Source organism: Amycolatopsis kentuckyensis (assembly GCF_041679295.1).
Taxonomy (GTDB): Bacteria; Actinomycetota; Actinomycetes; order Mycobacteriales; family Pseudonocardiaceae; genus Amycolatopsis; species Amycolatopsis kentuckyensis_A.
This window is the reverse complement of sequence record NZ_JBGDMD010000006.1, coordinates 561,323-672,186: the sequence shown is the minus strand read 5'-3', so window position 1 is coordinate 672,186 and position 110,864 is coordinate 561,323. Positions and strand designations below refer to the sequence as shown.

Here is a 110,864-nt window from a genome sequence, read left to right as displayed (position 1 = left end):
AGCATCTTCTGAAGTCAGGTATGCTGGGCTCCTTGGGGGAAGCATGCTTCGACACCGCCGGATCTTCCTGGCCGCGACACTGATCGACGCGCTCGGCAGCGGGCTGTGGGTGCCGTTCGCGCTGCTGTTCCTGGTGCACGGCCAGGGCATGGGCCTGCTCGACGCGGGGACGTCGCTGAGCACCGGCGCGCTGCTCGCGCTCGTCACGGGCCCGGCGACCGGGGCGGCGATGGACCGCTTCGGACCGCGGGCGCTGCTCATCGCGGGCAACCTCGTGCGGGTGGGGGCGTTCTGCGCTTACCCGCTGGTGCACACCAGCTGGCAGGTGATCGCGGTGTCGGTGGTGGCCGGCTTCGGCGACCGGTTGTTCTGGACATGCAACGCGCCGATGGTGGCACGGTTGACGGCGGGGAGCGCGACGGACCGGATGCTGGCGACGCAGACGGTGGGGCGGTTCGCGGGCGCGGGAGTCGGCGCGGCCGCGATGGCGGTGCTGCCGACGATCACGAGCCAGGCGGCGTTCCACGCGCTGGCGTACCTGAACGCGGCGAGCTTCGCGGTGGCGGCGGTGCTGATCGGGCTGCTGCCGCGGGAGGAAGTGGCGGCGGCTCCGGGCGGGCAAGTGCGCACGGCCGCCGAGCAAGCCGATCCGGCCGCCACCGCGGCCCTCCCACCCACCGCGGCGGCGGTGCCGCAGGCGCCGCCGCCGGGGAGCTGGCGGGCCGTCCTCACCAACCGGCCCTTCACCGGCTTCTGCGTCACCCACACGGCTTTCACGCTCGCCAGCGCGAGCAAGTTCGCCGTCCTCCCGATCATCGTGCGGGATCTGCTGCACGGTCCACAGTGGATCGCCGGGACCGCCATCACCCTCGGCACCGTGGTCGTCGTCACCACGCAGCGGCCGATCGTCTCGGTGCTCGCCGGGCGCAGCCGGACCGCCGGGCTCCTCGGCGCCGCCATCCTCTTCGCGGTTTCCTTCGCCCTGCTGATCCCGTTGGAAATCGTCCCCCTGACCGTTGCCGCCGCGTTGATCCTCGTGGCGAGCCTCGGCTTCTCCGTCGCCGAAGCGATGTTCGGCCCCACCGGTACCGCCGCGGCCGCCGTGGCCGCGCCCGCCGGTTCCGAAGGCCGGGCCAGCTCGATCTTCCAGCTCTCCTGGGGCCTGCCCGTCGCGCTCGCGCCCGGGTTGCTGGCCGTCCTGCTCAACGTCAGCAACGCGCTGACCTGGTCCGCGCTGGCCCTGACCTGCACGGCGGCCGTCCCGGCGCTGCTCGTGCTGCGGAAGAAGCTGCCCGAAGCGCTGCGGGAACCGTCACCGGCAGTCGCCGGGTGAACGCAAGGGGTATGTGCCGGACGTTACACCACAATGGACGGATGCAACCGATCAAGTGAACGTGAGAGTTTCTTCGTCATGACCGTCGTGCCTGGTCATCTCCTCCTCGAACAGTTCGCGCCGCGCGAACCGCCACCGGACTCCAGGAGGGGCCATGCAGACCGACGCCGTTCACCAGAGCCAGTTCGTGGTGCTGAACGAAAGCACCACGCCCGTCCTGTCCCGCCTGTCCTACCACGCCGACGAGCCGTTCGCGGTCACCGTGGCGTTCCGGACCGAGCGCGGCCGGTGGATCGAGTGGACCTTCGCGCGTGACCTCCTGGTCGACGGCCTCGACGAGCCGGCCGGCCTCGGCGATGTCCGGATCCGCCCGGACCTGTCCGAAGACGAAGACTTCCTGACCCTGGAAATCGAGTCACCGGACGGCTATGCGTCGTTCGAGCTCGAAGTCGAGGACGTCCGCAGCTTCCTCGACGCCTCCTACGAACTGGTGCCGCTCGGCGAAGAGAGCGCGCACTTCGACGTCGACGGGCTGATCGAGGAGATCAGCAACGTCTGACCCCTGAACCTCCCAATCCCGCGGCGAGGACGAAGGGCGGGTTTCGAGTGCGCTGGAGGCACTCGAAACCCGCCCTTTCGCCTTCTCGAAAAGGGATCAGCTGGTCTTCAGGGTGGTGCCGGTGCCCGACAGCGCGCCGGCGATCGGGTAGAAGTACGTCACGCTGGTGTTGCCGCCGGACAGGATGCCCTGCGCGTAGTTCCCGGCGATGAAGCCGCCGCCGGAGTCACCGGCCGCCGAGCGGACGTTGGTCGCGGTCATGCCGTTGACCGTGCCCTCGGCGTAGCGGACGCTCTGGTTCTTGGCGCCGATGGTGCCGCAGGTCCAGCCGGTGGTCGAGCCGGCCTTGCAGACCGACGAGCCGGTCGCCGCGTTCGACGACCCGCGCACCGCGGTCCCGTTGTTCATCTGCGCGACCGGGGTCCAGCTGCTGTTGGTCCGGACCGCCGCGTAGTCGGCACCCGGGAAGCGGTAGGTGATCCAGCTGCCGAGCGCGGCGCCGTTCGAGCCGGTCAGCGAGCCGCCGCCGGTGAGCGCGCCGCAGTGGCCGGCGGTGACGAAGCCGGTCGTGGTCGCGAAACCGACCGAGCAGCGCGACGAGCCGCCGATGTAGTAGGCGTCCCCACCGCGGATATTGGCGTGCAGCGTGGGCTTCGCGGCCGCGTCGAGGATCGTGACCGACGACTTGTCCACACCGGACCGCGTGAGGAACGCGTCGGCGGCGGCGCGCTGGCCCTGCAGCACGGAGAGCGTGACGCGGTTGGTGACGGAGTCCACGCCCCAGCCGGTGATCGCGTACGGCGCCGAGGCGTCGAGGGCCTTGAACCTGTCCACAGTGGAGTCGAGCTGGCGGGCACTGAACTTCACGACCTCCGCCTCGGCCCCGGACGCCTGGATCTTCGCGACCGACGCGGCGTCCGTCGTCTGGATGTGCGCCTTGCCCGTGGCGGCGTTGTAGGTGGCGCCGCCGAACGCGTCGCCGAGCGTCGCGCTGACGGCCTCGGTGACCTTGGTCGCGACGTCTTCGCTCTTCAGCCGCGTCAGCACCTGGTCGTGGGTCAGGCCGAGGTCGCGCTGCATGGCGGGCACGATGTCCGGGTTCAGCAGGTCCTGGCCCGACGCGGGGACGGCGATCGTGACGAGCGCGCCCGCCGTCATCACCGCGGCGGCAGCGGCACCGAAGAGTCTGGCGATCTTCATGCTTCTCCCTAGGTGGTTACGCGCGGCTCTGCACCGGCCACGCAGTGGTACTCCCCCGGGTGAGGGTCCCCGCAGTGGGCGTTACGGTGCAATCCGGGCGCCCGGCGAATGGGTATACGCATTCACCCCGGACGAATCCCCTGCTCCAAGCGGTCCGGACCGGCGGCTGTCACCCGGTCGGACAGGTCCTTAAGTAGGGTTTCCTTGGACTACTTTGAGTAGTCAACACACCTCCCTGAACGTGTTAAGCAGCGCCGGAACGGGCAAAACGCCGAAGTTTCGTACGCGCGGTGAGCCCAGACCGCCCGATCCCGCGGCAAACCGGTGACAGCGGGTAGGCGGACGTGTGACGGCAGTACTTACCACCTAGTCGGTTAATGGTTTACGGAGCGTCGAGCGCTGCTTAGGCTCCGCGCCACACCCCGGTAGGCGTCGAGGAGGTCGGTTATGTGGCTGACGGCTCCCCGCCCCACCACGGTGAGCGTCCGGTCGGGACCCGCCCGGCTGACCGGCCGCGACTCCGAGCTCGACGCCATCGTCGACGTGCTCAAGCGGCGCCCGGCCGCCGTGCTCATCGAGGGCGAGCCCGGCATGGGCCGCACCCGGCTGCTCGCGGAGATCGGGCGCCGCAAGGAGTTCGACGGCGGCCGCGTCCTCACCGGCGCCTGCCAGCCGCTGCGGGAACCGTTCCCCTACGGACCCGTTCTGGAAGCGCTTCGCGAGGTCGGCGACGCCCCGCTCGGGCCGCTGAGCCCGGTCGCCGGCGTGCTGCGGCCGTTGCTGCCGGAGCTCGCGGAAGCGCTTCCTCCGCGCCCCGATCCCCTGCCCGACCCGGTCGCCGAACGCCACCGCGTCTTCCGCGCGGTGCGGGAGCTCCTGCAGGCCTGCGGCCCCACGCTCGTGCTGATCGACGACCTCCAGTGGGCCGACGAGGACACCCGCGACCTCATGCGGTTCCTCGCCGGCTCGATGCCGCCGGAGCTGGCCGTGGTGGCCACCTACCGGTCGGCGACCGACGTGCGGCCCGGCCCGCTCGGCGCCCCCTTCCGGACCGACCAGGCCGTCCACTCCGCACGGGTCGCGCTCGGCGCGCTCGACGTCGCCGCCGTACGCGCGCTCGCGGTCGAACTCCTCGACCTGCCCCGCGTCACCGACGAGTTCGCTGTGAAGCTGCACGAGTGCACCGCCGGGATCCCGTTCGTGGTCGAAGAAACCCTGCGGGCCCTGCGCGAAGCGGCCGAGCGGCTGCCGGTCGGCGAAGTCCTCTCCGACCGGATGCTGGAGAACCTCGAAGTGCCGGTGCTGCTGCGGGAAGCCGTCACCGAACGGCTGGCCGCGCTCCCCGAGCACGCCGTCCGGCTCGCGGGCGCGGCCGCGGTGCTCGGCGTCGGTGCCGAAGCCGCCGTGCTCGGTGAGCTGGCCGGGCTCTCGGACGACTCCCTCCGCACCGCGCTGCTCGCCGCGTTGTCCGGTGGGGTGCTCGGTGAAGTCGGTGACAGCAAGTACGGCTTCCGGCATCCGTTGGCGCGCAAGGCGGTCTACGACACGGTGAGCGGGCCCGAACGCGCATTGCTGCACGCGCAGGCGATCCGCGTGCTCGCCGCGCAACCGGCACCGCCGTTGACCCTGCTGGCACGGCATTCCCGCGCGGCCGGCCGCGTCGACCAGTGGCGGCACTACGCCGAAGCCGCCGCGGACGAGGCCGTCACCCGCGGCGAGACGTCCCGCGCGATCGACCTCCTCCAGTCGGTGCTCGCCGAGCCCGGCCCGGCGCAGTCGGACATCGGGCGCGTCGCCGGCAAGCTGAGCCAAGTCGCGTTGCGGGGCTTCCGCCCCGACGTGATCGGCACGCTCCAGCGGGTCCTCGAAGAGGTGACGCTGCCGCCGTCGGTCCGCGGCTCGATCCGGCTGAGCCTCGGCATGCTGCAGGTCCGGACCATCGGCGGGCTCGGTCGCGGCCGGCTCGAGGTCGAGCGCGCGGTCGGCGAGCTGACCGACCGGCCCGACCTCGCCGCGCGCGGGATCACGCTGCTCGCCCAGCCGATCGACGGCCTGACGCCGTTGTCGTGGCACGAATCCTGGCGCGCCCGCGCGGGTGAGGTGTACGAGCGGCTCGACGACCCCGAGCTGCGGCTCGCGCTGACCGCAGACCGCATCGCGGCGGCGTCGCACGTCGGGGACGGCTCGGCGTGGGCGGAGTTCGAGGCGCTCCCGGACACCGTCGGCACGGTCGCCGAGCGCGTCCAGCTGGCCCGGCTGTGGTGCAACCTCGCCGACGGCCAGTCGTGGGCGGGTCACCTCGACCGTGCGGAGCGGCTGGTGACCGAAGGCGTCCGGCGCGCGACGGACGCGGGCGCGTTGTACGCGATCGGCCTGATCCAGGGCACCCGCGTCCGGCTGGACTGGGTGCGCGGGCGCTGGTCCGGGCTCGCCGAAGCCGCCGAGCAGCTGCGCGACAGCTATCCGGAGCTGGGCCCGATCGTCATGGAGTCATCGCTGGTGCTCGGCGGGCTCGCGGCCGTGCGCGGGGAGTTCGCCGCCGCGCAACGGCACCTGACCGCGGCGAGCGTGCACGCGCCGGACCGCGGGCCGATCCCGGTCGTGCTGTCGGCCGCCGGGGTGCTGATCTCGGTGCTGCTGGCGACCGACGACGTCGACGGCGCGTGCGCGGTGGCCGACACGGCGGTGGCCGCGGCCGGGCGCAAGGGCGTCTGGATCTGGGCGGCGGCGCTGGTTCCGGCGGCGGCGCAGGCGTACGCGCGGGCCGGGCGCTGGCCCGAGGCGGACAGCGTGGTCGAGGCGTTCGCCCGCGGGATCGACGGCCGGGACGCGCCGGTCGCCGCGGCCGCGTTGGTGGCCGGCCGAGCCGTGTTGCTGGAAGCGCGGGGCAAGCACCTGGCCGCGGCGACGCTGTTCGACGAAGCCGCGTCCGGATACGCGGCCCTGCCGATGCCCTACCCGGCGACCGCCATGCGCGAGCGGGCGGCGATGTGCCGCCTCGCCGCCGGCAACCGGGACGCCGTCGAGGAGCTGACCGCGGCGGCCGAGGCGTACGAGCAGCTCGGAGCCACCCGCGATGCCGGACGCTGCCGTCACCAGCTGCGTGAGCACGGCGCATGGGCGCCTTCGCAACGCGGCCGACGCGGGTACGGGAGCGAGTTGTCGCCGCGGGAACGCGAAGTCGCGCGGATGCTCGCGGAGGGACGGACCAACCGGGAGATCGCGGACGGGCTGTTCCTCTCGCCGCGCACGGTCGAACAGCACGTCGCGAAGGTGCTGCGAAAACTCGGGGCCCGCTCCCGGACGGACGTGGCGAGGAAGCTGCCCGGCGAGGTGACGACGGCACCGGCTGGCTAGCCGGGCCGGGTCGTCCTACTTTGAGCGCGTGACAGAAGAGGCACTTCCCGCCTGGCGCCGGCGGACCTCCGGGGAGACGCGCTGGCCCGCGATGGGCGTCGTCGTCGCCACCCTCGTGCTGCAGGTCGTCCTGCCCGACGACATGGCGCTGCAGCCGTGGTGGCTGCTGCCCGCCGTCTCGGGCCTGCTCGTCGTCGCGCTGCTGCTGGCCAACCCGGGCCGGATGTCGCAGTTCAGCGCCGTCGAGCGGGTCATCTCGCTGCTGCTCGTCGCCGCCGTGACCGCGGTGAACGCCGGTTCCGCCGTCACGCTCGTCTACCGCATCGCGGCCGGCACGATCGGCGACCACGCCGGCGCCGTGCTGGTCACCGGCGGGATCGTCTACTGGACGAACATCGTCGCCTTCTCGCTGTGGTACTGGGAGTTCGACCGCGGGGGTCCCGGCCGGCGGGCCGCAGGCCGGGCGGAGTTCCCCGACCTGCAGTTCCCGCAGATGGCCGACCCGGACCTGGCGCACCAGGACTGGGAACCGTCCTACCTGGACTACCTCTACTTCTCGTTCACCAACGCGGCCGCCTTCAGCCCCACCGACGTCATGCCGCTGCGGATCTGGGCGAAGATGACGATGATGCTGCAGGCCGTCATCTCGCTCATCCTCGCGGTGATGGTGGTCGCCTGGGCGATCAACAACCTCAAATGATTCAGTGCCGCGAGATCGTGAAGCTCTGGCCGTCCGAGCCGATCGCGCCCGGGATCCACGTGTTCGTGCCGCGGTCGTCGGCGTTCAGCGCGGACGGGCTGGTCGAGGCCAGGTTCGTCCCGTTGAACTTGACTCCGGTGAACGTGATCCCGCCCGAAATGGTCGGGTAGGAGTCCGTCGGCGACTCGATGATCGCCTCCGCCGACGCGTGCTTCGACGTCAGAGACTTCGTGGTCGTCTTGGTCCAGCCCTTGGTCGTGTCGGACAGGTCCAGCCGGTAGGTGTTCGTGGCCGTGCGCGTCACCGTCGCGGTGATGTGGTCGCCCGCGCTGACCGACACGTTGTAGTACACCGGCGCGGCCGGGTACATCTCGTACCAGGCGGAGTAGACCGGACGTCCGCTCGAGCAGTCCGTCTCGACGCCGGTCTGTTCCACTGTGGACGATCCGTCGCCGTCGATGCCGACCCACGGCGCGAACAGGTCGTTGGTCGACCGGCAGCTCACCGACGGTTCGGTCCAGCTCGCCGTCGCCGTCGTGAAGCTGCCGAAGCTGACGTAACCGCCCCAGTTGCCGCCGGAGAACTGGTGGCCGTGACGGTGTTCATCAAAAGAGTGAGAGCCGTACTCGACCGCGGCGTGCGCGGTACCGGAGACGGCGAGGCCGGCGGCGGCCGCGGCGACGGCCGTGAGGACGCGGGCAGCACGCGACGAAAGGATTCTGGACATGCGGGGACTCCGTTCACCGATGGGGACCGGGAAAACCGTGTCTCCAAGTGTTGGATCCGCACCGAAAAGAAGGTAGCTACTTTCGAATGGTCTTCCCATTGTCCGAAAAGACCCGTAAAGGCCTCCGCGGGGGAAAGAGGCCTTTACGGGTCCATTTCGCTCACCAACCGCCCGGTCAGGTGAGCGGGGCTTGCTAGCCCTGCTTCGCGGCCGCGTCGACGAACTCGGTCGTGTACGTCTTCGAGAGGTCGATCGAATCCTTCTTCGGCTGCACGTTCTTCGAGAAGCTGGAAAGCACCTCGAGCACGTTCTTCGCGCCGTCGGCGTCCATCTTTCCGTCGCCGTTGAACATCCCGATGCTGTCCTTTACGGACTTGACGTACAGCGCCTTGTCGCCACCGCTGTAGGACGGCGGCATCTTCGCCGCGATCTCCTCCGGGCTGTGCTGGTCGATCCACTTCAGCGTGGCCACGAAGGCGTTGGCCAGCTTCTGCACGGCGTCCTTGTTCCGGTCCACGAAGTCGCAGCTCATGTACAGCGACGACGCCGGGTACAGCCCGCCCAGCGCGGCCTTCGTGCCCTCGGGCGTCCGCAGGTCGTAGAGCACCTTCGCCTTGCCCGTGTTGGTCAGCTGCGCGATCGTCGGGTCGGTCGTCATGCCGCCGTCGATGCCGCCGTTGTCCAGGCTGGCGATGAACGTCTGCCCGGCGCCGACCTTCACCGGCGTGTACTGGTCTGCCCCGACGCCCGCCTTGGCCGCCAGCGCCTTCGTGAGGAAGTCGGTGGACGACCCGAGCGAGGTCACGCCCAGCTTCTTGCCCTTGAAGTCGGCTGAGCTCTTGATCGCGTCGGCGTGCGCGGTGCCGACGACCTCGGCCTCACCCGGGATGTTGGCCAGCTGGACCACGCTCTTGATGCACTGGTCCTTGGCCTGCAGGTCGATCGTGTGGTCGTAGAACCCGACCACGCCCTGCACCTGCCCGGCGACGAGCGCGGTCTCGGCGTTGGCACCCGACTGCTCGCTCTGCAGCTCGACGTCGATGCCCTGCGCGGCGAAGTTGCCGAGCTGCTGGGTGAGCATGGCGGGCAGGTAGATGACCTTCTCCAGGCCACCGACCATGATCGTGACCTTCGGCTTGCCCCCTTCGCCCGTGGCGGCGACGCGGGAGTCCTGGCACGCGGTGGTCAGCCCGGCCACCGCGGTCAGCGCGGTGACCGCGACGGCGATCCGGCGAATCCTCATCGATTCGGTCCTTTCAGATGACGGTCTGGCTGGAGGTGGACATCGAGGGCCGCCACCGCAGCAGCCGGTTCTCGAGGTTTCCGATGCCCCACTCGGCGACCAGTGCGACGACGGTGATGATGATCATGGCGGCGTAGATGCCTGCCGAGTCGAACGTGCCCTGCGCGTTCGAGATGAGGAAGCCGATGCCCGCCTTGGACCCGGCGTACTCGCCGACGACCGCGCCGATCAGCGCGAAGCCGAACGCCGTGTGCAGCGACGAGAGGATCCACGACGTCGCGCTCGGCAGCACGATCGCCTTGATCACCTGCATCCGGCCCGCACCGAGGATGCGCGCGTTGTCGATCAGGTTGCGGTCCACCTCGCGGGCGCCGGTGAAGGCGTTGAAGAACACCACGAAGAACACGAGCACGACGACGGTGGCGACCTTCGACGCCAGCCCGAGGCCGAACCAGATCACGAACAGCGAGGCGAGCACGATGCGCGGGACCGCGTTGGCGGCCTTGATGAACGGCGCGAGCACGTCGGCCAGGTACTGGCTGCGGCCCAGGATCACGCCGAAGATCACGCCGGCGACCGCACCAATCGCGAAGCCGACCAGCGCCTCTTCGACGGTGACCCACAGCTGGTACCAGAGCGAGCCGAAGTCGGTGCCGCTGGTGACCCACTCGACCAGCCGCTGCCAGATGCGGGACGGCTTCGAGTAGAAGAACGGGTCGATCCAGTAGGTCGCGGTCACCTCCCAGCTGCCGAGCCAGACGACCACCAGGGCCAGCCGCAGCAGCCAGGTGTTGCGCCGCCGCCGGGACGTGGCCCGCCTGGCCTTCGTCAGGATGTCCTGCTCGGTTTCCAGCACCGGCAAGGAAGTGGCCGGCGCCGCGGGGGTCTCAAGCGACATTGGTCGCTCCCTTCTCGCGGGCCTTGTCGACCTCGCTGCGCAGTGATTCCCAGATGTCCGCGTAGAGCTTTCGGAACTCCTCGGTGAGCCGGAGGTCCTCGACCTTCCGCGGCCGCTCCAGGGGAATCTCGAAGACGTCCTTGACGGTGGCCGGCGACGTCGTCAGCACGACGACCTTGTCCGCCAGGGCGATCGCCTCGTCGAGGTCGTGCGTCACGAAGATGACCGCCGCGCCCGAACCGGACCACAGCCGCAGCAGCTCGTCCTGCATCAGCGCCCGCGTCTGGACGTCGAGCGCGGAGAACGGCTCGTCCATCAGCATGATCTTCGGCTTGGTGACCAGGGTCTGGGCCAGCGCGACGCGCTTGCGCATGCCGCCGGAGAGCTGGTGCGGGTAGTACTTCTCGAACCCGGCGAGCCCGACGCGGGCGATCCAGTCGACGGCCTGCTCGCGGGCCTCGGCCTTCGGCACCCCGCGGAAGCGCGGGCCGGACGCCACGTTGTCGAGCACCGACCGCCACGGCATCACCGCGTCGGTCTGGAACATGTAGCCGACCCCGTCCGGAATGGACTTCACCTCCTCGCCGTTCACCCGCACCCTGCCGGCGGACGGCGGCTGCAGCCCGGAGACCAGCGAGAGCGTCGTCGACTTGCCGCACCCCGTGGGGCCGACGACGGCGACGAACTCGCCGGGCTGCACGGTCATGGTCAGATCGCGGACGGCCGTGTGCACGGAACCGGACCCGCTCGGGAACCGTTTGGTGGCTCCGGTGAGTTCGATCAGTGGGGGAACCATGGGGAAGTGACTCCTTCGTCACGTGGTGGGGGTCACGCGTTGGGAGAGGACGTTAAGTACGTGTGGCGCGGACGTGAAGCTTGTCGACGTTCTCCGCGCGAGCTGTGCGTTCTGAATGTTTTGCTCATTTAGCGCACGGCGCTGACCAGGGGGTATGGTTCCGAGCCATGCCAAAGTGGGCGCTCTTCCCGCGGATGCGGTTCAGCAGGCAGGTGCTGCTGCTGCAGATCGGCGTGGTCCTCCTCGTCGTCGGGATCGGCGTCGCGCTGGTCAGCGTGCTGCTGAGCCACACGCTCACCGACCAGTACGGCCGCCGGGCGCTGGCCATCGCGAAGTCCGTCGCCGCGGACCCGGTCGTCGTCGCGAACGCGGCCGCGAAGCTCCCCGGCGGTGCCCTGGAGGAGCGCGTCCTCGCCGTCACGAAGGCCAACGAGGCTTTGTTCGTCGTGATCACCGACGACGAGGGCATCCGGCTCGCGCACCCGACGGAAAGCCTCATCGGGCAGCGGGTCAGCACCCCACCGGACGTCGCCCTCGCCGGCGGCGACGAAGTCAGCGCGGTGCAGAGCGGCACGCTCGGCCTTTCGGTGCGCAGCAAGACGCCGATCTGGCAGGGGCAGCGGGTGGTCGGCGAGGTCAGCGTCGGCTTCGAGGTCGGCGACCCGACCGGCGACTTCAACCGCCTGCTGGTGATCACGCTGCTGTTCGCCGGTGGCGCGCTGCTGCTCGGCGCGGGCGCGTCGGCGCTGCTGAACCGGCGGCTGCGGCGCGTCACGCACGGCCTCGAACCGCACGAACTGACCGAGCTGCTCTACGAACGCGAAGCCGTGCTGCACGGGATCGGCGAGGGTGTGCTCGCCGTCGACGAGGCGAACCGCGTTTCGGTGCGCAACGACGAGGCCGAACGCCTGCTCGGCACCGAACTCCCGCTCGGCGCGGGTCTTTCCGAACTGGAGCTCTCGCCGCGGCTGCACAAGGCCGTCGCCGAGGGACGCCCGGTCGACAACCTCCTTGCCGTGGCCGGAAACCGGGTGCTGGTGATCAACTCGCGCACGGTCCGGCTGGACGACCGGGACATCGGCACGGTGCTGACCTTCCGCGACCGCACCGACCTCGACACGCTCACCCGCGAGCTCGACGGCATCCGCGCCCTCTCCGACGGCCTGCGCGCCCAGCGGCACGAGTTCGCCAACCGGCTCCACACGCTCTACGGGCTGCTCCAGCTCGGCCACCACACCGAGGCCGTCGAGTACCTGCAGACGCTGACGGACTCGCCGTCGGCGCGGCCGAGCGAGCTGGGCGACGCCGTCGCCGACCCGTACCTCCAGGCGCTGCTCGTCGCGAAAACCGAGCAGGCGCAGGAAAAGGGGCTCACGCTCAAGCTCGCCGACGACACCTGGGTGCCCACGACCGTGACCGATCCGATCGCCGCGAACACCGTGATCGGCAACCTCGTCGACAACGCGCTGCACGCCGCCCGGATGGGCCCGCGGCGGCCGGCGACCGTCGAAATCAGCCTGCTGGCCGAGGGCGACACCCTGCACCTGTCCGTTGTGGACAGTGGGCCCGGCGTGCCGGAAGACCTGCGGAGGACGTTGTTCGACGAAGGTGTCTCGACGAAGATCGCGCCCGGCCACGGGCTCGGGCTGGCGCTGGCCCGCCAGGCCGCGCGCGCCCACGGTGGCGACGTCTGGCTGGCCGCTCCCGGCGACGGCGAGACGGGTGCCCTGTTCGTCGCGAAACTGCCCGGAATGCTGACGGAGGACGGATGATCCGCACGCTCATCGTCGACGACGACTTCCGGGTCGCCGGGGTGCACGCCGGGTTCGTCGAAGAGGTCGAGGGGTTCGCGGTGGTCGGCACCGCGCACACCGCGGCCGAGGCCCGCGCCCGCGTCCGCGAGCTCGCGCCCGACCTGATCCTGCTCGACGTCTACCTGCCCGACGAGTCCGGCCTCGCGGTGCTCCCGGAGCTGCAGACCGACACGATCGTGCTGTCCGCGGCGACCGACAGCGCGTCGGTGGCCGCGGCGATCCGGGCCGGCGCGCTGAACTACCTGATCAAGCCGTTCACCACGCGCCAGCTCGCGGAACGGCTGACGTCGTACGCCCGTTTCCGCGGCCTGCTCGCCGAAGACCGCGCGTTCGCCCAGGACGACGTCGACCGCGCGTACCGGGTGCTGCACGACCAGGACCGCACGTCGGCCCCGAAGGGCCAGTCGACGGCGACGTCCCGGCTGGTCTCGGAGCAGCTGCGGCGCGCCGGGCGGCCGCTGTCGGCCGCGGAGGTCGCGGGCGAGCTGGGCATGGCGCGGGCGACGGCGCAGCGGTACCTGACGGCGCTCGCCGAGTCGGGGACGGTCCAGATGCGCCTGCGCTACGGCGCCACCGGGCGCCCGGAGCACGAATACCGCTGGAGCGACGCCTGACGTCAGCGGCGCGTGGTCGTCGTGTCCGCGCGGTACTGGTACTGCTGCATCATGCTTTCGGCCACGCCGACCCAGGACTGGACGAGGTTGGCCGACGTCGGCGCCGGTGAAGGCAGGTCGACGCGGGCTTCGTCGGTTTCCGCCGGCTTCTTCTTCGGCTGCGGTTTCGCCTGCGCCTGGACGTTCTTCGGCGCCGGCTTCGCGGGCACCGGGACGAACACGGTCGTCGGGGGCGGCGTCGCCACCGGCGCCTGCGGGGCTTGCGGCTGAGGCGCCGGTGCTTCCGCGACGGCCGGGCGCGGGTCCAGCTGGGCGACGTCGGCCGGGGCCGAGCCGAACAGGCTGCCGGTGGCCAGGCCGCCGGCGAGCCAGCCGGCCGCGACGAGCAGCACCGCCGCGCCGCTGCCCAGCCACGTGCGGGCGCGGCGCCGGATCACCACCGACTTCGGCCGCAGGTCCTGGTCGCACACCGGCGGCCGGGTGAAGATCGGCTCGGCGGCCACGACGTCGTCGTCGGTGCGGCGGCGCCGGGGCAGGCTCGCGGCGACGATGCCGGTGCGGTCCAGCAGTTCCACCGCGGTGCGGTCGCTGGACGAACGGGTCGCACTGCGCGGTGCGGTGCGAAGCATCGGGGACCTCCGGTACGGGCGACGCGCGGACCCCACGCATTCTGGACCATTTCGGACGACGCTGTCCGAAAGGCAACCTGAATGAGTGAAAGTCAGCTCCCCATTTGCTTGAGTCCCATGCGCGCGAGGATCGCCAACGGCCGCTGGTACGCCGAGCCGAGCACGCGCGGGATCGCGTCGATGACGTAGGCGTCCGGTCCGATGAGGATCCGCGCGGACTTCCGTTCGATGCCGCGCAGGATCGTCTGCGCCGCCTTCTCCGGCGTCGTCCGCGCGATGCGTTCGAAGCCCTCGGCCGCCTGCTCCTGGTCGTCGGCGATGCTGCGCGCGTTGCGCACGATGTTCGTCTTGATCCCACCGGGGTGCACGCAGCTGACCGCGACCGGATGGCGCGCGATCAGCATTTCTTCGCGCAGCGCTTCGGTGAATCCGCGGACGGCGAACTTCGCCGCGTTGTACGCGCTCTGCGTCGGGACGCCGACGAAGCCGAAGACGCTGGAAATGTTCACGACGTGCCCGTCGCCGGACGCGATCAGGTGCGGGAGGAACGCCTTCGTGCCGTTCACGACGCCGCCGAGGTTGATGCCCAGCAGCCAGTCGAAGTCCTCGAAAGTCATCTCCTCGACGGTCGCGCCCAGGGCGACACCCGCGTTGTTCACGACGACGTTGACGCGGCCGAACTCCTCGGCGACCTCGTCGGCGTGGCTGAGCACGGCGGCGCGGTCGGCGACGTCCAAGGTGTACGCGCGGGCGTTGTCGCCGGCCAGCTTCGCGGTCTCCTCCGCGTTCGCGGAGTTGACGTCCGAGAGGGCGACCCGTGCCCCGCGGCGCGCGAACTCGAGCGAGAGCGCCCGCCCGATCCCCGAGCCCGCTCCGGTGACCACCACGACCTTGCCCGCGAACTGCTTCATCGGCCCTCCCTGGGGTGTTACTCCGGAGTTACGGATACTAGCGGCTGTGAGCTTGCTGTGGGTGCGCCGAAAGTGTCGGTGCGGCACCTTAAGGTGATCGGGACGGAAGACGACGAGGAGGCGATGCGCGTGCGGCGGCCCGCCGTCCTGCTCACCCTCGCCGCGGTCCTGCTGCTCGGCGCGGCCTTCGTCGTCTTCGCGACGCGGCCGGCGCGGACGGCGGGCGCGACCCCGCCGGACACCGGGGTCGTCGAAGCGGCGCCGGTTTCGACGCCCGACCTGCCCGCGGTGTCCAGCCCGGCGGTCGGCGCCCTGTTCCTCGACGGCGCCCACTACTGCACCGCCAGCGTCGTCCACAGCGACCAGGGCGACGTGCTGCTGACCGCGGCCCACTGCATCCACGACGGCGAGGGCGGCGACTACCTCACCGGCGTCACCTTCGCGCCCGGCTACCACGACGGCGTCGCGCCGTTCGGCTACTGGACGGTGGCCGACGAGCTCGTCGCGCCCGGCTGGAGCGCGTCGTCGGACCCGGACCTCGACGTCGGGTTCGCGACCGCGCACCAGGCCGGGGCCACGAAGACCCTGGAAAGCCTGGTCGGCGCGAACACCCTGGCCACCGGCACGGCGTTCGAGCAGGACATCACGCTCACCGGCTACCCGGACGACTCCGAGGTGCCGGCGGTCTGCCAGAACACCACGAGCCGGCAGGACACCTACCAGCTGAAGGTCGACTGCGCGGGCTTCCCGACCGGCACCAGCGGCGGACCGTGGGTCACCGGGCAGGACCCGAAGACCCGCCTCGGCACGGTCGTCGGCGTCATCGGCGGCTTCGAGTACGGCGGCGACGACCCGGACACGTCGTATTCGAGCTACTTCGACACGGACGTCCAGGCCCTCTACCGGCAGACGACCGCCCGGGCATGATGCGCGTATGAACGATCCCGTCGACGTACCCATCACCGGCGAGCCCATCCGGCTCGGCCAGTTCCTCAAGCTGGCCGGTCTCGCCGAAGACGGCTCCCACGCGAAGGACCTGATCGACGCCGAAGAGGTCACGGTCAACGGCGAGGTGGAGACCCGCCGCGGCCGCCAGCTGACCGACGGCGACGTCGTGGCGGTGGGCGCGGACCGCGGCAAGGTCGTCCTGGTCTCCTAGCCGACGCTGGTCAGCGGCGGCAGGCCGATCGACGCGGCCAGCGCATCCAGCTCGCGGCGCACCGGGCCGGGCAGCGGCACCCCCAGCGCCCGGCACTGCTCCAGGTGCTGGGCCTCGCGCCAGCCGGGGTAGCGGATCGGCGCGCCGCCCTCCCAGCCGAGCATGCTGCCGAAGAGGGCGCTGGCCGCGCGGTAGAAGCCGTCGGCGCTGCGCAGCGTCGTCGGCGCGATCGCCAGCACCAGCAGGCCGGTGTCGTGCTCGTGGTCGGCGACGCCGGAGAGCACGCCGGCGAGGACCTCGACCAGCAGCGTCAGCCCGGCGGCTTCCGCGCCCGGCTTGTCCATGTCGAAGACGAACTCGGGGTACGCGCCCCCGGGCGCGGCCATGCCCAGCGGGTTCACCGGCTGGCCCGGTTCCCCGCCCGCGGCGAGCACCAGGCCGATCATGGCGTGCGGCAGCGCGCGGGCGGCGTGGTGCCCGGCCCGGCCGAACGGCCCGACCCCGCGCAGCGAAATCAGCCCGACGCCGAACCGGCCGGCGCGCGTCACCGCCCGGTCCATCGCGTCGCCGACGGCCCAGAGCCCGGGCGCGCGGCGGTAGTCGATCAGCGCGGCGGCCCCGCGGTCGGCGATCATCAGCGGCTGGGCGTGCGGCACGACCAGCCCGGATTCCAGCAGGGGCAGGTGGACGCGGGTCAGGTCGGCGACGCCGGTGTCGGGCGAGCCGGTCAGGTCGCCGTGGCAGAGCGCTTCCGCGGCGATGCGGGCGCGCGCTTCGGGGAAGCCGTGCGCGGCGAAGACGTGTGCCACGAGGGTGACCAGCTCATCGGCCCGCACCCTCGGCCAAGCCTGTTCGGGGATCGGGGTTTCCGGCGCCTCTTCTTCGAGGATGCGGGGTTCGGGGCGGGCGGAGCGGAAGGGACGCGGTCTGAGGGGCACTTCCCCGACATTGCCCAAGCGCGGGTTCGGGCGTCAACGAGGTTCGCCCGGCCCTACCCGACCGTGTGATCGGGACCTCCGAAGCGACGTACCCTGGGCGGCATGTGCCGAAACATCACCACCCTCCGGGGGCTCCAGCCGGCCGCGACGGGCGAGGAGATCGAGGCCGCGGCCCGTCAGTACGTCCGCAAGGTGACCGGCGTGCAGTCGCTGTCGGACGCCACGCGCGAGCCGTTCGAGGCGGCGGTCGCCGAGATCACGCGGATCACCGCGGAACTGCTGGAGCAGCTGCCCGAACGCCGTCAGCCGCCGGCGACCGTGCCGCCGCTGCGCCGTCCCGAGGTCCGGGCGCGGATCGCGGCCCAGGCGCTCAAGCGGCCGTAGATTGTCGGACCCCGTCGCTAGGCTGGACGCATGGGCGGACAGGGTTTGGTGCTGGGCGGCGGCGGAGTCGCCGGCGTCGCGTGGATGACGGGGTTGCTGACCGGGCTGGCCGAGCACGGCCAGGACCTGACGGGCGCGGACCTGCTGGTCGGGACGTCGGCGGGCTCGGTGGTCGCGGCGCAGGTGACGAGCGGGGTGGCGCTGGCGGAGCTGTACGCGCGCCAAGCGGACCCGGCGCGGCAGACCCGGGAGATCCCGGTGGAGGTCGACTTCGAAAAGTTCGCGGCGGAGTTCGGCGGCGCGGTCACCGGCGCGGCGACCCCGGCCGAGGTCCGGCGCGCGGTGAGCCGGCTCGCGCTGACGGCGGAGACGGTGCCCGAAGCCGACCGCCGGGCGGTGGTCGCGGAACGGCTGCCGGTGCACGAATGGCCGGAGCAGCGAGTGGTGATCGTGGCGGTGGACGCCTCGACCGGTGAGCCCCACCGGTTCGACCGCGCGTCGGGGGTACCGCTGGTCGACGCGGTGGCGGCGAGCTGCGCGGTCCCGGGCATCTGGCCGGCGGTGACGATCGAGGGCAAGCGGTACGTGGACGGCGGCGTCCGCTCGGCCGACAACGCCGACTACGCGACGGGCTGCACCCGCGTCACGGTGGTGTCCCCGCTGGGAGCGGCGGATTCGCCGTTTCCGATGGAGAAGCCGTTGCCGGAGGTGCTGGAGGATCTGCGCGCGGCGGGCGCGGAGGTGGCGCTGGTCGTCCCGGACGAAGCCTCGGTGGCAGCGATCGGCGCGAACCCCCTCGACCCGGCGACCCGGACCCCGGCGGCGGAAGCGGGGAGGGCGCAAGGGGCGGCGTTGAGGCTCAGCTGGAGTTAGGCCTGCGGGGCTGGGGTTTGCGGCGTGCCCGCGGTGCGCGCTGGGCCGGCGGTCCGCGGTAAGCCAGCGGTCCGCGGTGGGCCGCTCCGGCCGGTCGGCTCCGAGCCGGGCGGCCACCGGAAGTCCCCACCGGAACCCGTGCCCGGGCAACCACATCCACGCTCGGCAAGCCCGTCGCGTCCCGCGTCGGGAGGCCGCCCGGGCAGCTCGGCGAACTTCGTCGGCTACCCTCGTGGGGCGAGGTAGCGTGTCCGAGCGGCCGAAGGAACATGTCTTGAAAACATGCGAGGGGGCAACCTCTCCGTGGGTTCGAATCCCACCGCTACCGCTCCGGACCCCGGGCGCGGAGTAGCCGCGCCCGGGTTCAGCCGTCCACGTCGGACAAGTGGCCCAGCACCCGGTCGAACGCCGCGGCGATCGTCGCCTGCTCCTCGGGGCTCAGCAGGTCGATCAGGTGCTCGCGCACCCCTTCCACGTGCGTTGGCGCCGCCTTCTCCAGCAGGGCCTTGCCGTCTTCCGTCAGTTCCGTGATGACGCCGCGCTTGTCCTCGGGGTCACGCACGCGCCGGACCACGCCCGCGTCCTCGAGGCGGCCGACCTGGTGGGACAGCCGGCTCTTCGTCGACCCCATCAGCACCGCCAGTTCCGACATCCGCATCCGGTGGCGGTCCTGCATCTCCAGGCAGACGAGCACCTCGTAGTCGGTCAGCGACACGTCGTGCCGTTCGGCCAGTTCGCGGTGCAGCCGCTGCCGCAACCGCAGCGTCGCCACGATGTAGGAGCGCCACGCCGCCATCTCGGCTTCGTTCAACCAACGCACAGGCCGCTCCTCGCTCATAAGGCAGCCTAGAACGCTGATCAAGGGACCGCGCGGTCCGAGTCCGAACTGCGCGCGGCTGAAAACGCGGCCGCAACATCGCCCGAAGGTGGGGTTACGAAAAGGTTGAGACTCGGCCGGAAAAGGCGCATTCTGCTTGTCGGCGGATGGTCGGCCAGGGTAGGGCGCGGCGACGGTGACGTGCCGGCCCGGCTCCCCGCCGGGAGAGGTCAGGTGGTTGCGTGGCGGGTGATCCTCGCGGTTGACCGCCGGCTGCGCCCCGCGACCGGAACGGCTCAAGAACGGGCCGGGCGCGATTGAGGACAGCCACACACGCGCGGGCTTCCATGCGTTCACGCATACGGCGTCGATCTGGCCTGTATCGGGTCACGACCTCGGCAGTCGTGACGACAGCGCCTGAACGCCGGCCCGGTCGCGGCCAACCGCTCGACCAAAGACAAACCTCGGTACAAGAGCCTGGGTCCGGCCGCCAGCGCGACGGCCAGGCCCAGGCTCGTTAATATCTGCGGGTGAGATTCGACGACGACGCCGGCCTGGACGCCTCCGAAGTCCAGGACCTGCGCGGAAGCGGTGGAGGCGGCGGCGGGATCGGCGGCCGCGTTGCGCTCGGCGGCGGTGGGTTGGGTGTCGTCGGGGTGATCATCTACTTCGTGCTCTCCCAGCTCGGCGGGGTGAGCACCGGCGGCAGCGGCCTGAGCGGCGGGCTCGGCGGCGTCGGCGCCGGCCAGCAGGTCGACAACTCGAAGCTCTCCAGCGAGTGCCGGACCGGCGCGGACGCCAACAAGAACCACGACTGCGCGATCGTCGCGATCGTCAACTCCGTCCAGGACTACTGGACGCAGCAGTTCTCCCGCTCCGGCTCGACCTACCGGAAGGCGCCGACGAACTTCTTCAACGGCGGCGTGCGCACCGGCTGCGGCAGCGCGACTTCCGACACCGGCCCGTTCTACTGCCCGGCCGACTCCGAGGTCTACATCGACCTCTCCTTCTTCGACGAGCTGAAGACCCGCTTCGGCGCGCAAGGCGGCCTCTTCACCGAGGCGTACGTCCTCGCCCACGAGTACGGCCACCACGTGCAGAACCTGCTCGGCACCTCGAAGAAGGGCACCGGCACCGGCCCGACGTCCGGTTCGGTGCGCCTCGAACTGCAGGCCGACTGCTACGCCGGCGTCTGGGCCAACCACGCCTCGACGACGCCGACCGAGAGCGGCAAGCCGCTGATCACCGACGTCACGCAGGACGACATCAACTCCGCGCTGGACACCGCGTCCCGGATCGGCGACGACTACATCCAGCAGAACCTCGGCGGCGGCCAGGTCGACCGCTCGAAGTTCACCCACGGTACGTCCGCGCAGCGCAAGAAGTGGTTCACCACCGGCTTCCAGACCGGTGACCCGGCCCGCTGCGACACCTTCGGCACGAACAACCTGGGCTAAGACACGACGAAGGGGCCGTCCCGAACCCGGGCCGGCCCCTTCGGTCTGTCCTCAGGAAGCGAGCGCGTGCGGGTCACCCGCGGCGTGCGCCGTGAGGGACCGCTGGGTCGACCGCTTCTGCGCCGTCAGCGACTTCGACTTGGCCTTGCCGGGCTGGACGCCGTTGATGCTCTCGGTGCTCGTCGCGTAGACGCCGAGGGCCCAGGCGACGCCGTCCGCGTTGCGGTCCAGCGCGACCCGGTCGATGTTGCCCAGGTTGTCGCAGGCCTGGTGGTAGCACGGGTCGAACGCGATGCCGGCCGTGCCGCCCCACTTCGCCGCCTGCGCCGGGGTCTTCAGCACCTCGGCGCCGGTGTCCAGGCCGCCGGCCGGGATGCCGACGGCGATGAACTCGCCGTAGTCCGAGCGGCCGGTGAAGTCGGTGCCCTCGACGGACACGCCCCGCGCGGCCTGCATGAAGTCGACGAAGGTCTTCTCGATCTGCGCCGAGCCGTACGGGCCGGCGCCCGCGCCGACGCCGTCGGAGTTGTCGCCGTCGTAGGCGAAGTAGCCGGCGTTCGGCGAGCCGATCATGTCGAAGTTCAGGTACAGCGCGATGTCGAGCTGCTGCTCGAAGGTCAGCTGGTCGACGTAGTAGGTCGAGCCGATCAGGCCGAACTCCTCCGCGCTCCAGAAGCCGAAGCGGACGCCGTTGTTGACCTTCGGGCTGCTCCCCAGCTGCAGCGCGGTCTCGAGCAGGGCCGCCGAGCCGCTGCCGTTGTCGTTGATGCCCGGGCCGGCCGGGACGCTGTCGAGGTGCGACCCCAGCATCACGACGTTGTCCTTGCGGCCGGTCTTGGTCTCGGCGATGACGTTGTAGCTGGTCCGCGCCTCCTGGAAGGCGCGCAGCTCCAGGGTCACGTTCTGCCCGCCGAGCGTGGCCAGCTGCGCCCCCGCGGCCGCCGTCACGCCGCCGGTCGGGATCTTCGCGTTCTCCGGGCCGCCGAGCGTCCCGTTCAGCGCGCCGTCGGTGTTGTTGTAGACGATGGCGCCGATCGCGCCCGCCGCCGCGGCGGTCTGCTGCTTCTGCGCGAACGAGCAGCCACCGCGCTTGATCAGCGCGATCTTGCCCGCGACGTCCGCGGTGTAGTCGGTGGCCTCGCAGCCGCTGGTGTCGTCCACGGCGACCACGGCGAGCGGCGCGGTGATGCCGCCGACGGGCGTCGAGACGGTGTACTCCATCGCGATGACCGGGACGTTCTGGCCGCCCGCGGTCAGCTTCTCGGCCAGGGTTTCCGAGTAGGTGAACGGGAACTCCTGGCGGGTCACCTGGAAGCCGGCCGCCTCGAGCTTGGTGGCGATGTACTCGGCGGACTTCTTGTGGCCTTCGGTGCTCGCCGCCCGGGTGCCGCCGTTGGTGTCGGCGATCCGCTGGAGGGCGATCAGGTGCCGGTTGACGCCGTTGACGTCGACCTTCTTGACGAGCTGCTTCGCCAGGGCGGGACCTTCGGGGACCGTCGTCGCGGCGGCGGCCGGGGTCAGGCCGAGCACCAGCGTCGCACCGGCGGCGATGGCCACCGGAGGGAGGAATCTCTTTCGGAAGAGTGACATGGTTGCTCACCTTTGTTCCGAATGAGAAGTACGTCAATGCGTCATTCGGCGGGAACTTCGACCCCCGGGATACAGTCGACACATGTACGCGATCACCATCCGTGAACCAGGTGACCCGGAAGTTCTCGAGTGGGCGGAGGTCGCGGATCCGCGTCCCGGCCCCGGCGAAGTGCTGGTCGACGTCGCGGCGAGCGCGGTGAACCGGGCGGACCTGCTGCAGCGCCAAGGCCACTACCCGCCGCCGCCGGGCGCGAGCGAAACCCTGGGCCTCGAATGCTCCGGGACGATCGCGGAACTCGGCGAAGGTGTCGAGGGCTGGAACGTCGGCGACGAGGTCTGCGCGCTGCTCGCGGGCGGCGGCTACGCGGAGAAGGCCGTCATCCCGGCCGGGCAGCTGCTGCCGGTGCCGGGCGAGGTCGACCTGATCGCCGCGGCCGGGCTGCCCGAGGTGGCGTGCACGGTGTGGGCGAACGTCGTGATGCACGCCAAGCTCGCCGAGGGCGAGGTGCTGCTGGTCCACGGCGGCGCCGGCGGGATCGGCACGCACGCCATCCAGGTCGGCAAGGCGCTGGGCGCGACCGTCGCGGTCACCGCGGGTTCGGCCGACCGCCTCGAGAGCTGCCGCCAGCTCGGCGCCGACATCACGATCAATTACAAGGAGCAGGACTTCGTCGAGGTCCTCAAGCAGGAGACGGGTGGCGCGAACGTCATCCTCGACAACATGGGCGCGTCCTACCTCGGCCGCAACGTCGACGCGCTGCAGCAGGACGGCCGCCTGGTGATCATCGGCATGCAGGGCGGGGTGAAGGGCGAGCTGAACGTCGGCGCGCTGCTCGGCAAGCGGGCGTCGGTGTTCGCGGCGGGCCTGCGCTTCCGGCCGCTGGACCAGAAGGCGGCGATCGTCGCCGACGTCCGGGAACGCCTGTGGCCGCTGGTGTCCGACGGTCTGGTGAAGCCGATCGTCGGCCAGGTCGTGCCGATGGCCGAAGCCGCGACCGCGCACCGGATCCTGGAAGAGGGCTCGGTGTTCGGGAAGGTCCTGCTGGCGGCGAAGTCTTAGCGGAGTTCTTCGAGCACGCGCACGAGCTGGTTGATCTCGAAGACGTTGGAGTAGTGGGCGAGCCCGATCCGCACGGCGCCGCCCACTTCTCCGACGCCGAGTGACGCGAAGACACCTGCCGTGCCGTCATCGGCGAAGGCGCACAACCCTTGCGAAGCCAGATATTCGGCGACTTCGGGCGCCTTCTTCCCGGCGACGGCGAAGGCGAGCGCGGGGATGCGGCGCATGGCGTTGCCGATGACCATGATGTGCCGCAGCGACAGCAGTTCCGTCGACAGCTGCGCGAGCAGGCCGGCGTGGTACGACTTCGCCGAGCCGAGCGAGGTGACCAGCCGCTCGCGGCGCGACCCGCTGGCGGCGTCGTCGAGCCCGGCGAGGTAGTCGATCGACGCGATCAGGCCGGCCAGCAGCGGGTAGGCGTGCGGGCCGAGTTCGAGCCGGGCGGCGCCGCGCGCCATCGGGTCGAGCGAGACCGACGGGATCCGCTCGATCAGCTCGGGGTCGCGGAAGACGAGCGCGCCCACCGACGGGCCGCCCCACGCCTGCGCGGAGACGACCATGACGTCCGCGCCGAGCGCGTTGATGTCCAGCGGCAGGAAGGGCGCGGCGTAGGTGGCGTCGACGACGACCAGCGCGCCGACGCGCTTGGCGAACTCGATGATGGTCGGCACGTCCGGCCGGGTGCCGACGGACCCGGACGCCAGCGTGACCGCGACGGCCTTGGTGCGCGCCGACACGAGCTGCTCGTACTGCCACGCGGGGAGTTCGCACGTTTCAATGTCGATCTCGCCCCAGCGCACGACGGCGCCGACGCGCTTCGCGGCCCGCTGCCACGGCGCGAGGTTCGCCTGTTCGTCGAGCCTCGACACGACGACTTCGTCGCCGATGGTCCAGCGCTCGGCGAGCGCGTCGCAGAGCCGGCGCAGCATCACCGGCGCGCTGGGCCCGAGCACGACGGCGGCCGGGTCGGCCCCGACCAGGTCGGCCACGGCCCGGCGGGCCGCGGTCACGATGCTTTCCGCGCGTTGTGAGGCCGGAAACGCTCCGCCCGGCCCGGACACCGGGGCGCGCATCGCCGTGGAAACGGCCGAAGCGACCTGTTCCGGGACCAGCATTCCGGCGGCGCCGTCGAAGTGAATCCAGCCGTCACCCAGCGCGGGAAAGAGCCCACGGATACGAGCGACGTCGAACGCCATGGGGACACCGTACGGACGTGCGGTTTCGCCGCGCGCCCGGGGTTGGGTGGAGAGCCACCGGGAACCCGTTCAGCCGCTACGCTCGGAGACGGACACCCCTTGGGTGTCGCGGAGCGTGGTGGACGCAAGCCAGGATGGAGCACATGACCGAGCCGAACTTCACAGCCGGTGACGCTGGCCAGGAATCTTCACCCCACGTGGTGGTCGTGGGCCCGGACGGCACCCCGGTGGGCGCGACCTCCCCGGACGGCGAGCACCCCGAGTCGGTCGGCGACCTCGTCGAAGAACCGGCGAAGGTGATGCGCATCGGCACGATGATCAAGCAGCTGCTGGAGGAGGTCCGCGCGGCCCCGCTGGACGACGCGTCCCGCACCCGGGTGCGCGAGATCCACCAGACGTCGGTGAAGGAGCTGGCGGCATCGTTGGCGCCGGAGCTCCAGGACGAGCTGGAGCGCCTGGTCCGCCCGTTCACGGACGACTCGACCCCCTCGGACGCGGAGCTGCGCATCGCCCAGGCGCAGCTGGTGGGGTGGCTGGAGGGGTTGTTCAGCGGAATCCAGACGGCACTGTTCGCCCAGCAGATGGCGGCCCGGGTCCAGCTGGAGCAGATGCGCCGGGGGTTGCCGGCGGGTCCTTCCGCGGCAGGGCATGGACACGATGGGCACGGGCCGGGGATTTCGGGGACGGGCCAGTACCTCTGATTTCTTGTGAAGGCCTCCTTGCCGGCTTTGGTTCGGCAAGGAGACCTTCACGACTTTGGGCTTGGTCTGCCTTGGCGAGCCGGGTGGCCGGAGTCGGTTGGGCCCAGGCTCGTGGCCGGCCAGCCCCTTGCTCAGCGGCGCATACGGGTGATTTCTGGACGGCGGCGGACGAGGTTGTCCACAAACCAGAGGGGATGTGGACAACCTCTGTGGATAACTCGCTTCGCGGCGGTTTTGTCCCCGAGCGTCGATAGACTGGACAAGGGCACGCCCCCCTGGGAGCGGCGGGGCTCCGGCAAAGTCGGGTGGGGCGATGCTCCGCCCGGCACCACCGCCCGCGGAACGCAGGGCCGAAGAGGCGCTTCGGCGGGATGCCGAGCTTCGGCGGTCATCAACGACTCGTTCATCGCATCCGGCGAGGTGAACGACTCATTCATGCCATCCGCCGACGGCCGCCTGAACGACTGCCCACCGCCTCGCCTCGCCACGAAGGCCGACGCCAAAGGCGAGAGGCCCCCGAGAACGGGCACCGACGAGAACCCAGACTCCCCCGCACCCCGATCCGAAGCCAGAACACGGCCGGCAGCGCCGGGTCAAGGCATCTTTCCCGCCTTGACGCGGTGTTGCCGACCGTAGTCACCATGACAGCTTCGGGGTGCCGGAAGGGCTTTGCCAGGACAGCTGGCCCCCGCCCCACCTCACGCGACCCGAATGCACGTCCCCAAGCCCCGCCCCACACGCCATGACCCATTCCAGTCACCTGACACCAGGGCTCCAGCAAAGTCGGCCGGGGCGATGCTCCGCCCAGCACCACCGCCCGCGGAACGCTGGGCTTCGGCGGTCATCAACAACTCGTTCATCGCATCCGCCGAGGTAAACGACCCGTTCAAGACGTCGCCGACCGCCGCACCGGCCACACCGATCCGACTTTGCCGGGCCCCCAGGGAAGGGCGGGGGCCGCCTTCCCGGCTGATGGCCCTCAGCTCAGCGAGCTGAAGAACTCCCGGATGTCGCCGATCAAGGCGTCCGGCTCCTCCAACGCCGCAAAGTGGCCACCCCTCGGGAACTCCGTCCAGCGCACGATCTTGTCCGTCCGCTCCGCCAACGTCCGGATCGGCAAACCGATGTCGTCCGGGAAAACCGCCACTCCCGTCGGGACCGTGTTCGACGCGGGCGGCGCTCCCCAGCCGCCCGTCAGCGCCGCGTATAGGCGGGCCGATGAGTTCGCCGTCTCCGTGAACCAGTAGATCGACACGTCCGCCAGCAGGTCGTCGCGGTCGATCAGGTCCACCGACGTGTTCGAGAACGAGCGGAACTTCTCCGCGATCCACGCCAGCTGGCCCGCCGGCGAATCGTGCAACCCGTACGCAAGCGTTTGCGGCTTGGTCGCCTGGATCATCGCGTAGCCCGTGCCCGACGCCGAGAACGCCTGCCCCTTCTCCAGCGACCGGCGGCCGGCGGCCAGTTCGGCGCCTGTCAAACCTTCCAAATCCGCCGACGAACGCGCCACCGCCGACGCCAGCATCGTCACGTGGATCCCCAGCAGCCGCGAGGGGAACTGGATCGCCAGCTCGCGCGAGATGATCGCGCCCCAGTCGCCGCCGTGGGCGCCGAAACGCTCGTAGCCCAGCAGCGTCATCAAACTGGCGAAGGCCCGCGCGATCCGGTCCGGGCCCCAGTCCGGGGTCGGGGTCGGGCCCGAGAAGCCGTAGCCCGGGATGGACGGCACGACCACCGTCAACGCGGAAGACGGGTCGCCGCCGTACGCGCGCGGGTCCGTCAGGGGCCCGATCACGTCCAGGAACTCGACGATCGAGCCCGGCCAGCCGTGGGTCAAGAGCACCGGCGTCGCGTCCGGCTCCGGCGAGACCACGTGCAGGAAGTGCACGGTCGTCCCGTCGATCGACGTCGTGAACTGCGGGAAGCCGTTGATCCGCTCCTCCTGCGCCCGCCAGTCGAAGCCCGTGCGCCAGTACTCGGCCAGCTCACGCACGTAGTCGACCGGCGCCCCGAGCCGCCAGCCGGCGTCCGCGGGCTGGTCGGGCCAGCGCGTCTTCGCCAGCCGCGCGCGGAGGTCGTCGAGGTCGGCCTGGGGAACATCGATGCGGAACGGCTTGATCGTCATACTCCGAGAGTAGGAGCTATCGCGGACAGATCCGGTCCTCGATGCGATCCAATACCCGGTCGACACCGCGACCATCCACTGTGGACGACGCCGTCGCCGACAGCCGCTCCCGGAGCGCCGCGTCGGACAACAGCGAACGCAGCACTTCCGTCACCGCGGGCAGCCGCTCCGCCAAGGACTCCACGGGGCCGAGTCCCGCCGCCAGGCCCAGCTCCAACGCCGCCCGGTAGCCCGGCTCCTGGTTGGCCACCAGCAGCACCGCGGCCGTCGGGACGCCGAGGCAGCACAGCTCCACGAACGTCACCCCGGCCGCGCTCACCGCGACGTCCGTCGTCGCGAACAGCTGCAGCAGCGCGGGGCTCGGCGCCGCGACCCGGACCGACTGGCCCGGCCGCAAAACGGGCAGCGCGGGTTCGCCGCGCACCAGCACGTCCGCCGTGAAGGACAGCTCCGTGTCGCGAAGCGCGTGAAGCAGCAACCCGACCGTCGGTGCCCACTGGTCGCCGCCGCCGAGGGCCACCGTGACGTGCGGCGGCGGGCCGGAAGGCGCCCGGCGCGTAGACCGCACGACGTCCCGAAGCGGCGCGTACGCAATCCCCCGCAGCAAGACGTCCGAGCCGTCGTCCGGCCGGGGCGAAGGCGCGAAACCCGAGTCCACCACGATGTCCGCGGGCCGCCGCCCGAACACGTCGTCCTCGATCGACACGAGCAGCGCGCCGAAAGCGTTGACCTCGGCGCGCAGGTCACCGAGGCCGTAGTGGTCGACGACCACCACGTCGAACCCGGAAGCGTCGAAAGCCGCGCGCGTGACGCCCAGTTCGTCGAAGCGCGAAGCGAGCCACCCGACGCCGTCGACGCTGCCCGAGAACGCGACGAACCAGCCCCGCGCCACCGCCCGCTCGGCGTAGGCCACCATCCGCGCGACGTGCCCCGCGCCGATCGACGCCGAAGCGTCCGCGCGCAGCAGCAACCTCACGAACCGACCTTCTTCTGCTCGACGTGCGCGTTCAGCGCCACCAGGTCCGGCCGCGACCGCAGCAGCCCGACGACCGCACGCCAATCGCCGACGCCGTCGCCCAGCTCAGCCACGAGAGCGGACAACAGCTCCCAGTCCTCCGCGGTGTCCAGCGTCACGCGCAGGTCATCGGCGGCCGGGCTCACCACGACGCCGCTGCACGAGTAGCGCGAAGGCTGCGAGTAGATCCCCGAAGTCACGTGCTCGCGATCCGCCCCCGTTGCCGAAGCAACCTGCTCAAGGAGCACCGCCGCCCGCACCAGCTCGGCGTCGAACCCGCGCGGCAGCGTCCGGACGAGCGTCGTGCTCACGTAGTCCAGCGACGGCTCGGCCCGCCACAGCGTCGCGAGCCGGCCGATCAGCGAAGGGTCCAGCAGCGGGCAGTCTGCGGTGAGCCTGATCACGGCGTCGGCGGGGTGCTCGCGCACCGCGACCGCGAACCGCTCGAGGACGTCGTCCAAAGGCCCCCGGACCACCGCAGCGCCGCAGCGGGCGGCTTCGGCAGCGACGTCGTCGTCCGAAGCGTCCGAAGAGGTCGCGACCACCACCTGGTCGACGCCGGGCGCGGCCGCCGCGGCCCGGACCACCCAGCCCAGCACGCTGCGGCCGCCGAGCGGGCGCAGCACCTTGCCGGGCAGCCGGGTCGACGACGACCTAGCTTGGATGACGGCGTTGACCACGGGCGCTCCACGCATGGGTGACATGATGGCCGACGGCCACAGTCACCGAAACGCGGAGGTCAACGATGTCCGAGCTGGATGGCTCCAGCATCCTGCTCACCGGCGGGACCGGTTCCTTCGGCAAGGCGTTCATCGCGCACGCGCTCGCCGAGCTGAACCCGAGCCGGCTGGTCGTGCTCTCCCGCGACGAGCTGAAGCAGTACGAAGCCCGGCAGCTGTTCAACGACGACCCGCGCCTGCGCTGGTTCATCGGCGACATCCGCGACCGGCGCCGGCTCGAGCGCGCCATGCACGGCGTCGACTACGTCGTGCACGCCGCCGCGCTCAAGCAGGTCGACACCGGCGAGTACAACCCGTTCGAATTCGTCCAGACCAACGTCGTGGGCTCGCAGAACGTGATCGAGGCCGCGATCGACACCGGCGTCAAGAAGGTCGTCGCGCTGTCGACGGACAAGGCGTCCAGCCCGATCAACCTCTACGGCGCCACCAAGCTGTGCGCCGACCGGATGTTCATCAGCGGCAACCACTACGCGGCCGCGCACGTGACGCGCTTCTCCGTGGTCCGCTACGGCAACGTGATGGGCTCGCGCGGCAGCGTCATCCCGTTCTTCCGCAAGCTGGCCGAGCAGGGCGAGTCGCTGCCGATCACGCACAAGGACATGACCCGGTTCTGGATCACGCTCCCCCAGGCCGTGCGGTTCGTCGTCGACTCGTTCGACCAGATGCACGGCGGCGAGCTGTACGTGCCGCGGATCCCGAGCATGCGGCTGGTCGACCTGGCCCAGGCGATCGCGCCGGGCAGCGATATGCACGAGGTCGGCATCCGCCCGGGCGAGAAGCTGCACGAGGAGATGATCGCCCCGGACGACGCGCGCCGGACGGTCCAGCTCAAGGACCGCTACGTCGTCCAGCCGCACCTCGCGGGCTGGGGCTTCCAGCCGCCGGCGGACGGCACGCCGATGCCGGAGGGCTTCGCGTACCGCTCGGACACCAACGACCTCTGGCTGAACGGCGAGGAGCTGCGCGAACTGGTCGAGCAGCATGCCTGACTTCCTCCCCTACGGCCGCCAGTCGATCAGCGAAGAGGACATCCAGGCCGTCGTCGACGTCCTGCGCGGTGACTGGCTGACCACCGGTCCCGCGGTCCAGCAGTTCGAGAACGACCTCGCGGCGCACACCGGCGGGACACCGGCCGTCGCCGTCACCTCGGGCACCGCGGCGCTGCACGTCGCCTACGCGGCGGCTGGCATCAAGGCCGGTGACGAGGTCGTCGCGTCGCCGATGACGTTCGTCGCGACCGCCGCGACCGCCGCTCTGCACGGCGCCAAGGTGGTCTTCGCGGACGTAGAACCCGACACCGGCAACCTGGACGTCGAGGCAGCGAAAGCGGCGATCACCGAGCGCACGAAGGTCGTCGCCGCCGTCGACTACGCCGGCCACCCGGCCGAGCTGGACGCCCTCGGCGAAGTCGCCCACAAAGCGGGAGCGCTGCTCCTGGAGGACGCCGCGCACTCCGTCGGGGGCTCCTGGCAGGGCCGCCCGGTGGGCTCGATCGCCGACCTGACGACGTTCTCGTTCTTCCCGACGAAGAACCTCACGACGGCCGAAGGCGGCGCCGTCGTCACGCTGGACGAGAACCTCCTGGACCGGGCCCGGAAGTTCCGCAACCACGGCCTGGTCCGCGACCGCGCCGAGCAGCGCTACCCGGACGAAGGCGGCTGGCACCAGGAAGTGCACGAGTTCGGCCTGAACTACCGCCTGCCGGACGTCCTCTGCGCACTCGGCAGCAGCCAGCTCACCCGGCTCGCCGAGTTCAAGAAGCGCCGCGCCGAGATCCACGCCCGCTACAACGCGGCGCTGGCCGACGTCGACGGCGTGGCGACGCCGCCGAGCCGCCCGGGCGCCGATCCCGTGTGGCACCTCTACCCGCTGCGGGTCCTCGAAGGCCGCCGCAAGGCGCTGTTCGAGCACCTGCGCGGCGCCGGCATCGGCGTCCAGGTCAACTACATCCCGGCCTACTGGCACCCGGTGTTCGAGGACCTCGGCTACCGGCGCGGCCTCTGCCCGAACGCCGAGGCGTACTACGAGCAGGAGCTGTCGCTGCCGCTGTTCCCCTCGCTGACGGACGCCGACGTCGACCGCGTCGTCGACGCCGTGCGTGCGTTCTTCTAGATCAGGTCCCAGGTCAGGGGCGTGCCCTTCGCGGCGTCGACGCGGAAGGTGCGCCCCACGACCTTGGTGATGTCGGCCGGGGCGAGCCCGCCGGCGGGCCGGATCGACCGGACGTTGGCGGCGGTGACCTCGTCACCGGCGCGGACGTCCTCGACGACGTAGAGGGACCGGCGCAGCCGGAGGCCCTCCTTCTCGCTCTCGCGCGGGCCCAGCACGGGCTGCCCGAGGGCCTCCCACGCCCGGTGCGTCTCGGTGACCAGGGCGGCCAGCTCGGCCGGCTCCAGCGAGAACTCCGAGTCGACGCCGCCATCAGCGCGAGCGAGCGTGACGTGCTTCTCGATCGCCACCGCGCCCAGCGCGACGGCCGCGACCGGCGCCCCGATGCCCGGCGTGTGGTCGGACAGGCCCACCAGCGTCTGCGTCAGACCCGCGAGCAGCGGCAGTCCCCGCAGATTGCTCTCCGACGGCGACGCCGGGTAGCTCGCGGTGCAGCCGAGCACGATCAGCTGCTCGTTGCCCGCTTCCCGGGCGGTGCGGACCGCGGCGTCGATTTCGGCGACGTTCGCCATGCCGGTGGAGATGACCAGCGGCTTCCCGGTGCGCGCACACAGCTCGACCAGCGGCAGGTCGACGATCTCCGACGACGCGATCTTGTAGGCCGGCGCGTCGAGGGACTCCAGCAGCTCGACCGCCGTCGGGTCGAAGGGGCTGGAGAAGATCTCCAGACCCCGAGCGCGAGCGCGTTCGAAGAGCGGCGCGTGCCACTCCCAAGGCGTGTGGGCCTTTTCGTACAGTTTGTACAGGTTTTCACCGCCCCACAGCTCGTGCGAAGCGCCGATCCGGAACGCCGGGGTGTCCACGTCGATGGTGATCGTGTCGGGGCGGTAGGTCTGCAGCTTGACCGCCTGAGCGCCGGTCTCCGCGATGGCGTCGATGATCGACCGCGCGCGGTCGAGGTCGCCGTTGTGGTTGCCGGACATCTCGGCGATGACGAACGGCGGGTGGCCCGGACCGATCTGGTGCGCGCCGAACCGGATGTCGTGCATGGTGCCTCCCCGGGGTGGACTGCGGGTCAGCTCAGAGTCTTGCGCAGCTGCCGGAAGCCGCTCACGGCAGGCGCGGCTTCGACGTACCCGGCGCGCTCGAAGAGCTTCGCCGAAGCGGTGTTGTCCAGGTGCACGGCGGCCAGCACGACCCGGACGCCGAGGCGCTCCCGGGCCGTACGCTCACCCTCGGCGAGCACCGCGCCGGACAAGCCACGGCCGCGGCACTCCGGGGCGAGGGTGATGCTGACCTCCCAGCCGTCGCCGTCGCGGCGGTCGAACCGGACCGTGCCGGCCGGCTCGTCCTCGTGTTCGACGACGAGCAGCAGCCGGTCCGGGTCCGCGAGCACCCCGCGCAGCCACGCGAGGTGCTCGGCCAGGGCGACCACCGCCGTCGACCGCGACGACTGCCGGGTCCGCGGGTCGTTGCGCCAGCCCAGCAGCAGCTCGGCGTCCGCTTCGGTGGCTTCCCGGGCGCGCAAGGCTACTGGCTGACGGGCTCTTCGACCCGGTCCTCGAGGCGGCGCAGCCGGTCCTCGTAGCGGGAGATGCCCGCCAGCCGGACGCGGATCTGCGCGTGCTGGCGCTGGATCTCCTCGATCAGCGTGCGGGCCTCGGCGATCTCCGCCGAATCGGCCTTCGGCACCAGCGACATCGACTCGCGCAGCGTCTCCAGCCGGCCTTCCTGGGCCGCCACGTGCGGGATCAGGCGGTCGAGCTCGGCCCGCGTCCAGCGCAGGTCGCCGCGGGCCTGCTCGAGGCTGTGCTCGGCGTTGTCCAGCCGGCGCCGGTGGTCGGCGGTGGCGTGCTCGAGGTTGTTGACGCGCTCGGCCAGGCCGCGCGTGCGGTCGTCGACCCGGAAGTCGATGAGCCGGGCGATCCGGTCGACGAGGCCTCTGCCGAGTTTCTGCACTGCCATGGGGGGTCCTTACGTGGGTGGGGACGCGCGTCTTAGCGCAGGAGGGTGGTGTCGCCGGTCTTGGTCCAGGAGTCCAGCAACCGCCCCTCGGCGGCGATCTGGTGCTCCGGCCCGACGATGCAGGAGTCGCCGGCGGCGTGCTCCCACGAGGTCTGGTCCGGGTTGTCGATGAACGAGAACCCGGTGAGCACGAGCTGCGCCGTCGGGAACGACGTGCGCGCGATCCAGGCGGCCAGCGTGCCGGTGGTCGACCACGTCGGCTCGTCGCGGGTCGGCAGGCCCAGCGCGTCCGACAGCGGCAGCACGACCTCGCGGTTCGACACCGGGACCGCGCCGAGGTCGGCGGGCCACCAGCCGGGCACGTCCTCCGGTTCCCAGTGCATCCGGCCGGGCTCGACCAGCAGGTAGAGGCGCTTGCGGTAGTCCTGGAACACGTACGGGGTCGCCCGGATCGCCCGGTTGAACACCACGACGTGCGTCCGCGAGCCGACGATCTCCTCGCCCGGTTTGTCCACGACGAAGCCGTTGACCCGGATCACCAGGTCGCACGCGTCGATCGCCTTCGCCCGCTGGGGGTCGGGCGGGAGCGGCTGGTTTCCGACGACGGCGACCGAACGGGGGTCGGGCCGGTCGGCGTACGCCGCGAGCAGGTTGACCATCAAGCTCGCCGCGCCGAGAGCAGCAGTCATAAGCCGAGAAAGTACCAGCACGCAGGACACACCCCGCCGCGTAGCGGTGCCTGACGTCTACCACACGGGCGGGGTGGCCCGGACGCCGCTCGTCCCATCGGTACCCTCGTCCACGTGCATGCCACCAGCACGGTTCAGGCCGCGAACTCCCCCGTTGCCGCGTCGGCGCCGCCGACGTCGGACAGCAAGACGTTCGCGCGCGCCTTCGCCGACATCAAGGCCGGTTTCTCCGCCCGCGAGCTGTGGGGTCACCTCGGCTGGCAGGACATCAAGCAGCGCTACCGCCGCTCGGTGATCGGGCCCTTCTGGATCACGATCAGCCAGGCCGTCATCGCGCTCGGGCTCGGGCTGCTGTACTCGCAGCTGTTCAACTCCCCGATCCAGGTGTTCCTGCCCTACCTGTCCACGGGCTTCATCCTGTGGGGCTTCATCAGCGGGTGCCTCGCCGAGGGCATGGAGACGTTCATCTCCAACGAGGGGCTGATCAAGCAGCTCCCGGCGCCGCTGAGCGTGTACATGCTGCGCACGGTGTGGCGGCAGTCGCTGCTGCTGGCGCACAACATGATCGTCTACGTGGCGATCCTGGCGATCTTCTTCACCGCGCTGGACAACCCGTACTCGCTGGGCGACCCGCACGGCATCTGCGCGAAGGACCTGTTCTGCCACCCCGGCCTCAGCTGGAACATCCTGCTGGCCATCCCCGGCTTCTTCCTGCTGGCGCTCAACGCCGGCTGGGTGACGCTGCTGCTGGGCATCATCTCGACCCGCTTCCGCGACATCCCGCAGGTCATCAACTCGCTGATCCAGCTGCTGTTCTACGGCACGCCGATCGTCTGGCCGGTCGACCAGCTGCTGTCCGGCGGGACCCGCGCGGGTATCTCGTGGGTGCTCCCGATCATCCAGCTGAACCCGCTCTACCACTTCATGCAGGTGGTCCGCGCACCGCTGATCGGGCAGTCGTTCACGCCCGGCAACTGGATCGTGGTCGGCTCCATCACCATCGTCGGCTGGGCGCTCGCGCTCGTCGCGATGCGCAACTACCGTGCCCGCGTCTCCTACTGGGTGTGACACAACATGGTCAGCATTGACGTCCAGAACGCCTTCGTCGACTTCCCGATCTTCGACGCGAAGACCCGGTCGATGAAGAAGCGGGTCCTCGGCAAGGTCGGCGGCAAGATCGGCACCGACACCAAGGTGCCGATCATCGAAGCCCTGCACGACGTGACCCTCAACCTCCGCGAAGGCGACCGGGTCGGGCTCGTCGGGCACAACGGCGCCGGCAAGTCCACGCTGCTGCGGCTGCTCGCCGGCATCTACGAGCCCACCCGCGGATCCGCGCGGATCCAGGGCAAGATCGCGCCGGTCTTCGACCTCGGCATCGGCATGGACCCGGAGATCTCCGGCGAGGAGAACATCATCATCCGCGGCCTCTTCCTCGGCATGACCGCCAAGGAGATGGAGAAGCGGGTCGACGACATCGCGGAGTTCACCGAGCTCGGCGACTACCTGCAGATGCCGCTGCGCACGTACTCGACGGGTATGCGCGTGCGGCTCGCGCTGGGGGTCGTCACCTCGATCGACCCGGAGATCCTGATCCTCGACGAGGGCATCGGCGCGGTCGACGCGGCGTTCCTCAACAAGGCGCGCGACCGACTCAAGGACCTGGTCAAGCGCTCGGGCATCCTGGTGTTCGCCAGCCACGCCGACGAGTTCCTGTTCGAGCTCTGCGACTCGGCGCTGTGGATGGACGAAGGCCACATCAAGCAGCAGGGCTCGCTGCGGGACGTCCTCACCGGCTACAAGGGCCGCGACCCGTTCCAGGACATGAGCAAGGAAACGCTGCAGCGCCTGGGCATCGAACCGGTGGCGACGACGAACGGCGGCGAATGATGGTCAGCGAGACCCGGCAGCTGCCCGACGGCGCGGTCGTCGGCGTGGTCGTCACGCGGCACCGGCGCGAGCTGCTCGCGGACTCGCTGAAGATCATCGCGGCCCAGACCCGGCCGGTCGACCACCTGGTGGTGGTCGACAACGGGCCTGACGACTCCGCCCGCGAAGTCGTCGAGAACTACCCGCTGCCGCACACGTACCTGCCGTCGCACCGCAACCTCGGCGGGGCGGGCGGGTTCGCGCTGGGCATGCTGCACGCGCTGTCGTTGGGCGCGGACTGGATCTGGCTGGCCGACGACGACGGCCGCCCGGCCGACGAGAACGTGCTGGCGATCCTGCTGGAAGAGGCGGAGAAGCGGGACCTGGCGGAGATTTCGCCGGTGGTGTCCAACATCGACGCCCCGGAGAAGCTGGCGTTCCCGCTGCGCCGCGGCCTGACGTGGAAGCGGTCGCAGTCCGAGCTGGGTGTGGACTTCCTGCCCGGCATCGCGTCCCTGATGAACGGCGCGCTCTTCCGCGCGTCCACTTTGGACGTCGTGGGCGTGCCGGACCTGCGCCTGTTCTTCCGCGGCGACGAGGTCGAGCTGCACCGCCGGCTCGTGCGCTCGGGACTGCCGTTCGGCACGTCGCTGAAGACGAAGTACCTGCACCCGGACGGCTCGGACGAGTTCAAGCCCATGCTGGGCGGCAAGTTCCACGCGCAGGACCCGGAGAACGAGGTCAAGCGGTACTACACCTACCGCAACCGCGGGTACCTGTTGTCGCAGCCCGGGATGCGCAAGATCGGCGCGCTGGAGATCGTCCGGTTCGGGCTGTACTTCGTGGGCGTGAAGCGCGACCCGAAGGCGTTCCTGCAGTGGCTGAAGCTGGTGCGCCAGGGCCGCGCGGAGAAGTTCTACCGCTACTGAAACTGCCCTTCGAGCGGCACCGGCACGGACTCCGTCCGGACGTCGGTGAGCTCGTTGGCGGGCACGGTCTTCCGCCAGACGCGGTAGTCCACTTCGGACAGTCCGAGGTCGCGCGCGATGAGGTAGTCCTCGTCGACGAGGAGCAGGTCGGCGGTGTCGCGCGTCCGGCCGAGGAGCTCGAAGGTGCCGCCGCGCCACCGGCACAGCGTCCGCACGAAGGTGAGCTCGTCGAGCTCGACCTGGTCGACGGCCTTCATCCGGAACCCGTAGGTCTCCCCGAAGTCCGTGGGCGCGGCGGCGCCGGGCAGCGGGTGCAGGACGACCCGCGCGGGCCCGGCGAACTCGGCGTCGAAGTCACCACCGCGGTACCGCGCGGTGTAGCCGCGCCGCACGAGCGGCGGCAGCGGCACGGGCGGCGGGAAGAAGGTGGCCTCGCCGAAAGCGTCCTTCTGGTCGGGGATCCAGCCGACCTTCCGGCTGTGGTACTGGCCGAGCCGCTCTTCGGAGTTGTCCGCGCGGCGCACGAGGAGTTCGGCGCCGGCGGGGATTTCGGTGAGCAGGAGCACGTATTCGGGCAGCGGGTGGTCGACACCGGGGAAGTACCCGGTCCCGAGGTACGGCGGCGGGTAGACGCGAGCTGTTCCCAGCTCCTGTGCGATTTCCCGGTCGGTCGAGCCGTAGGAGGTGCGGAAGGGGAACGTGTGGCCGGCGGTGAAGCGGAGCAGGTAGAGCTCGTCGAGCGGGCCCCAGCCGGGGATCTTGCCGAGGCCGTAGTTCCGGACCATGGCGGCGGTGTCGATTTCGGCGACGTCCTCGGCGCGGCCGGCGAACCCCTGGATCCGGTGGGGTTCGAAGCGGCCGGGGACGATGATGTTGCCCAGGTAGAGGCCGACCAGGCCGGGTTTGACCGGGAGCTGGACGACCGTGTTGCCGAGGAGACCGGCGGGAGCGTCAGGACTCACGGGTTTCACGCTCTTCCTGCTCTTTCCGCCACGGCCCGAGGTTGTCGGTGCGGACCTCGTGGATGTTGCTGACCATGTGCTTGGGCACCGTGGCCTCGTAGGTGAACCGGTCCATCTGCTGGAAGCTCACCTCGGGGTGCTCCTCCGGCTTGGCCCAGGTATCGGCGAGCCAGTACCCGTCGCCCTGGCCGACCACTCCGATGAAGTACGTGCCGTCTTCTTCGTGGTAGATCTCGAATTCGTGCGCGAGGAAAGTGCCGTAGGTGCGTACGGTGTACCACTCGTCGAGCTCCGCGATCGGCACCAGCCGCCAGGGCGTTCCGTCCCGGTAGAGCTGCACGTTGGCCGGCACCCGCCCGGCGGCGGAGTAGACCTCGCCCTCGAACACCGCGTAGTCGGCGGGGGAAATCCTACGGTGTTGCGGCACTGGAGCCTCCTCGGCCACGTACGTCGAACCAACCCCGGTCCGGGAGGAACACCCCGGCCAAGGATTCCGTCCCGTCCGCGTGGACGAGGTACATCTCGGCCCGGCCACGGTAGTCGGCTCGCGTCTGGATCCACTCCGGCACCCCACCGCCGGTGTACCCCGTGCCGAGGAACGGCGGGTCCCACGGACGCGGCGCCGACTGCCCGGACAGCACTTGCATCTCGTGCGCGGTCTTGGCGTCCGTGCCGCCGAAGCTGGTCTCCATCGAGCTCGTGTCGCCGGGGTACCTGAGCTGATAGGCGTGCGGCGCACCGTCTTCGATCGGTGTCCAGCCGGCGCCCTTGTCGTCCAGCGCCAGCCTGTCGCGGAACTCGCCAGGGGTTCCGTACTGGGCGGTGTCGCTCCCGCGCGCGACGGACCCGCCGACCTGCCCCGGATCGAAGTTCTTCGTGTCGCCGCTGCTCAGCTCCACGTAGCTGGTCCTGTTCTGCAGCGTCGCTTCGCCCATCTCGGGCTTGACCACCTTCGTCATGATCTCGCCCGGGTTGGCCTTCAGCTCGTTCCGAACCGCGACGATCTCCGCGCGTTGGGCCGGAGTCAGGTCGGCTGTCGGCTGGAGGGTCATCGCCAGGTGCTGGTCCGGGTCGTAGCCCAGCCTGCTCGCCGCGTCGCGGATCTGGTTGTCCGTCGATGTCGGGCGCGTTTGCATCGACTCGCGCGTGTACTGGCCTCGCAGCTCGTCGTCGCTCGCGTGGTGGCCCTGGTTGTTGTGCATTCCGCCGCCGCCGTCCGGCGGATGCGTTGGTGGCGGGTTCGAGCCAGGTGGCGGCGGGTTGCCGCCGCCGCCCGCTGTCTTCGTCGGGGGTGCGTCGACCGGTTTGCCCGCCGCCGCGATCGTGGCCGCGTTGTTCGCTTCCGTTGTCTGGTAGTGCTCGCGGACCGCCTTCGTGCGCGCTCCCGCGTCCTCGACCGCCTTGCCCGCCCGGGCGACGTGCTCCTTGGCCGCGCTCACCGTTCCGTTGAGCGTGCCCGTCATGCCCGCGCCGACCACGCCCATCGACTTCGCGCCGAAGTTCGCCCCTGCCACCGTCTGGCTGACCGCGTGGACCTTGTCCTTCGTGCGGCCGAGGTGGCCCTCCATCGTGCCCAGCGAGTCCGTGTGGACCCCGTACCCGCCGCCGTGACCGCTCGCCGGGGCGTGGGACTCGTGTGCCGGGCGCGGCTCGGTCGGGTGCGGGTTCGGCGTCTCGTGGTGCGTCGGCGACGTGTCCGTGTGGTGGGGCGTGCTCGTGTGGTGCGGCGTACTCGTGTGGTGAGTCGCCATGTCACGCCTCCGTCTCGTACGGCTTCGCGGCCTGGTACGCGCCCATCGTCAGGCCGCCGACCGTGGAGAACCGGTCCAGTCCCTTGGTCAGCTTCTCCATCGCCTCCATCAGCTTGGCCAGCCGGCCGCCCTGGCGCGCGAAGCCCTCCAGGAGCTTGCTGATCTTGCCGGCGATCTTCGACGCGGTCGCCGCGGCGCGGGCCGACGCGACCCCGCAGAACGCCGCGATCGAGCCGCCGAACGTCACCACCGCCGAGGCCGCCGCGATCAGCGCGTCGCGGATCAGCTCGGCGATCACCGACGAAATGAGCCCGAAGACGATGCCGCGCAACGTGCAGACGAGCATGCCGGAGATGCCCGCGACCGCGGCGGTCCCGTCGAGCGTCTTGCCGAGCGACTCCAGCTCCTCGGCCATCTTCGTGAGGCTGTCGCGGTAGGCGTCGGCGGCCTGGCCGGTCCACTCGGCGACGCTGCGGAGGTCGTCGCGGTGCTCCTGGGCGAGGGTGTGCATCTCGGCCGCGGCGGACTTGAGCTGGTCGACGTTCGCGTTGATCTCGTCGGGGTTGCCGAGCAGCGCGTCGAGCGGTTCGCGCAGGAAGCTGACGTGCTCGAGCAGCCAGCCGACGCCGGCGTTGAGGATGGCGCCGAGCGGGTCGATCGCGGCGCCGACGGTGTCGACGACCGCACCGGCCGCGCTGACGGCGACCCCGAGGACGTGTTCGCCTTCGGACTCGGAGTCCGACTTGATCGAGTCGACGAGCCCGGCGTAGGTGTCGAAAATGCCCGCACCCGAAGTCGCGGTGGTCATGGTCCCCCTCAGTCCCGGCGCATGAACGTGTTGTCCCCGAAGTCGTCATCGTCGTCACGCGGCGGCCGCGACGGGCGGCGGACCGGCGGTGGCGGCGGCGGTGCCGGGGTTTCCGGCTCGTCGTGCTGCCAGAGCCGGCGTTCCCGGACCGGCTCGGCCGCGGGCGGCTCTTCGGGCTCCTCCGGCGGCACGTAGCCGGTGACCATGTGCATCGCCTCGGAGTCGCCGCCCAGCGGCGCGAACGCGGCCGCGACGTTGACGGCGGCGCCGCGCTGGGCCTTGCGCGCGAGCTTGAGGATCTCTTCTGCGAGCTTGGCACCGGACTTCCCGGCGAGCGCGGCGTCGGTGAGCTGCAGGTCGGTGAGCGAGCCGTTCGGGGCGACGCCGACGCGGATGGTCCCGTCAGGCGAGGCGACGGTCGTCCCGGCGGCCTCCAGCCCGACGCGGAACTCCTCGGCCTTCGCCTGGACGTCCGCGATCTTCGCTTCGAAGCCCGCCAGCCATTCCTCAGGTGTCATCGCTCGCCCTCCGCGGTGTCCGACGCGAGGCGAAGGCTACTGGTTCCACGACCAGCGCAAACAAGAAACGGCCCCGGTTCCCCGGGGCCGTTCCGTTATGTCCGTTATTCGCCGATGACGGGCGGTGCGGTGCGCATGTCCGTCCCGAAGACCTCGTCGGGATCGCCCTCGACGAGGTAGGTCGGACGCGAGTGCTCCGTGTCCTCGTCGCCCTCGCCCTTCTGGCCGCGGCCCAGGCCGCCCCCGCCCATGCCACCGCGCCCGGCGGCGCTGCCCGAGCCGAGACCGCCCATGCCCCGCCCGGCGGCGGCTTCGGCGGCCCCGATGCCACCCGGCCGGGCCGCCCCCGACGCGGCACCCGCGCCGGTCGCGTTGCCCGCACCCGAGCCACCGGGCCCGAAGCCCCCGCCACGGCCGGCACCCCCGCCGACCTTGGAGTTGTAGGCCTCGTCGCCGCCGAAGTTCATCCCGCCCATCGGCATCGGGCTCATCGGCGGCATGCCCCCGAGCGACTGGTTCGGGTTCGACGTCGACCCACCGGGAATCGCCCCCGGCGTGAAGCTGGACGGCGTGGTCGTGCCGGCCGGCAGCAGCCCCGCACCGGTCGTCGAGCCGGGGCCGGAGAACTGCGGCGTCCCGGTGGTGCCGGGGATGTTGCCGGTGGTGAAGTTGCTGCCGGTGCTGCTCGGCGTGTTCACGGAGTTGGAGCCGGGCATGTCGACGCGGCCGGGGTTGTCGATGCCGTTCTTGTCCCCGGTGCCGTTGGGGTCACCCGAGCCGCCCCCGGTGCTGAAGCTGGGCGGCGGCGCGAAGGCCGGCTGCTTCGACGCGGCCTCGTAGAGGTTCTTGTCGTAGGTCGCCATGACGCCGGCGGCCTGGTCGTGCGCGGCCTGGCTGTCCTTCTGCTTCTGCAGGGACTTGTCGACGTTGTCGGGCAGGCTGAACGGGTTCGACGTCGCCCAGGACTTGAACTCGTCGCCCCAGCTGAACGGGATCGGGGCGGGCATGGAGTTCTTGGCCGTCGAGGCGGCTTGGCCCTGGTCGTAGATGGTCTCCGAAGCGAGCTTCGCGTTTTGGGAGTTCGCGTCGGACCACTTGCCGAGGCTGGTGAAGTACTGCTGGGCGTTGGTCGCCGCGCTGCCTTCCCAGGTGCCCTTCGAGGCGTTGACCGCGGTGTTCATCGAGGTGGCGAACTTGTCGAAGACCTGGTGGACCTTGTGGTAGGCCGTCGAGACCTCGGACACCTGCTCGACATCGAGGTTGCTCTCGAGGAACGCCTGGAGCTGTGTGTGGTCGGTGCCCTTGTAGTCCGCGTTCGGCGCGTTCAGGCCCTGGACGTACTCGACGTCGCGGCCCTTGGTGGCGTCCGCGACGTTCTTGTCGCCCATCTCCTGGGACTGGTTCTTCGCCTTGGCTTGGGCGATCCACTGCTGCACCGGCCCGAAGAGCCAGCTGCCGGGGTCGACGCCCTCTTCGGCCTTCTGCTGCAGGTAGGCGTCCCGCTCGGCGGGCGCCATGTCCTGAACTTCCTGGGGCGTCTTGTCCGCGGTCTTCGGCGGCGGTCCCTGTCGCGTCGTCATCTCTGGGTTCCCCTATCCCTTCGGCAACCGCGGTTCGACAGCGGCCTTCGCGACCGCTTCGGCGATCTGGCAAGCCTCGTCCGCGGAGCCGACGCCGATCACCGCTACGTCGACCCGTGACGAATCGCCCACCGGGAGGGCGAGCGTGCACCCGTCGACCGAGCCGCCGCCGGGCGCCTCCTTCGCCTGCCGCCCGTTGATGTCCTTGTCGACGAGTCCGCCGCCGGTGTCGTTCACCTGCGCGACCGACGCGGTGTCGCGGATGTTGGCGCCGATCACCATGGACTTGTCGCTCGCCGAGGCGATCTTCTTCTGGTACTTGCAGCTGCGCGCGCCACTGATCGTCTGGCTCTGCGGCGGGTTGAACTCGCCGTAGCTGCTGAGGTCGCTCGGCTGGATGAGCGAGCAGGCATCGGTGATCGACTCCGTTCCGCCGCCGGCCGGCGACGACGACGAGGTCTCCGGCGCGCCGGATTCGCTGGCCGAGGGTGTCTGCGCCGGTGACGCCGTGCCGCCCTGGGTACTGGTGCACCCGGCCAGCAGGGCCCCGCCGGCGACGAGCGGAAGGACGACTCGGAGGAGAAGTTTGGTCATTACCTCAGGCCTGCTTGGTCTGGAGCGCGGCAAAAGCGTCGTTCTCGGTTCCCTTGTACAAGCCCGCGGCCCTGGCAAGGGCCTCATCGGCCTGCTGGGCGACCTGCCTGAGCTTGGCCAGGACCTCGGTAGCCGAGCCTTCGGCCTGCGAGGCGCTCTTCTGGTCGTGCGACGCGATCGTGTGCCCGTACGGGTGGTTGCCGAGCTTCGGGGCCTGGTCCAGCGCCATCGTGTCGAAGCTCAGGTTCGCGAGGTCGTTGACCAGCTCGGTCAGCGCGTCCCGGATCGGCTTCACGCCCTCCGGGGTGATCTTGAAGCCGCCACCCTTGGCCGCGTCGACCAGCTTCTGGGTTTCCGCCGTGACGCCCTGGATGGCGCCGAGGTTCATGACGTCCGCGAACGAGCCGCCGCCCCCGCCGTCAGCTATCAGCATCGCTGTCCACCCCGTATCGCTTCGCCCGTGCGTGTGCACCCGGAAGTCTACTAGCCGGGCACTCCACGCAACGGCTGTTCACCGATCTTCACTTTTGGACGTCGGAAGCCCACCACTGGTTCCCGATCGTCAGAACTGGCCCTCGAGCTGGGCGTACAGCTGCTGGGCCAGCCGCGCGTTGTCGGCTGGGGCGTACGTGATCCAGCGCTGGCCGTCCGCGGCCGCTCGGGAGGACATCAGCCAGCGGCCCGACTCCGTGTCGAACCAGGCCAGCGGGGGGAACGTCCCGCCGCGGGTCTGGGCCGTGAACTGGCCCACGCGCTTCTTCGGCTCCTGGAACACCCGCTCGATCATGCGGAGCTGGGGGCCGCCGCTGCCGCCGCCCGACGAGCGGAGGCCGCTGACGCCGGCGAACGGGTCGTACGCGTCGTCGCGGCGCTGGTGGCGGGGCTGCTGCGCCGGGCGGGAGATCGTGACCGACTGGCCGGGGGCCGCCGGGGTCAGGGGCAGCAGGTCGACGATCGCCGGGACGATGCCCGTCGGGCGGACCTCCTCGAAGACGATCAGGTTCTCGTCCTGCTTGGCGAGCACCGCGAACTGGCCGTCGGACGCGACGCGGGCGAACAGGTGGCGGTCACCCAGCTCGGCGGCCGCGTTGATCGCCACGCTGCCGCGGACGAACGTCGCCAGCGCCAGCTCCGCGTCGGCGTCGAGGCGGCCGCGGCTCCACAGCCCGCGGCCGTTCAGGTCGCGGACGACGGCGTCGCGGATCATCGCGCGCTGCTCGACGGTCGTGCCGACGTGCGGGACCTCGAACGGCGTCGGCGCGCGGCCGAACCCGAGCTGCTCCAGCAGGATGTCCACCGCTGCCAGTGACAGCGAGAACGAGTGCGGCATCGCTTCCATCCCCCCGCGGGTTCATCCGGACTTGCCGAAACGGTAGTCCATCCGCTCTCGGCGAACCCGCTTGCCCGGGTGAGATCGCCGCTGGTCCGATGGACGCATGGCCGACCCGAAACCCGCACTCGTGCTGCACCTCGCCACCGGCGGGGAGCCGCTGCTGTTCGCACTCACGACCGAAGAATCCGGCAAGCTGGCGGGGAAACTCGCCCAGCTCGTGCAGGCCGGCGCCGTCGAAACGGTGACCACCAAGGACCACTCGGCGGTCGCGATCAACTTCGCCCACGTGGCCGCCGCGTACGTCGACGACCTCACCCGCAAGAGCACCGTGTTCGGCATGCACGGCTGAGAACGGCGAAGGCCGCCTCACCGCAGTGAGACGGCCTTCGCGAAGAAACCTCAGAGCTTGTACAGGCGCTTCCAGTTCTCGCGCGAGGTCAGCTCCGGCATGGCGCGCTTGTACTGCTCCTGCACCGCCGCGCCTTCCTTGCGCAGCCGCTGGACCACCTTCGCGCCACGCTTGGCCAGGTCGAACATCTTGACCTTGTCGTACGAGCGGACGCGGACGCCTTCCTGGTTCGCGTCCGTCACGACCGCCGTGTCGAACAGCGCGATGTGCCACCAGTTCGCCTCGTCGATCGGCACCGCGCCGAGGCCGAAGCGGCTGCGGCCGAGGACCCGGTCGAGCACGCGCTTGATCAGCACCAGGCGCTGCATGCTGGGCCGCGGCGCGCTGTTGATGATGCCGATGTCGTTGGACGCGATGCCCGGGACGTCGGTCGCCTTGTGGCGCTTGGTCTCCGGGTACTGGTCGCGGATGCGGCGGATCTCCTGCATCGCCTCGACCCCACCGTCCCGCAGGATCTCCGGGCCCTCCAGGAAGTCCTCCACGGCCTTGATCAGCGTCGCCGACAGCCCGTACTGCATGCCCAGCAGGTACCGCACCAGCTGCGCGAGCAGCACCCGCGAGAGCAGGTTGAGGTTGAACGGCGAGTGCAACGCCGCGGTGATGATCGAGTTGCGCAGGTTGAAGTACCGGTGCCACTCGTCCCAGTCCTTCATGTGGAAGTCCGCGTGCCACACCCCCGCCCCCGGCAGGGTGACGGTCGGGAAGCCGTGCGCGCGGGCGCGGTAGGAGTACTCCGCGTCGTCCCACTGGAAGAAGAACGGCATCGGATACCCGGTGGCTTGCACGACCTCGTACGGGATCAGGCACGACCACCAGCCGTTGTACCCGGCGTCCAGGCGGCGTTCCTGGCGGTTGGGTTTGAGGGTCTCCTCGTCGACGCCGAGCAGGTCGGCCGTCGACAGCGAGTGCTCGACCGGCTGACCCGGTTCGAGGGTGTTCAAGCGGGCGTATTCGGCGCCGACGTGCAGCTGGTTGGGGTGGAACAGGTTCAGCATCTGCCCGCCGACGATGATCGGGTTGGCGGCGCGGTTGGAGAACGCCGTCATCCGGATCACCAGGTCCGGCTCGAGCAGCACGTCGTCGTCCATGAACAGCACGTTGGCGTGTTCGGTGGCGGTGTGCCCGGCGACCTCGTAGAGGCCGCGAGTGAAGCCGCCGGCGCCGCCGAGGTTGGGTTGCTTGATGTAGTGCAGCTTGTCGGCGAGGTCCTTGGCGACCTGCTCGAACCCGTCGCGGGACTCGACGAGGTCGGTGCCCTGGTCGGCGACGTAGATCGCGTCCAGGGTCTCCAGCGAGGACACGTCCGCGGCGAGGGCTTGGAGGTTTTTGAGGCAGTCGTCGGCGCGGTTCATCGTGCAGATGGTCACCGCGGTCGGGCGGATCTTCTCCGGCGCCTCGACGGTCCAGCGGACCTGCTCGACGCGCAGGTTCTGGCCGCCTTCGGTCTCCAGGTCCAGCCAGAGCGCGCCGCCGTCGTAGAACTTGTCCAGCTTCGAGGTGAGCGTGACCTTGGTCTGCTTGGCGTCGGCGACCTGCTCGGCGGCCACGACGCGGGGTTCGCCTTCGACGTCGGAGGCGCCCATGGACAGCAGGCCGGTGCCGGTGACGACGGCCTCGACCGAGACCTCGGTCACCGTGGTCCAGCGCTGCCAGTAGCTGGCCGGGAACCGCCCGAAGTACGTGTTGCCCGACACCTTGGACGCCGGCTCGAGGCTGATGACCGCACGCTCGCGCACGGCCGAACCCCACTCGAGCTCGGCGTAGAGGTCCTTGCTGACGATCGGCGCCGGACCGGCGTAGAGACCGCGCTGCGCCGTCAGGCGACCCTGCGGAGTGTGCTCGGTGAACCGCGTCTCGGCGGCCGCGCCGGCTTCGGTGGTCGGCGCCGGGGTGGCTGTTTTACCGGGCATTGAGTTCCTCAGTTCTCCTCGGTCGACGGCTCGCGGAACACGACCCACTTGAGCATCACGAAGTTGATCACCGTGGCGGTGGCCTGCGACACGGCCCAGCACAGTGTGTGCTGCCAGGCGGACTCCGGCAGCACGTGCAGCATCAGCTGGTTCACCCCGACCGCGACGAAGAACGTCACGGTGTAGAGGAGGACGAACGAACCGATCTGCGCCTTGCCGTCCTTGCGCCCGCCCGCGAACGTGAACTTCCGGTTCAGGAAGAACGCCGTGGTCGTGCCCACGATGAAACTGATAGCGCGAGCGACGTCGACCCACGGTGAAGTCGCCATGCCGGCCACCTGCGTCAGCAGGGTGTACGTGCCCAGGTCGACCAGGGCGCAGAAGCCCCCGATCAGGGCGAAGCGGATGAGCTGGCCCAGCAGTCCCGGAGAGGACTGAGCAGCCGCTACGTCGGCTTGCGGATCGGTCGCCACCACTGCATTACCTCGTTGCCTGAGTCATGGTCACCCGCGCGGGCGCTTGTGCCTTGATGCGCAAAGTGTAGAAGCGGGCACTTCAGGGTCACGTTCCGGGCGTCGTTCGGCGTGGCTACCCTGGTCGGGTGACCCAATCCCCCGAGACACAGCGTCGCACGCTTTCCGGCTGGGGACGCACCGCGCCGACCGTCGCCGACGTCCTGACCACGCCGGACGTCGAGACCATCGCCCGGGCCGTGCGCCAGGCCGGCGAGCGCGGCGTCATCGCGCGTGGCCTCGGCCGGTCCTACGGCGACCCGGCGCAGAACGCGGGCGGCCTCGTCATCGACATGACCGCGCTCGACCGGATCCACTCGATCGACCCGGACTCGGGTCTCGTGGACCTCGACGCCGGCGTCAGCCTCGACAAGCTGATGCGCGAGGCGCTGCCGTACGGCCTGTGGGTCCCGGTGCTGCCGGGCACCCGCCAGGTGACGATCGGCGGCGCGATCGCCAACGACATCCACGGCAAGAACCACCACAGCGCGGGCAGCTTCGGCAACCACGTCGTGTCGATGGACCTGCTGACCGCGGACGGCCAGGTGCGCACGCTCACGCCGGAGGGCTCCGAGTCGGAGCTGTTCTGGGCGACCGTCGCGGGCATCGGGCTGACCGGGATCATCGTCCGGGCCACCGTCCGGATGAAGAAGACCGAGACCGCGTACTTCATCGTCGACGCCGACCGCACGGCGAGCCTGGACGAGACGCTCGGCCTGTTCACCGACGGCTCCGACCTGACCTACGACTACTCGATGTCGGTGCCGGACCTGATCTCGTCGGACCACCGCCTCGGCCGGGCGACGTTCTCGCGCGGCTCGCTCGCGAAGCTGGACGAGCTGCCGCCGAAGCTGCGGTCCGAGCCGCTGAAGTTCGACGCGCCGCAGCTGGCGACCCTGCCGGACGTCTTCCCGAACGGCCTGGGCAACAAGCTCACCTTCGGGCTGATCAACGAGCTGTGGCAGAAGACCGTGCCCAAGAAGGGCGCGCGCGGCAAGATCCAGAACCTGACGCAGTTCTACCACCCGCTGGACATGCTGAGCGAGTGGAACCGCGCCTACGGCTCCAAGGGCTTCCTGCAGTACCAGTTCTCGGTGCCGTTCGGCGCGGAGGACCAGCTCAAGGCCATCTGCCGGCGGATCGCGACCTCGGGCCACTACTCGTTCCTCAACGTGTTCAAGCGCATGGGCGACGCCAACCCGGCGCCCATGTCGTGGCCGTCGCCGGGCTGGATGCTCAGCGTCGACTTCCCGATCAAGAACGGCTTGAGCCGGTTCTGCCTGGAGCTGGACGACGCCGTGCTCGAAGCGGGTGGCCGGCTGTACACGGCGAAGGACTCCCGGACCTCCGCGGAGACGTTCGCGAAGATGTACCCGCGGCTCGAAGAGTGGCGCAAGATCCGCGCTTCCGTTGACCCCGAAGGCGTTTTCGCCTCTGACATGAGCCGGAGGCTCGAACTGTGATCGACGCGGTGGGCAACCCCCAGTCCCTGCTCCTGCTCGGCGGCACGTCCGACATCGCGCTGGCGATCGCCGAGAAGTACCTGGCCGAGAAGCCGCTGCGGGTCGTGCTCGCGGCCCGGCCGTCGCCCCGGCTCGACGCGGCCGCCCAGCGCCTGAAGGACCGCGGCGCCGAAGTGTCCACTGTGGACTTCGATGCCAAGGACACGGCGTCGCACCCGGCGGTGCTGGCCAAGGCGTTCGAGGGCGGCGACATCGACGTGGCGGTCGTCGCGTTCGGCCTGCTCGGCGACCCCGAAGAGGTCTGGCAGGACCACGCGAAGGCCGTCGAGCTCGCCACGGTGAACTACACCGCCGCGGTGTCGGTCGGCGTCGCGCTGTCGGAGAAGCTCAAGGCCCAGGGCCACGGCACGGTGATCGCGCTGTCGTCGGTGGCCGGCGAGCGCGTCCGCCGGTCGAACTTCGTCTACGGCTCGACGAAGGCCGGTTTCGACGGCTTCTACCTGGGCCTCGGCGAGGCGCTCGCCCCGCACGGCGTGCAGGTGACGGTCGTCCGCCCGGGCCACGTCAAGACGAAGATGACCGAGGGCCTGAAGGACGCTCCCCTGGCGCAGACGGCCGAGCAGGTCGCCGAGACCGCCGTGACGGCCGCGCGCGCGGGCAAGGACCTGGTGTGGGCGCCGGCGCAGTTCCGGCTGGTGATGTCGGCGCTGCGGCACATCCCGCGGCCGATCTTCCGCAAGCTCCCCATCTGAGGCATCCACCCGCGGGTTGACCCGGAGATCCATCCGGGCCAGGCCCGTACGCCGATGTGCGCACCAGCCGGTCGAAACAGGCTGTCACCATGGTGAACACGACGAGCGACCGCGGTGGGCTGACGTTGCTGCTCCGCGACGTCGCCCTCCCGATGGCCCTGTACTACGTCCTGCGCTCCTTCGAGGTCGCCCCGCTGTGGGCGCTGCTGATCAGTGCCGTCCCGCCGGTGCTGCGGACCGGGTACGTCCTGGCGCGGCACCGGCGGATCGACCCGATCAGCGCGTTCGTGCTGGCCGTGCTACTGGTCAACGCCACGGTGGCGGTGTTCTCCGGCGACGCCCGGCTGCTGCTCGTCCGCAGCGCCTGGCTCACGCTGCCGCTCGGCGCGGTCATGCTGGCCAGCCTGGTCGCCGGGCGGCGGCCCCTGCTGTTCCGGGCGGCGTGCACCCTCCAGCCCGCCCGCGCCGAGCACCTCGACCGGCTGTGGGGCCTGTCCCGGCCGTTCCGCGAGCGCTGGCGCGCGGCCACACTCTGGTGGGGCGTCGGCTGCCTCTTCCTGGGCTGCGCCGTCGTCGTGCTGGCGTTCACGCTGCCGGTGGACGTCGTGCCGGTCCTCGACACCGTGCTGACCGTGGGCTGCGTGCTCCTCGGCGTGAAGCTGACGCGTCAGCGGCTGGGCATCAACCGGACGGTGGATGCGTGACGAGCCGGCTCGACGATGCCGCCCGCCGCCTCCGTCCCCGATGCTCGGGGACATGCTCGGCACGCTGCTCTGCGACCTCGCCGCCCCGGTCGGCGGCTACTACCTGCTGCGCGCGTTCGACGTCGCACCCGTCTGGGCGCTGACGCTCAGCGGCCTCCCGCCGGCGCTGCGGGTGCTCTACCTGGCGGTGCGGCACCGCCGGGTCGACGGCATGGGCGTGTTCGTGCTGCTGATCGTCGCGGTGGGCCTGGCGACGACGCTGCTGACCGGGGACGCGCGGCTGCAGCTGGTCCGCAGCGCGTGGTTCAGCGTGCTGATCGGCGTCTGGATGCTGGCGAGCCTCCGGATCGGCCGCCGTCCCACGACGTACCAGGCGACGCTGGCCCTGCTGCCCGGGCGGGCGCCGACGCTGGAGGCGCGCTGGGCGGACACGCCGTCGTTCCGGCGGGTCTGGCGGGTGCTGGCGGTGGTGTGGGGCGTCGGCGGGCTGCTGCACAGCGCGGGCAGCATCGTCATGGCGTACACGCTGCCGGTGGACGTCGTGCCGGGCCTCGACTCGGCACTGTCGATCGGCAGCTTCGTCGTGCTCCAGGTGATCACGCAGGTGCTGCTGGCCCGGGAGGGCACGCTGAACCGCGTGGTCCGCGGACGGGATCAGCTGCCCGCGGCGTGAGCCGGCACCAGGTACAGGTTCTGCGTGCCCATCCACGGGGAGTCGATCCGCCAGGTCGCCAGCGCCGTCGGCGGCGGGGTGCGCCGGGTCGTCGCCAGGACCAGGTCCGGGCTGATCGGGGCGACGCTGTGGTCGAAGTTGTGGAAGTTGGCCTCCAGCAGCGCGCGGCCGAGGTCGCCGCTGCGGCGCTTCGTCTCGTTGATCGCCGGGTCGACCGCGCCGCGGTCGGAGAACTCGTCCACCAGCTCGCAGTCGCACGCGTACGCCAGCGCGCCGACCTCGCCCGCCGTCTCCACCTTGCGGCCGTGGGCGATCGCGGCCAGCTGCTGCCCGATCTCGCGGTACTCCGTCGTCGACGCGTGGTTGCTCGTGATCGGCGCGAACTGGCGGGGCAGGCCCGGCAGCGCGTACGCCGCGACACTCGCCACGAGGACCACGCCCGCCGCCGTCCACGTTCCGCGCCGGACGCGCTCGGGGACCGCGCTCGCGCAGGCGACCAGGAAGATCGTCGCGCCGATGATGCTCGGCGCGTAGTACCAGTGGTACGGCGGGACGCCGAGGCGGCTGTAGGCCAGGTAGTGCAGGGCGCCCGCGACGGCCAGCGCCGCGAACGGCGTCAGGCGGCGGGCCGCTTCGGAGCCGCGGCGGTACTGGACGATCCAGACCAGGCCGACCAGGCCCGCGAGCGGCAGCGGCAGAAACGACAGCGCCGCCTCGGCCGGGAAGTTGCGCCAGTACAGGAGCGGGCCGTTGGTGAAGCTGAACGGGCCCCACGACTGCTGGCTGATCTTGATGACCAGCGTGTCCGGCACGGCCGAGCCGAGCACGACCCAGCTGAACGCGAACCACGGCAGCGTCACGGCGAGCGTGGCGAACACCGTCCGCCAGATGCCCGTCCAGAACTCGCGGCGGGCCGCGAACAGCACCGCCGCGATCAGCAGCAGGTCGATCCGGACGAGCGCGAGCAGCCCGATCACGACGCCGAGGCGGCCCGCCTTGCGCTCGCCCGCGTAGACCAGCGTCCAGACGACGCCGGTGGCGCCGAGCGCGACCTCCAGGCCGACCGACGACAGCAGCAGCGGGTTGAGCAGCAGCACCGCGAACGTCACGGGCGCGAAGGCCGCGGGCAGCCCGGTGCGCTCGCCGAGCCGGCGCAGGCCGAGGACGAGCAGCACCTGGGCGGCGACGAACACGATCCCGGCGGCCAGCACGGCGTCGCGGACGACGAACGTGACCGCGGCCAGCGCCAGGACGTTCAGCGGGGACGTCGCGGTGTTCGCCGTCCCCTGCTCGATCAGGCCCCAGTGGGCGTGGAAGGCGAGGTTCTTCGCGTAGGACAGCGTGATGTAGGTGTCATCGATGAGATGACTGCTGACCAGGGCGAACATCAGCGCGGAGGCCGCGGCGGCGCCGGCGGGGAGGGCCCACGCGCGGGGCAGGGGGACGGCCGCCGACAGCGCGGTGGCGACCTTGGGGAGTTCTGCGGAGGCGCTTCGCATCCGGAACACCGTACCTCGCCCGTGATGCTTCTGTGATCTGAGCGGGGTACGGGTGGCTCAGCCCACAGGGGTCAGATGCCGTTGCCGTCGCCGGAATTGCCCGAGTTGCCGGAGTTGCCGCCGCCGCGGCCGGGGAAGCCCCGGCCGTCGGGGCCCTGGTTGGGGCCGTCGTACTGCCGGTGGATCCCGGGGCGGCCGTCGCGGGGGCCACCGCCGTGGTGGGTGGCGGCGGCGATCCCGCCGACGATGCCCCCGCCGATCAGCAGGCCAAGGACACCCACGCCGACGAGCTGGGTGGCGCGGTGCCCGACGAACCGCCGGAAGCCCCCGGGTTGCCGCGGCGCGGCTTGCGGTGGGCCCCAGGCGCCGTAGGCCTGGCCGGGGCCGGGTTGGGACAGCTGAGGAGTGGGCGGCGGCTGCTGGCCGTGGGCGGCAGTCTGGTCGCCTTGCGCGGCGTTCGGCAGCGCGGTGGTCTCGCCCTGCGCCGCGTTCGGCGGGGCGGTGGTGCCGGCCGGAGTCGCGGCCTCCTGCCCCTGCGCGGCGTTCGGCAGCGCGGTGGTCTCACCCTGCGCGGCGGGTGTCGCCGGCTGCTGGGTCGTCGGCTGGTCGGCCGCGGACTTCGCCGTTGGCTGCTCGACGGTCGGGTCTTCGGTCCCCTCCGGGACTTCGCGCGGCTGGTCGTTCATCGTCGCTCCTGTGGTCACGGGGACGGGCGCAGTGCCCGCCCCCACCACCTCAGGGTGCGCCGGTCAGCTGTGCGTCACCTGAAACGAACCTGTCGATCCGCCATGAGAAGTCACAGGTAGAACGACAGGAACAGCGTGACCACCCAGGTCGCGCCCAGCACCTGCAGGATGCGGTCCTTGAGCGCGATCTCCTCGGGCTCGCCCGCGATGCCGCCGTCGACGTCGACCGCGTACCGCAGCACCGCCACCACGAACGGGACCATCGAGATGAGCGCCCACACCGAGTTGTGCTCGGTCTGGCGGATCTCGAACGCCCACAGGCAGTACGACATGATCAGGATGGCCGCTGACGTCGCCCAGACGAACCGCAGGTAGCTGGCCGAGTACTTCTTCAGCGACGAGCGGATCTTCGCGCCGGTGCGCTCGAAGAGCATGATCTCCGCGTAGCGCTTGCCGGCGACCATGAACAGCGAACCGAACGCCGTGACCAGCAGGAACCACTGCGAAAGCGCGATCCCGCCCGCGACACCGCCGGCGATCGAGCGCATCAGGAAGCCGGAGCCGACGATGGCCAGGTCGACCACCGGCTGGTGCTTCAGGCCGAAGCAGTAGCCGAGCTGGACGGCCTCGTACACCGCCAGCACGATCGCGAGCTGCCAGCTCGCGAAGAACGACACGCCGAGGCCGGCCAGGAAGAACACGACCGCGGCCCCGTACGCGACGGGCACCGGCACGATGCCGGCCGCGATCGGCCGGTTGCGCTTGGTCGGGTGGGCCCGGTCGGCCTCGACGTCGATGGCGTCGTTGATGAGGTAGACCGAGCTCGCCACCAGCGAAAAGGCCACGAAGGCGACGATCGCGTCGAGCAGCAGGCCCGTGCGGTCGGTCGACTTCGAGAACGCGAAGAACGGGGCCGCGAAGACCAGGACGTTCTTCACCCACTGCCGGGGCCGCGCCGTCTTGATGACGCCGCCGACCAGGCCGAAGGGGCCGGATGAAACCGTCTCCGAAGACGCCTCGGTCACCGGTGTCTCCGGTGCCTCAGGAGTCACGGCCGCTTCGTCGCTGTTGCGCTGCTCGGTCGTTTCGCTCATGGGTTCTTCTTCAGCTTCCGTCGTATCAGACCACCGACGAGCCCCCCGAGAGCTGCACCGGCCAGAACGTCTGTCGGATAGTGAACGCCGAGCACGAGCCTCGAGGCCAGCATCGGCGGTACCAGGGCGGGCACCAGGTTACGCCCGGTCAATCCGGAGTAGAGCACCGCCGCCGCCGTCGTGGACGTCGCGTGCGACGACGGGAAGCTCAGCTTGCTCGGCGTGCCGACCAAGACCTCCACGCTGGGGTGGTCCGGTCGGGGCCGCCTGACCACGCGTTTCACCGCGATCGACGCGGCGTGCGCGCCGACCACGCCGGCCGACGCGACCAGCCAGTCCTTGCGCCGCTTCTTGTCGACCACCGCGCCGAGAAGGCCCAGGCCGAACCAGCCGAGCGCGTGCTCGCCGAAGTGCGACATGCCGCGCGCGGCCTTCACCGAAGCTTCACTCTTCAGAAAGCCCTGCGCCTTCGCCAGGACTGCCACCTCTCCGGTGGGCTGCCCCTTCTCAAGCATCGAGGGACCCGTCGAGCGGCGCGCCGTCGGTCAGGTGCGGGGCGATCTTGTTGTCGAACGCCGACAGCGCCGAGCCGATGGCCATGTGCATGTCGAGGTACTTGTACGTGCCCAGCCGGCCGCCGAACAGCACGTTCTTCTCGCGCGCCTCGGTCTTGGCCAGCTCCCGGTAGGCCTCGAGCTTCTCGCGGTTGTCCGGGGTGTTGATCGGGTAGTACGGCTCGTCGTCCTCGCCCGCGAAGCGCGAGTACTCGCGGAAGATGACCGTCTTGTCCTTGGGGTAGTCCCGCTCCGGGTGGAAGTGCCGGAACTCGATGATCCGGGTGTAGGGGACTTCCTGGTCGTTGTAGTTGACGACCGAGGTGCCCTGGAAGTCACCGGTCTCGGCGACCTCGGACTCGAAGTCGACGGTGCGCCAGGTGAACTTGCCCGCCGAGTAGCCGAAATAGCGGTCCAGCGGCCCGGTGTAGACGGTCGGGGTGCCCGCCGGGATGTGCTCACGCACGTCGAAGTAGTCGACGTTCAGCCGGATCTCGATGTTCTCGTGCTCGGCCATCTTCTCGAGCCACGCGGTGTACCCGTTGACGGGCAGGCCCTCGTAGGTGTCGTTGAAGTACCGGTTGTCGAAGTTGTAGCGGACCGGCAGGCGCGTGATGATGTTCTCGCCCAGGTTCTTGGGGTCGTTCTCCCACTGCTTCGCGGTGTAACCGCGGATGAACGCCTCGTACAGGGGACGGCCGACCAGCGAGATCGCCTTCTCCTCGAGGTTCTGCGCGGCGGACGTCTCGAACTCCGACGCCTGCTTCGCGATCAGCTCGCGGGCCTCGTCCGGGGTGTGCGACTTGCCGAAGAACTGGTTGATCAGGCCCAGGTTCATCGGGAACGAGTAGACCTGGTCCTTCACCCGCGCGAAGACGCGGTGCTGGTAGTTCGTGAACTCGGTGAACCGGTTCACGTACTCCCAGACGCGCTTGTTCGAGGTGTGGAACAGGTGCGCGCCGTACTTGTGCACCTCGATCCCGGTCTCCGGGTCCGGCTCCGAGTACGCGTTGCCGCCGAGGTGGCTGCGCCGCTCGAGGACGAGGACCTTCTTGCCCAGCTCGGCCGCGGCCCGTTCGGCGACGGTCAGACCGAAGAAACCGGACCCGACGACGACGAGGTCGTAACCTGCGAAATCGTCTTCAGTAATCTGTGCGGGGTTCGTGTGCGCGCTCACGGGCGTCGAGGGTACGGGGGTCGCTGACCCGGCTCGCACCCGACTATCACATTTCGGCCTACGACACACCTGGAAAGCAGTGCCTGCACCCGAGGACTTCTGGAGCTACTTCACCGCCGTGGCCACCTATCTGGCCGTGCTGGCGGTGCCCGGCGGCGTCGTCGGATGGGCCGCCGGGGTCCGCGGCTGGGCGCTGGCCGGGCTCGCGCCGCTGCTCAGCTACGCCATCACCGGCTTGGCCGGCCCGTGGCTGGCGATCGCGCACGTGCCGTACGGCCCGCTGAGCGTCGCCGCGTGCACCCTGCTGCTCGCCGGCGTCCTCCACGGCCTGCGCCGGCCGGCGATCGCCCGCGGCTGGATGACGCCGGGCGCCGAGGAGCCGCCGACGCCGTGGACGCGTCGCGCGCACCTGGCCGTGGGTGCCTGCGTGGCGGTCGCCACGGCCGTGTCGATCGCCGTCGTGATCACCGGCCGCGGCGGGACGACCGCGGTGTTCCAGCGCTGGGACACCGTCTTCCACGCGAACGGCATCCGCTACATCGCCGAGACCGGCGACGGCTCGCTGACCGGCATGGGCACCATCAACTGGTACCCGGACGGCTCCTTCTACCCGAACGCCTACCACCTGGTCGGCGCGCTGGTCTACCAGCTGTCGGGCACGTCGGTCCCGGTCACGCTCAACGCTGTCACGATGCCGATCGCCGGGCTGTTCGCGGTGGCCATGGTCGCGCTGGTGCGCCAGCTCGGCGGCCGCGCGGTGTTCGCCGGCAGCGCGGCGCTGGTCGCGGGCGGCGCGACGACCGGGGCGTACGAGTCGGTGTCGAGCGGGCTGCTGCCCTTCGCGCTCGGGATCGTGCTGACGCCGCTGGCGGTCGTCGCCCTGCAGCGGTTCGTCGTGCGGCCGGGTGTCGACACCGGCGCGGTGCTGGCGCTGAGCGCGACCGGCCTGCTCGCCGCGCACTCGAGCGCGCTGTTCGGGGCGCTGCTGTTCGCGTTCCCGCTGGTCGTGCAGCGCTGGTACCGGGCGCTGCGAGGCAAGCGCCTCGATGGCGTGGCGCCAGAGAAGGCCGCCTGGCGGGTCGTCGGCGGCGACGTCCTGCGGATGCTGCCGGTGATGGTGGCGGCCGGCGTGCTGGCCGCGCCGATGATCCTCGGCGCGATCACCTTCACGTCCGGGTCGTACCCGTACCACGCCTGGGGCTCGCACATGCCGGTGTGGAAGGCCCTCGCCATGCTGGCGACGTTCAAGCAGGTGCTGCCGGTCCCGCAGATCTGGCTGACGGTGTTCCTCGCGATCGGCGTGCTGACGCTGCTGGCGCTGCGGCGGATGCGCTGGGTGGTGCTCTCGGCGCTCGGGCTGTCCGCGCTGTTCGTGGTCGTCGCGTGCTTCGGCGGCGAAGACTGGGTGATCACGCTGTCGCGGCCCTGGTGGAACGACCGGTTCCGGCTGATGGCGCTGGCCGCGATCCCGATGTGCCTGCTCGCCGCGCACGGCATGAGCGAGGCCCAGCGCTGGGTGGCGAAGCTGGCGAGCGGACGCGCCTGGGTGCGCGCGCGGCCGTGGCTGACCGGCCGGGTCGGGCTGGCGACCGCGGTGCTGCTGGTCGTCGCGATGGGGGTGCTGACCGGCGGGTTCTACCGCGCGGCCAACGCCAAGACGGTGTCGCTGCTGTACTACAACGGCCTGCCCGGCGAGACCGTCCCGCCGGTCAGCCAGGACGAGATCGACGCGATGGAGCACCTCGGCACGCTGGGCATCCCGGCCGAGGAGAAGGTGCTCAACGACCGCATGGACGGCACGGCCTGGATGTACGCGCTCACCGGCGTGCACCCGGTGGCCGGCCACTACGACGCGGGCGTCGCTCCTCCGGACGCGCTCTACCTGGCGATGCACTTCGGCGACTACGACAGCGACCCGGAGGTCCGCGCGGCCACGCGGCGGCTGAACATCCACTACGTGCTGGTCGGCAGCGGCACGATCCGCCGGGACACCCCGATCGCGCCCGGCCTGCGGCACCTCGACGGGCACGACTTCGTCAAGGAGATCTACCGGAACCCCGGCGCGGTGATCTACCAGATCGTGAAATAGACAGAGCGTGAAATAGCGAAGCCCTCGTGGCCGCGGCGCCCCGTGCCGCGGCCACGAGGGCCCTCCGTCCCCCAACCACCCCCGGGGTGATCTCTGACGTCTGAAGTGATGGACGCCTGGGGGACGGCAATCGGTTTCCCGGCTAGCTGAATGTCACCCGTTCGGACCAGCGTGCAGTTCCGGCAGGACGTCGCTCGCCACCTGCTCCAGCACCGCTTCGCGGCCTTCGTACGGCGACGAAGACCGCGGCCAGTGCGCGATGACGTCGGTGAAGCCCAGTTCGCCCGCGCGGCCTGCCGCGTCGCGGAACGCCTCCACGCTGCTCAGCGAGAACACCGGGGACGCGTCCAGGCTCAGGTGCCGCTGGATGCTCGCCCGCTCGCGACCGGCCGCGTCGAGGCGCTCGTCGAAGACGTCCGTGAGCTGCTTGATGCCGGCCCACCACTCGTCCTCGGTCTGGCCGCCCCGGCCGGTGGTGACCCAGCCCGCGCCGAAGCGCGCGGCCAGCGTCATCGTGCGGGGGCCGTTCGCCGCGACCACGAACGGCAGCCGCGGACGCTGGACCGTGCCCGGCAGGTTGCGGGCCTCGCGGGCGCGGTAGTACTCGCCGTCGAAGTCGAACTTGTCGGTCATCAGCAGGCCGTCGAGCGCCTCGACGAACTCGGTGAACCGGTCCGCGCGCTGCTTGGCCGTCAGCTCGGGGGCGCCGAGCACCGCGCCGTCGTAGTGCTGGTGGTCGACGCCCGCGCCGACGCCCAGGACGAACCGGCCGTCGGAGATGTCGTCCAGGGTGGTCAGCTCGCGCATGAACGGCACCGGGTGCCGCGCGACCGGGGACGCCACGAACGTGCCCAGCCGGATCCGGGACGTCACCATCGCCGCGGCGGTCAGGGTCGGGACGGCGGAGAACCACGGGCCGTCGACCAGGTTGCGCCAGCCCAGATGGTCGTACGTCCACGCGTGGTCGAAGCCGTATTCCTCGGCGGCCCGCCACTTCGGCTCGGCGGCCCACCAACGATCTTCAGGGAGAATGACGATGCCTACTCGCACAATGACGGACGGTATCGGCAACCACCGACAGTCGCACGGATGGGCAAGCCCTCCCCCGAACGTGTCAGGGACAATGGCGGGGTGGAGAGACCCCAGTTGATCGCGTCCGACGTCGACGGCACCCTGCTCGGCCCCTCCGAATCGCTCAGCGCCCGCACCATCGCGACCGTCCGCCGGGCGATCGAGGCGGGCGTCCCGTTCGTGCTGGCCAGCGGCCGCCCGCCGCGGTGGATCGCGCCGGTGGCCAAGCCCCTCGAGCTGACCGGGTACGCGGTTTGCGCGAACGGCGCCGTCCTGTACGACTGCGGCCGCGAGGAGGTCGTGGCGGTGCACGGCCTGCTCCAGCCCGAGCTCCTCCACGACATCGGGCACGCGCTCGACAAGGCCGTCCCCGGCTGCCGGCTGGCCGCCGAGCGCGTCAGCACCGACGCCGACCACGAGATGCGCAGCTTCGTGATCGAGCCGAAGTACCACAACCCGTGGGGCGACGGCGAAGGCCGCACCGCGCCGCGCGCCGAGGTGCTCGGGCACCCAGCGATCAAGCTGCTGGTCAGCCACGTCGGGATGTCGTCGGAGGAGATGGCGGACGCCGTCAACGCGCTGTTCGACCGCGAGGTCGACGTCACCTACTCGTCGTCGGGCGGGCTGGTGGAGCTGTCCGCGCACGGCATCACGAAGGCGACCGGCCTGGCCGACGTCGCCGAGCGGCTGGGCGTCGAGCAGGAGCGGGTGATCGCCTTCGGCGACATGCCCAACGACGTCGAGATGCTCCGCTGGGCCGGCCACGGCGTCGCGATGGAGAACGGGCACCCGAAGGTCCAGGACGTGGCCGACGAGATCACCGGCCCGGCCGGCGAAGACGGCGTCTCGCAGGTACTGGAGCGCTGGTTCTAGCGGCGGTCGAGCTCGGCCGCCTCGGCCGGGGTCGGTGCGGTGCCGCCCAGGTGGGCGGGCAGCCACCAGCGTTCCTCGGCGGAGGCGGGCTGGTCCGGGTACTGGGCCTGGGCCCGGTCGAGCAGCGCGCTCATCCGGGTGCGCAGCTCCTTCGTGACGACATCCCAGTCGTCCCCCTTGGCCGGGTGCATCGGCTCGCCGATGAGGATCGAGACCGGCACGTGCCGGCGGGTCAGGTCCTTCGGCCGGCCCTTGGTCCAGAGCCGCTGGGTGCCCCACAGGGCCATCGGCACGACCGGGACATTCGCCGCCGCGGCCATCCGGACCGCGCCCGACTTGATCTCCTTGACGGTGAACGACCGGCTGATCGTCGCCTCCGGGAAGACGCCGACGACCTCGCCGGCCTGCAGCTTCCCGAGCGCCTCGCGGTAGGAAGCGAGCCCGGCGGACCGGTCGACGGAGATGTGGTGCATCCCGCGCATCAGCGGCCCGGCGATCTTGTTGTCGAAGATCTCCTTCTTCGCCATGAACCGCGTCAGCCGCTTGGCCGGGCGCGCGCCGAGGCCGCAGAAGATGAAGTCCAGGTAGCTCACGTGGTTGCACGCGATGACCGCGCCGCCGGAGCGCGGGATGTGCTCCGCGCCGTCGATCGTGATGCGGTTGTCGAGCACGCGGAACATCGTCCGGGCCGCGGCGATCACGGGCGGGTACACGAAGTCGGCCATCGCGCCAGGTTACGGGACCGTAGGTTCTTGGCGGCCGTTCAAGCGGTGAAGGCCACAAACCGGGCGAAGCTCACGCCGAACGAACGACCACTAGGCTTTTCGCGTGGGGACAGTGACTGAATCGCGCGTCAGACGAGCCGGCCACCGAGTCGCGGTGTACCTGGGTCTGGCCACGGTCACACTGCTCAACCTCATCTCCTACGCCCCCGTGCAACCGAACGCGCACGAGAAGGCGTGGGGCGACGCCGCCGAGTACTACGCGATGTCGGTGCAGACCGGCGCCCAGGTCGACAACCCGTTCGCGCTGCGGATGCTCAGCCCATGGCTCGTCCACACCGTCAACCGGTTCACCGGTGTCTCGCTCGACTCGGTGTGGCTGGCGTTCACGTTCGCGCTGGTCCTGGCCGCGGCGATCGTCTTCTTCGAGTTCCTCTGGGTCCGCCTGGACCTGCGGCTCTACACCTCGGCGCTCGCCGCGGTCGCGCTGGCCTGCACATTCTGGTACGCGCCGTACGCGTTCAGCAACCCGTACCTGGTCGACCCGCTGAACAACCTGCTCTACCTGCTCGCGCTGTGGCTGCTGTTCGACCGGCGGCTGATCTGGTTCGCCCTGGTGATCGTGATCGGCGCGATCAACAAGGAGACGACGCTGCTGCTCGCGCCGCTCTACCCGCTGGTGGCGTGGACGCGGTCGCGGTCGCTGCGCGACAAGCAGGTCATCGGCGGCCTAATCGCCGTGGTCGTCGCGGGCGGGCTGTACTTCGCGTTCCGGCTGTGGGCGCAGGCGCTCATCGGCGGCGACTACGGGTTCGGCGCCGGCCAGGCCAACAGCGGCCTGCTGGGCAACATCCGGTTCGCCCTGTCGTCGAACAAGGGCGTGGACCAGGCCGCGCTGTACAGCACGTTCAGCTTCTTCTGGCTGATCTTCGCCTACGGCCTCTACCGCGAGTTCCGGCGCGAGCGAACCCGGAGCCTGCTGCTGGTGTCCAGCGTCTGGCTCGGGCTGTGCTGCCTCGCCGGGCGGCTGGTCGCCACGGACACCCAGCGCGTCTTCGTGATGATGGCGCCACTGGTCATCGGGCTGGTCGCGGTCGTGCTCGACGAGCACCGCGGCGAAGCCCGGCGCATCTGGGTCGGCGTGGTGTTCTTCCTGTACCTCGCGGTGAACTACAAGCTGGCGTCGTCGTCGACGATCTTCCTGGTCGGCTTGGCCGGGCTGCTCGTGTTCGTGCTGCTCGAGGTGCCGCCGTTCTGGCCGAAGCCGTCTGTGGGACGCGTTCCGCCGGTCGACGACGGCCCGCCGACCGAGGAGTTCCTCCCCCACCGCGGTTCGCTCGACCGCGACTGAGGCAGCGCCGCCAGGACGAGCGCGAGCAGGATCGTGAACAGCGCGACGGACTGGTGCTTGACGCCCTCGATGCCGTCGCCGAGGGCCGCGGTGCCGAACTGCGTCAGCGAGACGGCGAGCAGGAACGCCAGCACGACACCCAGCGGCTCGCGCCGCTGCAGCCACGCTCTGACCAGCACGAACAGCCAGATCGGCGCCAGCGCGAGCAGGCCGAGCGGGCTGATCAGGCGGGTCAGCCACGACACGACCGGCACCCGGTACTCCTGCGCGTGCGGCGCGAAGCCGGCCTCCTGGTCGAAGCTGCCGAGGTAGTCCGGGCGGGCGGTCAGCTGGTCGGTCGCGGCCTTGTCCAGCACTTCGAGCGTCCGGCCGGGGTGGCTCGCGAAGTAGCCCAGGACGTTCTCGCGGGTCATCTTGTCGCGGTAGCTCGCATAGAGCGGGTCCATCGTCGCCGGGTGCGGGTGCCACCAGCCGTTGCCCGCGTACTGGGCGAACGACGGCGGCAGGCCGAGTGCGGCGAGATCGGCCTGGGTGTCGTGCCGGCCGTCGACGATGTTCAGGAAGATCGAGTTGAACATGTTGATCTCGCGCGAGTCGTCGCCCGGGAACGCGGTGTACGTGCCGTCGGGCGCGCGGGCGGGTTCGACGCTCTGCTGCGCGAACAGCGTCACGGCGCCGAGGGCCCCGATGACCAGCGTCGCGGCCGCCCACCGCTTCGCCCCGCGCAGCGCGCCCGGCCGGACCAGGAGCACCGCGAGCGCGAGGATCGGCAGGATGATCAGCGTCTGGACCTTGGCGTTGACCGCCAGGACGCCGCCGGCGAACGTCACCGCCAGGCCCGCGTAGCACCACCGGCCCTCGCGTGCGGTCAGCAGCAGGCCACCGGCGATCAGCAGCAGGCCGAGGAAGGCCGCGCCTTCGCCGAGGATCGCCGCGAAGTAGCCGAAGAACGCCGAGTCCGCAACGACCAGCAGGAGCCCCGCCGCCACGGCCAGCCGGACGCGGAGCGGGTACGGCAGGCCGAGCACGATCACCGCGATCGCCGCCGCGGCGATGATGCTGCTCAGCAGGCCGAGCACGACCAGGCTCAGCGTCGCCGGGAAGCCGGCCAGCCGGGCGAGCCCGACGGACGCCTCCGCCAGCCAGCTCTGCGTCAGCAGGTAGGTCGGCCGGCACGGCGGCGCGCCCGGCGCGACGGTGTAGGCGAGGTGGACGAACGGCTCGGGCAGGCCCTTCCAGGTGATCCCGGCGCCGCAGAGCACGCGGCCGCCGTCGCCGTTGTTCGACATCGCGATCGGCCGCGGGACCAGGAACCGCACGACGAAGAGCAGGAACGACGCCCCGAAGACCCCGATCCCGAGCCGGGCTTCGGCACCCAGGCGCGCTTTCGGGACGTCCAGTTTCACGAAGGACAGGGTACGTAGCGGAAGTCCGGGCCCCGGTCGAGGTCCGTGACCACGGCCTTGGCCTCCTCCGCGCGCGGGTAGACGGACACCCAGTAGGGCGTGCCGACGCGGCGGAAGGTGGCGACCTGGTACTTGCCCGCGTAGACCGGGTCGATCGCGCAGTGCTGGCGGTCGGCGAAGCCGCTGTCGGAGGGCACCGCGACGGTCGGGCGGCGGGCGTTGACGACGTAGTCGTAGTCGGTGGCGACGCCGCCGTCGTGCCGGCCGTCGCGGGCGATGTGGTCGTCGGTGCGGCCGAGGACGTCGATGATGAGCAGCTGGCCGCTGCGGGCGGCGAGCGCGCCGGGCGCCGCGGCGCTGACGACCGACCCGGGCGGCAGGTAGTCGCCGAGCCAGCCCCCGATCTCGGTGAGCTCGTCGCCGTGCGCGTGCCAGTCGCGGACGCGGTCGAGCATCTCCGGGCTGAACACCGAGACGAGCACGGCGATGCCGGCGAGCCCGCAGGCGGTCACCGGCACCAGCCGGGTCGCGGCGGGCCAGCTCCTCGGCCGCGGCGACGGCTTGGCCTCGACGTCCGCGGTCAGCACGCCGTAGGTGGCGACGCTCGCGACGGCGATCAGCGGCGGCACGGGGGCCAGCAGCCGCCACGACGGGCCGGGGTCGCCGCCGATCAGCACCGCGGCGGCCGCGAGCCCCAGCGCCGTCGCGAACAGCAGCCAGATCAGGGTGCGCGCCTCGGCGGGTTGGGTGCGGCGCAGCAACAGCGCGACCGCGGCGACCAGCCCGAGCAGCAGGAAACCCTGGTGCGCCAAGGCGAAGCCGGACAGATACGGCCAGCCGGCGTCGACCTGCGAACCGAACGAACCGCCGAGCTTCGCGGCCAGCGGCGCGGGCAGGAAGTGCTCGTAGAACGTCGCCCGCCAGGCCAGCCGCGGGATCAGGAACACGAGCGCGCCGAGCAGGTACCCGACCGGCGCCCACCAGCTGTGCCTCTTCTTCAGCGCGGCCCCGACCAGCCAGAGGCCACCGAGCACGCCGGCCACCAGGCCCTCCGGGCTGGTCATCACGGCGAACGCGACGAGCACGCCGGCGACCACCGGCCGGCGCGCGACGAGCGAGTAGCAGACGGCGAGCAGCAGCAGGACGAACAGCGGGACCTCGGAGCCGGACGGCCCGTAGACGGCGAGGCCGCCGGCGCTCGCGGTGAGCACCGCGGCGGCGACGCCGATCGCCGGCCGCGGCTCGGCACCGGCCGGGGCGGCCGCCGCGACGATCCGGTTGGCCAGGAAGCAGGAAAGGAGGACCGCGCCGAGCGCGGCGACGACCCCGAAGACGACGGCGGTCGTCCGGACGTCGGCGCCGAACGCGGCCCGCGGCAGGGCGATCAGGACCAGCCAGAGGAAGTTCGTGTAGCCCTCGACGCGTTCGCCGGGGTTGAACACCGGGCCGTTCCCGTCGGCGATGTTCTGGGCGTAGCGGAACGACACGAGCGCGTCTTCGGTGACGGTCGCGAACAGCAGCTGGTGCAGCAGCGAAAGACCGAGCGTGAGAGCGAGGACGAAGCCGCGCCAGCCGCGGTCGGTGTCGAGGCGGCCCCAGGTCAGCACCACGATCGCGGCGAGGACCAGCCACGCCACCACGACCGCGTAGACCACCCGGCCCCCTCGTGAAGATCGCTCCGCCCGGCGTCAGTCAAGCAGGGAAACGCACTGGTCAATATAACCCGTTCGGGTATCGCGACGGAGTGTCCCGATCGGACTCCAACCCCGCGACGGCTCGCTGATCGTTGTCGGCTTAGTCTCCACCGTGCTCTCCGTCTGCGTTGCCGTTGCCGTCATCGCCGTCCCGGGCCTCCTGACCGGACTCGCCGCGGGCGTGCGCGGCTGGGCGCTCGCCGGCCTGGCCCCGTTGCTGAGCTACGCGATCGGCGGCCTGACCGGGCCGTGGACGGCGGCCATCGGGTGGTCGTTCACCCCGTTGACGTACGCGGTTTCGACGGTCGTGTTCGCCGCGATCGCTTACGGTGTCCGGAAACTGACGGTCCGCCGCTGGTCGCCCGACCCGGAACCCGGGCTGTGGGACCGGCGCGGGCACCTCGCGGTGGGCGCGTGCCTGCTGTTCGGGGCGGCGGTCGGTTTCTACGCAACCCTGCGCGGCTTGGGCCACATCGGCGCGCTGCCCCAGGGTTTCGACGCCGTGTACCACGGCAACGCCGTCCGCTACATCGCCGACACCGGCGACGGCAGCCTGTTCGGCACGGGGAGCGTGAACTGGTACGGCGACGCGCTGCCGGTGTTCTACCCCAACGCCTACCACCTGCTGGCGTCGGTGACCTACCACCTGAGCGGGGCGTCGATCCCGGCGACGCTGGACGCGAACACGCTGCTGCTGCCCGGTTTGCTGGCGTTGTCGTTGGTGACGCTGGCCCGCGAGTTCCGCGGGCGGGCGGTGCTGGCGGGTGCCGTGGCGCTGACGGCGGTGGCGCCGGTGATGGGCGTCTACGAGTCGATGGACCGCGGGCCGCTGCTGCCGTTCGCGCTCGGCGTGACGCTGACGCCGTTGGCGGCGGTGGCGTTGCGGCGCTACTTGGACCGCGTCGCGCCGGACACGGGGTTCGTGCTGCTGCTCGCGGCAGTGGGCCTGCTGTGCGTCCATTCCTCGACGTTGTTCGGCGGGATCCTGTTCGCGGGCCCGATGCTGGTGCAGCGCTGGCTGTCGTCGTGGCGGCGGATCGGCCGGGACCTGCTGGCGCTGCTGCCGATCGCCGTGGTGGCGTTGCTGGTGGCGTGGCTGCAGTTGTTCGGGGCGCTGGGCCTGGCGACGGGCGACGTCCCGTACTACGGCTGGCCGAGCGAGTGGCGCGCGTCGGCGGCCTTGGGCGCGTTGCTGAGTTTCCAGCACTTCGAGGCGCACCCGCAGATCTGGTTGTCGGTCGCGCTGTTCCTGGGGATCGTGTTCTTCGCGCGGGCGGGGGCGTTGCGCTGGATCGGCCTGACGGCGGCGGTGACGGGCCTGGCGTACATCGCGGTGGCGTCGTCGAACGCGCCGTTGGTGATGACGCTGTCCCGGCCGTGGTGGGACGACCCGTACCGGTTCTTCGCGATGGCGGCGATCCCGCTGTGCGTGCTGACGGCGCACGGCTTGGCGTCGACGCAGGAGTGGCTGCGCGACCACCTCCCGCCGCGCGTGCCGGCGGTGGCGGTCGCGGTGGTGGTGCTGCTCGGTTTCGTGGTGCTGACGAACGGCTTGTACTTCCGCTCCAACGGCGCCCGCGTGTACACGGGCTACCAGGCCGCGGACCTGTCGAAACTGCACGTGACGCCCGGCGAAGAAGCGGCGATGGTGGAGCTGGGCAAGCTGGCGGCCCCGGGCGAATGGGCGATGAACGACCGCTTCGACGGGACGGCGTGGACGTACGCGCTGGCGGGGGTCCGGACCGTCGCGGCGCACTACGACCAGACGTTGCCGCCTTCGGACGCTCGGTTGCTGGCCGAGCGGTTCAAGGACTACGAGACGGACCCGGCCGTGCGGGCGGCGGTTCAGCGGCTGAACGTGCGGTGGGTGATCCTCGGGACGCCGTTGCCGCCTCCGGCGGAGCCGTACCAGCCCGGATTGGTGGGGCTGGCCGGGAAGCCGTTCTTGAAGGAAGCCTGGCGCAATGCGGACGCGGTGATCTACCGGCTCGTGCCCTGAGTTGTCCACATGTGCGCAACACCTGTGGACAACCGGTGGACAACTCCTCAGGCGGACGCGACCGCCGGGCGGGTCGAGCGGGCCGCGACCGCGGCCATGCCCGCCGTCAGCAGGTCCGCCACCGTGAACATCACCCGGGACGCGACCGCGAACGCCGTGGCCTGACCGACCGTCAGCCCGCTCGCCGTCAGGACCGCGACCTGGGCCACCTCGCGGACGCCCACGCCGCTGGGGAGGATGAACGCGAACGTGCCCACCGTCATCGCCACGGCCATCGCGCCGACGCACAGCACGAAGCCGCTGAAGCCCGGCGTGCCCACCGAGTTCGCCAGCAGCCACAGGTGGATGCCCTGGAGGCACCACGCCACCGTCGAGGCGCCGAAGACCTTGCCCACGACCTTCCAGCCCAGCGGGTGGGCCAGCGGGGGACGCCGGAGGATCCGCAGGACCAGGGACGTTCCCCAGGTCAGGATCTTCGGGTGCAGCATCGCCAGGCCGACCGGGATCAGCACGAACAGCCACAGCGCGCGGGGGCTGTTGCTGAACACCGCGGGCGCCGCCAACAGCGACACCACCAGGGCCGACACCACACCCACGCCGAGCTGGATCAGGGAGCCCGTGAAGATCCGCGCCCGGGCCAGGCCCGCCTTGCGGCCCAGCTCCATCTGCAGCAGGTACGCCCAGACCGAGCCCGGCACGTACTTGCCGAGCGAGCCGACCAGGCAGATCTGCGCGCCCCGGGCGTAGCCGATCGGCTTGCCCAGGTCGTCGACCATCACCTGCCAGCCCCAGGTCGACACCATGATCGCCGCGACCAGAGCGAGCAGGCTCAGCAGGGACGACTCCCACGCCACGTCGCGCAGCGTGTGCCAGAACTCGCCCCAGTTCGAGGCCAGCTGCTTCGCCGCGAAGCCGATGACCAGCAGGATCGCGACCCAGCGGACGACGTCGAGGATCTTCCCCTTGGTGGACTTCGGCTGCTTACCGGCAGCCGGCAAGTCCTCAACTGTCGTCATCGACGGTCTCCTCAGGCCTGCACTGTGACCAGGCGGCTGAACTCGTGGAGCAGATCGTAACCGTCCCAGACCGCGGAGAACGTCAGGGCGCTGCCGAACGGCACGATCCGGTCGACGCCGCGGCCCGCCAGCTCGTGCGCGAACGCCGTCAGCTCCTCCGCCGAGAAGCCGAACTGGCTGACCGTCTGGTCCTTGCGCAGGACGATCGGCACCAGATCGGACAAAGAGGACACTCGGGCGTTCGCGAACGTGCCCGCGCCGAGCCATTCGCGCGGCAGGATCGCCGGGTCGGTCAGCTCCAACGTGGCCAGTCCGTTGCCGTCGAACGCGATGTCCTTGACCAGCCCGTCGACCGCCGCGCCGTACGCCGAGACGCGCTTCTGGACGGCCATCGCCGGCTCCGTGACGTGCTGCTTCGTCTCCAGCACCGCCGCCAGCAGCGTCCGGAACTCCTGGCCGGCCTCGCGCGCCCCGGACTCGTCGCCGACCCAGAACACCGCGCGCGGCGACGAGCAGGCGGCCTGGTCGAACCAGTACGAGTCGTTGTAGAAGCCCTCGGCGGCCGCGCGGCGCTCCGCTTCGGACGCCCGCTGCCAGCCGGCGACCGACGCGACGGCGAACGACGAGCGGTCCGGGAACGTCAGGTCACGCGCGTGCGGCGCGAGGGGGTACTTCCGCAGCGCCGCGACCGAGCCGTCGCCGCCCCAGATGACGCGCAGGTCTGCGGCCAGCGACAGGGCGCCGCTCACCTCGTCGCTGCGGTCGTAGGTCACCATGCGCTGGGTGGCCGTGATCGCTTCCGCGACCGAAGCGTCCACTTCGGACAGTGCCGCGTTCAGCGCTTCCAGCACCGCCTCCGCGGCCCCGGCCGAGCGCGACGACACCCGCACGACGTTGTGGTTGCCCGCCAGCGCGGACAACGCCCACGAGTAGACGAAGATCGTGTCGACGTTCGCCGGCGGCACGTGGAACACCAGCCCGCGCGGGAACCGCAGCGTGTTGCCCGTGGTGTCCAACGTGGACAAGGCCTTGGCGATCTCGCCCTTGCGCAGGAAGAAGCCGAGCGACGCCAGCTCCGGGTACCGGCGCGCGGTGGCCGGCGCCAGCAGCTTGCGGGCGAACTTCGTGATGAACTCGACGACCCGCGGGTCGCCCACGCGCAGCCGGCCGCCCGGCGGTGCGGCGCGCAGCTCGTCGACCAGGTCGCTCACGGAAACCGCATCCGACAAGGGAAAACGCTGAGTCAGAGAAGTCACGCCGCCGCTCCCGAGAACGTGTCCGAGCACCCGCGGGCCTCGGCCTTCGGCAGCCGGCCGAGCACGGAGAAGTGCTTGCCCGGCCAGTCGCCGTCGTCGATGCCGTTGTAGACGCCCAGGTCTTCGGTGAGCAGCACGTGCCCCGGGTACGACGTCGGCAGCGTCGAGACGACCTCGATCACGCCCGGCTCCCCGACCGGCTGCTCTTCCCACGTCTCCGGGTTGCGGATCACGACGTCGGCGAAGTCCGGGCAGTACAGCGAGTTCCCGGACGGGCCTTCGAGGAACACGGTGCCGATCTGCTCGATCATCCCGTAGTAGTTGTGGATCCGGGTGAGCCCGGTGTCCTCTTTGAACCGCCGCCGGAACTCGGTGTTGTCGACCGCGCGGTCGATCAGCTTCTTCCAGCCACCGCTGTGGATCAGGATCCCGTTCGACAGGTCGAGGTCGTGGTCCCGCGCGACCTCGTAGAGGTACAGCCAGACCATGAACGTGAAGCCGAAGATCAGGAACGGCTTGTCGCCGTACTCGGCCAGGAACTTCCTGACGGCCTCGACGTCCGGCTTGTCGTTCTCGTCGAGCACGTACGTGTGCTTGCGGCCGAAGTTCGCCATGCCCAGCACACCGGCGCCCCGCGCGGAGAACGACCGGCGGTTCTTGATGATGCCGATCGTGTCGACCATCAGCATCGGCAGCCGCTCGCCGCCGAGGACCTCCTGCAGCGTCGCGCCCAGCTGCTTGGTCTGCGCGCCCGCCGACTCCTTGTCGAGGTAGATCCGCGAAGCGCCGGCGCCGGTGGTGCCCGACGACGTCAGCGTCTTGAAGACCTCGCTGTCCGGCACGGACTTCAGGTCGTGGGTCTTGAACATCCGCACCGGCAGCCACGGCAGGTCCGCGATCGTGGCGAAGGACGCGGAAGGCGCGATTCCCAGCGACGACAGGATGCGCTCGTAGCCCTCGGAGTTCGCCCGGTGGTGGGCCGTCAGCGAGGCGAGTTCGGGCAGCAGCAAAGCTTCCCGGTCAGCCTGCGACCGAGTGAACACGCTCATACCCTCGCCTCCAATGACCGGTAGTCGATCTTGCCGCTGGCCAGCAGCGGCACGGTGTCGATCGGGCGGACGTCGAACCCGCTGGCGTGCAGGTGCAGCCGCTCGGACAGCGCCCGCGACGCGTCCTTGCAGATGTCCTTGTCGACGCCCTCGGCGAACAGCACCACCTTGTCGCCGGCGGGCACCGCCGCCACCACGTCGATCCCGACCGCCGCCGTGCGCGCGGCGTGCTCGAGGTCGTCGAGGCTGACGCGGTTGCCGAACACCTTGCCGATGCGCTTGAGCCGCCCGGTGATGAACAGGTACCCCTCTTCGTCGAGGTACCCGAGGTCACCGGTGGCGAGCACGCCGCCGCATTCGTCGCCCTTGGCCAGGCCGGACTCGTCGTCCGCGTAACCCAGCATCACATTGGGCCCACGGTAGACGACCTCACCGACAATTTTCGGGTGCGTGGTCTCCGAGCCGTCGTCGCGGCGGACCGTGAACTTGCCGCCCGGCAGCGCCGGCCCGGCGGAACCGAGCTTTTCGGCCAACTTTTCGGCGGGCACCGTCGTCATCCGCGGCGCCGCCTCGGTCTGGCCGTACATGACGTACATCCGGCCGCCGACCGCGAGCATCTTCTCGTTGAACTCGGCGACCAGCTCGTCGCGCAGCTTCCCGCCGGCCTGCGTCAGCGTGCGCAGCGTCGGGTACTTCGCGGGGTCGAACTTGAGCCGCCGCAGCATTTCGTAGTGGTACGGAACACCCGAAAGCGACGTGACGCCGTAGGTGTTCACCGCGTCCCAGAAGCCGCGGCCGAGTACACCGGACGCTTCGATCACGACGGTCGCGTCCCGCACCAGGTGCGAGTTCAGCACCGACAGGCCGTAGCTGTAGTGCAGCGGCAGGCAGGTGGGCGCGACCTCGTCGGCGTCGATGTGCAGCACCTGCGCGATGGCGTCGGCGTTGGCCAGGACCGCCTGGCGCGAGAGCCGCACGAGCTTCGGGTTGCCGGTGGACCCGCTGGTCGGCAGCAGGACGGCCAGGTCGGGGTGCGGCTCCACGCCCTCGGCCGAGTCGCGGACCCAGTCGGCGCCGCGCACGGTGTAGCCGGCAGGCGCGTCGCCGGACGCGGCCAGCACCGCCGCCGGGCGGAACCGCGCGACCAGCCCGGCCAGCACGTCCGCGTCCAGCGCGGGGTCGATCAGCGCGATCGCCCGGCCGGATTCGAACGCGCCCAGGTAGGTCAGCACGCTCGGCAGGTCGACCGACATCCGCGCGAAGACGACCCCGACGGGCAGCGCCGCCAGCGCCTCCATCGAGCGGCCGACCTCGGCCGACAGTTCCGCGCCCGCCAGCGTGCGGCCCCCGGCCACATCGACCAGCCGGGCTCCCGCACCCAACAGCGTCACAGCACCAAGCCTCCGTCGACGCCCAGCACCTGCCCGGTGATGAAGGACGCCTCATCACTCACCAGGAACCGGATTGCGTTCGCCACGTCTTCCGCCCGGCCCAGGCGTCCGAGCGGCGTCTTGCCGGTGTTCTCCGCCTTCGCGTCCTCGCTCAGGCCGGCGGTCAGGTCGGTCTCGATCACGCCGGGCGCGACCGCGTTGACGCGGATGCCGGACCGGCCGAGCTCCTTCGCCGCCGAACGCGCGATGTTCGCCACCGCCGCCTTCGAGGCCGCGTACACCGTCTGGCCGGCGCTCCCGTACTCGCCGACGATCGACGCGAGCACGACGATCGAGCCGGTCTTCTTGCGCATCATCGCCCGGGCCGCGGCCTGGACGGTGTGCAGCGTGCCGGCGACGTTCGTGCTCAGCGTCGTGTCGACGAGCTCTTCCTTGATCATGCCGAGGAGCGCGTCCTCCATGATCCCGGCGTTCGCGACGACGACGTCGAGCCTGCCGTGCTCCTTCGCGACCCCCCTGACCAGCGACGACACCGCTTTGGCGTCGGTGACGTCGAGGGCGAGCCCGGCCGCGGCACCCGCCGCCGAAGCAGCTTCCTTGGCGCGAGCTTCGTCACGTCCGGTCAGCACCACCGTCGCGCCGGCCTCGACCAAAGCGCGGACGGTGGCCAGGCCGATCCCCCGCGTCCCGCCGGTGACGAGCGCGACGCGGCCCGACAAATCAGTCATTCTTCGCCTGCAGCTCGGTCACCATGTCCACGGCGACCTTGAAGCTCGACATGTCGATCACCTGGTCGGTGTCGAACTCGACGTCGAACTCGTCCTCGATGGCCGCGACCAGCGCCATGTGGCCGACGGAGTCCCACGCCTCGATGTCGCGGTACTTCAGGTTGTCGACGTCCACATCACCGTCGAGGTCCAGTGCCTCGACGAAGACCTCGCGCAACTTGGGGGCGACTTCAGACATCTGCATAGCTCCTAGTGCTCGTCGCGCGGGCGAGCGTCCCACGCCTTTACCAAGGTAGAGAGGTCGCCGGGCAGCGTGACGTCCGGGAGACCTTCCTTGCCCTTCAGCCACGGCCCGAGGGCTTCGATCGTCTCCTCGTCGACGCCGCGGCGGGACAGGCCCACGACGTTGACGCCGGTGACGCGGGCCGGGTTGCCGACGGCGATGGTGAACGCGCCGATCTCGCGCCGCACCGCCGAGCCCATCCCGATCATCGCGCCGGGGCCGATCACGACCTTCTGGTGCAGGATCGCGCCCATGCCGAGGTTCGCGCCGTCCCAGATGTGGCAGTGGCCGCCGGTCACGGCGTTGGAGGCGATCGTCACGCCGTCGCCGACCAGGCAGTCGTGCGCGACGTGGGAGTTGCGCAGGAAGTAGCCGTCGCTGCCGATCGTCGTCGTCCGCCAGGTCCCTTGGTGGACACTCACGTACTCGCGGATGCGGTTGCGGCTGCCGATGACGACGCCGTGGCCGTCGTGATCGGGGTCACCCACCGGCGCCTCGGTCCAAGCGTCCGGGTGCGGGCGGCCGCGGTCCTCGCCGGGCGTGCCGATCGTCACGTGCGGACCGATCCAGTTGCCGTCGCCGATCCGGGCCGGCCCGACGATCACCGCGTACGGCCCGATCACGTTGTCGTCCCCGAGTTCGACGCCTTCGCCGAGGACGGCGGTCGGGTGGATGCGGTTGGCCACGGGCGGGTATCCGTTCGTCGGCGGCTGGGTACTGGGCGTGCTACCGCGCCCGGTAACGTGTGGCCCGCGTTCATGCAGGGCGGCCGGGCGCAGAACCGGCGGCTCACTGTACCGGACGCGCCGAAATCGCCTGCCGAGAGAGACTGCCCATGATCCCCATCACCGTGGTCGACGTCCGCGACGCGGAGGACCTCGTCGTCGAGGTCCTGCGTTCCGGCGCCATCGCACAGGGACCGATGGTCAAGCGCTTCGAAGACGCCTTCGCGGCGGTCTCCGGGACGAAGCACGCGATCGCGGTCAACAACGGGACGACCGCGCTGGTCGCCGCCCTCCAGGTCCTCGACCTGAAGCCGGGTGACGAGGTCATCACCTCGCCGTTCACGTTCGTCGCGACGCTCAACGCGATCCTCGAGGCCGGCGCGACCGTCCGGTTCGCCGACATCCGGCGCGACGACTTCGCGATCGACCCCGACGCCGTAGCCGCCGCCGTGACGGACCGCACGAAGGTTCTCATGCCGGTGCACCTCTACGGCCAGACGGCGGACATGGGCAAGCTCGCCCCGCTCGCCGCCGAGCACGGCCTCCAGGTGATCGAGGACTCGGCGCAGGCCGTCGGCGCGTCGTTCGAGGGCAAGCAGGCCGGGTCGTTCGGCATCGGCTGCTTCTCGCTGTACGCGACGAAGAACATCACCACCGCCGAGGGCGGCGTCATCACGACGGACGACGACGCGCTGGCCGACAAGCTGCGCGTGCTGCGCAACCAGGGCATGCGCGCCCGCTACCAGTACGAGGTCGCCGGGCACAACTACCGGATGACCGACCTGCACGCCGCCGTCGGCATCCCGCAGCTGGCCAAGCTCGACCAGCTGACCGCCGCCCGCCAGGCGAACGCGAAGCGGCTCTCGGAGGGTCTCGCGGGCACGCCGGGCCTCGAGGTCCCGAAGGTGCTGCCGGGCCGCGAGCACGTGTGGCACCAGTACACCGTGCTGGTCGGGCCGCACGCGTTCCTCTCGCGCGACGAGCTGGCCGCGGCGCTCACCGAGCGCGGCATCGGCAACGGCATCTACTACCCCAAGATCGTCTTCGACTACGAGTGCTACGCGGGTCACGACCTGATCCCGGGCGCGCGCGTCGAGGACTTCCCGGTGGCTCGCGCCGTCTCGGAGCAGGCGCTTTCGCTGCCGGTGCACCCGCACCTGACCGAGTCCGACCTGGACACCATCATCGAGACAGTTCGCGAGGTACTGGGCGCATGACGCATCGGATCGCTCTTGTCGGCACCGGGAACATGGGGTCGCTGCACGCTCGCGTGCTCGCCCAGAACGAGCGCGTCGACCTGGTGCGGGTGATCGATCCGCGCGAGGAAGCGGGCAAGGCCGTCGCCGAGCGGTACGAAACGCAGTGGACGCCGGAGATCGGCGAACTGTCCGATGTGGACGCCGTCGTGCTCGCGTCGGCCACCGAGGTGCACTACGACCTGGCGCAGGAGATCCTCGGCCAGGGCAAGCCGATGCTGGTCGAGAAGCCGGTCTGCAACAGCTTCGAGAAGTCGCAGGAAATCGTTTCGCTGGCGGCGAAGAACGACATCCCGCTGATGTGCGGCCTGCTGGAGCGCTACAACCCGGCGGTCATGACCGCGCGGGCGCTGGTGCAGGAGCCGGTGCACCTGATGGCCCGCCGCCACGGCCCGTACGCGCCGCGCATCAAGACGGGCGTCGCGTGGGACCTGCTGGTGCACGACGTCGACCTGGCGATCCAGTTCTTCGGCGGCGCAACGCCTTCACGTGTGACGTCCGGCGCGGGGTACTTCCACCCGTCGTCGGTCGAGGGCGCCGAGGACACCATCGAGACGGTGCTGTCGTTCCCGACCGGCTTGGCCACGGTGTCGGCTTCGCGGCTGGGCCAGAAGAAGGTCCGTTCGCTGGTGGTTTCGGAGCTGGACCGGCTGATCGAGATCGACCTGCTCCGCCGTGACGTCACGATCTACCGGCACGTCTCGCACGACTCCGTCACCCCGGACGGCCTCGGCTACCGGCAGCAGACGGTGATCGAGATCCCCGAGCTGATCACGGCCCGCGAGCCGCTGGCCTCCCAGCTGGACCGCTTCTGCGACCTGCTGGAGGGCAAGGTCGACGCGGACGCCGAGCGTGACCTGATCCTGCCGTCGCACCACGTCGTCGAGCAGGTCCTGACCCAGGCCGCGGCCTAGCTGACCGGTACCGGGAAGGCCGCCGGGCTCCGGCGGCCGCCCGGGCCCACCGCGCGGACGGCGAAGAAGACGTTGTCCTTCGACAGGTCGATCTTCGCCGTCAGCGCCGGGCCGACGTCCAGCGCGTGCGTCCAGTCCGGGGCCGTCGTTTCGCGCCAGAGGACTTCGTAACCCACCGCGCCCGGCGTCGCGTCCCACAACAGTTCCGAGTCGTTCGTCAGCGCCGCCGTGCGGATCTTCACGCCCTTCGGCGTTCCCGGCGCCGTCGCCAGCGACCACAGGGCGGCACCGTTCACCCGCGCCACCCGCGCGATGAACGGGAAGTCGCAGAACTCCGGCAGGTCGCCGTACTGGACGCCGTTCTCGACGCGGACGTCCTGGTGCTGGTGCGCGAAGTCCTCGGCGGGCTCGGTGAACCGCGCCGCCGGGTAGCCCTGCTCCAGGAACCCGATGTGGTCGCCACCGCGCAGGTAGCGGTCGCGGCGGTGGATGATCCGGACGGTCATGCCGGTGGCGTCGTTCTCCGCCACCGACTTCACGAACCGGGCCAGCTGCCGCGGCGGGGAGTCGTTCTCGCCGCCGATGCTGCGGCGCAGGTTCGCTTCGGCCGGCGTCTCCGCGGTCGGGACGCCTTCGGCGAACAGGCGGATCGTGACCGGGTCGCGCGTGCCGTCGTCGGCGCGGCTGGAGCCGACGATGTCGTCGGTGAACATCGCCTGGACGTCGGTGCCGGCGGCCTTGAACTGCTGCGCCATGTGCCGTGCGCCGTAGAGGCCCTGCTCCTCGCCCGCGACGGCGGCGAAGACGATCGTCGCGGCCGGCTGCCGCGTCGAGAGGACCCGCGCCAGCTCCAGCGCGACCGCAACGCCCGAAGCGTCGTCGTCGGCGCCCGGCGCGTCGCCGGTGAAGTCCATGACGTCGCTGCGGCGCGAGTCGTAGTGCCCCGAAACGACGTACACGCGGCCGGGATCGGTGGCGCCGTGCAGCGTCGCGACGACGTTGGTGATCGTGGTGGGCACCGGGATCCGGTCGGCCGGCGGCTGGACGTACGACTGCAGCTCGACGGTCAACCGGCCCTCGGACCCGGCCGCGATCTGCTGGTACTGCGCGAAGAGCCAGTCACGCGCGGCGCCGATGCCGCGCGCGGGGTCGTCCTGCGCCGACAGTGTGTGCCGCGTGCCGAAGGCGGCCAGCCGGCGCACGGTCGCCTCGATCCGCCGTTCGTCGACCTGCCGGAGCAGCGCGCGCAGGTCCGCGCCCGGACGCTGCGGACGTACGGGGACACCGGGGCCGCGGTCGCCGAGTTCGGCGGCACCCGCCGGGACGCCGATCGCCGACGCCGCCACTGCCGCGGCCGAACCGGTGAGGAACGCTCGTCGTGAGGTCACGGTTGGGTTCTTACGCCCGCGCGGTGCCGGCGGGTACCGCCTACTTGGTGAGCCGCTTGCCGTCCGCGTCGTAGGCGATCAGCGGGGTCAGGGAGGCGGAGTCGGGCACGGAGTCGGGGTGGAACCAGAAGACGACGACGGTGGGGTCCGCGGTCCACTTGGCCAGGTGCGCTTCGACGGTCCGGCCGTGCACCGTGGTCGTGATCCTCGCCGCCGGGCCGGCGAAGTAGCCGAAGACCGGGATGACCTGGTTGCCGATCACCTCACCGCCGTCGGTGGCGTGGAAGCCGAACGACCGGTCGGAGCCGCGGAACTCGTTCGTCGCCAGCGCGGCCCGCAGTGACGTGCCCGAGCGGAAGCCGGCCACCACGCCGAAGTGGATGTCCGGCCGCTCCGGCAGGTCGACAGCGCGGGCGAAGAAGACGATCTCGCCGGCCGCCGTCTGGATCCCGGTGCCGATGACGTCGCCGATCGGCTGCTCCGCGGGTGGCGTGCCGGCCGTCGAGGTGGCCGGCACCGGCGCCGGTGGCTGCGCGACCGGCGCGGGCGCGGGCTGCCGCAGCTGGACGGCGAAGACGAAGACGAGCACGACGACGGCCGCGGCGGCGAGCCCGGCCGTGGTGGTCAGCACCCGGCGACGGCGTCGGAGGCGCGTGCCGCCGGCCATGATGGCAGCGAGGTCCGGCTCGGCGAAGGGCTCGTCGAGCGGCTGCCGGAGGGCGGCGCGGAAGTCGTCGAGATCGTTCATCGCCCGCTCCCCCCGATCAGCGTGTCCTCGCCGGCCTCGACCCGCAGCTTGGCCAGCGCCCGCGAGTTGGTGCTCTTCACGGTACCGAGCGAAACGCCGAGCTCACGGGCCACGTCGGCCTCGGGCAGGTCGAAGAAGTGCCGCAGCACGACGACGGCGCGTTCGCGGTCGGTCAGCGTCCGCAGGACGGCGGTGAGCCACGCGCGCTGGGTGACGGCCTTGTCGACGTCGAGCCGGTCCGGCCGCTCGGGCATGGCCTCGGTGGCGTACTCGCGGATCGGCCGCCGCCAGCCGTCGATGACGTGGTTCACCAGGACGGTCCGGGCGTAGCCGTAGGCGTCCTTGTGGCGGACCCGCGCCCAGGCGGCGTAGGTGCGGGTGAAAGCAGTCTGGGCGGCGTCTTCGGCCTGGTGGCGGTCACCGGTGAGCAGGTAGGCGGCGTGGGTGAGCCGCGCTGATGAGGCGCGCACGAAGTCCGCGAACTCGTCGTCGCCGCGCGCCATGGATCACCTCGTTCCGTCCTAGTTCAGCGACGGCCGGGCCCCGGAAAGGTTGCCTCTCGATCTTGCGAACGTTGTGTAATCGATATCTTGCGCTGGGTCACTAGCGACTAGATTGTGCAGCGTGCGCCTCCGTGCGCGAGGACTTCGCCGCCGATGGTCGGGCGGTCCCCCGACGGCGGCGCCGGCGACGACGCCGGCGCTGCCGTCATCCACTCACTCCGAGAAGTCTCCGGAGGGCGCGCCCCAGCCGGTGGCGTCGCCGCCGCGTTCCTCCGCGATCTCGCGGCGACGCGCGTTCTCCGCACGGACCCGGTCCACTTCGGACTGGATGTACTCCTCGTCGTACCGCTGGAACACCCGCGCCGGGTTGCCCGCCACCAACGTCCGCGGCGGGACGTCCTTGGCCACCACCGAATTCGGCTGCACCGTCGCGAAGTCGCCGATCGTCACGCCGGCCATGATCACCACCAGGCCGCCGATGAAGCAGCCCTTGCCGATCTTCACCGGCTTGCGCTCGATCAGGTCGCTGCCCGAATGGTTCTGCAGCGTCATGTTCGCGAGCCAGCTCGAGTGCGTGAAGATCAGCGTGTTCAGGCCGATGCTCGTGTGCTCGCCGATCTCGAGGCCGCCGCTCGCGTCGAGCGCCGCTCCTTCACCCACCCAGCAGTGGTCGCCCATCTTCAGGTTCTCGGGGCTGATGATCTTCACGCGCTCGCGCACGCGGCACGTTGACGGCAGCCCGTAGAACTGCGCCCGCTCGGCGTCGTTCATGTACTGCGAAACGAGCTCGGTCAGGATCTGCGGGCGCAGCCGGTGGCTGCGCTCGTCATCGAAGAACATCGGCTTCCGACACCAGCTTTTCGAACGTGCGAAGGTGTTCTTCCGCGACGACGTCGAGGCCGAAGTTCGACCGCACCATCTCGCTCTCGCGCTGCGCGATCACGGCCCGGCGCTCCGGGTCGTCGAGCAGTTCGATCACCGTGCGCGCCACGGCTTCGGCGTCGTCGGGACGCACCAGCAGCACGTTCTCGCCGTTGCGCAGCTCGATGCCCGGGTAGTTGTCCTCGGTCACCGACGCGATCGTCGCCGTCCCGGACAGCATCGCCTCCAGGGACGCCGTGCCGCAGCCGCCGTTGAGGTCGTGCGTGACGATGTCCGCCGCCGCGAAGTACGCCGGGACGTCCGCCTTCGGCACCGCGCCCGTCACCACCAGCGCGTCCGAGACGCCCAGTTCGGCCGCCCGCTTGAGGAACGCGTCGTGGTACACGCGGCCGACGACGACCACCCGGACCCCGGGGTGCTTGTCCAAAATGGACGGCAGCGCCTCGATCAGCGGCAGCCGGTTGCGCAGCGGGATGACGTGCCCGAGCGAGACGATCAGCGGCGCGTCGCCGATTTCGTGCTCCGCGCGGACGTCCTTCGTCACCGGCTTCGCGAAGTGGCCCGTGTCGACGGCGATCGGGAAGTACTCCGAGTTCGCGTCGCTGGTGCCGTAGCGCTCGACGCAGTAGTCGACGCCCAGCTTGTCCAAGATCACATAGCGAGGCCGGAGGTACTTCAGGATCGGCTTCACGAGCACCGCGTCGAGCAGCCGGAACACGCCGCCGTACAGCTTGTTGTCGCTGATCAGCAGCGTGTGGATGGTCAGCAGCGTCGGCACGCCGTGGCGGCGCGCCCAGATCCCGGCCAGCCACGACAGGTCGAAGAACTGGCCGTGCAGGTGGATCGCGTCCGGCTTGAACTCGTCCAGCAGCTTCCACAGCCGCCGCCAGTTGCCCGGCCGCAGCGACGCGAAGCTCATGTCGAAGTCGATCGACAGCCCGACCTGCGGCATCTTCACGGCGGGGAGGCGCACGACGCGGTAGCCGTCGCGCTCCTCCTCGGCCGGGGCGTCGGCGTAGGCCGCCGTGACGGCCAGGACTTCGTGTCCGGCCGCCACGAACTGCGCCGCCAGCGACGCCGCCATGTGCGCGCTCCCGCCCACGCGGGGCGGGAAGAAGTTGTTCACCACCGCGATGCGCATCGCACGTCCTCGGGCCGGCCCCGCGGTGGCACTCACTCGGATTCCTTGACCAGTTCCCGCATGCCGTCCTCGACGGTGATCCGCGGCTCCCAGCCCAGCACCTCACGGGCGCGGCTGATGTCGGCGGCGCGCCGGGAGACCAGCACGTCACGCTCGTTGAACAGCGGCTCGACGTCGACGCCGACGGCCTCGATCAGGATCTTCGCGAGCGCCGCGATCGACGTGTCGATGCCGGTGCCGATGTTGATGGGCAGGTTCGACCGCTCCGACTCCAGCGCCGCGACGACGGCCCGCGCGAGGTCGGTGACGTGCACGAAGTCCATCGACTGGTCGCCGCGGCCGTCGATGATCGGCGGCTGGCCGGCGCGCAGGCGCTGGATGAAGTGGTTGATGACCGACGTGTAGTACGCCTCGATCTTCTGGCCGGGGCCGTACACGTTGAAGAACCGCAACGCGTTCCAGGACAGGCCCTTCTGGCGCTCGTAGAAGCCCAGCAGGTCCTCGCCGGCGCGCTTCGAGATGCAGTACGGCGTGAGCGGGCGCAGCTCGTCGTCCTCGTGCATCGGCAGCCGCTTCGGCTCGCCGTAGACCGACGCGGTCGACGCGAACACCAGGCGCTCGACACCCTCGTCCGCGGCCGCGGCGAAGACGTTGTGGTTGCCGATCATGTTGATGTCGATCGACTCGTGCGGGTCGGCGATCGACTTGTTGATCGACACCGTCGCGAAGTGGATGACGTGCGTGCAGCCGCGCATGGCCTCGCGGACCGCGCCGCCGTAGCGGACGTCCTTTTCGACCAGTTCGACCTGGCCGGTGGCGACGAACTCGTTGACGCGGGCGCGGTCGCCGCGGGTCATGTTGTCGAAGATCCGGACCGTGTAGCCACCCTCGATCAGCAGCGGGATGACGTGCGCGGCGATGAACCCACCGCCCCCGGTGAAGAGCACCTTCTTGTCGGACACCAATTTCTCCTCGGTAGGGGCTTCAGGACAGGGACTGCACGGCTTGGCGCACGACCTCGCCGACGCGGGTGACTTCGGCGTCGGTGAGGTTGGCGTGCATCGGGATCGCGAGCTGACGCGCGAACGCGTCCGCCGAGACGGGCAGCGGCGCCTGGGGACCGTAGATCGGCTGCAGGTGCGAGGCGTAGGTGCCGAAGTTGCACTGGACGCCCTGTTCGCGGATACGCAGGGCGAGCGTGTCGCGGCTGACCTCCGGCGCGACCGTGAGCAGGTAGGCCTGCCACGGGTGTTCCCGATCGGACAGTTCCACCGGGACGGTCAGCGCGTCGACGTCGTCGAACGCTTCGTGGTAGCGCTTCGCGACCGACCGGCGGGCGGCGAGGAGGTCCGGCAGCCGGTCGAGCTGGACGTTCATGATCGCGGCCTGCACGTCCGACATGCGGAAGTTGTAGCCGAGCTCGTGGAACTCCGGGATGGGCAGCGTGTTCGAGCCTTCGCGGCTGATCGCCGGCTCGATGCCGTACGTGTGCAGCTTGCGGGCGTGCGCGATGAGGTCTTCGCGGTCGGAGACCAGCGCGCCGCCTTCACCCGCGGTGATGCCCTTGCGGCCGTGGAAGGAGAACGCGGCGAGGTCGGCGAGGCTGCCGGCCGGGCGCGTCTTGTACGTCGCCCCGGCGGCGCAGGCGGCGTCCTCGAAGAGCCAGAGGCCGTGCTTGTCGGCGATCGCGCGGTACTCGTCGAAGTCTCCGGGCTGGCCGGCGACGTCGACCGCGAGGATGCCCACCGTCTTCGGCGTGATCAGCGCTTCGACGTGCGCCGGGTCGGCGCTGAAGACGTCCGGGCGGATGTCCGCGAACACCGGGGTCGCGCCGGCCTGCACGACGGCGTGGCCGGTGGCCGGGAACGTGTAGTCGCCGACGATGACCTCGTCACCGGGCTGCACGCCGAGGACCTTGAGGCCGAGAAAGAGCGCGGAGCCGCAGTTCGCGGTCGTCAACGCGTGCGCGGTCCCGGTGACCTGCGCGAACCGCTCTTCGAAGCGGCGGCACGCCGGGCCGGCACCGGCCAGCCAGCCGGATTTGAAGACCTCGGCGACGGCGGCGAGCTCTTCTTCGCCCACGGTCGGCTGACCTAGGGCAATGCTGTCGGTCGACATACCTCTCCCATTGCGTGGGGACCCGGCGAAGTGTATATACGCGCACTCAGGTGATTCACAGGCCCACGCCGAAGACCACTTTCGAGTGACAACTTCCGCAGGTCGGCGGACGTCTTAGGCTGGGCGCATGCGATTCGGGGTCTTGGGGGCCGTCGCCGCGTGGGGTGAAGACGGCACGCAGGTGGCGGTGGGCGGCCCGCGGTCGCGGACGCTGCTGGCGCTGCTCGCCCTCGACGCCGGGCGGTTCGTCCCGGCCGAGCGGCTGATCGACGGCATGTACGGCGAATACCCACCGGACGGCGCGGCGAACGCCCTCCAGTCGCAGGTCTCCCGGCTGCGGACGGCGTTGAAGGACCTGGCTCCGGTCGAATTCACCGCGGCGGGCTACCGGCTGGCCGTCGAACCGGACGAAGTGGACGCAGCTGCCTTCGAACGCCTTGCGCGCGAAGGCCGTCTGCTGCTGAAGAACGGCGAGCACGCGCGGGCGGCCACTGTCCTCAGTGAAGCGATGGCCTTGTGGCGCGGGCCGGCGTTCACCGACGTGGCCGGCGCGCCGTTCGCCGCGGCCCAGGCCGCCCGGCTCGACGAGCTGCGGGCCGACGCCGCGGACGACCACGTCGAGGCCCGGCTGGCGTTGGGACGAGCCGAGGACGTCCTCGCCGAACTGCGCGAGACCGTCGCCGCGCAGCCGCTGCGCGAACGCCCGCGTGCGCAGCTGGTCCGCGCGCTGACCGCCGTCGGCCGGCCGGCCGACGCGCTGGCCGCGTTCGAAGACGCCCGCCGCACGCTGGCCGACGAGCTGGGCGCCGACCCTGGTCCAGACCTCGCCGAAGCCCACCTCGCCGTGCTGCGCGGCGAGACCGAGAAGCCGGCGATCCCGGCGTTGCCCGCGCAGCTGACCAGCTTCGTCGGCCGGGACGGCGAGCTGCGGCAGGTGGCGGACCTGCTGGGGCGCAGCAGGCTGGTGACGCTGACCGGGCCGGGGGGCACCGGCAAGACGCGGCTGGCCATCGAGGTCGCGGCAGCTGAGACCGGGCCGGTCGCCTTCGTCGAACTCGCCCCGCACAGCGGTGCCGCCGTCGCCGGCGCGGTGCTGGCCGCGCTCGGCCTGCGCGAAGGCTCGCGCGGTGGCCCGCAGGACCCGGCCGAACGGCTGATCTCGGCGCTGCGCGACCGTTCGGCACTGCTGGTGCTCGACAACTGCGAGCACGTCGTCGACGTCGCGGCCCGGCTGGCCGCGCGGCTGCTCGCCGCGTGCCCTGGCCTGCGGGTGCTGGCCACCAGCCGCGAGCCGCTCGGCATCACCGGCGAGCAGCTGACGCCGGTGCCGCGCCTGGCCGTCCCGCCGCCGGGCACGCCCGCCGCGGAGGCCTTGGCGTACCCGTCCGTCCGGCTGTTCGCCGACCGCGCGGCGGCGAGCGACCCCGCGTTCGTCCTCGACGACGACACCGTCGGCGACGTCCAGCACCTCTGCGCGGCCCTCGACGGCCTGCCGCTCGCGCTGGAGCTGGCCGCGGCCCGCGTCCGGAGCCTGGCCCTCGGCGAGATCGCGGCCCGGCTCGACGACCGGTTCCGGCTGCTCGGCCGCGGCAGCCGGACGGCCGAGGCGCGCCACCGCTCGCTGCGCGGCGTCGTCGAGTGGAGCTGGGACCTCCTCGGCGAGGAGGAACGCGAACTGGCGCGGCGCCTGGCGGTCTTCCCCGGTGGCGCGACGCTGGCCGCGGCGGCCGAAGTCTGCGGCGCGGACGACGGCTTGGTGCTCGAACTGGCCGACAAGTCGCTGGTCGAAGCCGTCGGCGGCCGGTTCCGGATGCTGGAGACGATCCGCGCGTTCGGCGCCGAGAAACTCGCCGAAGCGGGCGAAACCGAGGCGGTCCACCGCGCGCACGCCGAGTACTTCCTGCGGTTCGCCGAAGAAGCCGACCCGATGCTGCGGACCGCGGCCCAGCTGGAATGGCTCGACCGGATCGACGCCGAGTACGACAACCTCCTGGCCGCCCTGCGCTGGGCGACCGAGCACGACGTCGTGCTCGCCCTGCGGCTGGTGCCGCACCTGGCGATGTACTGGTGGATGCGCGGCCGGCGGTTCGAGGGCGCCGGGCTGTCGCTGGCGGTCGTCTCGCGGACGCCGCCGGAGCTGCGCGAGGAGTACGTCGAGGAGTTCCTGGTGTGCGTGCTCGGCGCGTTGTCCGGGCACGCGGACGAGTCGCTGGAGCAGTACCTGCCGCTGGTCCGGCGGTACGCGGCGGACGGCGGCTGGTCGCCCCGGAACCCGATGCTGGTGATGCTGATGGGCGTCGTCGTGGGCCCGCCCGGCGACGACGACGAGCTGCTCGGCCGCGGCGAAGGCCTGCTGGCGGCCGGCGACGCCTGGGCGTGGGCGCTGCTGCCGACGGGCATGGGTCTGCGCTCGATGATGACCGGCGACCTGACCGGCGCCGAGGAAGGCCTGCGCGAGGGCGCGGCGCAGTTTCGCGCGCTGGGTGAGCGGTGGGGCCTGTCGATGGCCCTCGATCACCTGTCCCAGCTGCTGACGTGGCGCGGCGAGCACGACGCGGCGGTCCCGCTGATGGACGAGGCACTCGCGCTGATGCACGAGATCGGCGCGACGGACGACGCGGCGGACCTGATCTGCCGCCGGGCGTGGACGCGCTTGCTGGCGGGCGACCCCGCGGGCGCGCGCACGGACTACGAGCTGGCGGCGGCGACGGCCCGCCGGTCAGGCATGCCCGAGACCCGCGCGGCGGCGTACGTCGGCTTGGCGAACCTGGCCCGGCTGGCGGGTGAGCTGGACACCGCTCGTTCGTGGTGCGACCGAGCGCTGGCGGAATGCCGGGGCGGCTCGTTCGCGGCGGAGACGGTGCGCGCGATGGCGATGATCTCGCTCGGCTGGCTGGCCGTGGCGGAAGGACGTCCCGCGGAAGCGGCGCAGCTGCACCGCTCGGCGTTGCTGACCGGCCGGCAGTGGAACGCGGGCGACGTGGTGGCGTTCGCGTTGGAGGGCCTGGCCGGAGTGGTACCACCGGACCAGGCGGCCACGCTCCTGGGCGCGGCGGCGGGCGTGCGCGGGACGTCGATCGCGGGCGACCCGGACGTGTCCTCGGTGCGGGCGCGAGTGGTCGATTCGCTGGGCGCGGCCGGTTTCGAGCGCGCCTACGCGACGGGGCTGGCGATGAACACCCAGAAGGCCCTCAGCACGGCCGGACTGACCGGCTCACCAGGCCCTTCCCCGCTCGCGTAGCCTGGTCGACCGTGCGCAACGTCGTAGTCGTCGGGGGCGGGATCGTCGGTCTGGCCGTGGCCTGGGAGCTGACCAGGCGCGGGCTGGACGTCACCGTGCTGGAGAAGGAATCCCGCTGGGCGGCCCACCAGACCGGGCACAACTCGAACGTCGTGCACGCCGGGCTCTACTACAAGCCCGGGTCCTTCAAGGCGCGGATGTCCGTCGCCGGGAACCGGTCCATCGTGGACTTCGCGCGGCAGTACGGCGTGCCCGTCGAGGTCTGCGGGAAGCTCGTCGTCGCGACCGGCGAAAAAGAGATCCCCGCGCTGAACACGCTCGCCGAGCGGGCCGAAGCCAACGGCGTCCCCGCGAAGAAGATCTCCCCCGCCGAAGCGCGCGAGTACGAGCCCGAGGTGGCCTGCGTCGCCGCGCTGCGGGTCGAGTCCACCGGGATCATCGACTTCCCCGGTGTCTGCGCCGCGCTCGTGCGGCTGCTCGACGAAGCCGGCGTCGACCTGCGGCTGAACAGTCCCGTGCTGGCCATCCGCGCCGGGGCGAACGGCGGGGTCGAGGTCGCGACCGGCGAAGACGTCGTCCAGGCCGACGCGCTCGTGAACTGCGCCGGGCTGCACTCCGACCGCGTCGCGCGGCTGGCCGGGCTGACGCCGTCGGCGAAGATCGTGCCGTTCCGCGGCGAGTACTACGAGCTCAAGCCCGAACGCCGTGGCCTGGTCAAGGGCCTGATCTACCCGGTGCCGGACCCGACGCTGCCGTTCCTCGGCGTGCACCTCACGCGGATGCTCGACGGCAGCGTCCATGCCGGCCCGAACGCCGTGCTCGCGCTGCGCCGCGAGGGCTACCGCTGGCGAGACTTCTCCGCGAAGGACGTCGCCGAGGTCGCGGCCTTCCCCGGCGTCTGGCGGCTGGCGAAGAAGTACGCGTTCCCGACCGGCCTCGACGAGGTGCGGCGCTCGTTCTCGAAGAAGCGGTTCGCCGCGAGCCTCGCCCGGCTCGTCCCGGCCGTCACCGAGGACGACATCGTCCGCCACGGCTCCGGCGTGCGCGCGCAGGCGATGCGCCGTGACGGCTCGCTCGTCGACGACTTCCTCATCGAGACCGCGCGCGACCAGGTGCACGTCCTGAACGCGCCGTCGCCGGCCGCGACGAGCGCGCTCGAGATCGCGCGCCACATCGCCGACCAGGTGTCGAAGGACTAACCCGGCAGGTTGGGCGTCACCAGCGGCAGGGCCTGCTTCACGATGTCGCAGGTCTTGGTGTCGTCCCCGATGAACCCGCTGACCACCTGCACCGACGACGTTTCGGTGATCGGCAGCGTGGCGCCGCAGGTCGCCCGCAGGCCGCCCATGTTCGGGAAGACGCCCCACTTCTTGCCGCCGACGTCGACGGTCTCGATCGGGTTGACGCCCTTCGTACCTGGCCACTCCGCCACCGGCGTGCTCGGGCCGAACCAGACCTCGAACGCCTTCTGGCCCCCGTCGCCGTCGGTGTCGTCCCACAGGCAGTACGTCGCGTTCGGCGTCGCGGACGAGTTGTCCTTCTCACCGGTGGGCGAGATGTTCTTCAGCTGCGCCGCCTGGTCCGGCTTCAGCGTCGCGCACGGGTCGGCCGACAGCAGCGGCCCGCCCGGCTCCGCCTTCTTCGGCCCGACCGGGGTGATCGGCGGCGCGGCCTGGCCGCCGGGCAGGTGGGCCGCGACCTGCGGGACCACGGTCTTCGCCAGCTCGCACGACTTGGCCAGCTCCGGGCCCGAGACGCTGACGAACGCGAAGGACTGGTCACCGAGTAGGGCGTAGAACACGCAGTCGTCGGCGAGGATCGACGGGTACTGCGTCCAGGTGAAGCCGCCGAGCTTCTGCGGCTCGGACTTCGGGACGGCGCCGGCGATGTACTCGTTGAAGTCCAGGTCCGTCGTGTAGCCGACGTTGAGCGTGGCCGACGGCTCGATGTCGTCCTTGCTGCTCCACAGGCACATCGGCGCCTGCAGCCGCTCCTTGTTCTCCGGCACGGACCGGCCGGGGGACTCGTAGCCGAGCGCGTCGACCTGCTCCTGGTCGAGCAGCGTGCAGGCGTCGACGGCCGTGACGATCGGGCCCTGACCCGGTACCGGCGACGCCGTCCCGTTGACGGCCACCGAGCAGCCGGAGACCACGGTCAGGGCCGCCACCGTCGCCGCGACCTGCCACTTCATGCGCATGAATCCTCCCGTTCGGCCCGGACCTTACTGGGACGAACGGAGCAGCACCGGGGATCCACCCAAATCAGCGGGGCGTGAGGACTTCCTTGCCGCCGACGAACGGGCGCAGCGCCTCCGGCACGCGGACGGAGCCGTCCTCCTGCTGGTGGTTCTCGACGATCGCGACGATCCAGCGGGTGGTGGCCAGCGTGCCGTTGAGCGTCGCGGCGATCTGCGGCTTGCCGTTCTCGTCGCGGTAGCGGACCGAGAGGCGGCGGGCCTGGAACGTCGTGCAGTTCGACGTCGAGGTCAGCTCGCGGTAGGTGTCCTGCGTCGGGATCCACGCCTCGCAGTCGAACTTGCGGTGCGCGGACGTGCCGAGGTCGCCGGTCGCGGTGTCGATCACCCGGTAGGGCACCTCGATCTTCGCGAGCATCTGCTCTTCCCAGCCCAGCAGCCGCTCGTGCTCCGCCTCGGCGTCGGCCGGCTTGGCGTAGACGAACATCTCCACCTTGTCGAACTGGTGGACGCGGATGATGCCGCGGGTGTCCTTGCCGTACGAGCCGGCCTCGCGCCGGTAGCAGGACGACCAGCCCGCGTACCGGTTCGGGCCGTCGTTCAGGTCGAGGATCTCGTCGGCGTGGAAGCCGGCGAGCGGCACCTCCGACGTCCCGACGAGGTACAGGTCGTCGTCCTCGAGGTGGTAGATCTCGCTCGAGTGCTGGCCGAGGAAGCCGGTGCCGGCCATGATCTCCGGGCGCACCAGCGACGGCGTGATCATCGGCGTGAAGCCGTTTTCGAGCGCCTGCGCGATGGCCATGTTGAGCAGGCCGAGCTGCAGCTGCGCGCCGACGCCGGTGAGGAAGTAGAACCGCGAGCCCGACACCTTGGCGCCGCGTTCCATGTCGACGCCGCCGAGCGCTTCGAGCAGCTCGAGGTGGTCCTTCGGGGTGAAGTCGAACTTCGTCGGCTCGCCGACGTGCTTGACGACGGCGAAGTCGTCTTCGCCGCCGACGGGGGCGTCCGGGTGCACGAGGTTCGGCACGGTCCGGAACAGCTGGTCGAACTCCTCCGACGCGGTGTTCTGCTCCGCCTCGGCCGCCTTGACCTGCGCGGCGAGCTCCTTGGCCGTGGCCAGCAGCTGCTGCTTCTCCTCCGGCGGCGCCTTCGGGATCTGCTTGCCCAGGAGCTTCTGCTCGTTGCGCAGCTTGTCGGCGGCCGCGATCGAAGACCGGCGGCGGGAGTCGAGGGAGAGCAGCTTGTCGACCACTCCCTCGTCTTCGCCACGGGCGCGCTGCGACGCGCGCACGGCTTCCGGGTCATCGCGCAGAGTCCTGGGGTCAATCACGGGTCAGAGGGTAGTCCGTACAGACTGTGCGTCCCTACTGGGTTATCCCGACAGTCTGATCGTTGAAGCGCTGTTCACGGCCTCCTCATACTCGCTTGAGACCCCGAGGAGGCGTTCGATGACCGATGAGCTGCTCGCCCGGCACCGCGCAGTCATGCCGTCCTGGATGTCACTGCTCTACGAAGAGCCGATCGAGATCGTGCACGCCCACGACCGGCGGATGACGGACTCGCAGGGCCGCACCTACCTCGACTTCTTCGCCGGTGTGCTGACCAACTCGATGGGCTACGACGTCGCGGAGATCGGCGACGCAGTCCGAAAGCAGCTCGACACGGGCATCCTCCACACCTCGACGCTGTACCTGATCCGCTCGCAGGTCGAGCTGGCCGAGCGGATCGCTGCGCTGTCCGGCATCCCGGACGCGAAGGTGTTCTTCACGAACTCGGGCAGCGAGGCCAACGACACGGCGCTGATGCTGGCGACGCAGTTCCGGCGCAGCAACCAGGTCCTGGCGATGCGCAACTCCTACCACGGCCGGTCCTTCGGAACGGTCGCGATCACCGGCAACCGCGGCTGGTCGGCGTCGGCGCTGAGCCCGGTGAAGGTCAACTACGTCCACGGCGGTTACCGCTATCGCAGCCCGTTCCGCTCGCTTTCCGACGCTTCGTACATCGACGCGTGCGTCGCGGACCTGGTGGACGTGCTCGATACGGCGACCGCGGGCGACGTCGCCTGCCTGATCGCCGAGCCGATCCAGGGCGTGGGCGGGTTCAGCCTCCCGCCGGACGGGCTGTTCCGGGCGATGAAGGAGGTCCTTGATTCCTACGGGGTGCTGTTCATCTCGGACGAGGTCCAGACCGGCTGGGGCCGCACGGGCGAGCACTTCTGGGGCATCGAGGCCCACGGCGTGACGCCGGACATGATGACGTTCGCGAAGGGCCTCGGCAACGGGCTCGCGGTCGGTGGCGTCGTGGCTCGCGGCGACGTCTTGGACTGCTTCCAGGCCCAGTCGTTCTCGACGTTCGGCGGCAACCCGGTGTCGATGGCCGGCGCGACGGCGGTGCTGGACTACATCAAGGACCACGACCTGCAGGCCAACTGCGCCGCTCGCGGCGCGCAGCTGCTGTCGGGGTTGCGGGCGTGCGACTCGCCGATCGTGGCGGAGGTCCGGGGCAAGGGGCTGATGATCGGCGTCGAGCTGATCGAGCCGGGCACGACTTCGCCGAACGTGGCCGCGGCGGCGAGGATGCTGGAGGAGACGAAGAAGCGCGGGCTGCTGATCGGCAAGGGCGGCCTGCACGGCAACGTCCTGCGGCTGGGACCGCCGATGACGTTGACCGCCGAGGAAGCCCAGGAGGGGCTGGACATCCTGGTCGACTCACTGGCGGCCACCCACGCGGCGCTCGCCCAGTAGCTCGGCGGTCGCCTCCCACAGCCGTCGCTCACGACCACGGTCGTGGGCGACCGGCTGGACCTCCGTGAGCTTGTCCTTCACCACGAACGCGCCGTCGCACAGGTGCGCCCACTTCTCGTCGACGGCCAACGCGGCCAGCAGCGGCCCCGAGCGCCGTGGCGTCGAAACGCCGGGGATCCGGGCCAACGCGCGGCTCATCGCCTGGAACGCCGCTGGGGCGCCGCGGCCCAGCGCGGTGCCGGGCATCCAGCCCGGTTCGAACACGGACACGTGGACGTCCGTGTGCCGCTGCAGCTCGTGGGCGTAGTAGAGGATCGCCAGCTTGGCGTTGGAGTAGGCGACGCCGGAGGCTTCCATGCTCGGCTCGCCGGTGCCCGGGCGGGCCAGCTCGACGGGGTCCGCCCAGTCCGCCTCGGCGACGTGGAGCAGCTTGCGCCAGAAGTTGGCGTGGTAGGTGTTCGAGCCGATCAGCACGACCCGCGCCGGCGCGGTGAACGAGCCGAGCAGGTCGCCGATCAGCTGGGCGTGCGCGAGGTAGTTGACGGCGAAGGTCAGCTCGTAGCCGTCGGCCGACGCCTGCCGGGTGTCGGCCGACATGACCCCGGCGTTGGCGATCAGCGCGCGCAGCGGACGCATGGTCGTGAGCAGCTCGCGCGCGGTGGCCGCGGCTTTTCGGACGTCTTCCAGGCTCGCCAGGTCGCAGCCGATCTCGCGGACGCGCGCACCGAGCGCACGGGCTTCGTCGGCGACCGCCGTCAGGTCGTGGCCGGCGCGGCCGACGAGCAGCAGATCAGGCTTTTCGGGCCGGCCGGCGAGGGCCAGCACGGTGTGGCGGCCCAGGTTGCGGGTCGGGCCGGTGATGAGGACGGTGCCGGGTTCGGTCATGCCCCCAGCCTGCGAGGACGGCCGGGCGGCAACCAGTCGTCCGGTTTTCGTAGGACTGCCAGGGCCAGGACAACGGACGCCAGCTCGTCCAGAATGGACGGTGTGGAGGCGTGGGAGTTCGGCCGGACGGTCCGCCGCTGGCGCGATCGCGTGGCACCCGAGGCCGTCGGCGTCCCGGCTGGCCGGCGGCGCCGCGCGAGTGGGTTGCGTCGCGAGGAGCTGGCCGCGCTCGCGGGCATCTCGGCCGACTACCTGACCCGCCTCGAACAAGGCCGCGCGACGGCGCCTTCGGCACAGGTGGTGGAGTCGCTGGCCCGCGCGCTGCGCGTGTCCGACGTCGAACGCGACCTGCTGTTCCGGCTGGCCGGGCACGCCGCGCCGGGTCCGGACGTCGTCCCGTCGCGGATCGCCCCGAGCGTCCAGCGGCTGCTCGACCGGCTGTCGCACACGCCGGTGGTCGTCTACGACGCGAGCTGGACGCTGGTGCTGGGCAACGCGCCGTACAACGCGCTGATGGGCGACACGACCGCGTGGCGCGGCCTGGAGCGCAACGCCGTGTGGCGCAACGTCACGCACCTGCCGTCACGGGTCGTCCACAGTCCGAAGGAGCAGGCCGAGCACGAGGCCCGGTTGGTGGCCGACCTGCGCTTGACGGCATCGCGCTACCCCGCCGACCACGCGTTGCGGCGCTTGATCGCCGACCTGACCGCGGGCAGCCCGCGTTTCGCCGAGCTGTGGGACGCCGAGGCCCCACCACCGCTGCCGGACCCGTCCCGCCGCAAGACGATCGACCACCCGGCGGTCGGCCCGCTGACCCTCGACTGCGACACGCTGGTCGTCGCCCAGGACGACCTGCGCATCAGCGTCTACACCGCCGAGCCGGGGACCGAGGACGCCGACCGCTTGGAGCTGGCCACCGTCCTCGGCACCCAGTCGCTGGACGTCTAGCCCCGCACGAAGCGCACCACGTGCTGGGCCAGTTCCTCGCCCTTGTCCTCCTGCAGGAAGTGCCCCGCGTCCGCGATCACCGGGTGGTTCAGACCGGACGCCCCGCGCATCGAGCGCTTCAGGATCGGGCCCATTCCGCCCGTGATCGGGTCGCCGTCGGAAAACGCCACCAGGAACGGGATTTCCAGCTCCGTCAACGTCTTCCACGCCGCGCGGTTCGCTTCCGATGCCGGGTCGTCCGGCCGGTAGGGCACCAGCCCGGGCATCGCCCGCGGAGCCGCCTTGTACATCTCGTTCGGGAACGGCGCGTCGTAAGCCGCGCGCACCTCTTCCGGCAAGGTGGACCGGCAGCCCGACTGGACGAACCGGGCGACGTCCAGCACCGGGGCCTTCTGGACGGCCTCGCGGAACGCATGCCACTGCGGCGGCATGTCGACGTCGCCCGTGGGCAGGCCCGTGTTGGCCGCGACCACCCGCGCGAACCGCGAGGGGTTCTCCGCGACCAGCCGCAGCCCGATCAGGCCGCCCCAGTCCTGGCCGACGAGCGTCACGTCGTGCAGGTCCAGCGCGTCGAAGGCGAACCCGCGCATCCACTCCACGTGGCGCGCGTACGTGTGGTCGGTCAGGTCGCCCGGCTTGTCGGACCGGCCGAAGCCGACCAGGTCCGGCGCGATCGCGCGCAGGCCCGCCGACGCCAGGACCGGCAGCATCTTCCGGTACAGGTACGACCAGCTCGGTTCGCCGTGCAGCAGGAGGACGACCGGGCCGTCGGCCGGGCCCGCCTCCACGTAACCGACTCTGATCACGCCGCCGTGGGGGTCGTCGAGCTCGACGTACTCGGGCTCGAAGGGGAAGTCGGGCAGGTCCGTGAACCGGTCGTCCGGTGTCCTCAGCAGGCGCACGAACCCCACGCTAGTGCGAACGGGCGAACGCGGCCACGATCACGCCCGATCGGCCCACGACGTCAGGAGATGCCGACCGCCACCACGAGGCCCAGCCCGATGTGCGCCGCCGCGACGACGATGCTCACCGGGGCGAAGTGCTCGCTCTCGATGGTCGACGCCACGTCGATGCGGGTCGCCCACTCCAGCAGCCGGACCGCGATCACCTGGACGATGATCCCGAGCAGGCCGTAGACCAGCGAGGTGATCAGGCCCTCGGTGAGGTCGCTCGCCGAGTTGAAGATCGCCACGACGACGATGAACGCCATCGAGAGCATCCCGGACGCGGTCACGATCACCGCGTTCGGCAGGCCCTGCGTCACGAGCTTCGACAGCTTGCCCGGCGTGGTCCAGTCGATCGCGTAGAAGCCGGCGAACATCAGCAGCAGGCCGATGACGCCGTACAGCAGGATCGCGCCGATCCCCCGCACGAGGTCGGAGCCGAACGTGTCGGACAGCGCAAGGGTCGTGTTCACGAATTGTCTCCCAGGAGAAAGGGCTGATCAGCGACGGTGTTGTATCACGCTTCGGGGATGCGATGTGGGACAAATGCGGCACCGTCGTCGGTGACGAGCCCGCCGGTCTCCCGGATGCCCAGGCCGGCGGAGCTGTCGCCGACGATCCACGCGCCCAGCGCCGGCCGGTAGCCGTCGAACTCGGGCAGCGGGTCGAACGCCTGGTAGACGAAGCCTTCGGCGCCGTAGACGCCGTCGGTCTGGGTCTCGTAGCCGGTCGCGACGATCTGGACGTTCGCGCCTTCGCGGCCCAGCTTCGGCTTGCGGACGTACTCCGTCAGCAGCCCCGGGTCGTCGGCGAACGCCGGCAGCAGGTTCGGGTGGCCCGGGTAGTTCTCCCACAGGATCGCCAGCAGCGTCTTGTTGGAGAGGATCATCTTCCAGAGCGGCTCGATCCACAGCGTCCGCGGCAGCGACTCGACGGCGTGGCGGCCGAACTCCTCGTCGACCACCCACTCCCACGGGTACAGCTTCAGCACGGTCGCCATCTGCGACTCTTCGAGGTCGACGAACCGCTTGAGCACCGGGTCCCAGCCGATCTCCTCGATCGCCAGGCCCACCGTGTCCAGGCCGGCCTCCGCCGCGGTCTCCTGCAGGTACGCCGTGGTGACGTTGTCCTCGCCGCTCGGATCCGCGGCCGACCACGTGAAGTGCAGCTCGTTCGACGGCAGCTTGTCCTGCAGGAACGCCCAGCGCTCGACGAGCTTCTCGTGGATCGAGTTCCACTGATCGTCGTCCGGGAAGACGTCGGTCTTCCAGTGCCACTGCAGCAGCGACGCCTCGAGCAGCGTGGTCGGCGTGTCCGCGTTGTACTCCAGCAGCTTCGCCGGCGACTTGCCGTCGTAGCGCAGGTCGAACCGGCCGTAGACGTGCGGGTCCTGCCGCTTCCACGACTCGGCGATGTGCGGCCAGACCCACTCGGGGATGCCGAACCGCTGGTAGCCCTCGGTCGTCACGACGTTGTCGACGGCCTCCAGGCACATCGAGTGCAGCAGTTCGACGTCCGCCTCGAGCGAGAGGACCTCGTCCATGTCGAAGACGTAGTGCACCGACTCGTCCCAGTACGGCCGCACCCGGCCACTGGCGTCGCGGGCCGGCGTGCCGTAGACGAGCCCCTGCTCTTCGACGATCCGCTGCCAGTCGCGCCGCGGCTCACGCCGGTCCCGGTACACCTACGATCCCCCGCTCTTGCCGCTGCCGCCGGTGCTCCCGGTGCTGCCGCTCTTGCCGCTGATGCCGAAGCCGCCGCGCTGGACGGATTTGCCGGACTTCGTGTTGACGCTGGTCCGCGACGACGGCGGGTCGTAGGACCCCCCGGTGACGGGCTGGCCGATCGTGCCGGTACCGCCGTAGTTGTACCGGTAGCTCTGGTAACCGCCGCCACCGATCGGGATGAACCAGAAGCCGCCGCTGGAGTAGCCGTGGTGGCTGGTGACGTAGTTCTCGTCGCAGTTGTCGTCGTTCTGGACGATGCCGTTCGAGTCGGTGCAGACGGCGGTGACCTCGCCCTGCGGCTTGGCGACCGTGTAGAACGTCGCGACCAGGCCGACGAGCCCGACCGTGACGCCGCTGCCGATGAGGATCTTGCGCCGGGTCGCCGCCTTCGCGTCGGCCTGGCGGGCGAGTTCCTCGTCCCGCTCCTCCTGGACCAAGGCCTGCTGACGCGCGCGCTGCTCGGCGAGCGAGGGCTCCTTGGGACGGGTGTTCGAGTCCTGGAATCTCATCGAACCGCGCTTCGGCGGCTCGGGGGGCGGCTGGTCCCCAGTGTTGTTGTCCTGCGTCATGTGCGCTCCGTAATCCCCGGCCTCACGAAACCGTGACCCACCCTAACCACCCGGATCGCGCACGTCTCGCGCGGCGCGGGCATCATGGACTGCGATGTCTCCCAGCGCCGATCGGTTCCCTGCCGCCACGCAGACGCTGCGCACCCGCGTCGTGATGGGCGGGATCTTCGCGGGCGCGCTCATCGCGCTCGCCCTCAGCGTCCTGTTCAGCGGCAGCGGCGGCTTCGCCGGTGGCGCCGGCGGCGGGACGGGCAGGCTCTCGGCGGCGGCCGAGGAAGCCTTCCATTCGCCGCCGGGCAGCTGCTTGACCTGGGACAACCCGGACGCGAGCGACGCTCGCAAGGTCGTCTGCACCCAGCCGCACCTGTTCGAGGTGACCGCGCTCGTCGACATCGGCGCGCAGTACCCGGAGGGCGCGCCGGTGCCGTCGCTGGACCAGTGGCAGCAGATCGCGCAGCAGAAGTGCTCCTCGGACGTGAAGCCCTACCTCGGCCACAACCTCGATCCGTACGGGAAGCTGACGACGAACCTGCTGCGCCCGACGCCGTCGCAGTGGGACGACGGCGACCGCCAGCTGCGGTGCGGCCTGCAGTGGGCGGGCCCGGCCGGCAAGCTGCTGCCGACCACCGGGCCGGCGAAGGAGCAGGACCAGTCGCTCGTGTTCGAGCCGGGCACCTGCCTCGCGCTGCAGGGCAAGGGCGTCGGCGACCCGATCGACTGCGCGAAGCCGCACTCCTACGAGATCATCGCGACCCTCGACCTCAAGTCGAAGTTCAAGGACGCCTACCCGAAGCAGGACGACCAGAAGGCGTGGCTCGACACCGAGTGCACCAAGCAGGCGGCGACGTACACCGACGGTGCCGACCTCGACGCGAAGAAGCTGATCCTGACCTGGGACCTGCGGGAACAGGAGAGCTGGGACGCCGGTTCGACGAAGGTCAACTGCAAGGTCGCGGCGCTCCTGCCCGACAAGAGCGGCCTGCAGGCGGTGACCGGCAGCGTCAAGGCCGCCCCGGCGGGCCCGGACGGCGGCCAGCCCCAGGACGGCGGCCCGCCGTCGGACGGGGGCGGCGGACCGGCGACGTCGAGCTCCGCCCCGCCGTCGACGAAGACGAACGGCTGATGCCCGTCGAGATGAGCCGGGAGCGGTTCGAGGAACTGGTCTCGGAAGCCCTGGACGAGGTGCCGCCCGAGTTCGCGCGGGCGATGGACAACGTCGTCGTGCTCGTCGAGGAGTTCAACGACGAGGCGCCGGACATCCTCGGGCTCTACCACGGGATCGCGCTGACCGAGCGGACGTCCTCGTACGGCGGGGTGCTGCCCGACCGGATCTCGATCTACCGGCAGCCGATCCTGTCGATGTGCGAGGACGAGGACGAGGTCGTCGAAGAGGTCCTGATCACCGTCGTGCACGAGCTGGGACACCACTTCGGCATCGACGACGCCCGGCTGCACGAGCTCGGCTGGGGCTGAAGCCACAACGTGACCACCGGCGGCTGACCGCGCGCTTATCCTGTTACCCGAAGTCATTGGGCGACTGCGATGAGTGCTGGGGGATCCGGTGCACCCTGCTCGAAGACTCACGTGGCTGCTGACGTCGAGCGCCGCCTCCCACCTGGGCGACGGCATCGGCAAGGTGGCCCTGCCCCTGCTGGCCACGACCCTGACCCACGACCCCGTGCTCATCGCCGGGCTCTCCGCGACGCAGTTCCTGCCGTGGCTGCTCTTCGCCGCCGTCGCCGGCGCGCTGGTCGACCGGATCGACCGGCGGCGCGCGATGATCGTCGCCAACACGGCCCGCGCGGTCGCGGTCGGCACCCTCGCCGTGCTCGTCGCCGCCGGCGGGATGACGATCTGGCTGGTCTACCTGACCGCCCTGGTCATCGGCACCGCCGAAACGATCGCGGACAGCGCGGCCAACGCCCTGGTCCCGGCCGTCGTCGGCGACGGCTCGCTCGACAGCGCGAACAGCAAGCTCCAGGCGTGCGAGATCGTCGGCCAGACGTTCCTCGGCGGCCCGATCGGCAGCATGACCTTCGCGCTCTTCGCCGCCTTCCCGTTCTTCCTCAACTCCGTGGGCTTCGCGCTCGCGGCCGCGGTCCTGCTCGGGCTGGCCGGTACCTACCGCGGCCGCGGCGAGGCGCAGCCGGCGCGGTTGCGCACCGAGCTGGCCGACGGCCTGCGCTGGCTCCGCGGCAACGCGCTGCTGCTGCGGCTGGTCGTCATCGCCGGGCTGCTCAGCCTGGTCAGCGAGCTCGCGCAGGCGCAGCTGGTGCTCTACGCGCTCGACGACCTCCACCTGTCCGACGCGACCTTCGGGTTCTTCGCGTTCGTCGGCGGCATCGGCGGGCTGCTCGGCGCGGGCGTCGCCCCGCGGCTGGTGCGCGCGGCCGGGCGGCGCGCGGTCGTGGCCGGCGGGATCGTCTGCTGCGGCGCCGGGTTCGGCGGGATGGGCCTGGTGCGCTCGCCGGTCGCGGGCGCCGCGCTGTTCGGGCTGTTCGCGGCCGCCGTCGTCGCGGTGAACGTCGTGCTCGCGACCGCCCGGCACACGCTCGTGCCCGGCGAGCTGCTCGGCCGGGTGCTCGGGGTGTGGCGCACGGTCGTCTGGGGCGCGATCCCGCTCGGCGCGCTGCTCGGCGGGGTGCTGACCACCGCGCTCGGCACGGCGGCGCGGACGTTCGCCGTCTCGGGGCTGGCGATGCTGGTGATCGCCGCGTTCGCGGCCGTCGCGCTGCGGCGCTTCCCGCTGGATGACAAATCGGACTCAGCCGCGCCGCTACAGCACCAGGAACCGGGTTTGTGAGCTGAAATGTCTCAGCACCCAGGTGGTGGGAGGCGGCTATGCGCACCGTGGACCCCGGAACCGGCACCGACGCCGGCCCCGACTTCGACGAGCCTCCGGGCGAGTCCGAGGAGGTCAAAGCGGCGCCACCGCAGTCACGGCGGCTGCTCGTGCTGTGCGCGGTGGCCGGGTTCGTGCTCGGCGGCGGCGTGCTCGGGCTGCTGTGGGGCCTGTCCGGCGTGCACGCGGGCGCGCTCGACGACGCGCTGGCCGCGTGCCAGGCCCTCGACCGCGTCGGCGAGCTGCCGGACACGAGCCGGGACACGCAGCCGTCGCTGACGCCCGGCCTCACCCCCGAACGGCTGCACCGGATGACCGCGGCACGCGAGCTCTCCGCGGCCGCGGCCCAGGTCAACGCCACCTACCAGCCGCTGGCCGACCACATCGACGGCGTCGCCAGGATGGTGCTCAGCCTGCACTTCAACGACATCTCCGGCCAGCGGCACCTCGTGCAGGCGCAGGAGATCTGCGGCCGCATTTAGGTCAGGCCGGGTGGACCGTCTTCACCGACAGCTGGTTACCCGGGATCTTCGTGCTCGCGCAGGCCGTGCCGTCGCTCGGCACGAACTTCGACGCGGTCTCCTGCGGCAGGTAGATCCGCAGGCCCTTCACCGGCGTCGGCTGGCAGGTGCCCGGGTCGAAGTTCTGCACGTTGACGAACTGGATGTCGGCGGCCGCCGTCTGGCCCGGGTCCAGCTTGACCGCGTTGCCCTTGGTGCCTTCGCGGAACGCGTCCTTGCCGACCTGGTGTCCGTCGGTGCCGGCCACGTAGGAGACCCCGGGGAAGCCCTGGATCTCGCACGGCTTCGCGCTGGTGTTCTTGATCAGCAGCGGCCGGTAGACCGAACCGGCGCCGGCGTCGCCCTGGCCGAGCGACAGCGTGACGTCGCCGGCCTTGCAGAGGCCGTTGTCGGCCGGCTGCGCGACCGGCGGCGCGGCGGCCGTCGAGCTGCTCGCGCTGGGCGCGGTCGAGGTGACGGTGGTGGAGGTGGGCGATGCCGTCGTCGACGGCGTCGAGCTGCTCGCCGCGTTCGTGGTCCCGCCGCTCCCGCAGGCGGAAAGCGCGAGGACGCCCGCCGAAGCCGCGACCACCGGCAGCAACCGAGAAAGCTTCGTCCGAACCATGTCAATCGCCTCCCTGGTGTGGTGCTACTGGGTAGACGTACGGATCTCCGGCAGGTTGGTTCGCCTCGTTAATTCCCCACCAAACGTGTCTTAAACGTGACGGGATCACACTTTCGTGACGATCAGAGCGGCGTGTCAACCCAAGTGAGGCAGTGCCACTGACCGTCCGGCCGCGCTTCCAGCTCGACCAGGCCGGTGTTCGGGATGAGGGCCGCGTTGGCGACGTCGGCGTGGACGTTCGCCGCCAGCCACTCGGCCGAGAGCCGGATCGCGCCACCGTGGCTGACCAGGGCGATGACGCTGTCCGGATCGGCCTGCTCGTGCTTGGCGCGCAGGGTGCCGACCGCGTCGAGCATGCGGGTGCGCACGTCGGTGCCGCTCTCGCCGCCGGGCAGCGCCGCCGCCAGCTCGCCGAGCGTCCACCGCCGCACGGTCTCCATGTACGTCCGGATCGACTCGTGGTCGGTCGCGCCCTCCAGGTCGCCGGCGGTCACCTCGTGGACGCCGTCGACGACCTGGACGTCCAGGTCGAACTGCGCGGCCAGCGGCGCGGCCGTCTGCTGCGCGCGGGTCGCCTGCGACGCGTAGACCGCGGCGATCGGCTCCCCCGACAACCGGAACGCGAGGTCTTCGGCCTGCGTGCGGCCCAGTTCGGTCAGCGGCGGGCCGGGCAGGGCGGTGTCGAGCGCGCCGCGGACGTTCCCTTCGGTCTGCCCGTGGCGGATGAGCAGCAACCTCACGCCAGGTCCCCCTTGCGGACCGCGTCGGCCCACACGGCGGCTTCGACGAAGTCGTCGTTGCCGAAGCCGGGCTCGATCGTGGTGCGCGTCCCGTCGGCACGCGGGTGCGAGCCGAGGAACCGCAGGTTGCGGCAGTGCCGGCGCAACGCCGTCAGCGCGTCGAGGATCCGCGGCTCGGCGAGGTGGCCCTCGAAGTCGATGAAGAAGCGGTACTCGCCGAAGTTGTTGCGCGTCGGCCGCGCGTCGAGCCGGGTCAGGTTGATCCCGCGGTCGGCCAGCGCGGTGAGCAGCTCGGCCAGGGTGCCGGTGCGGTTCACGGCCGCGGCGACGACGGACGTCCGGTCGGCGCCCGTCGGCTCCGGCAGCTCGCCAGGCGGGCGGACCAGCAGGAACCGCGTGGCCGCGTCGCTGACGTCGGCGACCTCAGTGGCCAGCACGTCGAGGTCGTAGTGCTCGACGGCGACCGGCGCGCACACCGCCGCGTCGAACTGGCCCTCCAGCACGCCGACCGCGGCTGCCGAGGTCGACGACGACGCCACCGGGGTCGCGTCCGGCAGGTTCGTCTCCAGCCACTCGCGGACCTGCGCGAGCGCGTGCGGGTGGCTGGCGACGGTCTTGATGTCGCCGCCGCCGCGCCGGGTCAGCACGCTGAAGTGGATCGGCAGGATCGCCTCGGCGACGGCGACCAGCGGGGTCGACTCGCTGAGCGCGTCGAGGGTGGCGGGCACCACGCCCTCGACCGAGTTTTCGATGGGGACGCACGCGGCGTCCGCCTCGCCCTTGCGGACGGCCGTCATCGCCAGCCGGACGGTCTCGACCGGAATCAGTTCGCCGCCGCCGGCGAGGACCCGCGCGGCCTGTTCGGTGAAGGTCCCCTGGGGGCCGAAGTATGCGATGCGTGACACATCCCCAGGCTACGGGGGTGGCGACTTTCACTCGGACAGCCGGTACGCCAACTGGTTACGCCCGGTGGCATTTTTTGCGATGCTAAGGGCGTGACCGCCGACTCGGGCACGCACACCGGCCGTGAGGGCACGCACCCGCCGGTCTCCCCTCGCACACCGGAGCTGGTGCTGTGCGCCGTCGATGAACCACTCGCCACCGCGTGGGCCGCCGCTGCGAAGAAGCTGACGGGCCGGGTCCGGGTGCACCGCGGGTCGGTCCTCGACGTCGTCGCCCAGGCCGTGGTCAGCCCGGCCAACTCCTACGGCTGGATGCGCGGCGGTATCGACGCCGTCTACGCGCGGGCGTTCCCCGGGGTCGAGCAGAGCGTCCGCAGTGCCGTTTTGGCTTTTCACGGCGGTGAGGTGCCGATCGGCGAGGCCGTCGTCGTGCCGACCGGCGAGGCCGAGCCGGCGTGGCTGATCAGCGCGCCGACCATGCGCGAGCCCGGCGAGCGGCTGCCCGCCGACACCGTGCACCCCTACCTCGCGGCGCGCGCGGTGTTCCTGCAGTGGCGCGACGGGCAGCTCGACGACGGGCCGGTCCGGGAGATCGTCGACACGATCGCGATGCCGGGCCTGGGCACGGGCGTCGGCGGCGTCGACCCGGCCACGTGCGCGCGCCAGGTCGCGGCGGCGTGGGAAGAGGTCTTCCGTCACACGCGGTGATCACCCGAAACCCGGGGTGGACTACATCACAGCGCGTTCACCGGCCGTAAGCCCTACCGTTAATCACGCAGGTGAACGTCCGCCAGTGCAGGCGACGGCCGAGGAGTGTGCGATGACCCGGGTCCGCGAACTCAGCCCCTATGTCGAGCTGCACCGCGAACAGTGGAAAGAACTGCGAAGTTCGACGCCGTTGCCGTTGACCGCCGCCGAACTGCTGCGGCTGCGCGGCCTGGGCGAGCAGGTCGACCTGGCCGAGGTCGCCGACGTCTACCTCCCGCTGTCCCGTCTGATCAACCTGCAGGTCGCCGCGCGCCAGCGGCTCTACGAAGCGACCACGACGTTCCTCGGTGACGACTCCCGCGGCACGAAGGTCCCGTTCGTCATCGGCATCGCCGGGAGCGTCGCGGTCGGCAAGTCGACCACCGCCCGCATCCTGCGCACTCTGCTCGCCCGCTGGCCGGACCACCCCCGCGTCGACCTGGTCACCACCGACGGGTTCCTGTACCCGCGCGCCGAGCTGATGCGGCGCGGGATCATGCACCGCAAGGGCTTCCCCGAGAGCTACGACCGCCGCGCGCTGCTGCGGTTCGTCACCGAGGTGAAGTCGGGCGCCGAGCGCGTGGCCGCGCCGGTGTACTCGCACCTGGCCTACGACATCCTGCCCGGCCAGGAGCAGGTCGTGCAGCAGCCGGACATCCTCATCGTCGAAGGCCTCAACGTGCTGCAGCCGGGCCCGCGGCTGATGGTGTCCGACCTCTTCGACTTCTCGATCTACGTCGACGCGCACACCGACGACATCCAGCGCTGGTACATCGAGCGCTTCCTCGAGCTGCGGCACACGGCGTTCGCCGACCCGGCGTCGCACTTCCACCACTTCGCCGGCCTGCCCGACGACGAGGCCCGCGCCGAAGCGCGGCACCTGTGGCGGTCGATCAACGAGCCGAACCTGATGGAGAACATCAAGCCGACGCGCCCGCGGGCGACGCTCGTGCTGCGCAAGGACTGCGACCACGCCATCAACCGTGTCCGCCTGCGCAAGCTCTGATCCGTCACCCACACGCGCACCATCCGCACGCTGCGCCCCCGAACACCGGCCGATCGGCCGAGGGGAGGCAGCGAGGCCTAACCGGTTGGCCGATACCGGACGCCCGTTCGGAAAGCGACCCTGAAGGAGTCAGGAAAACGGCTCTGAGCTGGGGAGGAGGCCCACGATGTTCGCGATGATCCTCACGTGGGTCGGTGCGGTGCTGGGTCTGGCCTTGCTGATCGCGATGGCCGCCGGAACCTTCGTCGTCGACTTCGACGACCGGATCCAGGAGCGGCGCCGGGCGAAGGCCACCGAACCGGCCGGCCCCCGCCCGTAGCGCGTCAAAGTTCGGTCAGCGCCTCCACGTAGGCGTCGGCGTCGTATTCGAGCGATTCCTCGGACTCCAGCAAGCTGCCCTCCAGAGCGTCGATCAGCTGCTCGAAGATCTCGTCGCGGTCGAGCTCGCCCTCCTGCAGGCGCTGCACGGCCTGCCAGGCTTCGGCCGGCTCGTCGTCCCACAGCTGGTCGACGATCGTCGCGCGCAGCACCAGCCGCTGCTCTTCCTCGTCCTCGTCGGCCTCGGCGATGACCAGCGCCCGGCGCTGCTCGGGGTCGGTGGGGTCGAGGTCGACCTCTTCGTCCTCGATCTCCGTGGTCAGCGACGGCACGGCGAACATCCGGCGTTCCAGCGCGTCCGCCAGCTCGGTCGGTGACAGCTCGCCGACGTCGCCGAAGTAGCGCTCGAGCGGCGAGTCGTCCTCGTCGGAGTACTCGCTGAGGTAGTCGGCGACGGCCTCGTCGAGCGCGGCGACCGCGGTCTCGGTCAGCCCGGCGCGGTCCGCCGTCCACTGCACCCAGGCCAGCACGACCGGCTCGACGGCGTCCTCGTGTTCGGCGTCGAGCTCGAACTCCTCGCCCAGCAGCCCTTCGAGGAACCGCGCGATCTTCTCCGGCCCGACGCGCAGCGGGTTCGCGGGGTCGGTGGCCAGGCCGTGCTCCAGCAGCAGGCGCCCGATCGCGCGGGCGGCGCCGGCGTCCTCGCCGCTCGCCGCGACGAACTGCTCGACGACGGCAGCGCGTTCGGTGTCGGACCACTCGGCGACCTCGGGGACGAGCGCGGGCTCCGGCAGCGCGCGCGACCACGTCAGCGCGACCGCGTGGAAGCGCGCGTAGTCCTCGCTGACGTCGGCGTCGTCGAGGTGGTCGGTCGCGGCGAGGCCGTCCGACAGCAGGCGGTGCGCTTCGGCGGGGTCGACCGCTTCGAAGGCGACCAGCTCCGGGTCGGCGTCGGCCTGCGCCCGCATCTCGGCGAGCACCTCCTCGGGCTGCTCGATCACGACGAGGTCCCGCACCCGGCCGCCCTCGGTGAAGTCGAGCAGCGCGAGCAGGCCGTGCGCCTGGTCGGCGTGGGTGAAGACGCAGAGCAGCGACGACTCGTCGCCGTAGACGTCCCCGGTCCGCCAGCACTCGCCGGCGGTGACCTGGCCCAGCGCCCCGGCCCAGCTCGGCGCGGGGATGCCGCGGCCGAGGACGACCTGCAAGCCGTCTTCGGCGGCCTTGCGCTCGACGTCGGTCTCCGCGACGACCTTCAGGGCGGCCAGCAGCGCGGCGGCGCCCGGCGTGATCTTGCGCTGCGCGAAGGCGATCAGCTCGAGGCCCAGCGGCTCGTCGCCCTCCTCGAGGGGCACCTCGCGGAACTGGCCGAGGACCTCGGAGGCGAGCAGCTCGACGTCCACCGGCGCGGGGTCGGCGCCCAGCGCGGAAAAGTCGTTCAGGACGTCCTTGAACAGGCCGGTCACGCTGTGGGTGACGGGCTGCGGTGCCTTCTTGCGGGCGCGACTCACCGGGCTCATGCGGTCATCGTTTCAGAGCTGGTCGCGGTGGCCCTGGCGCGGGTCCCGCCGGGTGCTCGACGGGGAGGCGCCGAGCCGGACGGCGGGACAGGGCCACCGCGACATCGCTGGCCAGAGGCGTCACCGCCCGTGGCGGGCCTTCGATGTCCCGGTGCACGTGAATCACCGGTTCACCTCGGTCAACGAGGGGTGCGCGAGGGGGTTACGGCTTTCGGCAAAGCAATGCGCGCGGTCCGGATTTCCGTGATCAGGCGGGTTTTCCGGCGGTGGGTTTCCACCAGCGCCGCCAGGTAAGCGGTGAATTCGTCCGGCGTCCCGGCGCGCTTGTGCAAGGTGCGCAACAGCTTCAGCCGGCGCGCGGCTTCCTGGTAGGCCTGCGGGTCCTTGCGCTCGATGAGCTCGTCGACGTGCTCGCGGAAGACCGGGATCGTCTCGGCCGGGTGCTCCGCGGCGCGCTGCTCGGCGAGTTCGAGCTTCAGCTCCGGCGACGCCCCGAACCGCACGCACGCGCGCCAGGCTTCGTCGGGACGGCCGTCGTCGAGCAGGACGCGGACCAGCTCGTCGGCCCCGCCCTCCGCGGCGCGTTCGCGCAGGCACGCCAGCGCGGCCCGGCGCTGCGCGGGCCACTTCCCGCCGGCCGTCGCGGCTTCGCGCAACGCGGCGTACGTCTCGCGGCCCGGCTCGGCGTCGAACTCCTGGCGACGGCGGGACGTTTCGTCGTCGGGTGCGGGTTCGGGCTCGGGCGGCTTCTTGTCCTGGGTGAGCGCGCGGGCGGCGTGCGCGATGGCCTCGCTGTGCCGCCCGGCGGCCCGCAGCACCCGGACGATCTTGAGGCTGACGTCGCGCCGCGGCGGCTTGGCCGAGAGGATCGCGACCAGCTCGTCGACGTCACCGAGCACCTCGGCCAGCTGTTCGCGCAGCCCTTCGGCGACGTCCCGGCGGTGGCCGGGCCCGCTCGCCGCGAGCACGTCGTCCACAGTGGACTTGATCCGGCGCAGGCCGGGTTCGCCCAGCGCCGCCGCGAAGTCGGCGAGGTCGATCGCCGGGCGGCCGGGGCCGTCGAACTCGACCTCGAGGATCCAGTCGGCCAGCTTCTCCGGGTCGGGCGGCCGGGCGGCGCACGCCCGGGCGTACAGCTCGACGGCGCGGTCCAGCCGGTCGCCGAGGTCGCCCGCGTGGTCGCCGGACTGCTCCAGCACCTCGCTGATGTCGTCGACCGTGCGACGGGCGAGCGGAGCCAGGTCGGCCCGGCTGCCGGCGTCGAGCATCCGCTGCAGCGTGTCGAGGACGGCGCCGACCTTCGCGGTGTACTCGCCGTTCCCGCCGGGCACCGCGGTGTCGAGCAGGCGGTGCGCTTCGCTGACGTCACCGGATTGGGTGGCGGCGCGCAGTTCGAGCGAATGCCGCAACTCAGGGTCACGCTCGGCCTGGACGTGCAGGAGGTCCGCCAGCGTCTCCGCGTCCAAAGTGCGCAGGTAGGGGCGAAGATCCGAGTGGGGACTCACGCGGACCAGTCTGCCCGACCGCGCCAGTCCGGCGTGTGGTCCAACCGCGTGCTCTTTTCGGCGTAGTGCGTGACTGGTTGTGACGTCCTCATCGGCGGCGCAAGTCGTCGAGCACGGCTTTCATCGGCCACGGCTCGGGCACGCGCGGCCGTCGTGACCGAGCGTGGCGGGGGCGCGGGATCGCCGCCTGGATCGTCGGGACCATGATCGGCACGACCGGCACGGGCACCCGCGCGACGAGCCGGCGGACGACGACGAGCAGGAGCCCGGCACACAGGAGCAGGGCCGCGCTCGCGGCGATCGCGCCGGCGAGCGTGCGACGGCCGTCGTCGAGGGTGAGCTGCACGGCGTACTGGCTCTGCTGGGAGTACAAGTTGCCCAGCTGCTGGGACACGCGGTAGGCGGCGCTGCGCCACGTGGACTCGGGGACGGGCAACGGTTCGGCGGCGGCGAGCGCGTCCTCGACGGCCGCGAGCCTGCTCCAATCGGCGCTGCGGGTGAGCGACTCGTACGCGGTACGGCCACTTTCGGTGAGCTGCGGCGCGATCCGCTCCAGTTCGGCCCGGTAGGCGGCGACGGCTTCGGTGAACGGCCGCCGCGTCACGGCGTCGATCCCCGCCAGGGCGAGGGAATCGGAGCGGTCCATGCCTTCGGCGACGGAAAGCAGCTCGACGGCGGTGGTCTGCTGGTACGCGGATTCCGCGTCGGGCGCGTGCCGGGCGTATTCGCGCAGGCCGGCGATGGCGGTGTCGATCCGCTGGGTGAAATTCGCGTACGCGGCGGTCCGTTGGTCGGGCACGGACATCGCGGCGCTGCGCTGACCCTGCAGCGACCCGACGGCGCTCGCGGTCCGCTCGGCGGCCTCGGCCGTCCGCACGGCGCCGTCCTGCGTCCGGTTCGCTTGGTGGACCAGGAAGAACGCGATCACGAGCGCCACGACGACGAACGCGCCGCCGGGCACGAACGCGATGCAGAGCATGCGGCCGCGGACGGATCGCAGGTACTTCAAGACGTTCCTTTCCCTGCCTCAAGCCCCGCAAGCATCCCGACGGAGTTCAACCTATTGAGTGAGAGATTCACCGGTCAACGCCGGTCCGCCATACGGCCGTTAGCGCACCGTGACGGCTGAGGACAATCGGCCGCGTGACCTTCGACGAAGTGACCCAGCGCCTCCGCGACTTCGCGGCGGCCCGAGCCTGGGAGCCGTACCACACCCCGAAGAACCTCGTGATGGCGTTGTCCGGCGAAGTCGGCGAGCTGACGTCACTGTTCCAGTGGCTGACCCCGGAGGAGTCCGACGCGTGGCGCGACGACCCGGAGCTGGCGGCGAACGTCCTGGACGAGATCGCGGACGTCACGCTGTACCTGCTGCAGCTGGCGGACCGCCTGGGCGTGGACCTGCCGGCCGCGGCGCACGCGAAGATCGACCGCAACGAGAAGCGGTTCCCGGTTTAGATTTCGCTCAGCAGCGGCGGCGGGGTACTGGCGACGGGCGCGTCCGGATCAGCCAGCCACCCGCCGTCGCCGTCGGACCGCAGCATCGACCAGATCCCGAACTCGTCGAACCGCAGCTGCGCGATGCCGGTTTCGGAGCCGTCCGCGTGGCGTTCGACGATGGTGACCACGCCACCCAGCACCCGGCACTCGACGCGGCGCTGAGCGCACCAGCGTTCGATCTGCCGCATCGCGAGCTCGGGTATCGCCATGCCTTCAGTGAACCGCACCGCTGTCAGCGGGCTTCGCCGAGGACCGCGACGACGTCGGCGTAGGTCTCGACGGCCGTGCGCCCGTCGGTGGCCACGACCCGGCAGCCCGGCCGCTGCGGGAGGTAGGCGCCGAGCTGGTCGTGGATCCGTTCGACCACGGCGACCCCGCCGATCCGGTTGATGACGGCGTCGACGCCCTCGGCACCGCCCGTGGCGGCCCGCCGGGCGAACCGCGCCCCGGCGACTGGTTTGCCGGCGGTGAGCAGGATTTCCCGGTACTCGGCACCACAGCGTTCGGCGGCGTCCTCGAAGGGCCGGATGTCGGCGACGCGGGTGGCGAGCTGCGGCATGACGACGTCGTGCCCGGTCCGCAGGTGGGTCTCGGCCATGGCGAGGGTGAGCAGCTGCGCGGCCTTGAAGGTCTCGAAGAAGGTGTCCCGCCAGCCCCCGATGAGGCAGACGACCCGGTCGGTGTCCAGGTTCAGCACCCCGGGCCGCCGCTCGGCGTAGGCCTGCGCGATCGTCGACTTCCCGATCCCGGAGGGCCCGTTCAAGTGGATCAGTCTCGGCACCGGCCCGACGGTACCGAAACCCCGCTCACCGCGGCGCCGGCTCGGCGATCCACCACCCGCCGAGCAGCGCGCCGACCCCGAGCACCGCGACGAAGATCCCGGCCGCCAGCGGGGTGCCGCCGAACATCGCCAAGACGACGCTGAACATCAGCAGCAACCCGACGCCCATCAGCACCCGGCCGCCGACCACCTTCGCCGGCCGACCCGCCGCGACAGCCTGGCGCGCCGGTGCTTCGAACCCGAGCGCGACCGGTGCGGCGCGGACGTCGAGCACTTCGGCCCCCAGCTCGGTGGCCCGGGCCACCCGCGGCTCGCCGGCGGGCACGGTCGCGTCGACGACGAGGTGCGTGACGCTCGCGGTCAGCTTCTTCGCCAGCTGGACGCCCTCCTCGAGCACGCGCGCCCGCATCCGGTCCGCGTCCACGCTCGTGCCGAGCACCAGGACCCGGGTCGCTTTCCCACCGCCGCCCGGCCGCACGTCGACCCCGGCTACGCCGAGCGCGGTCGCCACCTGCCGCAGCTCGCGGGCCTCCGCGGCGGTCACGACGCCGTCCCGTTCCGCGATCTCCCGCAGCGCCGTCACGAGCTGCTCGTGCGTCGACCGCACCCGAGCGTCGGACAGCCCGGCGTCGGCGGCCAACGCGGCCAGCGCCGTCACCTCTTCGGGCGTCAAGTGCTGGTCCGCGACGACTTCGGCGAGCAGGTCCAGGTAGGCGTCGCCGTCGCGGCCGGCCGTGATCCGCTCGACGGCGTCGGCCATCCACCCCGGCTCCGCCGGTGGCACTTCGCCGCGCGGGAGCAGCCGGCCGCCGGCGAACCGGGGCAGGGCGGGGAGGACCGGTTCGGCCGCGAACGTGAACCCGTACCGCTCGACCATGCTCGTCACGAGCCGGGCGACCGTCCTCGCGCCGGACAACGCCGGCTGCCCGGGCCGGGCCGGCACGCCCAGCGCGTGCGCGACCGTGGTGAGCCGGTAGTTCGGCAGCCGCACCACCGACTGCGCCACCGCGAGCGTCGAAATCCCTGGCAGCACGGGCATCCGGACCCCGAGGTCGCCGATCTCGGCGCTGAGGAAAGCCGACACGAACGCCAGGTCGTGCGCCACGAGCACGCTGCCGGCGCACAGGTCGAGCAGCGGCCCGAGGACCTCGCCGAACGACGGCGCGTCGTCGAGCTCGCCGCGCGTGATGCCGTGCGCCGGACCCGGCGGCACCCCGGCTCCGGGGTCCACGAGCGTCGTCAGCTGGCCGGCGATCGAGCCGTCGGCGTGCACCCGCACCGCGGCGAGCTCGACGACGCGCCCGGGGCGCAGCCCGGTGGTCCGGATGTCGACGGCCGTGAAGTCGGTTCCGTACGCGGGATGACCACCGGCGCCGTGCAGCGAAAGAGGTTCGATCACGTCCACCCGGGTCGTTCCGCGACCGCGTCCTGTGACAGCTTTTCGGGCCGGAACCGCTGTTCGTGACGTGATCGTGACGGCAACATTCCCCCGGATAACGACTGGTGGTCGATCACGAGCCCACGCGTAACAACGGCGGGAGATTTCGCGAGTACGTCGTCGGCACGTCGTGTTCGAGGAACAGGGGAATCCGGGGATGAAACGCCTTCCGAACTGGCTGAAGATCGTCTTGGCCGCTTTCGCCGTCCTGTTCGTCCTGGGCGCGATCTTCGGGAAGGCCCCGGAGCCGAAGCCCGTGGCCGCCACGCCGGCGGCGCCCCCGACGACGTCGACGATCCCGGTGACCAGCACGACTCCGGTGCCCGTCAGCTACACGGTGGCGTCCGTGACGGACGGCGCGACCGTGGTGGTGAAGGGCAGCGACGGCTCCAGCAAGACCGTGCGCGTCCTCGGCGTCACCACGCCGACCAGTACCGGTTGCTATTGGACTGAATCACTCGGCTGGGCGACCACGGCGCTTTCCGGCAAGGCCGTCACGCTCGGCGCGGAAACGGCACACGGCGTCGCCGTGACCTTGGCCGGCGGCCAGGACTACGCGGCTCTCGCGATTCAGGGCGGTTATCTCAAATACGCGACGGACGCCGCGCTGCCTGCGCTCGCGGCCGCCGAGACCGCGGCGAGGCAGGCCACCAGCGGGCTGTGGGGGCCGCCGTGCAACGGGACCATCGACGCACCGGCACCGGCACCGACGCCGACACCCACGCCTACGCCGGCCCCGCCGGTCACCAAGGCGCCTCCGGTGGCCCCGCCGGTGGAGACCACCGAGCACGCCCCCGAACCCGATTCCTCCGTGTACTACAAGAACTGCGCCGAGGCGAGGGCCGCGCATGCCGCGCCGATGCACGTCGGCGAACCCGGCTACCGGAAGGCGCTGGACCGCGACGGTGACGGCACGGCCTGCGACCGGTGATCTAACCTGGGTCGATGACCACCGCCGACGACCTGCTCGGCAGGCTCGCCGCCCTCGACCGGGAGGGCCTGGCCAAAGTCCTCGCCCACCGGCCCGACGTGCTGCACGAACCGTGGCCGCGGCGGCTCGACGTCGTCGCGGCGCGGCTCGCCTCGGCGGAGTCCCTCGACGAAGCCCTGCTCGGGCTTTCCCAGCCCCAGATCGAGGTCTTGAGCGCCGTCCAGTTGTGCCACGCGCTCGGGCTCCGGCCGACGCCGGTCGCGGAAGTCGAAAAGCTTCTCGGC

The 110,864-nt window shown here is 71.0% G+C and carries 110 protein-coding genes and 1 tRNA gene (1 of these 111 cut by a window edge); 43 read left to right on the top strand and 68 right to left on the bottom strand.

Features of this window, described 5'->3' with window-relative positions; all coding sequences use genetic code 11:
• The first annotated feature begins 43 nt into the window (after positions 1–43).
• Positions 44–1,333 (top strand): MFS transporter, encoded by a 1,290-nt coding sequence (locus ACERZO_RS28390; RefSeq protein ID WP_372667803.1) that lies wholly within the window; start codon positions 44–46, stop codon positions 1,331–1,333.
• A gap of 154 nt (positions 1,334–1,487) precedes the next feature.
• On the top strand, positions 1,488–1,892 hold the full coding sequence (locus tag ACERZO_RS28385) for an SsgA family sporulation/cell division regulator (RefSeq protein ID WP_372667802.1): 405 nt from the start codon (positions 1,488–1,490) through the stop codon (positions 1,890–1,892).
• A 96-nt stretch (positions 1,893–1,988) separates the two neighbouring features.
• Here ACERZO_RS28385 and ACERZO_RS28380 read toward each other — a convergent pair whose 3' ends face one another.
• On the bottom strand, positions 1,989–3,092 hold the full coding sequence (locus ACERZO_RS28380; protein WP_372667801.1) for a S1 family peptidase: 1,104 nt from the start codon (positions 3,090–3,092) through the stop codon (positions 1,989–1,991).
• A 447-nt stretch (positions 3,093–3,539) separates the two neighbouring features.
• Between ACERZO_RS28380 and ACERZO_RS28375 the strand changes: the two genes are divergently transcribed.
• Positions 3,540–6,449, top strand: a complete 2,910-nt coding sequence (locus ACERZO_RS28375; RefSeq protein WP_372667800.1) for an ATP-binding protein — start codon at positions 3,540–3,542, stop codon at positions 6,447–6,449.
• 91 nt (positions 6,450–6,540) lie between these two features.
• The gene (locus ACERZO_RS28370) at positions 6,541–7,149 is read left to right on the top strand and encodes a hypothetical protein (protein ID WP_372667910.1); all 609 of its coding nucleotides are present in this window, start codon (positions 6,541–6,543) and stop codon (positions 7,147–7,149) included.
• Between the two features lies 1 nt (position 7,150).
• Here the strand turns inward: ACERZO_RS28370 and ACERZO_RS28365 are convergent, their stop codons facing one another.
• The 4 genes from ACERZO_RS28365 to ACERZO_RS28350 form a co-directional block, all read right to left on the bottom strand.
• Positions 7,151–7,876, bottom strand: a complete 726-nt coding sequence (locus ACERZO_RS28365) for a G1 family glutamic endopeptidase (RefSeq protein WP_372667799.1) — start codon at positions 7,874–7,876, stop codon at positions 7,151–7,153.
• Between the two features lie 193 nt (positions 7,877–8,069).
• Complete coding sequence (locus ACERZO_RS28360) at positions 8,070–9,119, bottom strand: ABC transporter substrate-binding protein (RefSeq protein WP_372667798.1); 1,050 nt, start codon at positions 9,117–9,119, stop codon at positions 8,070–8,072.
• A gap of 13 nt (positions 9,120–9,132) precedes the next feature.
• Positions 9,133–10,017 (bottom strand): ABC transporter permease, encoded by an 885-nt coding sequence (locus tag ACERZO_RS28355; protein ID WP_372667797.1) that lies wholly within the window; start codon positions 10,015–10,017, stop codon positions 9,133–9,135.
• On the bottom strand, positions 10,007–10,813 hold the full coding sequence (locus tag ACERZO_RS28350; RefSeq protein WP_372667796.1) for an ABC transporter ATP-binding protein: 807 nt from the start codon (positions 10,811–10,813) through the stop codon (positions 10,007–10,009). Before ACERZO_RS28350 ends, ACERZO_RS28355 begins: the two co-directional genes overlap by 11 nt.
• 194 nt (positions 10,814–11,007) lie before the next feature.
• Between ACERZO_RS28350 and ACERZO_RS28345 the strand changes: the two genes are divergently transcribed.
• Positions 11,008–12,585 (top strand): sensor histidine kinase, encoded by a 1,578-nt coding sequence (locus tag ACERZO_RS28345; protein WP_372667909.1) that lies wholly within the window; start codon positions 11,008–11,010, stop codon positions 12,583–12,585.
• Positions 12,582–13,241 (top strand): response regulator, encoded by a 660-nt coding sequence (locus tag ACERZO_RS28340; RefSeq protein WP_372667795.1) that lies wholly within the window; start codon positions 12,582–12,584, stop codon positions 13,239–13,241. The genes ACERZO_RS28345 and ACERZO_RS28340 overlap by 4 nt, the downstream gene beginning before the upstream one ends.
• Before the next feature lie 2 nt (positions 13,242–13,243).
• Here the strand turns inward: ACERZO_RS28340 and ACERZO_RS28335 are convergent, their stop codons facing one another.
• The gene (locus tag ACERZO_RS28335) at positions 13,244–13,870 is read right to left on the bottom strand and encodes a hypothetical protein (protein ID WP_372667794.1); all 627 of its coding nucleotides are present in this window, start codon (positions 13,868–13,870) and stop codon (positions 13,244–13,246) included.
• A 92-nt stretch (positions 13,871–13,962) separates the two neighbouring features.
• Positions 13,963–14,781 (bottom strand): SDR family oxidoreductase, encoded by an 819-nt coding sequence (locus ACERZO_RS28330; protein ID WP_372667793.1) that lies wholly within the window; start codon positions 14,779–14,781, stop codon positions 13,963–13,965.
• Between the two features lie 123 nt (positions 14,782–14,904).
• Between ACERZO_RS28330 and ACERZO_RS28325 the strand changes: the two genes are divergently transcribed.
• Positions 14,905–15,708 carry a trypsin-like serine peptidase gene (locus tag ACERZO_RS28325; protein ID WP_372667908.1) on the top strand — a complete coding sequence of 268 codons (804 nt, stop codon included), beginning with the start codon at positions 14,905–14,907 and terminating at the stop codon, positions 15,706–15,708.
• A 7-nt stretch (positions 15,709–15,715) separates the two neighbouring features.
• The gene (locus ACERZO_RS28320) at positions 15,716–15,940 is read left to right on the top strand and encodes an RNA-binding S4 domain-containing protein (protein WP_372667792.1); all 225 of its coding nucleotides are present in this window, start codon (positions 15,716–15,718) and stop codon (positions 15,938–15,940) included.
• On the opposite strand, the gene ACERZO_RS28315 is transcribed toward ACERZO_RS28320, so the two are convergent.
• Entirely contained in the window at positions 15,937–16,878 is a 942-nt protein-coding gene (locus ACERZO_RS28315) for an Ldh family oxidoreductase (RefSeq protein ID WP_372667791.1), read from the bottom strand. The genes ACERZO_RS28320 and ACERZO_RS28315 overlap by 4 nt on opposite strands.
• Positions 16,879–16,980: 102 nt before the next feature.
• Here ACERZO_RS28315 and ACERZO_RS28310 point away from each other — a divergent pair, with 102 nt between their 5' ends.
• The 3 genes from ACERZO_RS28310 to ACERZO_RS28300 all read left to right on the top strand — a co-directional run bounded on the left by ACERZO_RS28310 (position 16,981) and on the right by ACERZO_RS28300 (position 18,463).
• Positions 16,981–17,262 carry a DUF2277 domain-containing protein gene (locus tag ACERZO_RS28310; protein ID WP_086675629.1) on the top strand — a complete coding sequence of 94 codons (282 nt, stop codon included), beginning with the start codon at positions 16,981–16,983 and terminating at the stop codon, positions 17,260–17,262.
• A gap of 30 nt (positions 17,263–17,292) precedes the next feature.
• Entirely contained in the window at positions 17,293–18,135 is an 843-nt protein-coding gene (locus ACERZO_RS28305; RefSeq protein ID WP_372667790.1) for a patatin-like phospholipase family protein, read from the top strand.
• A 241-nt stretch (positions 18,136–18,376) separates the two neighbouring features.
• Positions 18,377–18,463 (top strand) — tRNA-Ser (locus ACERZO_RS28300).
• A 36-nt stretch (positions 18,464–18,499) separates the two neighbouring features.
• Here the strand turns inward: ACERZO_RS28300 and ACERZO_RS28295 are convergent.
• A complete protein-coding gene (locus ACERZO_RS28295; RefSeq protein WP_372667789.1) occupies positions 18,500–18,973 on the bottom strand; it encodes a MarR family winged helix-turn-helix transcriptional regulator in 474 nt (157 codons plus the stop codon).
• 509 nt (positions 18,974–19,482) lie between these two features.
• Here ACERZO_RS28295 and ypfJ point away from each other — a divergent pair.
• A complete protein-coding gene (gene ypfJ, locus ACERZO_RS28290) occupies positions 19,483–20,409 on the top strand; it encodes a KPN_02809 family neutral zinc metallopeptidase (RefSeq protein ID WP_372667788.1) in 927 nt (308 codons plus the stop codon).
• A gap of 51 nt (positions 20,410–20,460) precedes the next feature.
• On the opposite strand, the gene ACERZO_RS28285 is transcribed toward ypfJ, so the two are convergent.
• A complete protein-coding gene (locus ACERZO_RS28285) occupies positions 20,461–21,999 on the bottom strand; it encodes a M28 family metallopeptidase (RefSeq protein ID WP_372667787.1) in 1,539 nt (512 codons plus the stop codon).
• Positions 22,000–22,081: 82 nt separating this feature from the next.
• Here ACERZO_RS28285 and ACERZO_RS28280 point away from each other — a divergent pair, with 82 nt between their 5' ends.
• On the top strand, positions 22,082–23,059 hold the full coding sequence (locus ACERZO_RS28280) for an NAD(P)H-quinone oxidoreductase (RefSeq protein ID WP_372667786.1): 978 nt from the start codon (positions 22,082–22,084) through the stop codon (positions 23,057–23,059).
• Here ACERZO_RS28280 and ACERZO_RS28275 read toward each other — a convergent pair.
• A complete protein-coding gene (locus ACERZO_RS28275; protein ID WP_372667785.1) occupies positions 23,056–24,255 on the bottom strand; it encodes a cysteine desulfurase-like protein in 1,200 nt (399 codons plus the stop codon). The two genes, ACERZO_RS28280 and ACERZO_RS28275, sit on opposite strands and share 4 nt — an antisense overlap.
• A gap of 134 nt (positions 24,256–24,389) precedes the next feature.
• On the opposite strand from ACERZO_RS28275, the gene ACERZO_RS28270 reads away from it, so the two are divergent.
• Positions 24,390–24,956, top strand: a complete 567-nt coding sequence (locus ACERZO_RS28270; protein WP_372667784.1) for a bacterial proteasome activator family protein — start codon at positions 24,390–24,392, stop codon at positions 24,954–24,956.
• A 979-nt stretch (positions 24,957–25,935) separates the two neighbouring features.
• Here ACERZO_RS28270 and ACERZO_RS28265 read toward each other — a convergent pair.
• From ACERZO_RS28265 to ACERZO_RS28255, 3 genes are read right to left on the bottom strand one after another with little or no spacing between them, the layout of a single operon-like run.
• Positions 25,936–27,081 carry an epoxide hydrolase family protein gene (locus ACERZO_RS28265; RefSeq protein ID WP_372667783.1) on the bottom strand — a complete coding sequence of 382 codons (1,146 nt, stop codon included), beginning with the start codon at positions 27,079–27,081 and terminating at the stop codon, positions 25,936–25,938.
• A gap of 16 nt (positions 27,082–27,097) precedes the next feature.
• Complete coding sequence (locus ACERZO_RS28260; RefSeq protein ID WP_372667782.1) at positions 27,098–28,057, bottom strand: PseG/SpsG family protein; 960 nt, start codon at positions 28,055–28,057, stop codon at positions 27,098–27,100.
• A complete protein-coding gene (locus ACERZO_RS28255) occupies positions 28,054–28,800 on the bottom strand; it encodes a cytidylyltransferase domain-containing protein (RefSeq protein WP_372667781.1) in 747 nt (248 codons plus the stop codon). The genes ACERZO_RS28260 and ACERZO_RS28255 overlap by 4 nt, the downstream gene beginning before the upstream one ends.
• Positions 28,801–28,841: 41 nt before the next feature.
• On the opposite strand from ACERZO_RS28255, the gene pseB reads away from it, so the two are divergent.
• Together pseB and pseC are read left to right on the top strand one after the other, a co-directional pair.
• Positions 28,842–29,825, top strand: a complete 984-nt coding sequence (pseB, locus tag ACERZO_RS28250; RefSeq protein ID WP_372667780.1) for a UDP-N-acetylglucosamine 4,6-dehydratase (inverting) — start codon at positions 28,842–28,844, stop codon at positions 29,823–29,825.
• Positions 29,818–30,948, top strand: coding sequence for a UDP-4-amino-4,6-dideoxy-N-acetyl-beta-L-altrosamine transaminase (pseC, locus tag ACERZO_RS28245; protein WP_372667779.1), 1,131 nt, complete (start codon positions 29,818–29,820; stop codon positions 30,946–30,948). The genes pseB and pseC overlap by 8 nt, the downstream gene beginning before the upstream one ends.
• Here pseC and pseI read toward each other — a convergent pair.
• From pseI to ACERZO_RS28225, 4 genes are read right to left on the bottom strand one after another with little or no spacing between them, the layout of a single operon-like run.
• On the bottom strand, positions 30,945–31,994 hold the full coding sequence (pseI, locus tag ACERZO_RS28240) for a pseudaminic acid synthase (RefSeq protein WP_372667778.1): 1,050 nt from the start codon (positions 31,992–31,994) through the stop codon (positions 30,945–30,947). The genes pseC and pseI overlap by 4 nt on opposite strands.
• A 26-nt stretch (positions 31,995–32,020) precedes the next feature.
• Positions 32,021–32,473: a GNAT family N-acetyltransferase gene (locus ACERZO_RS28235; RefSeq protein WP_372667777.1), complete on the bottom strand. Its 453-nt coding sequence runs from the start codon at positions 32,471–32,473 to the stop codon at positions 32,021–32,023.
• Positions 32,474–32,475: 2 nt separating this feature from the next.
• Positions 32,476–32,910: a hypothetical protein gene (locus ACERZO_RS28230; protein WP_372667776.1), complete on the bottom strand. Its 435-nt coding sequence runs from the start codon at positions 32,908–32,910 to the stop codon at positions 32,476–32,478.
• 32 nt (positions 32,911–32,942) lie between these two features.
• Positions 32,943–33,569 (bottom strand): hypothetical protein, encoded by a 627-nt coding sequence (locus ACERZO_RS28225; RefSeq protein WP_372667907.1) that lies wholly within the window; start codon positions 33,567–33,569, stop codon positions 32,943–32,945.
• A gap of 144 nt (positions 33,570–33,713) precedes the next feature.
• On the opposite strand from ACERZO_RS28225, the gene wzm reads away from it, so the two are divergent.
• Genes wzm through glfT1 form a run of 3 tightly spaced genes read left to right on the top strand, consistent with a single transcriptional unit; the run spans position 33,714 to position 36,397 of the window.
• The gene (gene wzm, locus ACERZO_RS28220; protein WP_372667775.1) at positions 33,714–34,667 is read left to right on the top strand and encodes a galactan export ABC transporter permease subunit Wzm/RfbD; all 954 of its coding nucleotides are present in this window, start codon (positions 33,714–33,716) and stop codon (positions 34,665–34,667) included.
• 6 nt (positions 34,668–34,673) lie between these two features.
• Entirely contained in the window at positions 34,674–35,489 is an 816-nt protein-coding gene (gene wzt / locus ACERZO_RS28215; protein ID WP_364463389.1) for a galactan export ABC transporter ATP-binding subunit Wzt/RfbE, read from the top strand.
• Positions 35,489–36,397 (top strand): galactofuranosyltransferase GlfT1, encoded by a 909-nt coding sequence (gene glfT1, locus ACERZO_RS28210; protein WP_372667906.1) that lies wholly within the window; start codon positions 35,489–35,491, stop codon positions 36,395–36,397. Before wzt ends, glfT1 begins: the two co-directional genes overlap by 1 nt.
• Here glfT1 and ACERZO_RS28205 read toward each other — a convergent pair.
• From ACERZO_RS28205 to ACERZO_RS28165, 9 genes are all read right to left on the bottom strand, one after another.
• The gene (locus ACERZO_RS28205; protein ID WP_372667774.1) at positions 36,391–37,359 is read right to left on the bottom strand and encodes a hypothetical protein; all 969 of its coding nucleotides are present in this window, start codon (positions 37,357–37,359) and stop codon (positions 36,391–36,393) included. The genes glfT1 and ACERZO_RS28205 overlap by 7 nt on opposite strands.
• Positions 37,349–37,786: a hypothetical protein gene (locus ACERZO_RS28200; protein ID WP_372667773.1), complete on the bottom strand. Its 438-nt coding sequence runs from the start codon at positions 37,784–37,786 to the stop codon at positions 37,349–37,351. Before ACERZO_RS28200 ends, ACERZO_RS28205 begins: the two co-directional genes overlap by 11 nt.
• Complete coding sequence (locus ACERZO_RS28195; RefSeq protein WP_372667772.1) at positions 37,770–39,110, bottom strand: hypothetical protein; 1,341 nt, start codon at positions 39,108–39,110, stop codon at positions 37,770–37,772. Before ACERZO_RS28195 ends, ACERZO_RS28200 begins: the two co-directional genes overlap by 17 nt.
• A 1-nt stretch (position 39,111) precedes the next feature.
• Positions 39,112–39,918, bottom strand: a complete 807-nt coding sequence (locus ACERZO_RS28190; RefSeq protein ID WP_372667771.1) for a WXG100 family type VII secretion target — start codon at positions 39,916–39,918, stop codon at positions 39,112–39,114.
• 8 nt (positions 39,919–39,926) lie between these two features.
• A complete protein-coding gene (locus ACERZO_RS28185) occupies positions 39,927–40,436 on the bottom strand; it encodes a YbaB/EbfC family nucleoid-associated protein (protein ID WP_372667770.1) in 510 nt (169 codons plus the stop codon).
• Between the two features lie 104 nt (positions 40,437–40,540).
• Positions 40,541–42,016, bottom strand: coding sequence for a hypothetical protein (locus ACERZO_RS28180; protein ID WP_372667769.1), 1,476 nt, complete (start codon positions 42,014–42,016; stop codon positions 40,541–40,543).
• A gap of 12 nt (positions 42,017–42,028) precedes the next feature.
• Positions 42,029–42,610 (bottom strand): DUF3558 family protein, encoded by a 582-nt coding sequence (locus ACERZO_RS28175; protein ID WP_372667768.1) that lies wholly within the window; start codon positions 42,608–42,610, stop codon positions 42,029–42,031.
• 4 nt (positions 42,611–42,614) lie between these two features.
• Positions 42,615–43,043 carry a hypothetical protein gene (locus ACERZO_RS28170; RefSeq protein ID WP_372667767.1) on the bottom strand — a complete coding sequence of 143 codons (429 nt, stop codon included), beginning with the start codon at positions 43,041–43,043 and terminating at the stop codon, positions 42,615–42,617.
• A 129-nt stretch (positions 43,044–43,172) separates the two neighbouring features.
• Positions 43,173–43,940 (bottom strand): ESX secretion-associated protein EspG, encoded by a 768-nt coding sequence (locus tag ACERZO_RS28165; RefSeq protein ID WP_372667766.1) that lies wholly within the window; start codon positions 43,938–43,940, stop codon positions 43,173–43,175.
• 106 nt (positions 43,941–44,046) lie between these two features.
• Between ACERZO_RS28165 and ACERZO_RS28160 the strand changes: the two genes are divergently transcribed.
• Complete coding sequence (locus ACERZO_RS28160) at positions 44,047–44,292, top strand: hypothetical protein (protein WP_372667765.1); 246 nt, start codon at positions 44,047–44,049, stop codon at positions 44,290–44,292.
• Between the two features lie 50 nt (positions 44,293–44,342).
• Here ACERZO_RS28160 and ACERZO_RS28155 read toward each other — a convergent pair whose 3' ends face one another.
• Both ACERZO_RS28155 and ACERZO_RS28150 read right to left on the bottom strand, forming a co-directional pair.
• The gene (locus ACERZO_RS28155; protein WP_372667764.1) at positions 44,343–46,262 is read right to left on the bottom strand and encodes a glycosyltransferase; all 1,920 of its coding nucleotides are present in this window, start codon (positions 46,260–46,262) and stop codon (positions 44,343–44,345) included.
• A gap of 8 nt (positions 46,263–46,270) precedes the next feature.
• Complete coding sequence (locus ACERZO_RS28150) at positions 46,271–46,738, bottom strand: GtrA family protein (protein ID WP_372667763.1); 468 nt, start codon at positions 46,736–46,738, stop codon at positions 46,271–46,273.
• Positions 46,739–46,863: 125 nt separating this feature from the next.
• Here ACERZO_RS28150 and ACERZO_RS28145 point away from each other — a divergent pair, with 125 nt between their 5' ends.
• From ACERZO_RS28145 to ACERZO_RS28130, 4 genes are all read left to right on the top strand, one after another.
• Entirely contained in the window at positions 46,864–48,237 is a 1,374-nt protein-coding gene (locus ACERZO_RS28145) for an FAD-binding oxidoreductase (RefSeq protein ID WP_372667762.1), read from the top strand.
• Positions 48,234–48,989, top strand: a complete 756-nt coding sequence (locus ACERZO_RS28140; RefSeq protein WP_372667761.1) for a decaprenylphospho-beta-D-erythro-pentofuranosid-2-ulose 2-reductase — start codon at positions 48,234–48,236, stop codon at positions 48,987–48,989. The genes ACERZO_RS28145 and ACERZO_RS28140 overlap by 4 nt, the downstream gene beginning before the upstream one ends.
• A gap of 89 nt (positions 48,990–49,078) precedes the next feature.
• The gene (locus tag ACERZO_RS28135; protein ID WP_372667760.1) at positions 49,079–49,693 is read left to right on the top strand and encodes a VC0807 family protein; all 615 of its coding nucleotides are present in this window, start codon (positions 49,079–49,081) and stop codon (positions 49,691–49,693) included.
• Positions 49,694–49,745: 52 nt separating this feature from the next.
• The gene (locus ACERZO_RS28130) at positions 49,746–50,366 is read left to right on the top strand and encodes a VC0807 family protein (RefSeq protein WP_372667759.1); all 621 of its coding nucleotides are present in this window, start codon (positions 49,746–49,748) and stop codon (positions 50,364–50,366) included.
• Here ACERZO_RS28130 and ACERZO_RS28125 read toward each other — a convergent pair.
• From ACERZO_RS28125 to glf, 5 genes are all read right to left on the bottom strand, one after another.
• On the bottom strand, positions 50,348–51,865 hold the full coding sequence (locus ACERZO_RS28125) for a hypothetical protein (protein ID WP_372667758.1): 1,518 nt from the start codon (positions 51,863–51,865) through the stop codon (positions 50,348–50,350). The two genes, ACERZO_RS28130 and ACERZO_RS28125, sit on opposite strands and share 19 nt — an antisense overlap.
• A 71-nt stretch (positions 51,866–51,936) precedes the next feature.
• Entirely contained in the window at positions 51,937–52,551 is a 615-nt protein-coding gene (locus ACERZO_RS28120; RefSeq protein WP_372667757.1) for a hypothetical protein, read from the bottom strand.
• A gap of 110 nt (positions 52,552–52,661) precedes the next feature.
• On the bottom strand, positions 52,662–53,645 hold the full coding sequence (locus ACERZO_RS28115; RefSeq protein WP_372667756.1) for a decaprenyl-phosphate phosphoribosyltransferase: 984 nt from the start codon (positions 53,643–53,645) through the stop codon (positions 52,662–52,664).
• Complete coding sequence (locus ACERZO_RS28110) at positions 53,642–54,160, bottom strand: phosphatase PAP2 family protein (RefSeq protein ID WP_086677332.1); 519 nt, start codon at positions 54,158–54,160, stop codon at positions 53,642–53,644. Before ACERZO_RS28110 ends, ACERZO_RS28115 begins: the two co-directional genes overlap by 4 nt.
• On the bottom strand, positions 54,153–55,376 hold the full coding sequence (glf, locus tag ACERZO_RS28105; RefSeq protein WP_372667755.1) for a UDP-galactopyranose mutase: 1,224 nt from the start codon (positions 55,374–55,376) through the stop codon (positions 54,153–54,155). Before glf ends, ACERZO_RS28110 begins: the two co-directional genes overlap by 8 nt.
• Positions 55,377–55,455: 79 nt before the next feature.
• On the opposite strand from glf, the gene ACERZO_RS28100 reads away from it, so the two are divergent.
• Entirely contained in the window at positions 55,456–57,465 is a 2,010-nt protein-coding gene (locus ACERZO_RS28100; protein WP_372667754.1) for a DUF6541 family protein, read from the top strand.
• A 153-nt stretch (positions 57,466–57,618) separates the two neighbouring features.
• Here the strand turns inward: ACERZO_RS28100 and ACERZO_RS28095 are convergent, their stop codons facing one another.
• Positions 57,619–58,515 carry an LLM class flavin-dependent oxidoreductase gene (locus tag ACERZO_RS28095; protein WP_372667753.1) on the bottom strand — a complete coding sequence of 299 codons (897 nt, stop codon included), beginning with the start codon at positions 58,513–58,515 and terminating at the stop codon, positions 57,619–57,621.
• A gap of 96 nt (positions 58,516–58,611) precedes the next feature.
• Here ACERZO_RS28095 and ACERZO_RS28090 point away from each other — a divergent pair, with 96 nt between their 5' ends.
• Positions 58,612–59,409 carry an HAD family hydrolase gene (locus ACERZO_RS28090; protein ID WP_372667905.1) on the top strand — a complete coding sequence of 266 codons (798 nt, stop codon included), beginning with the start codon at positions 58,612–58,614 and terminating at the stop codon, positions 59,407–59,409.
• On the opposite strand, the gene ACERZO_RS28085 is transcribed toward ACERZO_RS28090, so the two are convergent.
• The 3 genes from ACERZO_RS28085 to ACERZO_RS28075 all read right to left on the bottom strand — a co-directional run bounded on the left by ACERZO_RS28085 (position 59,406) and on the right by ACERZO_RS28075 (position 64,543).
• Complete coding sequence (locus ACERZO_RS28085; protein ID WP_372667752.1) at positions 59,406–60,134, bottom strand: lysophospholipid acyltransferase family protein; 729 nt, start codon at positions 60,132–60,134, stop codon at positions 59,406–59,408. The two genes, ACERZO_RS28090 and ACERZO_RS28085, sit on opposite strands and share 4 nt — an antisense overlap.
• A 1,167-nt stretch (positions 60,135–61,301) precedes the next feature.
• Positions 61,302–62,888, bottom strand: a complete 1,587-nt coding sequence (wsfD, locus tag ACERZO_RS28080; protein WP_372667751.1) for a glycan biosynthesis hexose transferase WsfD — start codon at positions 62,886–62,888, stop codon at positions 61,302–61,304.
• Complete coding sequence (locus ACERZO_RS28075; protein WP_372667750.1) at positions 62,885–64,543, bottom strand: hypothetical protein; 1,659 nt, start codon at positions 64,541–64,543, stop codon at positions 62,885–62,887. The genes wsfD and ACERZO_RS28075 overlap by 4 nt, the downstream gene beginning before the upstream one ends.
• 151 nt (positions 64,544–64,694) lie before the next feature.
• Between ACERZO_RS28075 and ACERZO_RS28070 the strand changes: the two genes are divergently transcribed.
• Positions 64,695–66,581 carry a DUF6541 family protein gene (locus ACERZO_RS28070; RefSeq protein WP_372667749.1) on the top strand — a complete coding sequence of 629 codons (1,887 nt, stop codon included), beginning with the start codon at positions 64,695–64,697 and terminating at the stop codon, positions 66,579–66,581.
• A 47-nt stretch (positions 66,582–66,628) separates the two neighbouring features.
• Here ACERZO_RS28070 and ACERZO_RS28065 read toward each other — a convergent pair whose 3' ends face one another.
• The 7 genes from ACERZO_RS28065 to ACERZO_RS28035 are packed head-to-tail and all read right to left on the bottom strand — an operon-like array spanning position 66,629 to position 72,990.
• Complete coding sequence (locus tag ACERZO_RS28065; protein ID WP_372667748.1) at positions 66,629–67,597, bottom strand: lysylphosphatidylglycerol synthase transmembrane domain-containing protein; 969 nt, start codon at positions 67,595–67,597, stop codon at positions 66,629–66,631.
• An 11-nt stretch (positions 67,598–67,608) separates the two neighbouring features.
• Entirely contained in the window at positions 67,609–68,853 is a 1,245-nt protein-coding gene (locus ACERZO_RS28060) for an acyl-CoA reductase (protein WP_372667747.1), read from the bottom strand.
• Positions 68,850–69,902, bottom strand: coding sequence for a LuxE/PaaK family acyltransferase (locus ACERZO_RS28055; protein ID WP_372667746.1), 1,053 nt, complete (start codon positions 69,900–69,902; stop codon positions 68,850–68,852). Before ACERZO_RS28055 ends, ACERZO_RS28060 begins: the two co-directional genes overlap by 4 nt.
• A complete protein-coding gene (locus tag ACERZO_RS28050; RefSeq protein ID WP_372667745.1) occupies positions 69,899–71,293 on the bottom strand; it encodes an AMP-binding protein in 1,395 nt (464 codons plus the stop codon). Before ACERZO_RS28050 ends, ACERZO_RS28055 begins: the two co-directional genes overlap by 4 nt.
• A complete protein-coding gene (locus ACERZO_RS28045; RefSeq protein ID WP_372667744.1) occupies positions 71,290–72,021 on the bottom strand; it encodes an SDR family NAD(P)-dependent oxidoreductase in 732 nt (243 codons plus the stop codon). Before ACERZO_RS28045 ends, ACERZO_RS28050 begins: the two co-directional genes overlap by 4 nt.
• Positions 72,014–72,259: an acyl carrier protein gene (locus ACERZO_RS28040; protein WP_372667743.1), complete on the bottom strand. Its 246-nt coding sequence runs from the start codon at positions 72,257–72,259 to the stop codon at positions 72,014–72,016. The genes ACERZO_RS28045 and ACERZO_RS28040 overlap by 8 nt, the downstream gene beginning before the upstream one ends.
• Positions 72,260–72,270: 11 nt before the next feature.
• Positions 72,271–72,990 carry a UDP-N-acetylglucosamine acyltransferase gene (locus ACERZO_RS28035; RefSeq protein ID WP_372667742.1) on the bottom strand — a complete coding sequence of 240 codons (720 nt, stop codon included), beginning with the start codon at positions 72,988–72,990 and terminating at the stop codon, positions 72,271–72,273.
• Between the two features lie 149 nt (positions 72,991–73,139).
• Between ACERZO_RS28035 and ACERZO_RS28030 the strand changes: the two genes are divergently transcribed.
• Complete coding sequence (locus ACERZO_RS28030) at positions 73,140–74,246, top strand: DegT/DnrJ/EryC1/StrS family aminotransferase (RefSeq protein ID WP_372667741.1); 1,107 nt, start codon at positions 73,140–73,142, stop codon at positions 74,244–74,246.
• Positions 74,243–75,199, top strand: coding sequence for a Gfo/Idh/MocA family protein (locus ACERZO_RS28025; RefSeq protein ID WP_372667740.1), 957 nt, complete (start codon positions 74,243–74,245; stop codon positions 75,197–75,199). The genes ACERZO_RS28030 and ACERZO_RS28025 overlap by 4 nt, the downstream gene beginning before the upstream one ends.
• Here the strand turns inward: ACERZO_RS28025 and ACERZO_RS28020 are convergent.
• From ACERZO_RS28020 to ACERZO_RS27990, 7 genes are all read right to left on the bottom strand, one after another.
• On the bottom strand, positions 75,196–76,587 hold the full coding sequence (locus ACERZO_RS28020) for a M20/M25/M40 family metallo-hydrolase (RefSeq protein ID WP_372667739.1): 1,392 nt from the start codon (positions 76,585–76,587) through the stop codon (positions 75,196–75,198). The two genes, ACERZO_RS28025 and ACERZO_RS28020, sit on opposite strands and share 4 nt — an antisense overlap.
• A gap of 40 nt (positions 76,588–76,627) precedes the next feature.
• Positions 76,628–77,335: a hypothetical protein gene (locus ACERZO_RS28015; RefSeq protein WP_372667738.1), complete on the bottom strand. Its 708-nt coding sequence runs from the start codon at positions 77,333–77,335 to the stop codon at positions 76,628–76,630.
• Complete coding sequence (locus ACERZO_RS28010; protein WP_372667737.1) at positions 77,332–77,838, bottom strand: SigE family RNA polymerase sigma factor; 507 nt, start codon at positions 77,836–77,838, stop codon at positions 77,332–77,334. The genes ACERZO_RS28015 and ACERZO_RS28010 overlap by 4 nt, the downstream gene beginning before the upstream one ends.
• A gap of 213 nt (positions 77,839–78,051) precedes the next feature.
• Complete coding sequence (locus ACERZO_RS28005) at positions 78,052–78,678, bottom strand: acyltransferase (RefSeq protein ID WP_372667736.1); 627 nt, start codon at positions 78,676–78,678, stop codon at positions 78,052–78,054.
• The gene (locus ACERZO_RS28000; protein WP_372667735.1) at positions 78,665–79,861 is read right to left on the bottom strand and encodes a glycosyltransferase family 4 protein; all 1,197 of its coding nucleotides are present in this window, start codon (positions 79,859–79,861) and stop codon (positions 78,665–78,667) included. Before ACERZO_RS28000 ends, ACERZO_RS28005 begins: the two co-directional genes overlap by 14 nt.
• Positions 79,862–79,893: 32 nt before the next feature.
• Positions 79,894–80,823, bottom strand: coding sequence for an NAD-dependent epimerase/dehydratase family protein (locus tag ACERZO_RS27995; RefSeq protein ID WP_372667734.1), 930 nt, complete (start codon positions 80,821–80,823; stop codon positions 79,894–79,896).
• Positions 80,824–80,845: 22 nt separating this feature from the next.
• The gene (locus tag ACERZO_RS27990) at positions 80,846–81,979 is read right to left on the bottom strand and encodes a DegT/DnrJ/EryC1/StrS family aminotransferase (RefSeq protein WP_372667733.1); all 1,134 of its coding nucleotides are present in this window, start codon (positions 81,977–81,979) and stop codon (positions 80,846–80,848) included.
• Positions 81,980–82,106: 127 nt separating this feature from the next.
• Between ACERZO_RS27990 and ACERZO_RS27985 the strand changes: the two genes are divergently transcribed.
• Entirely contained in the window at positions 82,107–85,220 is a 3,114-nt protein-coding gene (locus ACERZO_RS27985; RefSeq protein ID WP_372667732.1) for a BTAD domain-containing putative transcriptional regulator, read from the top strand.
• Positions 85,221–85,231: 11 nt separating this feature from the next.
• Positions 85,232–86,419, top strand: coding sequence for an L-2-hydroxyglutarate oxidase (gene lhgO, locus ACERZO_RS27980; RefSeq protein WP_372667731.1), 1,188 nt, complete (start codon positions 85,232–85,234; stop codon positions 86,417–86,419).
• Here the strand turns inward: lhgO and ACERZO_RS27975 are convergent.
• The gene (locus ACERZO_RS27975) at positions 86,416–87,411 is read right to left on the bottom strand and encodes a DUF3558 family protein (protein WP_372667730.1); all 996 of its coding nucleotides are present in this window, start codon (positions 87,409–87,411) and stop codon (positions 86,416–86,418) included. The genes lhgO and ACERZO_RS27975 overlap by 4 nt on opposite strands.
• 70 nt (positions 87,412–87,481) lie before the next feature.
• On the bottom strand, positions 87,482–88,744 hold the full coding sequence (serS, locus tag ACERZO_RS27970; RefSeq protein WP_372667729.1) for a serine--tRNA ligase: 1,263 nt from the start codon (positions 88,742–88,744) through the stop codon (positions 87,482–87,484).
• 118 nt (positions 88,745–88,862) lie between these two features.
• Here serS and ACERZO_RS27965 point away from each other — a divergent pair, with 118 nt between their 5' ends.
• Positions 88,863–90,158: an aspartate aminotransferase family protein gene (locus ACERZO_RS27965; RefSeq protein ID WP_372667728.1), complete on the top strand. Its 1,296-nt coding sequence runs from the start codon at positions 88,863–88,865 to the stop codon at positions 90,156–90,158.
• Here ACERZO_RS27965 and ACERZO_RS27960 read toward each other — a convergent pair.
• On the bottom strand, positions 90,123–91,043 hold the full coding sequence (locus tag ACERZO_RS27960; RefSeq protein WP_372667727.1) for an SDR family NAD(P)-dependent oxidoreductase: 921 nt from the start codon (positions 91,041–91,043) through the stop codon (positions 90,123–90,125). The two genes, ACERZO_RS27965 and ACERZO_RS27960, sit on opposite strands and share 36 nt — an antisense overlap.
• Positions 91,044–91,145: 102 nt before the next feature.
• Here ACERZO_RS27960 and ACERZO_RS27955 point away from each other — a divergent pair, with 102 nt between their 5' ends.
• On the top strand, positions 91,146–91,991 hold the full coding sequence (locus ACERZO_RS27955) for a helix-turn-helix transcriptional regulator (protein WP_444843235.1): 846 nt from the start codon (positions 91,146–91,148) through the stop codon (positions 91,989–91,991).
• Here ACERZO_RS27955 and ACERZO_RS27950 read toward each other — a convergent pair.
• The 4 genes from ACERZO_RS27950 to ACERZO_RS27935 form a co-directional block, all read right to left on the bottom strand.
• Complete coding sequence (locus ACERZO_RS27950) at positions 91,988–92,893, bottom strand: haloalkane dehalogenase (RefSeq protein ID WP_372667725.1); 906 nt, start codon at positions 92,891–92,893, stop codon at positions 91,988–91,990. The two genes, ACERZO_RS27955 and ACERZO_RS27950, sit on opposite strands and share 4 nt — an antisense overlap.
• A 62-nt stretch (positions 92,894–92,955) precedes the next feature.
• Positions 92,956–93,408, bottom strand: a complete 453-nt coding sequence (locus tag ACERZO_RS27945) for a DUF350 domain-containing protein (RefSeq protein ID WP_285477840.1) — start codon at positions 93,406–93,408, stop codon at positions 92,956–92,958.
• A 44-nt stretch (positions 93,409–93,452) separates the two neighbouring features.
• Positions 93,453–94,619 carry a glutathionylspermidine synthase family protein gene (locus tag ACERZO_RS27940; protein WP_372667724.1) on the bottom strand — a complete coding sequence of 389 codons (1,167 nt, stop codon included), beginning with the start codon at positions 94,617–94,619 and terminating at the stop codon, positions 93,453–93,455.
• Positions 94,620–95,231 (bottom strand): hypothetical protein, encoded by a 612-nt coding sequence (locus ACERZO_RS27935; RefSeq protein ID WP_372667723.1) that lies wholly within the window; start codon positions 95,229–95,231, stop codon positions 94,620–94,622.
• 94 nt (positions 95,232–95,325) lie between these two features.
• Here ACERZO_RS27935 and ACERZO_RS27930 point away from each other — a divergent pair, with 94 nt between their 5' ends.
• The 4 genes from ACERZO_RS27930 to ACERZO_RS27915 all read left to right on the top strand — a co-directional run bounded on the left by ACERZO_RS27930 (position 95,326) and on the right by ACERZO_RS27915 (position 98,555).
• Complete coding sequence (locus ACERZO_RS27930; protein WP_372667722.1) at positions 95,326–96,354, top strand: septum formation family protein; 1,029 nt, start codon at positions 95,326–95,328, stop codon at positions 96,352–96,354.
• Positions 96,354–96,704, top strand: a complete 351-nt coding sequence (locus ACERZO_RS27925) for a metallopeptidase family protein (RefSeq protein ID WP_372667721.1) — start codon at positions 96,354–96,356, stop codon at positions 96,702–96,704. The genes ACERZO_RS27930 and ACERZO_RS27925 overlap by 1 nt, the downstream gene beginning before the upstream one ends.
• A gap of 73 nt (positions 96,705–96,777) precedes the next feature.
• Positions 96,778–98,034 carry an MFS transporter gene (locus tag ACERZO_RS27920; RefSeq protein WP_372667720.1) on the top strand — a complete coding sequence of 419 codons (1,257 nt, stop codon included), beginning with the start codon at positions 96,778–96,780 and terminating at the stop codon, positions 98,032–98,034.
• 38 nt (positions 98,035–98,072) lie between these two features.
• Positions 98,073–98,555: a hypothetical protein gene (locus ACERZO_RS27915; RefSeq protein WP_372667719.1), complete on the top strand. Its 483-nt coding sequence runs from the start codon at positions 98,073–98,075 to the stop codon at positions 98,553–98,555.
• A gap of 1 nt (position 98,556) precedes the next feature.
• On the opposite strand, the gene ACERZO_RS27910 is transcribed toward ACERZO_RS27915, so the two are convergent.
• From ACERZO_RS27910 to pheA, 3 genes are all read right to left on the bottom strand, one after another.
• Positions 98,557–99,198, bottom strand: a complete 642-nt coding sequence (locus ACERZO_RS27910; protein ID WP_372667718.1) for a DUF4232 domain-containing protein — start codon at positions 99,196–99,198, stop codon at positions 98,557–98,559.
• A gap of 122 nt (positions 99,199–99,320) precedes the next feature.
• Entirely contained in the window at positions 99,321–99,938 is a 618-nt protein-coding gene (locus ACERZO_RS27905) for a histidine phosphatase family protein (RefSeq protein WP_372667717.1), read from the bottom strand.
• Entirely contained in the window at positions 99,935–100,843 is a 909-nt protein-coding gene (gene pheA, locus ACERZO_RS27900; RefSeq protein WP_372667716.1) for a prephenate dehydratase, read from the bottom strand. Before pheA ends, ACERZO_RS27905 begins: the two co-directional genes overlap by 4 nt.
• A 90-nt stretch (positions 100,844–100,933) precedes the next feature.
• Here pheA and ACERZO_RS27895 point away from each other — a divergent pair, with 90 nt between their 5' ends.
• From ACERZO_RS27895 to ACERZO_RS27885, 3 genes are all read left to right on the top strand, one after another.
• Positions 100,934–101,548 (top strand): macro domain-containing protein, encoded by a 615-nt coding sequence (locus ACERZO_RS27895; protein WP_372667715.1) that lies wholly within the window; start codon positions 100,934–100,936, stop codon positions 101,546–101,548.
• Positions 101,549–101,660: 112 nt separating this feature from the next.
• Positions 101,661–102,593: a type I pantothenate kinase gene (coaA, locus tag ACERZO_RS27890; RefSeq protein ID WP_329053240.1), complete on the top strand. Its 933-nt coding sequence runs from the start codon at positions 101,661–101,663 to the stop codon at positions 102,591–102,593.
• Positions 102,594–102,768: 175 nt separating this feature from the next.
• Complete coding sequence (locus ACERZO_RS27885; RefSeq protein WP_372667915.1) at positions 102,769–102,912, top strand: hypothetical protein; 144 nt, start codon at positions 102,769–102,771, stop codon at positions 102,910–102,912.
• 4 nt (positions 102,913–102,916) lie between these two features.
• On the opposite strand, the gene ACERZO_RS27880 is transcribed toward ACERZO_RS27885, so the two are convergent.
• The 3 genes from ACERZO_RS27880 to ACERZO_RS27870 all read right to left on the bottom strand — a co-directional run bounded on the left by ACERZO_RS27880 (position 102,917) and on the right by ACERZO_RS27870 (position 106,942).
• Positions 102,917–104,428, bottom strand: coding sequence for a hypothetical protein (locus ACERZO_RS27880; RefSeq protein ID WP_372667714.1), 1,512 nt, complete (start codon positions 104,426–104,428; stop codon positions 102,917–102,919).
• A 179-nt stretch (positions 104,429–104,607) separates the two neighbouring features.
• Positions 104,608–105,933: a hypothetical protein gene (locus ACERZO_RS27875; RefSeq protein ID WP_372667713.1), complete on the bottom strand. Its 1,326-nt coding sequence runs from the start codon at positions 105,931–105,933 to the stop codon at positions 104,608–104,610.
• Positions 105,934–106,021: 88 nt separating this feature from the next.
• Positions 106,022–106,942 carry a nitrate- and nitrite sensing domain-containing protein gene (locus tag ACERZO_RS27870; RefSeq protein WP_372667712.1) on the bottom strand — a complete coding sequence of 307 codons (921 nt, stop codon included), beginning with the start codon at positions 106,940–106,942 and terminating at the stop codon, positions 106,022–106,024.
• Between the two features lie 134 nt (positions 106,943–107,076).
• On the opposite strand from ACERZO_RS27870, the gene ACERZO_RS27865 reads away from it, so the two are divergent.
• Positions 107,077–107,388, top strand: coding sequence for a nucleotide pyrophosphohydrolase (locus tag ACERZO_RS27865; protein WP_372667711.1), 312 nt, complete (start codon positions 107,077–107,079; stop codon positions 107,386–107,388).
• Here the strand turns inward: ACERZO_RS27865 and ACERZO_RS27860 are convergent.
• Genes ACERZO_RS27860 through ACERZO_RS27850 form a run of 3 tightly spaced genes read right to left on the bottom strand, consistent with a single transcriptional unit; the run spans position 107,385 to position 109,616 of the window.
• A complete protein-coding gene (locus tag ACERZO_RS27860; RefSeq protein WP_372667710.1) occupies positions 107,385–107,639 on the bottom strand; it encodes a DUF3024 domain-containing protein in 255 nt (84 codons plus the stop codon). The two genes, ACERZO_RS27865 and ACERZO_RS27860, sit on opposite strands and share 4 nt — an antisense overlap.
• A 23-nt stretch (positions 107,640–107,662) precedes the next feature.
• Positions 107,663–108,211, bottom strand: a complete 549-nt coding sequence (locus ACERZO_RS27855) for an AAA family ATPase (protein WP_372667709.1) — start codon at positions 108,209–108,211, stop codon at positions 107,663–107,665.
• A 25-nt stretch (positions 108,212–108,236) separates the two neighbouring features.
• Positions 108,237–109,616 carry a 3'-5' exonuclease gene (locus ACERZO_RS27850; protein ID WP_372667708.1) on the bottom strand — a complete coding sequence of 460 codons (1,380 nt, stop codon included), beginning with the start codon at positions 109,614–109,616 and terminating at the stop codon, positions 108,237–108,239.
• A gap of 190 nt (positions 109,617–109,806) precedes the next feature.
• On the opposite strand from ACERZO_RS27850, the gene ACERZO_RS27845 reads away from it, so the two are divergent.
• Both ACERZO_RS27845 and ACERZO_RS27840 read left to right on the top strand, forming a co-directional pair.
• A complete protein-coding gene (locus ACERZO_RS27845; RefSeq protein WP_372667707.1) occupies positions 109,807–110,580 on the top strand; it encodes an excalibur calcium-binding domain-containing protein in 774 nt (257 codons plus the stop codon).
• 14 nt (positions 110,581–110,594) lie between these two features.
• Positions 110,595–110,864, top strand: partial view of a helicase-associated domain-containing protein gene (locus tag ACERZO_RS27840; protein ID WP_372667706.1) — the 5' end (the start) only. Its footprint extends 1,974 nt past the window's final position; 270 of the gene's 2,244 nt are visible here — the first part of the coding sequence; its start codon is at positions 110,595–110,597; its stop codon lies off the right edge, out of view.

Excerpts from the sequence above, each read along its gene's own strand:
- ACERZO_RS28195 (WP_372667772.1), bottom strand. The coding sequence starts at position 39,110 with ATGGCGACTCACCACACGAGTACGCCGCACCACACGAGCACGCCCCAC.
- ACERZO_RS27990 (WP_372667733.1), bottom strand. The coding sequence starts at position 81,979 with ATGTCGACCGACAGCATTGCCCTAGGTCAGCCGACCGTGGGCGAAGAA.
- ACERZO_RS27915 (WP_372667719.1), top strand. The coding sequence starts at position 98,073 with ATGCGCACCGTGGACCCCGGAACCGGCACCGACGCCGGCCCCGACTTC.
- ACERZO_RS28285 (WP_372667787.1), bottom strand. The coding sequence starts at position 21,999 with ATGTCACTCTTCCGAAAGAGATTCCTCCCTCCGGTGGCCATCGCCGCC.
- ACERZO_RS28180 (WP_372667769.1), bottom strand. The coding sequence starts at position 42,016 with ATGACGACGCGACAGGGACCGCCGCCGAAGACCGCGGACAAGACGCCC.
- ACERZO_RS28040 (WP_372667743.1), bottom strand. The coding sequence starts at position 72,259 with ATGTCTGAAGTCGCCCCCAAGTTGCGCGAGGTCTTCGTCGAGGCACTG.
- ACERZO_RS28125 (WP_372667758.1), bottom strand. The coding sequence starts at position 51,865 with ATGCGAAGCGCCTCCGCAGAACTCCCCAAGGTCGCCACCGCGCTGTCG.
- ACERZO_RS28110 (WP_086677332.1), bottom strand. The coding sequence starts at position 54,160 with ATGCTTGAGAAGGGGCAGCCCACCGGAGAGGTGGCAGTCCTGGCGAAG.
- ACERZO_RS28325 (WP_372667908.1), top strand. The coding sequence starts at position 14,905 with ATGCGCGTGCGGCGGCCCGCCGTCCTGCTCACCCTCGCCGCGGTCCTG.
- ACERZO_RS28015 (WP_372667738.1), bottom strand. The coding sequence starts at position 77,335 with ATGAACGATCTCGACGACTTCCGCGCCGCCCTCCGGCAGCCGCTCGAC.
- ACERZO_RS28390 (WP_372667803.1), top strand. The coding sequence starts at position 44 with ATGCTTCGACACCGCCGGATCTTCCTGGCCGCGACACTGATCGACGCG.
- coaA (WP_329053240.1), top strand. The coding sequence starts at position 101,661 with ATGACCCGGGTCCGCGAACTCAGCCCCTATGTCGAGCTGCACCGCGAA.
- ACERZO_RS28295 (WP_372667789.1), bottom strand. The coding sequence starts at position 18,973 with ATGAGCGAGGAGCGGCCTGTGCGTTGGTTGAACGAAGCCGAGATGGCG.
- ACERZO_RS27860 (WP_372667710.1), bottom strand. The coding sequence starts at position 107,639 with ATGGCGATACCCGAGCTCGCGATGCGGCAGATCGAACGCTGGTGCGCT.
- ACERZO_RS28265 (WP_372667783.1), bottom strand. The coding sequence starts at position 27,081 with ATGACGATCAAGCCGTTCCGCATCGATGTTCCCCAGGCCGACCTCGAC.
- ACERZO_RS28225 (WP_372667907.1), bottom strand. The coding sequence starts at position 33,569 with ATGGTCAACCTGCTCGCGGCGTACGCCGACCGGCCCGACCCCCGTTCG.
- ACERZO_RS28115 (WP_372667756.1), bottom strand. The coding sequence starts at position 53,645 with ATGAGCGAAACGACCGAGCAGCGCAACAGCGACGAAGCGGCCGTGACT.
- ACERZO_RS28310 (WP_086675629.1), top strand. The coding sequence starts at position 16,981 with ATGTGCCGAAACATCACCACCCTCCGGGGGCTCCAGCCGGCCGCGACG.
- ACERZO_RS28305 (WP_372667790.1), top strand. The coding sequence starts at position 17,293 with ATGGGCGGACAGGGTTTGGTGCTGGGCGGCGGCGGAGTCGCCGGCGTC.
- ACERZO_RS28055 (WP_372667746.1), bottom strand. The coding sequence starts at position 69,902 with ATGAGCGTGTTCACTCGGTCGCAGGCTGACCGGGAAGCTTTGCTGCTG.
- ACERZO_RS28340 (WP_372667795.1), top strand. The coding sequence starts at position 12,582 with ATGATCCGCACGCTCATCGTCGACGACGACTTCCGGGTCGCCGGGGTG.
- ACERZO_RS28085 (WP_372667752.1), bottom strand. The coding sequence starts at position 60,134 with ATGGCCGACTTCGTGTACCCGCCCGTGATCGCCGCGGCCCGGACGATG.
- ACERZO_RS28380 (WP_372667801.1), bottom strand. The coding sequence starts at position 3,092 with ATGAAGATCGCCAGACTCTTCGGTGCCGCTGCCGCCGCGGTGATGACG.
- pseC (WP_372667779.1), top strand. The coding sequence starts at position 29,818 with ATGCCTGACTTCCTCCCCTACGGCCGCCAGTCGATCAGCGAAGAGGAC.
- ACERZO_RS28230 (WP_372667776.1), bottom strand. The coding sequence starts at position 32,910 with ATGGCAGTGCAGAAACTCGGCAGAGGCCTCGTCGACCGGATCGCCCGG.
- ACERZO_RS28175 (WP_372667768.1), bottom strand. The coding sequence starts at position 42,610 with ATGACCAAACTTCTCCTCCGAGTCGTCCTTCCGCTCGTCGCCGGCGGG.
- ACERZO_RS28320 (WP_372667792.1), top strand. The coding sequence starts at position 15,716 with ATGAACGATCCCGTCGACGTACCCATCACCGGCGAGCCCATCCGGCTC.
- ACERZO_RS28135 (WP_372667760.1), top strand. The coding sequence starts at position 49,079 with ATGGTGAACACGACGAGCGACCGCGGTGGGCTGACGTTGCTGCTCCGC.
- ACERZO_RS27885 (WP_372667915.1), top strand. The coding sequence starts at position 102,769 with ATGATCCTCACGTGGGTCGGTGCGGTGCTGGGTCTGGCCTTGCTGATC.
- ACERZO_RS28045 (WP_372667744.1), bottom strand. The coding sequence starts at position 72,021 with ATGACTGATTTGTCGGGCCGCGTCGCGCTCGTCACCGGCGGGACGCGG.
- ACERZO_RS28010 (WP_372667737.1), bottom strand. The coding sequence starts at position 77,838 with ATGGCGCGCGGCGACGACGAGTTCGCGGACTTCGTGCGCGCCTCATCA.
- ACERZO_RS27925 (WP_372667721.1), top strand. The coding sequence starts at position 96,354 with ATGCCCGTCGAGATGAGCCGGGAGCGGTTCGAGGAACTGGTCTCGGAA.
- ACERZO_RS28130 (WP_372667759.1), top strand. The coding sequence starts at position 49,746 with ATGCTCGGCACGCTGCTCTGCGACCTCGCCGCCCCGGTCGGCGGCTAC.
- ACERZO_RS28335 (WP_372667794.1), bottom strand. The coding sequence starts at position 13,870 with ATGCTTCGCACCGCACCGCGCAGTGCGACCCGTTCGTCCAGCGACCGC.
- ACERZO_RS28345 (WP_372667909.1), top strand. The coding sequence starts at position 11,008 with ATGCGGTTCAGCAGGCAGGTGCTGCTGCTGCAGATCGGCGTGGTCCTC.
- ACERZO_RS28365 (WP_372667799.1), bottom strand. The coding sequence starts at position 7,876 with ATGTCCAGAATCCTTTCGTCGCGTGCTGCCCGCGTCCTCACGGCCGTC.
- ACERZO_RS27935 (WP_372667723.1), bottom strand. The coding sequence starts at position 95,231 with ATGACGCAGGACAACAACACTGGGGACCAGCCGCCCCCCGAGCCGCCG.
- ACERZO_RS27880 (WP_372667714.1), bottom strand. The coding sequence starts at position 104,428 with ATGAGCCCGGTGAGTCGCGCCCGCAAGAAGGCACCGCAGCCCGTCACC.
- ACERZO_RS28120 (WP_372667757.1), bottom strand. The coding sequence starts at position 52,551 with ATGAACGACCAGCCGCGCGAAGTCCCGGAGGGGACCGAAGACCCGACC.
- glfT1 (WP_372667906.1), top strand. The coding sequence starts at position 35,489 with ATGGTCAGCGAGACCCGGCAGCTGCCCGACGGCGCGGTCGTCGGCGTG.
- ACERZO_RS27910 (WP_372667718.1), bottom strand. The coding sequence starts at position 99,198 with ATGGTTCGGACGAAGCTTTCTCGGTTGCTGCCGGTGGTCGCGGCTTCG.
- ACERZO_RS28275 (WP_372667785.1), bottom strand. The coding sequence starts at position 24,255 with ATGGCGTTCGACGTCGCTCGTATCCGTGGGCTCTTTCCCGCGCTGGGT.
- ACERZO_RS28190 (WP_372667771.1), bottom strand. The coding sequence starts at position 39,918 with ATGACCACCGCGACTTCGGGTGCGGGCATTTTCGACACCTACGCCGGG.
- ACERZO_RS28270 (WP_372667784.1), top strand. The coding sequence starts at position 24,390 with ATGGAGCACATGACCGAGCCGAACTTCACAGCCGGTGACGCTGGCCAG.
- ACERZO_RS28025 (WP_372667740.1), top strand. The coding sequence starts at position 74,243 with ATGACGCATCGGATCGCTCTTGTCGGCACCGGGAACATGGGGTCGCTG.
- ACERZO_RS28360 (WP_372667798.1), bottom strand. The coding sequence starts at position 9,119 with ATGAGGATTCGCCGGATCGCCGTCGCGGTCACCGCGCTGACCGCGGTG.
- ACERZO_RS28155 (WP_372667764.1), bottom strand. The coding sequence starts at position 46,262 with ATGCCCGGTAAAACAGCCACCCCGGCGCCGACCACCGAAGCCGGCGCG.
- ACERZO_RS28065 (WP_372667748.1), bottom strand. The coding sequence starts at position 67,597 with ATGACGACAGTTGAGGACTTGCCGGCTGCCGGTAAGCAGCCGAAGTCC.
- pseB (WP_372667780.1), top strand. The coding sequence starts at position 28,842 with ATGTCCGAGCTGGATGGCTCCAGCATCCTGCTCACCGGCGGGACCGGT.
- ACERZO_RS28000 (WP_372667735.1), bottom strand. The coding sequence starts at position 79,861 with ATGCGCATCGCGGTGGTGAACAACTTCTTCCCGCCCCGCGTGGGCGGG.
- ACERZO_RS28165 (WP_372667766.1), bottom strand. The coding sequence starts at position 43,940 with ATGCCGCACTCGTTCTCGCTGTCACTGGCAGCGGTGGACATCCTGCTG.
- ACERZO_RS28385 (WP_372667802.1), top strand. The coding sequence starts at position 1,488 with ATGCAGACCGACGCCGTTCACCAGAGCCAGTTCGTGGTGCTGAACGAA.
- ACERZO_RS28255 (WP_372667781.1), bottom strand. The coding sequence starts at position 28,800 with ATGTCACCCATGCGTGGAGCGCCCGTGGTCAACGCCGTCATCCAAGCT.
- ACERZO_RS27930 (WP_372667722.1), top strand. The coding sequence starts at position 95,326 with ATGTCTCCCAGCGCCGATCGGTTCCCTGCCGCCACGCAGACGCTGCGC.
- ACERZO_RS28375 (WP_372667800.1), top strand. The coding sequence starts at position 3,540 with ATGTGGCTGACGGCTCCCCGCCCCACCACGGTGAGCGTCCGGTCGGGA.
- ACERZO_RS27985 (WP_372667732.1), top strand. The coding sequence starts at position 82,107 with ATGCGATTCGGGGTCTTGGGGGCCGTCGCCGCGTGGGGTGAAGACGGC.
- ACERZO_RS27960 (WP_372667727.1), bottom strand. The coding sequence starts at position 91,043 with ATGACCGAACCCGGCACCGTCCTCATCACCGGCCCGACCCGCAACCTG.
- ACERZO_RS27975 (WP_372667730.1), bottom strand. The coding sequence starts at position 87,411 with ATGAAGTGGCAGGTCGCGGCGACGGTGGCGGCCCTGACCGTGGTCTCC.
- ACERZO_RS28350 (WP_372667796.1), bottom strand. The coding sequence starts at position 10,813 with ATGGTTCCCCCACTGATCGAACTCACCGGAGCCACCAAACGGTTCCCG.
- ACERZO_RS28280 (WP_372667786.1), top strand. The coding sequence starts at position 22,082 with ATGTACGCGATCACCATCCGTGAACCAGGTGACCCGGAAGTTCTCGAG.
- ACERZO_RS28170 (WP_372667767.1), bottom strand. The coding sequence starts at position 43,043 with ATGCTGATAGCTGACGGCGGGGGCGGCGGCTCGTTCGCGGACGTCATG.
- ACERZO_RS28005 (WP_372667736.1), bottom strand. The coding sequence starts at position 78,678 with ATGTTCTTCGATGACGAGCGCAGCCACCGGCTGCGCCCGCAGATCCTG.
- ACERZO_RS28160 (WP_372667765.1), top strand. The coding sequence starts at position 44,047 with ATGGCCGACCCGAAACCCGCACTCGTGCTGCACCTCGCCACCGGCGGG.
- ACERZO_RS28370 (WP_372667910.1), top strand. The coding sequence starts at position 6,541 with ATGGGCGTCGTCGTCGCCACCCTCGTGCTGCAGGTCGTCCTGCCCGAC.
- ACERZO_RS28185 (WP_372667770.1), bottom strand. The coding sequence starts at position 40,436 with ATGACACCTGAGGAATGGCTGGCGGGCTTCGAAGCGAAGATCGCGGAC.
- pseI (WP_372667778.1), bottom strand. The coding sequence starts at position 31,994 with ATGCACGACATCCGGTTCGGCGCGCACCAGATCGGTCCGGGCCACCCG.
- ACERZO_RS27965 (WP_372667728.1), top strand. The coding sequence starts at position 88,863 with ATGACCGATGAGCTGCTCGCCCGGCACCGCGCAGTCATGCCGTCCTGG.
- wzt (WP_364463389.1), top strand. The coding sequence starts at position 34,674 with ATGGTCAGCATTGACGTCCAGAACGCCTTCGTCGACTTCCCGATCTTC.
- ACERZO_RS27845 (WP_372667707.1), top strand. The coding sequence starts at position 109,807 with ATGAAACGCCTTCCGAACTGGCTGAAGATCGTCTTGGCCGCTTTCGCC.
- ACERZO_RS28355 (WP_372667797.1), bottom strand. The coding sequence starts at position 10,017 with ATGTCGCTTGAGACCCCCGCGGCGCCGGCCACTTCCTTGCCGGTGCTG.
- ACERZO_RS28030 (WP_372667741.1), top strand. The coding sequence starts at position 73,140 with ATGATCCCCATCACCGTGGTCGACGTCCGCGACGCGGAGGACCTCGTC.
- ACERZO_RS28330 (WP_372667793.1), bottom strand. The coding sequence starts at position 14,781 with ATGAAGCAGTTCGCGGGCAAGGTCGTGGTGGTCACCGGAGCGGGCTCG.